Annotated in this window: 98 protein-coding genes and 4 tRNA genes (2 of these 102 cut by a window edge); 45 read left to right on the forward strand and 57 right to left on the reverse strand. The window is 69.5% G+C overall.

The features are described 5' to 3' along the window. From HEP73_RS12925 to HEP73_RS12935, 3 genes are all read left to right on the forward strand, one after another. Nucleotides 1-757, forward strand: the end of a protein-coding gene (locus HEP73_RS12925) for a hypothetical protein (protein ID WP_185820293.1). Its footprint begins 821 nt before the window's first position; only the last 757 of its 1,578 coding nucleotides appear in the window; the start codon falls outside the window, past its left edge; the stop codon is at nt 755-757. Between the two features lie 86 nt (nt 758-843). Continuing rightward, nucleotides 844-2,388: a hypothetical protein gene (locus HEP73_RS12930; protein WP_185820294.1), complete on the forward strand. Its 1,545-nt coding sequence runs from the start codon at nt 844-846 to the stop codon at nt 2,386-2,388. A 301-nt stretch (nt 2,389-2,689) separates the two neighbouring features. Next, a complete protein-coding gene (locus HEP73_RS12935; protein ID WP_185820295.1) occupies nt 2,690-4,240 on the forward strand; it encodes a S10 family peptidase in 1,551 nt (516 codons plus the stop codon). Between the two features lie 104 nt (nt 4,241-4,344). On the opposite strand, the gene HEP73_RS12940 is transcribed toward HEP73_RS12935, so the two are convergent. Next, complete coding sequence (locus HEP73_RS12940; RefSeq protein ID WP_185820296.1) at nt 4,345-5,466, reverse strand: inorganic phosphate transporter; 1,122 nt, start codon at nt 5,464-5,466, stop codon at nt 4,345-4,347. A gap of 85 nt (nt 5,467-5,551) precedes the next feature. Beyond that, nucleotides 5,552-6,181, reverse strand: a complete 630-nt coding sequence (locus tag HEP73_RS12945) for a DUF47 domain-containing protein (protein ID WP_185813085.1) — start codon at nt 6,179-6,181, stop codon at nt 5,552-5,554. Between the two features lie 247 nt (nt 6,182-6,428). Between HEP73_RS12945 and HEP73_RS12950 the strand changes: the two genes are divergently transcribed. Then, nucleotides 6,429-7,772, forward strand: a complete 1,344-nt coding sequence (locus HEP73_RS12950; protein ID WP_185820297.1) for a hemolysin family protein — start codon at nt 6,429-6,431, stop codon at nt 7,770-7,772. Beyond that, on the forward strand, nt 7,756-8,406 hold the full coding sequence (locus HEP73_RS12955) for an exopolysaccharide biosynthesis protein (protein ID WP_185820298.1): 651 nt from the start codon (nt 7,756-7,758) through the stop codon (nt 8,404-8,406). Before HEP73_RS12950 ends, HEP73_RS12955 begins: the two co-directional genes overlap by 17 nt. A 76-nt stretch (nt 8,407-8,482) precedes the next feature. Here the strand turns inward: HEP73_RS12955 and HEP73_RS12960 are convergent, their stop codons facing one another. Further along, a complete protein-coding gene (locus tag HEP73_RS12960; RefSeq protein ID WP_185820299.1) occupies nt 8,483-8,647 on the reverse strand; it encodes a hypothetical protein in 165 nt (54 codons plus the stop codon). Between the two features lie 234 nt (nt 8,648-8,881). After that, nucleotides 8,882-9,877 (reverse strand): LLM class flavin-dependent oxidoreductase, encoded by a 996-nt coding sequence (locus HEP73_RS12965; RefSeq protein ID WP_185813089.1) that lies wholly within the window; start codon nt 9,875-9,877, stop codon nt 8,882-8,884. Between the two features lie 324 nt (nt 9,878-10,201). Between HEP73_RS12965 and HEP73_RS12970 the strand changes: the two genes are divergently transcribed. After that, nucleotides 10,202-11,008 (forward strand): SDR family oxidoreductase, encoded by an 807-nt coding sequence (locus tag HEP73_RS12970; RefSeq protein ID WP_185820300.1) that lies wholly within the window; start codon nt 10,202-10,204, stop codon nt 11,006-11,008. A gap of 323 nt (nt 11,009-11,331) precedes the next feature. Here HEP73_RS12970 and HEP73_RS12975 read toward each other — a convergent pair whose 3' ends face one another. Both HEP73_RS12975 and HEP73_RS12980 read right to left on the reverse strand, forming a co-directional pair. After that, nucleotides 11,332-12,087, reverse strand: coding sequence for a sulfurtransferase (locus HEP73_RS12975; RefSeq protein ID WP_185820301.1), 756 nt, complete (start codon nt 12,085-12,087; stop codon nt 11,332-11,334). 193 nt (nt 12,088-12,280) lie between these two features. Further along, complete coding sequence (locus HEP73_RS12980; RefSeq protein ID WP_058360033.1) at nt 12,281-12,646, reverse strand: DUF6164 family protein; 366 nt, start codon at nt 12,644-12,646, stop codon at nt 12,281-12,283. A 66-nt stretch (nt 12,647-12,712) separates the two neighbouring features. On the opposite strand from HEP73_RS12980, the gene HEP73_RS12985 reads away from it, so the two are divergent. Both HEP73_RS12985 and HEP73_RS12990 read left to right on the forward strand, forming a co-directional pair. After that, complete coding sequence (locus tag HEP73_RS12985; RefSeq protein WP_185820302.1) at nt 12,713-13,156, forward strand: FKBP-type peptidyl-prolyl cis-trans isomerase; 444 nt, start codon at nt 12,713-12,715, stop codon at nt 13,154-13,156. 13 nt (nt 13,157-13,169) lie between these two features. After that, complete coding sequence (locus HEP73_RS12990) at nt 13,170-14,426, forward strand: TIGR03862 family flavoprotein (RefSeq protein ID WP_185820303.1); 1,257 nt, start codon at nt 13,170-13,172, stop codon at nt 14,424-14,426. A gap of 247 nt (nt 14,427-14,673) precedes the next feature. Here the strand turns inward: HEP73_RS12990 and HEP73_RS12995 are convergent, their stop codons facing one another. The 3 genes from HEP73_RS12995 to HEP73_RS13005 form a co-directional block, all read right to left on the reverse strand. Further along, a complete protein-coding gene (locus HEP73_RS12995) occupies nt 14,674-15,111 on the reverse strand; it encodes a GNAT family N-acetyltransferase (RefSeq protein ID WP_255423487.1) in 438 nt (145 codons plus the stop codon). Nucleotides 15,112-15,178: 67 nt separating this feature from the next. After that, on the reverse strand, nt 15,179-16,804 hold the full coding sequence (locus HEP73_RS13000; protein WP_185820304.1) for an FMN-binding glutamate synthase family protein: 1,626 nt from the start codon (nt 16,802-16,804) through the stop codon (nt 15,179-15,181). Nucleotides 16,805-16,929: 125 nt separating this feature from the next. Next, nucleotides 16,930-18,222: a nucleotide sugar dehydrogenase gene (locus HEP73_RS13005; protein ID WP_185820305.1), complete on the reverse strand. Its 1,293-nt coding sequence runs from the start codon at nt 18,220-18,222 to the stop codon at nt 16,930-16,932. Nucleotides 18,223-18,535: 313 nt separating this feature from the next. Between HEP73_RS13005 and HEP73_RS13010 the strand changes: the two genes are divergently transcribed. Beyond that, a complete protein-coding gene (locus HEP73_RS13010; protein ID WP_185820306.1) occupies nt 18,536-18,859 on the forward strand; it encodes a transposase in 324 nt (107 codons plus the stop codon). A gap of 14 nt (nt 18,860-18,873) precedes the next feature. Next, nucleotides 18,874-19,050 (forward strand): hypothetical protein, encoded by a 177-nt coding sequence (locus HEP73_RS13015; protein WP_185820307.1) that lies wholly within the window; start codon nt 18,874-18,876, stop codon nt 19,048-19,050. Between the two features lie 50 nt (nt 19,051-19,100). Here the strand turns inward: HEP73_RS13015 and HEP73_RS13020 are convergent, their stop codons facing one another. Further along, nucleotides 19,101-20,081, reverse strand: a complete 981-nt coding sequence (locus HEP73_RS13020; RefSeq protein WP_185820308.1) for a LacI family DNA-binding transcriptional regulator — start codon at nt 20,079-20,081, stop codon at nt 19,101-19,103. 158 nt (nt 20,082-20,239) lie between these two features. On the opposite strand from HEP73_RS13020, the gene ptsP reads away from it, so the two are divergent. The 4 genes from ptsP to HEP73_RS13040 all read left to right on the forward strand — a co-directional run bounded on the left by ptsP (nt 20,240) and on the right by HEP73_RS13040 (nt 26,892). Continuing rightward, entirely contained in the window at nt 20,240-22,759 is a 2,520-nt protein-coding gene (gene ptsP / locus HEP73_RS13025) for a phosphoenolpyruvate--protein phosphotransferase (RefSeq protein WP_185820309.1), read from the forward strand. Further along, complete coding sequence (locus HEP73_RS13030; protein WP_185820310.1) at nt 22,756-23,709, forward strand: 1-phosphofructokinase family hexose kinase; 954 nt, start codon at nt 22,756-22,758, stop codon at nt 23,707-23,709. The genes ptsP and HEP73_RS13030 overlap by 4 nt, the downstream gene beginning before the upstream one ends. Before the next feature lie 97 nt (nt 23,710-23,806). Beyond that, a complete protein-coding gene (locus HEP73_RS13035) occupies nt 23,807-25,534 on the forward strand; it encodes a PTS fructose transporter subunit IIC (RefSeq protein ID WP_185820311.1) in 1,728 nt (575 codons plus the stop codon). A 92-nt stretch (nt 25,535-25,626) separates the two neighbouring features. Further along, nucleotides 25,627-26,892, forward strand: coding sequence for a carbohydrate porin (locus HEP73_RS13040; RefSeq protein WP_185820312.1), 1,266 nt, complete (start codon nt 25,627-25,629; stop codon nt 26,890-26,892). A 610-nt stretch (nt 26,893-27,502) separates the two neighbouring features. On the opposite strand, the gene HEP73_RS13045 is transcribed toward HEP73_RS13040, so the two are convergent. Further along, nucleotides 27,503-28,171: a cupin domain-containing protein gene (locus tag HEP73_RS13045; RefSeq protein ID WP_185820313.1), complete on the reverse strand. Its 669-nt coding sequence runs from the start codon at nt 28,169-28,171 to the stop codon at nt 27,503-27,505. Nucleotides 28,172-28,442: 271 nt separating this feature from the next. Between HEP73_RS13045 and HEP73_RS13050 the strand changes: the two genes are divergently transcribed. From HEP73_RS13050 to HEP73_RS13095, 10 genes are all read left to right on the forward strand, one after another. Then, nucleotides 28,443-29,150 (forward strand): response regulator, encoded by a 708-nt coding sequence (locus tag HEP73_RS13050; RefSeq protein WP_185820314.1) that lies wholly within the window; start codon nt 28,443-28,445, stop codon nt 29,148-29,150. After that, complete coding sequence (locus tag HEP73_RS13055; protein WP_255423488.1) at nt 29,147-30,577, forward strand: sensor histidine kinase; 1,431 nt, start codon at nt 29,147-29,149, stop codon at nt 30,575-30,577. The genes HEP73_RS13050 and HEP73_RS13055 overlap by 4 nt, the downstream gene beginning before the upstream one ends. Continuing rightward, the gene (locus HEP73_RS13060; RefSeq protein WP_185820315.1) at nt 30,574-32,010 is read left to right on the forward strand and encodes a TolC family protein; all 1,437 of its coding nucleotides are present in this window, start codon (nt 30,574-30,576) and stop codon (nt 32,008-32,010) included. Before HEP73_RS13055 ends, HEP73_RS13060 begins: the two co-directional genes overlap by 4 nt. Then, nucleotides 32,010-33,143, forward strand: a complete 1,134-nt coding sequence (locus HEP73_RS13065; RefSeq protein ID WP_185820316.1) for an ABC transporter permease — start codon at nt 32,010-32,012, stop codon at nt 33,141-33,143. The genes HEP73_RS13060 and HEP73_RS13065 overlap by 1 nt, the downstream gene beginning before the upstream one ends. Then, complete coding sequence (locus HEP73_RS13070; RefSeq protein WP_185820317.1) at nt 33,140-33,907, forward strand: ABC transporter ATP-binding protein; 768 nt, start codon at nt 33,140-33,142, stop codon at nt 33,905-33,907. Before HEP73_RS13065 ends, HEP73_RS13070 begins: the two co-directional genes overlap by 4 nt. After that, nucleotides 33,904-34,809 (forward strand): HlyD family efflux transporter periplasmic adaptor subunit, encoded by a 906-nt coding sequence (locus HEP73_RS13075; RefSeq protein WP_185820318.1) that lies wholly within the window; start codon nt 33,904-33,906, stop codon nt 34,807-34,809. The genes HEP73_RS13070 and HEP73_RS13075 overlap by 4 nt, the downstream gene beginning before the upstream one ends. A gap of 67 nt (nt 34,810-34,876) precedes the next feature. Beyond that, nucleotides 34,877-35,701, forward strand: a complete 825-nt coding sequence (locus HEP73_RS13080) for an alpha/beta hydrolase (protein ID WP_185813108.1) — start codon at nt 34,877-34,879, stop codon at nt 35,699-35,701. Continuing rightward, nucleotides 35,701-36,063 carry an EamA family transporter gene (locus HEP73_RS13085; RefSeq protein ID WP_185813109.1) on the forward strand — a complete coding sequence of 121 codons (363 nt, stop codon included), beginning with the start codon at nt 35,701-35,703 and terminating at the stop codon, nt 36,061-36,063. Before HEP73_RS13080 ends, HEP73_RS13085 begins: the two co-directional genes overlap by 1 nt. Then, nucleotides 36,060-36,458, forward strand: a complete 399-nt coding sequence (locus HEP73_RS13090) for a DMT family transporter (protein ID WP_185820319.1) — start codon at nt 36,060-36,062, stop codon at nt 36,456-36,458. The genes HEP73_RS13085 and HEP73_RS13090 overlap by 4 nt, the downstream gene beginning before the upstream one ends. Further along, nucleotides 36,448-37,653 (forward strand): DegT/DnrJ/EryC1/StrS family aminotransferase, encoded by a 1,206-nt coding sequence (locus HEP73_RS13095; protein WP_185820320.1) that lies wholly within the window; start codon nt 36,448-36,450, stop codon nt 37,651-37,653. Before HEP73_RS13090 ends, HEP73_RS13095 begins: the two co-directional genes overlap by 11 nt. 94 nt (nt 37,654-37,747) lie before the next feature. Here HEP73_RS13095 and HEP73_RS13100 read toward each other — a convergent pair whose 3' ends face one another. The 3 genes from HEP73_RS13100 to HEP73_RS13110 form a co-directional block, all read right to left on the reverse strand. Further along, nucleotides 37,748-39,541 carry a methyl-accepting chemotaxis protein gene (locus HEP73_RS13100; protein WP_185820321.1) on the reverse strand — a complete coding sequence of 598 codons (1,794 nt, stop codon included), beginning with the start codon at nt 39,539-39,541 and terminating at the stop codon, nt 37,748-37,750. Between the two features lie 128 nt (nt 39,542-39,669). Continuing rightward, a complete protein-coding gene (locus HEP73_RS13105; RefSeq protein ID WP_185820322.1) occupies nt 39,670-40,551 on the reverse strand; it encodes an arginase family protein in 882 nt (293 codons plus the stop codon). Between the two features lies 1 nt (nt 40,552). After that, nucleotides 40,553-41,623, reverse strand: coding sequence for a GNAT family N-acetyltransferase (locus HEP73_RS13110; RefSeq protein ID WP_185820323.1), 1,071 nt, complete (start codon nt 41,621-41,623; stop codon nt 40,553-40,555). Nucleotides 41,624-41,736: 113 nt separating this feature from the next. Between HEP73_RS13110 and HEP73_RS13115 the strand changes: the two genes are divergently transcribed. Then, a complete protein-coding gene (locus tag HEP73_RS13115; protein WP_185820324.1) occupies nt 41,737-42,018 on the forward strand; it encodes an acyl carrier protein in 282 nt (93 codons plus the stop codon). 6 nt (nt 42,019-42,024) lie between these two features. Then, the gene (locus HEP73_RS13120; protein WP_185820325.1) at nt 42,025-43,260 is read left to right on the forward strand and encodes a beta-ketoacyl-[acyl-carrier-protein] synthase family protein; all 1,236 of its coding nucleotides are present in this window, start codon (nt 42,025-42,027) and stop codon (nt 43,258-43,260) included. Nucleotides 43,261-43,321: 61 nt separating this feature from the next. Here the strand turns inward: HEP73_RS13120 and HEP73_RS13125 are convergent, their stop codons facing one another. Beyond that, nucleotides 43,322-44,677 (reverse strand): aspartate aminotransferase family protein, encoded by a 1,356-nt coding sequence (locus tag HEP73_RS13125; protein ID WP_221899416.1) that lies wholly within the window; start codon nt 44,675-44,677, stop codon nt 43,322-43,324. Nucleotides 44,678-44,844: 167 nt separating this feature from the next. Further along, complete coding sequence (locus HEP73_RS13130; protein ID WP_185820327.1) at nt 44,845-45,537, reverse strand: MtnX-like HAD-IB family phosphatase; 693 nt, start codon at nt 45,535-45,537, stop codon at nt 44,845-44,847. Nucleotides 45,538-45,691: 154 nt separating this feature from the next. On the opposite strand from HEP73_RS13130, the gene HEP73_RS13135 reads away from it, so the two are divergent. Further along, a tRNA-Leu gene (locus HEP73_RS13135) sits at nt 45,692-45,778 on the forward strand. A gap of 176 nt (nt 45,779-45,954) precedes the next feature. Here HEP73_RS13135 and hemN read toward each other — a convergent pair. After that, complete coding sequence (hemN, locus tag HEP73_RS13140; RefSeq protein ID WP_185823412.1) at nt 45,955-47,361, reverse strand: oxygen-independent coproporphyrinogen III oxidase; 1,407 nt, start codon at nt 47,359-47,361, stop codon at nt 45,955-45,957. Nucleotides 47,362-48,095: 734 nt separating this feature from the next. Here hemN and HEP73_RS13145 point away from each other — a divergent pair. After that, complete coding sequence (locus HEP73_RS13145) at nt 48,096-48,410, forward strand: hypothetical protein (protein WP_185820328.1); 315 nt, start codon at nt 48,096-48,098, stop codon at nt 48,408-48,410. Between the two features lie 11 nt (nt 48,411-48,421). Next, entirely contained in the window at nt 48,422-49,558 is a 1,137-nt protein-coding gene (locus HEP73_RS13150; protein ID WP_185820329.1) for a 4Fe-4S dicluster domain-containing protein, read from the forward strand. Between the two features lie 160 nt (nt 49,559-49,718). On the opposite strand, the gene HEP73_RS13155 is transcribed toward HEP73_RS13150, so the two are convergent. After that, nucleotides 49,719-49,792: transfer RNA gene (locus HEP73_RS13155), tRNA-Cys, on the reverse strand. 80 nt (nt 49,793-49,872) lie between these two features. After that, nucleotides 49,873-49,948: transfer RNA gene (locus HEP73_RS13160), tRNA-Gly, on the reverse strand. Nucleotides 49,949-50,262: 314 nt separating this feature from the next. On the opposite strand from HEP73_RS13160, the gene HEP73_RS13165 reads away from it, so the two are divergent. Beyond that, the gene (locus tag HEP73_RS13165) at nt 50,263-51,504 is read left to right on the forward strand and encodes a hypothetical protein (RefSeq protein ID WP_185820330.1); all 1,242 of its coding nucleotides are present in this window, start codon (nt 50,263-50,265) and stop codon (nt 51,502-51,504) included. Nucleotides 51,505-51,643: 139 nt separating this feature from the next. On the opposite strand, the gene HEP73_RS13170 is transcribed toward HEP73_RS13165, so the two are convergent. From HEP73_RS13170 to HEP73_RS22495, 3 genes are all read right to left on the reverse strand, one after another. Next, the gene (locus HEP73_RS13170) at nt 51,644-53,101 is read right to left on the reverse strand and encodes a hypothetical protein (RefSeq protein ID WP_185820331.1); all 1,458 of its coding nucleotides are present in this window, start codon (nt 53,099-53,101) and stop codon (nt 51,644-51,646) included. A 238-nt stretch (nt 53,102-53,339) separates the two neighbouring features. Beyond that, nucleotides 53,340-53,474 carry a DUF2239 family protein gene (locus tag HEP73_RS22850; RefSeq protein WP_458309619.1) on the reverse strand — a complete coding sequence of 45 codons (135 nt, stop codon included), beginning with the start codon at nt 53,472-53,474 and terminating at the stop codon, nt 53,340-53,342. Further along, nucleotides 53,471-53,719: a DUF2239 family protein gene (locus tag HEP73_RS22495; RefSeq protein ID WP_221899347.1), complete on the reverse strand. Its 249-nt coding sequence runs from the start codon at nt 53,717-53,719 to the stop codon at nt 53,471-53,473. The genes HEP73_RS22850 and HEP73_RS22495 overlap by 4 nt, the downstream gene beginning before the upstream one ends. Before the next feature lie 416 nt (nt 53,720-54,135). Between HEP73_RS22495 and HEP73_RS13180 the strand changes: the two genes are divergently transcribed. Together HEP73_RS13180 and HEP73_RS13185 are read left to right on the forward strand one after the other, a co-directional pair. Continuing rightward, a complete protein-coding gene (locus HEP73_RS13180; RefSeq protein WP_185820332.1) occupies nt 54,136-54,465 on the forward strand; it encodes a MoaF-related domain-containing protein in 330 nt (109 codons plus the stop codon). Between the two features lie 115 nt (nt 54,466-54,580). Further along, on the forward strand, nt 54,581-55,423 hold the full coding sequence (locus tag HEP73_RS13185; RefSeq protein ID WP_185820333.1) for an MBL fold metallo-hydrolase: 843 nt from the start codon (nt 54,581-54,583) through the stop codon (nt 55,421-55,423). Between the two features lie 311 nt (nt 55,424-55,734). Here HEP73_RS13185 and HEP73_RS13190 read toward each other — a convergent pair. The 6 genes from HEP73_RS13190 to kdsB form a co-directional block, all read right to left on the reverse strand. Further along, a tRNA-Gly gene (locus HEP73_RS13190) sits at nt 55,735-55,810 on the reverse strand. A gap of 36 nt (nt 55,811-55,846) precedes the next feature. Then, nucleotides 55,847-56,482, reverse strand: a complete 636-nt coding sequence (pgsA, locus tag HEP73_RS13195) for a CDP-diacylglycerol--glycerol-3-phosphate 3-phosphatidyltransferase (RefSeq protein WP_003472804.1) — start codon at nt 56,480-56,482, stop codon at nt 55,847-55,849. A gap of 9 nt (nt 56,483-56,491) precedes the next feature. Next, the gene (gene uvrC, locus HEP73_RS13200; protein ID WP_185820334.1) at nt 56,492-58,348 is read right to left on the reverse strand and encodes an excinuclease ABC subunit UvrC; all 1,857 of its coding nucleotides are present in this window, start codon (nt 58,346-58,348) and stop codon (nt 56,492-56,494) included. Then, the gene (locus HEP73_RS13205; RefSeq protein ID WP_185820335.1) at nt 58,345-59,766 is read right to left on the reverse strand and encodes a hypothetical protein; all 1,422 of its coding nucleotides are present in this window, start codon (nt 59,764-59,766) and stop codon (nt 58,345-58,347) included. Before HEP73_RS13205 ends, uvrC begins: the two co-directional genes overlap by 4 nt. Then, the gene (locus HEP73_RS13210; protein WP_185820336.1) at nt 59,763-60,251 is read right to left on the reverse strand and encodes a low molecular weight protein-tyrosine-phosphatase; all 489 of its coding nucleotides are present in this window, start codon (nt 60,249-60,251) and stop codon (nt 59,763-59,765) included. The genes HEP73_RS13205 and HEP73_RS13210 overlap by 4 nt, the downstream gene beginning before the upstream one ends. Further along, on the reverse strand, nt 60,248-61,015 hold the full coding sequence (kdsB, locus tag HEP73_RS13215; RefSeq protein WP_185820337.1) for a 3-deoxy-manno-octulosonate cytidylyltransferase: 768 nt from the start codon (nt 61,013-61,015) through the stop codon (nt 60,248-60,250). Before kdsB ends, HEP73_RS13210 begins: the two co-directional genes overlap by 4 nt. A gap of 225 nt (nt 61,016-61,240) precedes the next feature. On the opposite strand from kdsB, the gene HEP73_RS13220 reads away from it, so the two are divergent. Beyond that, nucleotides 61,241-63,436 carry a TonB-dependent siderophore receptor gene (locus HEP73_RS13220; RefSeq protein WP_255423490.1) on the forward strand — a complete coding sequence of 732 codons (2,196 nt, stop codon included), beginning with the start codon at nt 61,241-61,243 and terminating at the stop codon, nt 63,434-63,436. 509 nt (nt 63,437-63,945) lie between these two features. Here HEP73_RS13220 and lpxK read toward each other — a convergent pair. The 5 genes from lpxK to HEP73_RS13245 are packed head-to-tail and all read right to left on the reverse strand — an operon-like array spanning nt 63,946 to nt 70,308. Continuing rightward, entirely contained in the window at nt 63,946-64,980 is a 1,035-nt protein-coding gene (gene lpxK / locus HEP73_RS13225; RefSeq protein WP_185820338.1) for a tetraacyldisaccharide 4'-kinase, read from the reverse strand. Then, on the reverse strand, nt 64,980-66,716 hold the full coding sequence (gene msbA / locus HEP73_RS13230) for a lipid A export permease/ATP-binding protein MsbA (protein ID WP_185823414.1): 1,737 nt from the start codon (nt 66,714-66,716) through the stop codon (nt 64,980-64,982). Before msbA ends, lpxK begins: the two co-directional genes overlap by 1 nt. A gap of 8 nt (nt 66,717-66,724) precedes the next feature. Beyond that, nucleotides 66,725-67,162, reverse strand: a complete 438-nt coding sequence (locus tag HEP73_RS13235; RefSeq protein WP_185813130.1) for an ExbD/TolR family protein — start codon at nt 67,160-67,162, stop codon at nt 66,725-66,727. Between the two features lie 4 nt (nt 67,163-67,166). After that, entirely contained in the window at nt 67,167-67,844 is a 678-nt protein-coding gene (locus tag HEP73_RS13240; RefSeq protein WP_185813131.1) for a MotA/TolQ/ExbB proton channel family protein, read from the reverse strand. After that, nucleotides 67,738-70,308: a DNA internalization-related competence protein ComEC/Rec2 gene (locus tag HEP73_RS13245; RefSeq protein ID WP_255423491.1), complete on the reverse strand. Its 2,571-nt coding sequence runs from the start codon at nt 70,306-70,308 to the stop codon at nt 67,738-67,740. The genes HEP73_RS13240 and HEP73_RS13245 overlap by 107 nt, the downstream gene beginning before the upstream one ends. 257 nt (nt 70,309-70,565) lie before the next feature. Between HEP73_RS13245 and HEP73_RS13250 the strand changes: the two genes are divergently transcribed. Then, nucleotides 70,566-71,630, forward strand: a complete 1,065-nt coding sequence (locus tag HEP73_RS13250; RefSeq protein ID WP_185820339.1) for an SDR family oxidoreductase — start codon at nt 70,566-70,568, stop codon at nt 71,628-71,630. Between the two features lie 578 nt (nt 71,631-72,208). On the opposite strand, the gene lolD is transcribed toward HEP73_RS13250, so the two are convergent. The 9 genes from lolD to HEP73_RS13295 form a co-directional block, all read right to left on the reverse strand. Then, entirely contained in the window at nt 72,209-72,934 is a 726-nt protein-coding gene (gene lolD, locus HEP73_RS13255; protein ID WP_458309620.1) for a lipoprotein-releasing ABC transporter ATP-binding protein LolD, read from the reverse strand. 16 nt (nt 72,935-72,950) lie between these two features. Continuing rightward, entirely contained in the window at nt 72,951-74,195 is a 1,245-nt protein-coding gene (locus tag HEP73_RS13260) for a lipoprotein-releasing ABC transporter permease subunit (protein ID WP_185813134.1), read from the reverse strand. 23 nt (nt 74,196-74,218) lie between these two features. Then, on the reverse strand, nt 74,219-74,674 hold the full coding sequence (locus HEP73_RS13265) for a hypothetical protein (RefSeq protein WP_185820341.1): 456 nt from the start codon (nt 74,672-74,674) through the stop codon (nt 74,219-74,221). Further along, nucleotides 74,625-74,873, reverse strand: coding sequence for an FAD assembly factor SdhE (locus HEP73_RS13270; RefSeq protein ID WP_039006563.1), 249 nt, complete (start codon nt 74,871-74,873; stop codon nt 74,625-74,627). The genes HEP73_RS13265 and HEP73_RS13270 overlap by 50 nt, the downstream gene beginning before the upstream one ends. A gap of 131 nt (nt 74,874-75,004) precedes the next feature. Next, entirely contained in the window at nt 75,005-75,787 is a 783-nt protein-coding gene (locus HEP73_RS13275; protein WP_145700444.1) for a succinate dehydrogenase iron-sulfur subunit, read from the reverse strand. Between the two features lie 103 nt (nt 75,788-75,890). Continuing rightward, nucleotides 75,891-77,681: a succinate dehydrogenase flavoprotein subunit gene (sdhA, locus tag HEP73_RS13280; protein WP_185820342.1), complete on the reverse strand. Its 1,791-nt coding sequence runs from the start codon at nt 77,679-77,681 to the stop codon at nt 75,891-75,893. Between the two features lie 34 nt (nt 77,682-77,715). Further along, a complete protein-coding gene (sdhD, locus tag HEP73_RS13285) occupies nt 77,716-78,102 on the reverse strand; it encodes a succinate dehydrogenase, hydrophobic membrane anchor protein (protein WP_184411015.1) in 387 nt (128 codons plus the stop codon). Beyond that, the gene (gene sdhC, locus HEP73_RS13290; protein WP_185820343.1) at nt 78,099-78,491 is read right to left on the reverse strand and encodes a succinate dehydrogenase, cytochrome b556 subunit; all 393 of its coding nucleotides are present in this window, start codon (nt 78,489-78,491) and stop codon (nt 78,099-78,101) included. Before sdhC ends, sdhD begins: the two co-directional genes overlap by 4 nt. A 60-nt stretch (nt 78,492-78,551) precedes the next feature. After that, entirely contained in the window at nt 78,552-78,722 is a 171-nt protein-coding gene (locus tag HEP73_RS13295) for a DUF1674 domain-containing protein (RefSeq protein ID WP_179564016.1), read from the reverse strand. A gap of 38 nt (nt 78,723-78,760) precedes the next feature. Here HEP73_RS13295 and ygfZ point away from each other — a divergent pair, with 38 nt between their 5' ends. Then, a complete protein-coding gene (gene ygfZ, locus HEP73_RS13300; protein WP_185820344.1) occupies nt 78,761-79,627 on the forward strand; it encodes a CAF17-like 4Fe-4S cluster assembly/insertion protein YgfZ in 867 nt (288 codons plus the stop codon). A gap of 97 nt (nt 79,628-79,724) precedes the next feature. On the opposite strand, the gene HEP73_RS13305 is transcribed toward ygfZ, so the two are convergent. Beyond that, a complete protein-coding gene (locus HEP73_RS13305) occupies nt 79,725-80,816 on the reverse strand; it encodes an ABC transporter ATP-binding protein (RefSeq protein WP_185820345.1) in 1,092 nt (363 codons plus the stop codon). A 412-nt stretch (nt 80,817-81,228) separates the two neighbouring features. Between HEP73_RS13305 and zwf the strand changes: the two genes are divergently transcribed. The 5 genes from zwf (at nt 81,229) to HEP73_RS13330 (ending at nt 87,216) form a co-directional block, all read left to right on the forward strand. After that, a complete protein-coding gene (gene zwf, locus HEP73_RS13310) occupies nt 81,229-82,692 on the forward strand; it encodes a glucose-6-phosphate dehydrogenase (protein ID WP_255423492.1) in 1,464 nt (487 codons plus the stop codon). Continuing rightward, entirely contained in the window at nt 82,689-83,696 is a 1,008-nt protein-coding gene (glk, locus tag HEP73_RS13315; RefSeq protein WP_185820346.1) for a glucokinase, read from the forward strand. The genes zwf and glk overlap by 4 nt, the downstream gene beginning before the upstream one ends. Beyond that, nucleotides 83,693-84,412 (forward strand): 6-phosphogluconolactonase, encoded by a 720-nt coding sequence (gene pgl / locus HEP73_RS13320; RefSeq protein ID WP_185820347.1) that lies wholly within the window; start codon nt 83,693-83,695, stop codon nt 84,410-84,412. Before glk ends, pgl begins: the two co-directional genes overlap by 4 nt. A 133-nt stretch (nt 84,413-84,545) precedes the next feature. Beyond that, nucleotides 84,546-86,462: a phosphogluconate dehydratase gene (gene edd / locus HEP73_RS13325; protein WP_185820348.1), complete on the forward strand. Its 1,917-nt coding sequence runs from the start codon at nt 84,546-84,548 to the stop codon at nt 86,460-86,462. A gap of 97 nt (nt 86,463-86,559) precedes the next feature. Then, nucleotides 86,560-87,216 (forward strand): bifunctional 4-hydroxy-2-oxoglutarate aldolase/2-dehydro-3-deoxy-phosphogluconate aldolase, encoded by a 657-nt coding sequence (locus tag HEP73_RS13330; protein ID WP_185820349.1) that lies wholly within the window; start codon nt 86,560-86,562, stop codon nt 87,214-87,216. 123 nt (nt 87,217-87,339) lie between these two features. Here HEP73_RS13330 and HEP73_RS13335 read toward each other — a convergent pair whose 3' ends face one another. From HEP73_RS13335 to HEP73_RS13380, 10 genes are all read right to left on the reverse strand, one after another. Continuing rightward, nucleotides 87,340-90,462 carry a discoidin domain-containing protein gene (locus HEP73_RS13335; protein ID WP_458309688.1) on the reverse strand — a complete coding sequence of 1,041 codons (3,123 nt, stop codon included), beginning with the start codon at nt 90,460-90,462 and terminating at the stop codon, nt 87,340-87,342. A 308-nt stretch (nt 90,463-90,770) separates the two neighbouring features. Beyond that, on the reverse strand, nt 90,771-91,607 hold the full coding sequence (locus HEP73_RS13340; RefSeq protein ID WP_004426956.1) for a carbohydrate ABC transporter permease: 837 nt from the start codon (nt 91,605-91,607) through the stop codon (nt 90,771-90,773). Continuing rightward, nucleotides 91,604-92,485: a carbohydrate ABC transporter permease gene (locus HEP73_RS13345; RefSeq protein ID WP_185813146.1), complete on the reverse strand. Its 882-nt coding sequence runs from the start codon at nt 92,483-92,485 to the stop codon at nt 91,604-91,606. The genes HEP73_RS13340 and HEP73_RS13345 overlap by 4 nt, the downstream gene beginning before the upstream one ends. After that, nucleotides 92,482-93,792: a sugar ABC transporter substrate-binding protein gene (locus HEP73_RS13350; RefSeq protein WP_185813147.1), complete on the reverse strand. Its 1,311-nt coding sequence runs from the start codon at nt 93,790-93,792 to the stop codon at nt 92,482-92,484. The genes HEP73_RS13345 and HEP73_RS13350 overlap by 4 nt, the downstream gene beginning before the upstream one ends. Next, nucleotides 93,789-95,411, reverse strand: a complete 1,623-nt coding sequence (locus HEP73_RS13355; RefSeq protein WP_185820350.1) for a glucoamylase family protein — start codon at nt 95,409-95,411, stop codon at nt 93,789-93,791. The genes HEP73_RS13350 and HEP73_RS13355 overlap by 4 nt, the downstream gene beginning before the upstream one ends. 106 nt (nt 95,412-95,517) lie before the next feature. Continuing rightward, nucleotides 95,518-98,493 (reverse strand): TonB-dependent receptor, encoded by a 2,976-nt coding sequence (locus tag HEP73_RS13360; RefSeq protein ID WP_185820351.1) that lies wholly within the window; start codon nt 98,491-98,493, stop codon nt 95,518-95,520. A gap of 348 nt (nt 98,494-98,841) precedes the next feature. Further along, nucleotides 98,842-101,823 (reverse strand): TonB-dependent receptor, encoded by a 2,982-nt coding sequence (locus tag HEP73_RS13365; protein WP_185820352.1) that lies wholly within the window; start codon nt 101,821-101,823, stop codon nt 98,842-98,844. A gap of 117 nt (nt 101,824-101,940) precedes the next feature. Beyond that, a complete protein-coding gene (locus tag HEP73_RS13370) occupies nt 101,941-102,960 on the reverse strand; it encodes a LacI family DNA-binding transcriptional regulator (protein WP_185823417.1) in 1,020 nt (339 codons plus the stop codon). A 247-nt stretch (nt 102,961-103,207) separates the two neighbouring features. Continuing rightward, nucleotides 103,208-103,507, reverse strand: a complete 300-nt coding sequence (locus tag HEP73_RS13375) for a BolA family protein (RefSeq protein ID WP_458309621.1) — start codon at nt 103,505-103,507, stop codon at nt 103,208-103,210. Beyond that, the gene (locus HEP73_RS13380) at nt 103,504-103,803 is read right to left on the reverse strand and encodes a YciI family protein (RefSeq protein ID WP_185820353.1); all 300 of its coding nucleotides are present in this window, start codon (nt 103,801-103,803) and stop codon (nt 103,504-103,506) included. Before HEP73_RS13380 ends, HEP73_RS13375 begins: the two co-directional genes overlap by 4 nt. 373 nt (nt 103,804-104,176) lie before the next feature. Between HEP73_RS13380 and HEP73_RS13385 the strand changes: the two genes are divergently transcribed. Genes HEP73_RS13385 through HEP73_RS13395 form a run of 3 tightly spaced genes read left to right on the forward strand, consistent with a single transcriptional unit; the run spans nt 104,177 to nt 107,715 of the window. Further along, nucleotides 104,177-105,115, forward strand: coding sequence for a segregation and condensation protein A (locus HEP73_RS13385; RefSeq protein WP_179563987.1), 939 nt, complete (start codon nt 104,177-104,179; stop codon nt 105,113-105,115). A 22-nt stretch (nt 105,116-105,137) separates the two neighbouring features. Further along, a complete protein-coding gene (gene scpB, locus HEP73_RS13390) occupies nt 105,138-106,151 on the forward strand; it encodes an SMC-Scp complex subunit ScpB (protein ID WP_185820354.1) in 1,014 nt (337 codons plus the stop codon). Beyond that, nucleotides 106,144-107,715, forward strand: a complete 1,572-nt coding sequence (locus HEP73_RS13395) for a pseudouridine synthase (protein ID WP_185820355.1) — start codon at nt 106,144-106,146, stop codon at nt 107,713-107,715. The genes scpB and HEP73_RS13395 overlap by 8 nt, the downstream gene beginning before the upstream one ends. A gap of 446 nt (nt 107,716-108,161) precedes the next feature. Here HEP73_RS13395 and HEP73_RS13400 read toward each other — a convergent pair whose 3' ends face one another. After that, a complete protein-coding gene (locus HEP73_RS13400; protein ID WP_185823419.1) occupies nt 108,162-108,788 on the reverse strand; it encodes a hypothetical protein in 627 nt (208 codons plus the stop codon). Nucleotides 108,789-109,043: 255 nt separating this feature from the next. On the opposite strand from HEP73_RS13400, the gene HEP73_RS13405 reads away from it, so the two are divergent. Then, nucleotides 109,044-109,736: a hypothetical protein gene (locus HEP73_RS13405; protein ID WP_185820356.1), complete on the forward strand. Its 693-nt coding sequence runs from the start codon at nt 109,044-109,046 to the stop codon at nt 109,734-109,736. Between the two features lie 81 nt (nt 109,737-109,817). On the opposite strand, the gene HEP73_RS13410 is transcribed toward HEP73_RS13405, so the two are convergent. From HEP73_RS13410 to HEP73_RS13420, 3 genes are all read right to left on the reverse strand, one after another. Continuing rightward, a complete protein-coding gene (locus HEP73_RS13410; RefSeq protein WP_185813157.1) occupies nt 109,818-110,255 on the reverse strand; it encodes a hypothetical protein in 438 nt (145 codons plus the stop codon). Nucleotides 110,256-110,343: 88 nt separating this feature from the next. Continuing rightward, nucleotides 110,344-111,174, reverse strand: coding sequence for an amidohydrolase (locus tag HEP73_RS13415; protein ID WP_185820357.1), 831 nt, complete (start codon nt 111,172-111,174; stop codon nt 110,344-110,346). Nucleotides 111,175-111,323: 149 nt separating this feature from the next. Then, nucleotides 111,324-112,472, reverse strand: coding sequence for a pyridoxal phosphate-dependent aminotransferase (locus tag HEP73_RS13420; RefSeq protein ID WP_185820358.1), 1,149 nt, complete (start codon nt 112,470-112,472; stop codon nt 111,324-111,326). Between the two features lie 219 nt (nt 112,473-112,691). Here HEP73_RS13420 and ccmA point away from each other — a divergent pair, with 219 nt between their 5' ends. Continuing rightward, nucleotides 112,692-112,909 carry the 5' portion of a heme ABC exporter ATP-binding protein CcmA gene (gene ccmA / locus HEP73_RS13425; protein ID WP_047324868.1) on the forward strand. The gene runs 430 nt beyond the window's last position, so the window shows 218 of its 648 coding nt (coding positions 1-218); it begins with the start codon at nt 112,692-112,694; its stop codon lies beyond the right edge, outside the window.

Here is a 112,909-nt window from a genome sequence, read left to right on the forward strand (position 1 = left end):
CAAGCAGCAGTACCGCGACGATCTGGAGAAGGCGCGGCTGACCAGCCTGGTGTCCGGCAGCGACTTCTTCTACAGCTCGGTGGTGCCGGGCAACTTCATGGACAACGCCGGCTGGACCGACTTCGGCTTCAGCTCTTCCGACTACAACAGCTCCAGCAACTCCAGCTACGCCATGCGCCGCTCCACCACCAGCGCCGGCGGCGGCTTCCTGGGCATCTTCGCCGGCGGCGGCAAGGTCAGCAACGCCAGCGGCGAAAGCCAGTCGCACGTGCAGTTCGATTCGGAACACTTCAGCATGAAGTTCAGCATCGCGCAGATGCCGATCGTGCGGCCGTGGTTCAAGACCGCGTTCCTGATGAGCAAGAGCTGGCGCATGGACCAGAACAACCCCGAGGCCAAGGGCCAGTTCGCCTCCGATGGCGCAACCCCGGCCAAGGGCCTGCTGCCAGCCTATCCGACCTCGCTGATCCTGGTCCGCAACCTGAGCCTGTGCTTCGCCAAGGCCTCCGGCTTCAGCGACATGGCCGAGTCCTGGCAGCGCTCTTCGGCCAGCGGCGGCGGCGTGTTCTCGTTCGGCCCGTTCCACCTGGGCGGTTCGCACGGGCGCAGTTCGGCCAGCGGCGAGCGCTCCAGCGAGGCGCACTACGATCGCGAAAGCCAGACGATGACGGTGGACGGCACGCAGATCATCGGCTTCAAGTGCCATGTGTTCCCGAAGTCGCCGGACCCGCTGCCCAGCATCACCGACTGGATCTGAGCCGCGCCGCAGCACCACGGCAGGCGGCCGCGCGCCGCCTGCCGTGCAGCGCGCCCGATGCTTCCCCTTTCAAGGAATCGCCTGCAATGGACGCAGCCGCCCAATTGGCCTTGATGGCCAAAGCCGAACACGTGTTCGGCAGCGACGACACCGAACTCAGCTTCCCGGTCACGCCGCTGGCATTCGCACCCGCCGCCCTGGATCTGCTCGGCGACGGCACGATGGATCACCTGATCGAATTTTCGCTGCTGGCCAACCGCATTCCCGACGGTCCCGCCTGGAGCGGCGATGGCCAGACGCTGCTGTGGGAGGTCTACGCGCAGGTGCTGCGTGAGGCCCAATTCGCCCAGTCCACCCGCACCGCACAGGAGGAGGCCGACTACCAGGCCGCGTGCGCGGTGCTGTACCGGCAGGACGAGGAAGGCCGGCGCCTGCCGACCGATGCCGCGCTCGCCTACCGCAGCTATCGCGACCGCTACCTGCTGCTGCAACAGGACTATCTGGCACAACAGGCCACCGCCGGTGCCGGCAGCGCCGAGCAGGTGCAGATCTGGCACGACCTGCAGCAGCCGGCGCTGCAGCGTGGGCTCGACGACGCACTGGCCGACTGGACCGCGCTGGGCTACCGCGACGCGGTCGAGCAGGCGCAGGCGCAGGTCAGCGGACTCGGCGCGAAATCGCCGTGGCAGACGCTGAGCGAATGGAAGGGACGCTGCAATCCGGACATGGACACGCTGACCCGCGCCAGCGACCAACTGCAGGTATATCCGACCAGCTACGCGCCCAGCAATGCGCTGGACGAGGGTTCCTGGCGGCGTTTCGAACTCAGCGGCGCGGAGATCGACACCGCGCTGGCCGAGGCGCCGGCCGAGTTGCGCGCACGGCTGGGAGCCGGCGGCGATTCCGGCATCGCCTCGCTGAGCTTCGAATTCAGCTCGGCCGCGCTGATCCGGCCCTGGTTCAGCGCCGACGCCTTCGCGGCGCGATTCTGGCGCTTCGCGGATGCTTCGCTGCAGCTCAGCGACGGGCAGTCGCCCGCGCACGGGCCCTGCCCCGCGTATCCGGTGGCGGTGGTGTTCGCCCGCGACATCCAGGTGCAGCGCAAGCCGACGGCAGCGGTACCGAGTGTCGCCGGCCAAACGTTGGGCTTCGATCCGGGCTTGCTGCGGCAGCTGCGGTTGACCCCGACGCTGATCGCTCGGCGAGAATTGCGGCTGCCGCCGCGCGTGCCGGCAGGGCCGATCGGCATGCGCCGACGGCCTGTGCTGACCATACCGGACCGCAGCACGGCGATCGCCCCTGCGCCGATCGCGAGCGCAGCGCTACGCATGCCGCTGCGCAATATCGCCGCACCGATACCGGCACCCGCGCTGCGTCCGCGCATCGTGATCGGCCGACCGGCAGCGACGCCAGTGGCAAGCGCGCCGATGGCCGCGCAGGCGATGCTGCGGCGTCTGCGCATGGATGCCTATGCGCGCGATCTGAGTGTGGCCGAAGTCGCCCCTGCGCCTGCACCGCCGGCGGCAGCGGCACGCGACGCGGCAACGCACGACGACAGCGTCTACATCCTGGCCTTCATCTGCCGCCCGCTGTCGCGCTGTCCGGATCCGGACCCGACACTGGCCTGGTAAAGCGCCTGTCGGCAGCGGCGATCGATGCGCATTGCGGCAAGCCTTGGCCGCAGTGTCTTGGCGCCGCCGTCGTCGCGAGCGGCCTTGCCAGCCGAAGCGGCAACACGCGGACAGGGCGACATGCATGGCGATCGCCCCGGGCCAGGGCAGCTGAATCAGGCCGTGCGCCGCCGCCAGCGTTGGCGTCGCCGATGACGGTTCAGGCACGTGCTCGGGCCATTCGGCAATGCGTGCTGCGCGCCGACGCTGCGCGCCGACCATGCCTTTGTGCACATCCGCGCGCGCCGCGCCGCGGCCTAGCATGCCGGCTTCCCTTCTGCCGAGCGCCCTCCCCGTGCCGAACCTGTCCAAGCCGCTGCTGGCGGCGTTGTTGCTGGCCGTCCTGCCGATCTCCGCCGCACTCGCCGCCGATGCCGACGCTGTCGACAAGCCAGACAAAACCGACAAGGCCGACAGCGCCGAGCCGGCCAGGCCGGCTGCGTTGCCGGCCGATGCGAAGGTGCGCCAGGTCACGCACGTGGACGGCAAGTCGCTCAGCTACACCGCCACGGTCGGCACGCTGCCGGTGAAGGACGCGCAGGGCAAGACCGTCGCCGACGTGGTGTTCACCGCCTACACCGTGGACGGCAAGGACCGCCCGGTGACCTTCGCCTTGAACGGCGGCCCCGGCGCGGCCTCGGTGTACCTCAACCTGGGCGCGATCGGGCCGAAGGTGGTTACCTTCGGCAGCGAGGGCGACAGCGCCTCGGCGCCGGCGACGCTGCACGACAACCCCGGCACCTGGCTGGACTTCACCGACCTGGTGTTCATCGATCCGGTCGGTACCGGCTTCAGCCGTTCGCGGGTCGCCGACGAGCAGGCCAAGAAGCTGTTCTACAACCCGCAGGCCGACATCGAATACCTGTCGCGCACGATCTACGACTGGCTGCTGAAGAACCAGCGCCTGCAGTCGCGCAAGTACCTGGTCGGCGAGAGCTACGGCGGCTTCCGCGGGCCGCGCATCACCCATTACCTGCAGACCCAGCTGGGCGTGGCGATGAACGGCGTGGTGCTGGTCTCGCCGTACCTCAACCCGACCCTGGACGACAACGGCGACGTGTCGCCGCTGGCGTGGATGCTGACCCTGCCCTCGATCGCCGCCGCGCACCTGGAGCGCGAGCAGCGGCTGACCCCGGAGGCGATGCGCCAGGTGATCGACTACACCCGCGGCGACTACGTCACTGCGCTGCTGCGCGGGCGCTCGGACGCGGCCGGCAGCGAACGGATGATCCAGCAGGTGGCGACGATGACCGGGCTGGACCCGGTCTACGTGCGCCGCGCCGGCGGCCGCCTGGAAACCCAGGCATACCTGCGCGAGGTGTTCCGCGACAAGGGCCAGCTCGGCAGCCGCTACGACTCCAACGTGACCGCGTTCGACCCGTTCCCGAACGCGCCCGAGCAGCGCGCCAACGATCCGCTGCTGGACAGCATCATCGCCCCGACCACTACCGCGATGGTCGATTTCGTGACCCGCGTGGTCGGCTGGAAGGTGGACGCGCGCTACCAGGCGCTGAACTACGACGTGAACAAGCTGTGGGACTGGAACGACGAACTGCGCAAGGGCTCGGTGACCGAGCTGCGCCAGGCGGTGGCGATCGACCCCAAGCTGCGGGTGCTGATCGTGCACGGCTGGAACGACCTGTCGTGCCCGTTCATGGGTTCGGTGCTGACCGTGGACCAGATGCCGGTGATGGGCAACGACCCGACCCGGGTGCAGGTCAAGAACTATCCGGGCGGGCACATGTTCTACAACCGCGCCGACAGCCAGCGCGCGCTGCGTGGGGATGTTCTGGCGATGTATCGGGCTAACTAGCCGGGATTCGGGATTGGGGAGTCGGGATTGGCAAGAGCGGGGTTTCAGCGCGCACTGAACGCGCTTTTACGAATCCCCAATCCCGAATTCCCAATCCCCGCTCGTCACGTCCAACCAAACAGCGCAAACACCCGGAAAATCAAATACGCCACGCCGGCGGCGGCCGGGATGGTCAGGATCCAGGCCCAGACGATGCGCTCGATCACGCCGAAGCGCAGCGAGCGCGGGTTCTTGGCGAAGCCCACGCCCATGATCGCGGTGGAGATGCTGTGGGTGGTGGACACCGGCATGCCGAAGTGCGCGGCCAGGGTCAGGATCGTCGCCGAGCTGGTTTCCGCGGCGAAGCCGTGGATCGGGTGCAGCTTGACCATCTTGTGGCCCAGCGTCTTGATGATCTTCCAGCCGCCCGAGGCGGTGCCGGCGGCCATCACCACCGCGCAGGTCAGCACGATCCAGGTGGCGATGCCCTGGCCCTGACTGGCGGCCGGATGCAGGAACGCCAGCCACGACGGCAGCTCGTCCAGCGCGCCGGTGCTCTGCGCGCCGACCAGGGTCATGGCGATGATGCCCATGGTCTTCTGCGCGTCGTTGTGGCCGTGCGCGTAGCCCATGTACGCGGCCGAGGCGATCTGCGCCTTGCCGAAGAAGGCGTTGACCCAGCGCGGCCGCGCCAGCCGGCCGATGCGGCCGCCGACCTTGGACAGCCCGGCGATCATCGCCCACAGCAGCAGCATCACCGCGATGCCGAGCAGGAAGCCGGCGATCGGCGAGGTGATCATCGGCACGAACACCTTCCACAGCAGGCCCTTGTTCTTGGCCCAGTCGCCGACGTTTTGCGACCAGATCAGCGCGCCCCAGTTGTTGTGCGCCGCGGCCAGGCCGGCGCCGCACAGGCCGCCGATCAAGGCGTGCGAGGACGAGGACGGCAGGCCCTTCCACCAGGTGATCAGGTTCCAGACGATGCCGCCGAGCAGCGCGCACAGGATCACCTGCGGGGTGACCGTCACCACGTCGGTGTTGAGCAGGCCCGAGGCGATGGTCATCGCCACCGCGGTGCCGGTCAGCGCGCCGATCAGGTTCATGCCGGCGGCCAGGATCACCGCCCAGCCGGGGCTGAGCACCTTGGTCGCAACCACCGTGGCGATGGAATTGGCGGTGTCGTGGAAGCCGTTGATGAACTCGAACACCAGCGCGGCCAGGATCACGATCAGGACCAGCGTCAGCATCGTGCGCTCCTCGCCTCACCCATGGCGGCCGCGGCGGCGGGCATGGCGGCGCAGCCGCGCATGCAGCGGATCCGGACCGTGCCCATTACGAATTCTTCAGCACGATCTGGTAGACCACCACGCCGGCCTCGCGGCAGCGGTCGATGGCCTTCTCCAGGATCTCGAAGAACTCCTTGAGCAGGAACATCTGCAGGTTGTCCAGGCGCCCGGAGTAGATGTCGCGGTACAGCTCCAGCATCAGCCGGTCGGCCTCGTTCTCCAGCGAGCGCAGCTTGTCGTTGAGCGCGCTCATCCGGTCCAGGTGCATGTTGCGCAGGTCGTGGACCATCTCCACCACCACCGCCGCGGCCTGTTCCAGCATCGCCGCGCGCGGGGCGAAGTCGATGTGCTCCAGGTGCTGCACCGCCAGCGAATAGCGGTCGGCGAACTTCTCCACCTGCTTGGGGATCTTGTACAGCGCCGAGCCCAGCGCCTCGATGTCCTCGCGCTCGATCGGGGTCATGAAGCTGTCGACCAGCGCCTGGCCGATCTTGTCGGCGGCGGCGCGCTCGCGCAGCCGCGCCAGCTTGAAGGCGTCCAGCGCCGGCTGCCGGTCCGACGATGCGCGCATCATCGAATGCAGCGCCTTGGTGCTGTCGTAGGCGGCCTGCGCCGCTTCGTCGAGCAGGGTGTAGAACTGCTTGCCGGAACCGAAGATGGTCTGCAACGAGAACATGAAACGCAATCCCGCCGTCGCGGGAGGGACGGCACCGGGGCGGAATTATGACCGTTTGCTGACAAAACGGGGGAATCGGGCGACCGGCGGCAGCGCGTCGGCGTCGCGTGGACGCGGCCGCCACCCGGGTTTGCTACCATGCAGCCGCGCCGTCGCTAGGCGCACCCTGGACGACCACCCCAGCCCCCCCCCCCGCGCCGCCTCGGCGCCCATGTCCCCGCTTCCCTTGCCGCCAGGGAGCGCGCGCATGCTTGAATTATTGGTCGTGGCAGCCCTGGTGCTGCTGAACGGCTTCTTCGCGATGTCCGAGATGTCGCTGATGACCTCGCGCAAGAGCCGCCTGAAGCAGATGGCGCAATCCAGCACGCGCGCGGCCAAGGCGCTGGCGCTGGCCGAGAATCCGGAAAACTTCCTGTCCACCGTGCAGATCGGCATCACCGCGATCGGCATCCTGACCGGCGTGTTCGGCGGCGAGGCCATCGGCGAGGCGATCGCGGCCAAGTTGCAGTCGCTGTTCCCGGCGCTGTCGGCCACCTTCAGCCTGATCGGGCAGCCGCAGCCGTACTCGGCGGTGATCGGCAAGACCCTGGCGATCGTGCTGATCACCTTCCTGACGCTGATCTTCGGCGAACTGGTGCCCAAGCGCCTGGCGCTGACCCGCTCGGAAGTCATCGCCGGCTTCGTCGCGGTGCCGATGGGCTGGCTGGCGCTGGTCGCCGCGCCGGCGGTGTGGGTGCTGTCGCGCTCGACCCGGCTGGTGCTGCGGGTGCTCGGCCTGGGCAACGAGCAATCGGCGTCGGTGACTGAAGAGGAGATCCGCATGCTGGTGGCCGAGAGCCACGAGGCCGGCGTGATCGACAGCCACGAGCGCGACATGATGAACCGGGTCATGCGCCTGGGCGACCGCACCGCCGACAGCCTGATGACGCCGCGCAACCGCATCGCCTGGCTCGACGCCAACGCCGAGGTCGAGCGCAATTTCCAGACCATGCGCGAGCACGAGTTCTCGCGCTATCCGGTGTACCGCGGCAGCGACCAGGACATCGCCGGCGTGCTGGAAGTGAAATCGCTGGTCACGCGCATGGACGGCGACGCCACCCAACTGTTCCAGAGCCTGCGCGAGACCCTGTTCGTCTCCGAATCCACCCACGCGATGAAGCTGCTGGAGATCTTCCGCGAGGAACAACAGTCGATGGCGCTGGTGGTGGACGAATACGGCGAGATCCAGGGCCTGGTCACGATCAGCGACCTGATGGGCGCGGTGGTCGGGCGCCTGCAGTCGGTGGACAACGCCGACGAGGACGCGCTGGTGGTGACCCGCGCCGACGGCTCGCTGCTGATCGACGGCTCGCTGGCGATCGAGGACCTGCGCGAGCTGCTCGGTGGCGCCGAACTGCCCAACGCCGAGGAAGGCGACTACAACACCCTGGCCGGCCTGTGCATCTACTACTTCGGCCGCATTCCGCACGCCGGCGAGTTCTTCGACTGGGCCGGCTGGCGCATCGAGATCGTCGACCTGGACGGCGCGCGCGTGGACAAGCTGCTGCTGAGCAAGCTGCAGGACGAGAACAGCGATGACATCACCGGGTGACGCGCCCGACGCGGAGCCCGGCCACGGCTACAGCGCCGAAGGCATCCGCACCCTGCTCGACACCTTCCTGCTCGGCGATCCGGACGAGCAGCTGCGGCTGCGCACGATCCTGGCCGACCTGCAGCACAGCGCGTTCGGCGTGTTCCTGTTCGTGGCGATCCTGCCGGCGTTCCTGCCGGTGCCGGGCCTGGCTGGCGGCCTCAGCGGGCCGCTGGTGACGCTGATCGGCGCGCAGATGCTGATCGGCCTGCGCAAGCCCTGGCTGCCGCGCTTCATCGGCGAACGCGGCCCGCGCCGGCGCACCATGCAGCGCTTCGTCGGGCGCATCGCGCCGTGGCTGCGGCGGCTGGACAAGTTGCTCAAGCCGCGCCTGCCGGCGCTGGTCGAGACGCTGCCGGCACGCGCGTTCAGCGGGCTGTTGCTGGTGGTGCTGGGGATCCTGCTGTCGCTGCCGATCCCGTTCACCAACTATGCGTTCGGCGCGATGCTGCTGCTGTTTTCGCTGGCCCTGCTGGAACGCGACGGCGGCCTGATGCTGGTGTCGTGGCTGGGCGGCATCGCGGTGGCGCTCGGCCTGGGCCTGGCCTCGGACCAGGTGGTGGACCTGAGCCGCGAGTGGATGCACAAGCTGTAGCCCGCGCTCCCCACCGAAAAAGTTCGCGCCGAAACGGTGCCGCGCGCCTCGCGCACGCTTCTGGCGCGATGCAGCGCTACTCCGCGACCGACGCCTCGGCGAACACCTGCCTGCGCAACGGCTGCGCCGCCCCGGCGGCGTCCGGCGCGCGTTGCAGACGTTGCAGTTGCAGCGCGAGCTGATGCAAGACGGCCTCCAGGCCGCAGCCGCGCGCGGCCGGCGGCAGGTACTCGGATTCCATGTGACGCCCCCTGTTTCGATCCGTTGATGCGTGGCGCCGACCGGCGCGATGCCGGGTACTGCCACCACGTGCGCGCCAGCCCCTGGCACGCCATCCGAATCTGATCCAAGGCCCCGGCAAGACGAAGTGAAAACCGCCGCTGTCGCCGGCACTTGTCTACGCGGCGCGCCAAGGCAGCCCAGGCAGCGGCTTGGCGAACGCGGCCGTGCAGTGCGTGGCCACGCCTGCCGATGCCTACGCGGCGGCCGCCTGGGTCCAGGCCTCGGCGGCGATCGCGAACGAGCGCAGCCGCGCCGCGTGGTCGTGGATGTTGGCGGTCAGCAGCAGTTCGTCGGGGCGATGGCGGGCGACGAACTCCGCCATGCCGCGCGCGACCTCGGCCGCATCGCCGAGCACGGTGCAGGCCAGCGCGCGCTCCACGCCGGCCTTCTCGTGCGGCTGCCAGAACGCCTCGATGTCGTCGATCGGCGGCGGGATCAGCCCCGGGCGGCCGCGGCGCAAATTGACGAAGCTCTGCTGCTGGGTGGTGAACAGGCGCCGCGCCGCGTCCGTGGACTCGGCGCCGACCACGTTCAACGCCAGCACCGCGTACGGATCGCGCAGCCGCGCCGAGGGGCGGAATTCGCGCCGGTAGACCGCCAGCGCCTCGTCCATCGCATCCGGGGCGAAGTGCGAGGCGAACGCGAACGGCAGCCCCAGTGTCGCCGCCAGGCGCGCGCTGAACAGGCTGGAGCCGAGCAGCCACACCGGCACCTCGATGCCGGCGCCGGGCACCGCGCGCACCAGCTGGCCGGGTTCGGCCGGCTCGAAATAGCGCAGCAGCTCGGCCACGTCGTGCGGGAACTGGTCGGCGCTGTCGAAGTAGCGGCGCAAGGCGCGCGCCGTGGCCTGGTCGGTGCCGGGCGCGCGGCCCAGGCCCAGGTCGATACGCCCCGGATACAGCGAGGCCAGCGTGCCGAACTGCTCGGCCACCTGCAGCGGCGCGTGGTTGGGCAGCATGATGCCGCCGGCGCCGACCCGGATCCGGCGCGTGCCGCCGGCCACATGTCCGATCAGCACCGCGGTTGCAGCGCTGGCGATGCCGGGCATGTTGTGGTGCTCGGCCAGCCAGTAGCGGTGATAGCCCCAACGCTCGGCGTGCTGCGCCAGGTCCAGCATGTTGGCGAAGGCCTGGGTGGTGTCGCTGCCTTCGCAGACCGGGGCGAGATCGAGGATGGAGATCGGCATCATGGAGAGCGGGTTCCTGCAAAGCGATGCAGTGGAAATGGGGACGGCCGGGCCGATTGCAGCGGCCGGGGCCGGAACGCTGATTTGCGGTGGCGGCATGGCTGCGCCAGGGTTTGCGTGCGGTCGTACCCTCACCCCAACCCCTCTCCCGGTGGGAGAGGGGCTTAGCATCTCCCTTCTCCCTTCGGGAGAAGGTGCCCCGAAGGGGCGGATGAGGGTACGTGCGCCCTGCTGTCTGTCGACACCCACACACAGCCGCGACGACGGCAACGCCGACTGCACGGTCGCCTGGCTACGCTTTGCTCCCGCCCCGCACGGTCGTCCGCCATGTCCCTGATCCCGCCGGTACCCACCACCCCCGCCCTGCCGCTGCGCGACCGCGTGGTCCTGGTCACCGGCGGCGCGCAGGGGATCGGCCGCGGCGTGGTGCAGGCGGTGCTGGGCGCCGGCGGCCGGGTCGCGTTCGGCGATCTGGACGCCGAGGCCGGGCGCGCCTGCGTCGCCGAACTCGATGCCGGCGACCGGGTGTTGTTCCGGCGCCTGGACGTGGCGGCCGAAGCCGGCGTGCGGCGTTTCGTCGATGCCGCGCTGGCGCAGTTCGGCCGCATCGATGGCCTGGTCAACAATGCCGGCGTCGCCGATCCGCACAGCGGCCCGCTGGAGCGCCTGGCGCTGCGCGAATGGAACCGGCGCCTGGGCGCGAGCCTGGGCGGTGCCTTCCTGTGCAGCAAGCACGCGCTCCCGGCACTGCGCGACAGCCCCGGCGGCGGCGCGATCGTCAATATCGCCTCGACCCGCGCCCACCAATCAGAACCCGACAGCGAAGCCTACGCGGCGGCGAAAGGCGGCCTGCTGGCCTTCACCCATGCGCTGGCGATCAGCGCCGGGCCGGCGGTGCGGGTCAACTGCATCAGTCCGGGCTGGATCGCCACCGATGCCTGGCGCAAGCCCAGCGCGCGGCGCAAAACGGCGCTGTCGCGGCAGGACCATGCGCAGCATCCCGCCGGCCGGGTCGGCACGCCGCAGGATATCGGCGCGTTGGCGGTGTATCTGCTGTCGAGCGATGCAGGGTTCGTGACCGGCCAGGACTTCGTGGTCGATGGCGGGATGACGCGCAAGATGCAGTACGCCTGACGGCGTTGGGATTGGGGAGTCGGGATTGGGGATTCGCCAAAGCGGCTTCTGCCTTGCCAGAGGGGCCGAGTGCGCCATCGCGCCACTGGCTTCCTGCTCCTGGAGAACACTACGGCTCGGAGCGCTGACCGGGCGCTTGCCAGGCCAGACCCGTTTTACGGGATTCGTCGCTGGGGATTGGGGATTCGCTAGAGAGGATTCCTTTGAGGCGCTGATGTGACGCGGCGACAACCCAGCTTGCAGAGCGCAAATTTTCGGTCAGTCGCGTGGCAGACCGCCTTTGCCAATCCCCAATCCCGACTCCCCAATCCCTGCCGCGGCAATCAATCGCTCACCGGCGCCGCGACATCCACCAGCGGCTGCAGTTGCGGGTCCAGGGCCACGCGTTCGTCGAACACGAAGCAGCGGCCGGCGTAGCCCTCGCCGCCCACTTCCTCGAAGTAGCCGAGGATGCCGCCGTCCAGTTGCAGCACGTTGTCCATGCCGTCGGCGCGCATCCACAGCGCCGCCTTCTCGCAGCGGATGCCGCCGGTGCAGAAGCTGACCACGGTGGCGTCGGCCAGGTCGGCGCGATGCGGTGCCAGCGCCTCGGGCAAGTCGGTGAACTTGACGATCGGCAGGGTCAGGGCGCCAGCGAAGGTGCCGTAGTCCACTTCCTGGGCGTTGCGCGTGTCCAGCAGCACCACGCGGCGGCCGGTGTCGTCGTGGCCCTGGCGCAGCCAGCGCTGCAGCGTGACCGGCGCCACTGCCGGGGCGCGTTCGGCGGCCAGCGGCGAGGCGGCATCGCGGCGGAAACTGATGATCTCCGGCTTGACCTTGGTCTTCAGCCGCGCGAACGGTTGCTGCGCGCTGATGCTGGTCTTGACCCGCAGCGCGGCGAAGCGCGGGTCGGCACGCAGCTGCGCGTAGAAGTCGTCGATCGCCTCCGGCGCGCCGGCCAGGAACAGGTTGATGCCCTCGCCCGCGACCAGGATGGTGCCGCGCAAGGCGCCGGCCTGCGCCCGGTCCTGCAACTGCGCGGCAAGCGCGTCGGGATCGGCGATGGCAACGAAATGGTAGGCGGCGGTATTGGCGATCATCCGCGCATTTTAGCGTGCGGCGTGCGGCCGCAGCTGACAGGGCGATGCGGCTGCCTCGCGGCGCTCGTGCGCCTACGCGCAAGAAGCCGCGGGAACGGCGCAAGTCGATCGAGTCGCGGAGCGACGCATTGGAGTACACCCAGGCAGCACGCTACGCCGTCAGTCGCGTTTATCCCGATCGCGCCGACCGGCGCTAGCCGCGCAACAGGAAGAACGGCAGCAGCACCAGCGAGGCGATCAGCAGCATGCCCAGCAGCGTCGCCAGCACGAACAGCGGGCGCCGCCGCAGCAGCGTGGCGAAGGTCTCGGCGCTGCCGTCGCGCAGCGCCGCGGCACGCTCGGCACGGGCGCGTTCGCCACGCTGCGCCTGGTAGTCGGCCAGCAGCGCCTTGGCCCGCGCCTGCTCGGCGTCCTCGCGCAGCCACACGCCGCCGGCGGAAATGCCGAAGGTGCCGGGGCGGGTCTCGTAGTAGTCGATGCGCGCGGCATCGAGCAGTGCACGCACTTCGGCGAGTTCGTCGTCGGGCACGTGGCGCAGGTTGAGCAGCAGTTTGGCCATGCGCCGATGATAGCCGCTGCGACGATGCGCTACCCTTGCACGCCCTGTTCGCCCATGGATGACCGCATGCGCCGTGCCCTGCTGCTGTTGAGCCTGTCGTTGCCTGCCTGGCTGTTGAGCGGCTGCACGCCGCCGGGTCCGCCGCCGGGCGGCAACATCGCCGCGTTCCAGATGATCGACGAGCAGGTCGGCAGCGGCGCCGAAGCGCGGCCCGGCAACCAGGTGACCGTGCACTACACCGGCTGGCTGTACGACCAGACCGCCAAGGACCAGTGCGGCGAGAAGTTCGACGCCTCCGCCGACCACGGCCAGCCCTTCAGCTTCACCCTCGGCGGCGGTCAGGTGATCCGTGGCTGGGACGAAGGCGTGGCCGGCATGCGCGTAGGCGGCAAGCGCAAGCTGATGATCCCGTCGGAATACGGCTACGGCGCCAGTGGCGCCGGCGGGGTGATTCCACCGAACGCCTCGCTGGTGTTCGATGTCGAACTGCTCGACGTCAAGCCGCGTTGAGCCGTTGCCACCGATGCCCGCCAACAAGCTCGCCGCCGCCGTGCGCGGCCGCATCGCCATCGTCGGCGGCGGCCCCGCCGGACTGATCGCCGCCGAGACCGCGCGCGCGGCCGGCGCCGAGGTCGATGTGTACGAGGGCAAGGGCTCGGTCGGGCGCAAGTTCCTGATCGCCGGCAAGGGCGGACTCAACCTGACCCACTCCGATCCGTTCGCGCTGTTCGTGTCGCGCTATCGGGAGCGTGCCGCGCAGGTCGGCGCATGGCTGGCCGACTTCGACGCCGATGCGCTGCGCGCCTGGGCGCAGGCGCAGGGCGTGGAGACCTACGTCGGCAGTTCCGGCCGCGTGTTCCCGCTGGACCGCAAGGCTGCGCCGCTGCTGCGCGGCTGGGTGCGGCGGCTGAAGGAGGCCGGGGTGCGCTTCCACGTGCAGCATCGCTGGCAGGGCTGGGACCACGACGGCGCGCTGCGCTTCGCCAGCATCGACGGCGAACGCCTGGTGCATGCCGATGCCTGCGTGCTGGCGCTGGGCGGCGGCAGCTGGCCGCAACTGGGTTCCGATGGCGCCTGGCAGGACACGCTGCGCGCGCGCGGCGTGGAACTCGCGCCGCTGCAGCCGGCCAACTGCGGCTTCGATATCGACTGGAGCGCGCATTTCCGCGAACGCCATGCCGGCGCGCCGCTGAAGCCGGTGATCGCGCACTGGCACGATGCGCAGGGCCGCGAACACGCGCTGCAGGGCGAATGCGTGGTCGGCGAACACGGCATCGAGGGCAGCCTGGTCTATGCGCTGTCGGCGGACCTGCGCGAGGCCATCGCCGCGCACGGGCCGACCGCGCTGTGGCTGGACCTGGCGCCTGGCCGCGATCTGGCACGGCTACAGGCCGAACTGGGCAAGCCACGCGGCGGGCGCAGCTTCGGCGAGCACCTGCGGCGCCAGGCCGGCATCGACGGGGTCAAGGCGGCGCTGTTGTTCGAGATCCTGGGCAAGCAGGCAGGCGAAGATCCGGCGCGTGCGGCGGCCACGCTGAAACGGCTGCCGCTGACCCTGCTGCGCCCGCGTCCGCTGGCCGAGGCGATCAGCAGCGCCGGCGGGGTGCGCCTGGAAGCGTTGGACCCGGCACTGATGCTGCGCGCCCTGCCCGGCACCTTCTGCGCCGGCGAGATGCTCGACTGGGAAGCGCCGACCGGCGGCTACCTGCTCAGCGCCTGCTTCGCCAGCGGTTTGCGTGCAGGGCGTGGAGCGGTGGCGTGGCTGGGGCGGCGCGGATGAGTGGCGCGGGATTCGGGATTCGGGATTCGGGATTCGGGATTCGGGATTCGGGATTCGGGATTCGAAAAAGCTTGCGCTCTTTCGATGCGTTTGCGGAAGACGCCATTGCAGCGCTGGAACGGCTACCGCGTTCAGCGGGATCGCACGCGATAGCTGTCCTCGCGCGCAGGCATGCTTCGAGCGAATGCGCGCGGTGCCGCAGCGGAGCGGCGATAGCATCGTGCTGCCCGCATCGGCTAGCAGCACCTCATGCGTTCGATGCCGCTGCGGCAAGCTTTTCCATATAGACGCAATCGAGCGCCATCCCGCTGGGATGCGCATAGCTGCCCTGTCGCAGTACCAAGTAACCCTGCGCGCTGTAGAACGCGACCGCATTGAGCGCCGCCGCCAGATGGATGCGCGTTGCCGATGGCAGCTTCGCCTCCAGCGCACGCAACAGGCGTGCGCCCAGGCCGGTGCCTTGCGCCTCGGGCGCGACGAACAGGCCGTCGATCTCGCTGCCGGCCAGATCGACCATGCCGAAGCCGAGCAGTCGGCCGCCAGCGTCCTCGGCGAGCACGGCGCCGCCGCTGGCGATCAACTGCGGGTACGTCGCCGGCGCCGGCGATGCGGCCCAGGCCTCGATCAGCGCCGGCGGATAGTGCGAGCGGCACACCTCGCGCACGCAGCGGGTGCGCAGCGCCACATCGCATCGATGTCCGCCGGCGTCGCTGGCCGCAGCTCGATCCGCGGCGGCGTGCGAGTGCAGGCACTCATCGCGACTTGCTGTCGCGCAGGCTCCGAATCCGCGCCGGCGGCTGGAACGAATCGCTGCGCGCATCGGCCCAGTACTCCTGAAACACCGCGTGGTCGGGCACGCCGTCGCGCAGCAGTTCGCCCGGCTCGAGGTAGCGGTACAGCGAGGCCAGCGAGCGGATCTCGACCTGCGAGATGCGCCGCAGGATGTGCTCCGGCCCCAGTTGCGACGGATCGGCCAGGCCGGCGGCGCTGAGCAGTTCGCGCAGCGCCTTCAACGTATTGGCGTGGTAGTGCTCCACCCGCACCGCCTTGTCGGTGGGATCCAGGTGCTTCCAGCGGCGCTGGTCCTGGGTGGCGATGCCGGTCGGGCAGCGGTCGCTGTGGCAGCTCAGCGACTGGATGCAGCCCAGCGCGAACATGAAGCCGCGCCCGGCGTTGCACCAGTCCGCGCCCAGCGCCAGAGTGCGCGCGATGTCGAACGCGCTGGTGATCTTGCCGGCCGCGCCGAGTTTGACCCGGTCGCGGACGTCCAGCCCGACCAGGGTGTTGTGCACCAGCAGCAGCGCCTCGTGCATCGGCACGCCGACATGGTCGATGAACTCGGCCGGCGCCGCGCCGGTGCCGCCCTCGGCGCCGTCGACGACGATGAAATCCGGGTACAGCCCGCTTTCCTGCATCGCCTTGGCGATCGCGAACCACTCCCACGGATGCCCGATCGCCAGCTTGAACCCACTCGGCTTGCCGCCGGACAGCTCGCGCAGCCGGGCCACGAACTGCAGCAATTGCAGCGGCGTGGAGAACGCCGAATGCCGCGACGGCGACACACAGTCCTGGCCCATCGCCACGCCGCGGGTGGCGGCGATCTCGGCGCTGACCTTGGCCGCCGGCAGCACCCCGCCGTGGCCGGGCTTGGCGCCCTGCGACAGCTTGACCTCGATCATCTTCACCTGCGCCAGGGTGGCGTTGGCGACGAAGCGCTCCTCGCTGAAGCGCCCTTCCGCATCGCGGCAGCCGAAGTAGCCCGAGCCGATCTCCCACACCAGGTCGCCGCCGCATTCGCGGTGGTACGGCGAGATCGAACCTTCGCCGGTGTCGTGGTAGAAGCCGCCGCGGCGCGCGCCTTCGTTGAGCGCGCGGATGGCGTTGGCCGACAGCGCGCCGAAGCTCATCGCCGAGATGTTGAACACGCTGGCCGAGTACGGCTGCGCGCAGCCGGCGCCGATGGTCACGCGAAAATCGTGGTGGGCGATCTCGCTGGTCGCCAGCGAGTGGTTGATCCACTCGTAGTCGGTGGCGTAGGCGCTGCGCAGGGTGCCGAACGGCACCACGTCCATGACGTTCTTGGCGCGCTGGTAGACCAGGGCGCGCTGCTGGCGCGAGAACGGCGCCTCCTCGATATCGCTCTGCAGGAAATACTGGCGCATCTCCGGGCCGACCGATTCCAGCCCATAGCGGAAATGCGCCAGGATCGGATAGTTGCGGCGCAACGTGCTGCGCGTCTGCAGCAGGTCCCAGGTGCCGAGCAGCGCCAGGACCGCGAAGGCGGCCACGCCCCAGCCCCACAGCGGCCAGATCGCGCACAGGGCGATGGACAGCGCCAGCAGCACGCAGCTGGCGACATAGGCTAGGTAGCGGTGCATCGCGTTCCTCGCGAGATTCGGAAGGCGCGAGTGTAGGCGGTGCAGGCCGGCAATGGCGCTGGCGCCGCCTACCGCCCGCTTGGGCGGCGTACAGCTTGACGGTGTACAGCGTGCGGCGTTTTCGGTTACAGGCGGTCGTCCACCGCGGCGCGCGGCCACACCGACTTGACGTCGTAGACCACCAGGTTCGGCGTGCCCAGCGCGCGGATCTGCGCGGCGTCGAAGCCGCGGTATTCGTCGTGCGCCACCGCCAGTACCACCGCGTCGTAGCGGCCGGCGACCGGCGCCGGCAGCAGTTCCACGCCGCCATGTTCGCGCGCCAGCTGCGGCTCGGCCCAGGGGTCGCAGGCATCGACCCGCGCGCCGCTGGCGGCCAGCGCCTGCACCAGTTCCAGCGCGCGGCTGTTGCGCAGGTCCGGGCAGTTCTCCTTGAAGGTGACGCCGAGCACCAGGATCGTGGCCGCGGCCATGTTCACGCCCTTGTCCGCCAGCAGCGCCTGCACCCGCGCGGCGACGTGCGCGCCGACCCGGTTGTTGACCTGGCGCGCGGTGTGGATCAGGTCCGGGTGGTAGCCCATGCTCTCGGACTTGTGCAGCAGGTAGTACGGATCCACGCCGATGCAGTGGCCGCCGACCAGGCCGGGGCGGAACGGCAGGAAGTTCCATTTGGTACCGGCCGCTTCCAGCACGTCCTGGGTATCGATGCCGAGGCGGTCGAAGATCAGCGCCAGCTCGTTGACCAGGGCGATATTCACGTCGCGCTGGATGTTCTCCACCACCTTCGCCGCCTCGGCCACGCGGATCGACGGCGCGCGCCAGGTGCCGGCACCGATGATGCTCGCGTACAGCGCATCGACCGCGTCGGCGGCCGCGGCGCTGGAGCCGGAGGTGATCTTGCGGATGTCGGCCAGGCGCCGCTGGCGATCGCCCGGGTTGACCCGCTCGGGGCTGTAGCCGCAGTGGAAGTCTTCGTTGAAACGCAGGCCCGAGCCCTGTTCCAGCAGCGGCACGCAGACCTCTTCGGTGGTGCCCGGATACACCGTGGATTCGTAGATCACCAGGTCGCCGCGCTTGAGCACGCCGGCGAGCAGTTCGCTGGCCTGGCGCAGCGGTTGCAGGTCGGGCTGTTCGTAGGCATCGATCGGGGTCGGCACGGTGACGACATAGACGTTGCGGTCGCGCAGCGCGGCGGCATCGTCGCTGTAGCGCAGGTGCACGCCGGCGCGCAGTTCGTCCGGTTCCATTTCCAGGGTCTGGTCGTGGCCATCGCGCAGTTGCGCCACGCGTTGCGCATCGATGTCGTAGCCGAGCGTGTCGTAGCGCGCGCCGAACGCCACCGCCAGCGGCAAGCCGACATAGCCCAGGCCGATGACGCCGATGCGCAGTTGCGCGGGATCGAACACGATAGCGACGGGCATGCCGTTCCTTTCAGGGCGCCGCGGCGGCAGTGCGAGCCGGCGCCGCGGGTGGTCGCGGAAGTGCGGATGTCCGCGGCGCGGACCCACGGCCATGGTAAGCGCCGCGGCGGCGCGCTCCAAGCGGGGCCGGACGTCTTGCAAGCCGCGTTCCCGCCGCACACGCGGCATTCCGCATGTCGCGACTCTTGCCACCGCCACGACACCAGTGTGACCTGGTCTTTACGCTGCGCGTCTTAGTATATGGAAACGGTTCCGCGCAAACACCGGAACGGCCCTTGTCCCATATGCCCCCAACCCAACAGGAGAACTCGCCGTGAGCCATGCTCCGAGCTTGCTCGTGGATGTCGAAGCCGAACTGGCGCATTGGAAGATGCTGCACGGGGAAGGCAAGCTGGGCCCGCAGTCCTTCAGCGAGCATGCGCGTCTGATCAAGATGGCCTGCGACGTATTCCTGCAGTTGCCGCGCGAGTCCAATGCGGTGCGCATCCAGCGCCTGCGCCAACGCTACGACGCCGAGCATCCGTGGCCGCGCATCGCCTGGAGCGACGCCGAGGCCTTGGTGCTGGGCTGCTGGGCCAGGCTGGACGGTTCGGAGCGGCACGATATTTATCCCGATCCGACCCCTGCCCCCGCCTGACCCTGGAGACACGCATGGCCAGTACCTCCAACCGCGAGAACGCGCACAGTTCCCAGCAGCGCAGCCAGACGCCCGACAAGCTGCACAACGACGATGCGCAGTGGAAGGACCGCGACCAGCCCGACAGCGATCCCGAGCGCAATCACGCCGACCCGGAACGCGACTACCCGCGGCCGGACGGCAGCGAATAGCGCAGTAAACAAACCGCGCCGCCCTCGGTGGCGCCACCCACTCCACCCACTCAGCGCAGGCTCGACCCGCGCACGATGCAACGCCCGCTCAGCACCACCTTGCGCATCGGCAGGGTCGGTGCGTTCAGCCGTTCCAGCAGCAATGACATCGCGGTGCGGCCCATGTCCTCCACCGGCTGTTCGATCACGGTGATGCCCGGCTCGACCAGGTCGGTCCAGCTCTCGTTGTCGAAGCCGGCCAGCGCCAGATCCTGCGGAATGCGCAGGCCGGCGCCGCGCGCGGCCTTCAGCGCGCCCATCAGCAGCAGGCTGTTGCTGGCCACCAGCGCCTCGGGGCGCTCGGGCTGCGCCAGCCATGCCTGCACCTCGGCGGTCGCCGCCTCCGCGCTCGGCGCCACCTCGCGGTAGCTCGGCGCCAGGCCGTGCGCCTGCATCGCCGCCAGATAGCCGTCGCGGCGCTCGGCGGCGGTGCTGCTGGTCTTGCCGAACAGTCCGCCGATGCGGCGGAAGCCACGCTCGGCCAGGTGCTCGATCAGGCTCGCCATCGCCGCGGCGTTGTCCAGCACCACGCTGTCGTGCACCCCGGCCTTGCCGGCGCGGTCGAGCAGCACCACCGGGTAGTCGAAGTTCAACTTCGGTAGCTGGTTCTGGGTGGTGCGGGTCGGCGCGAAGATCAGGCCGCTGACCCGCTCCTCCTGCATCAGTTGCAAGTACAGCGCCTCGCGCTGCGGATCCTCGTCGGTGTTGCACAGGATCACCCGCATGCCGGCGCGATAGGCCACCTCCTCGACCGCGCCGATCGCCGCGGTGAAGAACGGGTTGCGGATGTCGGCCACGATCAGCCCGACGATCCCCGAATGCTGCGAGCGCAGCCGCCGCGCCATCAGGTTCGGCCGGTAGCCGGTCTCGCGCACCGCCGCCTCGACCCGCGCCCGCACGTCCTCGCTGACCGGCCCATGGCCCAGCGCCCGCGACACGGTCGAGGTCGAGACCCCGGCCACCCGCGCCACGTCATGAATGCTGACCGTCACTGGCAACGTTCCCGCAAAATTCCCACTGCAACCCCCTTCCAAGTGGCAAAATTCGATAGTAGCACCGGGATTTCCCGAATAAATTGTGCAGTGCACATTGACGCGGGAGTGGGAACGTTCCCACACTGCGCCCACTCGCCGCCCCAGCCCTTCGAAGGATGCCCCGCGTGACCCAGACGAATCCCCCCGTATTGGTCGCCAGCGAACTGGTCCGCGTCAACGTCCAGGTCCGCGACAAGGCCGACGCCATCGCCCAGGCCGCGCAGCTGCTGGTCGCCGCCGGCTGCGTGCCGCCGGCCTATGCGGCCAGCATGCTGCGCCGCGAGGCGCTGGCCAACACCTTCCTCGGCCACGGAGTGGCGATCCCGCACTGCACCGGCGAGGACCGCCACCTGGTCCAGCGCGACGGCATCGCGGTGCTGCAGATCCGCGACGGCGTGGAGTGGAATCCCGGCCAGACCACCCACCTGGTGGTCGCCATCGCCGCGCAGTCCGATACCCACATCACCCTGCTGCGGCGCCTGACCCGGCTGATCCAGGACCAGCCGCGGCTGGACGCGCTGTTCGCCAGCGACGACCCGCAGGCGATCGTCGACGCGCTGAGCCAGGATGCGGTCGCGGCGGCAAGCGGGAAGCCGGTCGCCGACCTCGGCGAGAGCTTCGAGTGGACCGTCGCCTACCCCACCGGCCTGCATGCGCGTCCGGCCACGCGCTGGGTGGAAACCGCGCGCGGTTTCGCCGCCAGGATCCAGGTGCGTGCCGGCGAACAAACCGGCGATGCCAAGAACCTGGTGTCGCTGCTGCAGTTGGGCCTGCATGCCGGCGACACGGTGACCATCTCGGCCGAAGGCCAGGACGCGGTTGCCGCGCTGGCGCGGCTGCGCAGCGTCATCGACGGCCTCACCGCACAGGAGAAAGCCGACGCGCAGGCCGCCGCGCAGCGCCGCGCCGCCCCGGTGACCGGCTGGACCCCGCCGCAGGCGCAGCCGGCCATCGTCGGCATCGGCGCCAGCCCCGGCCTGGCGATCGGCGTGGTGCACAAGCTGGCCGGCAACGACGGCCCGGTGCCGGACGCGCCGGTGCCGCTCAGCGACGGCGGCGCGCTGCTGCACGACGCCTTGCTGCGCACCCGCCAGCAACTGCAGGCGATCGAGGACGACACCCGGCGCCGGCTCGGCGCCGGCGACGCGGCGATCTTCCGCGCCCAGGCCGAACTGCTCAACGACACCGACCTGATCACCCTGGCCTGCCAGCTGATGGTCGAAGGCCACGGCGTGGCTTGGTCCTGGCAGCAGGCGGTCGAGCGCATGGCCAACAAGCTGTCGGCGCTGGGCAATGCGGTGCTGGCCGGACGCGCCAGCGACCTGCGCGACGTCGGCCGCCGGGTGCTGACCCAGATCGACCCGAGTCTGGCCAGCGGCAGCCTGGAACACCTGCCCGACCGCCCCTGCATCCTGCTCGCCAGCGACCTGTCGCCGTCGGACACCGCGCACCTGGACACCAGCCGCGTGCTCGGCCTGGCCACCGCGCTGGGCGGGCCGACCTCGCATACCGCGATCCTGTCGCGCACCCTGGGCCTGCCGGCGCTGGTCGCCGGCGGTGCCGACCTGCTCGACCTGGACGACGGCGCTACCGTCATCGTCGACGGCAACAGCGGCCGCCTGTACCTGGCGCCGTCGGAGGCCGACCTGGCCTCCGCCCGCGCCTACATCGAAGAACAGCGCCAGCTGCGCGAACGCGAGGCCGAGCAGCGCAACCAGCCGGCGCAGACCCAGGACGGCCACCGCGTGGAGATCGGCGCCAACGTCAACCTGCCCGAGCAGGTGCCGATGGCATTGGCGCAAGGCGCCGAAAGCGTCGGCCTGATGCGCACCGAGTTCCTGTTCCTGGAGCGCGGCAGCACGCCGAGCGAGGACGAGCAGTACGACACCTATATGGCGATGGCCAAGGCGCTGGACGGACGTTCGCTGATCGTGCGCGCGCTGGACATCGGCGGCGACAAGCAGGTCGCGCACCTGAACCTGCCGCGCGAGGACAACCCGTTCCTCGGCGTGCGCGGCGCGCGCCTGCTGCTGCGCCGCGCCGACCTGCTGCAACCGCAGCTGCGCGCGCTGTACCGCGCGGCCAGGGACGGCGCCAAGCTGGCGATCATGTTCCCGATGATCACCTCGGCGGCGGAGATCGTCGCGCTGCGCGCCGAGTGCGAACGCCTGCGCGCCGAGCTGGACGCGCCGGAAGTGCCGCTGGGGATCATGATCGAAGTGCCGGCGGCGGCGATCCAGGCCGACGCGCTGGCGCGACATGCCGACTTCTTCTCGATCGGCACCAACGACCTGACCCAGTACACGCTGGCGATCGACCGGCAGAATCCTGACCTGGCCGCCGAGGCCGACAGCCTGCACCCGGCGGTGCTGCGCCTGATCCGCACCACTGTCGAAGGCGCCGCGCGCCACGGGCGCTGGGTCGGCGTGTGCGGCGGCCTGGCCGGCGATGCGTTCGGCGCGGCACTGCTGACCGGACTGGGCGTGCACGAGCTGTCGATGACCCCCAACGACGTGCCGGCGGTGAAGGCGCGCCTACGCGGCAGCCGCCTGGATGCGCTGCAGGCATTGGCGCTGCAGGCGCTGGACTGCGAAAGCGCGGCCGACGTGCGCGCGCTGGACGGAGCCGGCGCATGAGCGTGCAGGCCGTCAGCGTCAGCCTGAACCCTGCGATCGACCTGACCGTGGCGATCGACCGGCTGCAACCCGGCCAGGTGCATCGCGCCAGCAGCGCGCATGCGATCGCCGGCGGCAAGGGCATCAACGTCGCCGCTTGCCTGGCCGATGCCGGCATCGCCACGGCCGCGCTCGGCGTGCTCGGCGCCGGCAATGCGCACCTGTTCGAAACCCTGTTCGCCGCGCGCGGCATCGACGACCGCTGCCTGCGCGTGCCCGGCGACACCCGCACCAACCTCAAGCTGGTCGCCGCCGACAGCGGCGCCACCACCGACATCAACCTGCCCGGGCTGCCGCTGGGCGCGGCCGAGCTGCAGGCGGTCGGCGCGCGTCTGGCGGAATTGCTGCGTCCGGGCCTGCCGGTGGTGCTGACCGGCAGCCTGCCGGCCGGCCTGGCCGAGGACAGCTGGCGCACGCTGCAGGCGCAGGCCGCCGTCGCCGGCGCACGGGTGCTGCTGGACACCAGCGGCGCACCGCTGCGCACCGCGCTGGCCGCGCCGCGCGCGCAGTTGCCGTTCGCGATCAAGCCCAATCGCCACGAACTGGAAGACTGGGCCGGCACGCCGCTGCACGACACCGCCGAGGTGCTGGCCGCCGCGCGCGCGCTGCTGGCCAGCGGCATCGCCCTGGTGGTGGTGTCGCTGGGCACCGACGGCGCGCTGTTCGTGCGCGGCGAGCAGGCGTTGCTGGCGCACCCTCCACAGCTGGCCGGCGGCAGCAGCGTCGGCGCCGGCGATGCGATGGTCGCCGGCCTGGTCGCCGCGATGCTGGCCGACGCCGACCTGGCGACCTGCGCGCGCCAGGCCACCGCCTTCGCCGTGGCCACGCTGGGCAGCGGCGCCGCGCGCCGGTTGCCACGCGACCAGGTCGCCGGCATCGCCGCCGCGGTGCGCATCGAGGCGCTGCAATGAACGCCTCGTCGACCCCCATGTCTTCGAACCGAATGTCATCGAACCGCACGCCGCCGCCATCGCGCGCGGCGTCCCCCTGCGTCCATCGGGAGCAAGCATGAATCCTATCTTCGTGGTGATCGTCGCCGGCGAGCGCAGCACCGAAGCCGTCCTCGCCGCCGAAGCCTTGCGCCATGCGGCCAGCGCGCGTGGCGCGGTGTTGCACGCCGAGGTGCGCACGCCGCAGGGCGTGATCGCGCCGCTGGACCTGGCCGCGGCCGGCAGCGGCTATCCGCTGCTGCTGGTCGGCGATGGCGATGCCGACGAAGCACGCTTCGCAGGCGCCGCGCCGCTGCGCGCCAGCCTGGATGCGGTGCTCAACGACGCCAGCGGCGTGCTCGCGCCGCTGCTGGCCGCGGCCGATGCCGCGCCGGCAACGGCCGCCAGCGTAGCCGCGCAGACCGGCGGCACCAAGCGCATCGTCGCCGTGACCTCCTGCCCCACCGGCATCGCCCACACCTTCATGGCCGCCGAAGGCCTGCAGCAGGCGGCCAAGACCCTGGGCCACCAGATACGGGTCGAAACGCAAGGCTCGGTCGGCGCGCAGGACACGCTCAGCGATGCCGAAATCGCCGACGCCGACCTGGTGCTGATCGCCGCCGACCGCGAAGTGGACCTGTCGCGCTTCGGCGGCAAGCGCCTGTTCAAGAGCGGCACCAAGCCGGCGATCAACGACGGCCCCGGCCTGATCCGCAAGGCGCTGGCCGAGGCTGGCGTGCACGCGGCCAGCGGCAACGGCGCAGCAACGGCGAGCAGCGAACGCGGCAAGTCGGCCGGCCCGTACAAGCACCTGATGACCGGCGTGTCGTTCATGCTGCCGTTCGTCACCGCCGGCGGCCTGCTGATCGCGCTGGCGTTCGCGCTGGGCGGCATCTACGCCTTCGACGACGCGCACAAGGGCACCCTGGCCTGGTCGCTGTTCCAGATCGGCGCCAAGGCTGGTTTCACCCTGATGGTGCCGGCGCTGGCCGGCTACATCGCCTACTCCATCGCCGACCGCCCCGGCATCGCTCCCGGCATGATCGGCGGCATGGTCGCGGCCAACCTCGGCGCCGGCTTCATCGGCGGCATCTTCGCCGGCTTCATCGCCGGCTACGGCGTGGCCGCGCTGAACCGCGCGATCAAGCTGCCGCGCACGCTGGAAGGGCTGAAGCCGGTGCTGATCCTGCCGGTGCTGGGCACCCTGCTGGTCGGCCTGACCATGCTGTACGTGGTCGGCCAGCCGGTCGCCGAGGCGCTGGCCTGGCTCACCGACTGGCTGCGCGGCATGCAGGGCAGCAGCGCGGTGCTGCTGGGCCTGCTGCTGGGCGCGATGATGGCCTTCGACATGGGCGGGCCGGTCAACAAGGCCGCCTATGCATTCTCGACTGGCCTGATCGCCAGCCAGGTGTACACGCCGATGGCCGCGGCGATGGTCGCCGGCATGACCCCGCCGCTGGGCATCGCGCTGGCCACCTGGGTGTTCCGCAACCGCTTCACCCGCGAGGAGCGCGGCACCAGCGCCGCCACTGGCGTGCTCGGCCTGGCCTTCGTCACCGAAGGCGCGATCCCGTATGCGGCGCGCGACCCGCTGCGCACCATCCCTGCACTGATGCTGGGCTCGGCGCTGGCCGGCGCGATCTCGATGGCCGCCGGCGCCGAACTGAAGGTGCCGCACGGCGGCGTGTTCGTGCTGCCGATCCCCAACGCGGTGACCCATCTGGGCATGTACCTGATCGCGCTGCTCGCCGGCACCGTGCTGACCGCGCTGGCGCTGCGCGTGCTGAAGAAGCCGGTCGCCGAATAAGTCCTGCGCCGGCGCGCCGCCGGGGGCGATGTCCCCTCCCCCGTCGCCCACGGCGACGCGCCGGCCTCCACCACACCCCAGGAGTCTCCGCCATGTCCCTCCCCCTTACCCGACGCCTGTCGCTCACCGCCCTGGCGCTCGCCCTGGCCCCGCTGGCCCACGCCCAGGACGCCAGCGACGCGTTCAAGCTCAAGCTCGCCTACACCGGCGAGGCCGCGGTCTCGCTGGACGGCGGCAAGGAACAGGGCAGCGCCTACGCCGGCCAGCTGATGCTCGGCACCGACGTCGACCTGCAGCGGCTGATGGGCTGGAACGGCGCCACGCTGAAGGTCTATGCGATCAACCGCCACGGCACCAACCTGGCCAACAGCGACATCGGCAACAGCACCTCGGTGCAGGAAATCTACGGCGGCCAGGGCACGCGCCTGGCCAACTTCACCATCGCGCAGAAGCTGTTCGACGACCGCCTGGAACTGGAGGCCGGACGCAGCGTGGCCAACATCCACTTCCTCGGCTCGGACCTGTGCGGCTACTTCCAGGGCAACTCGGCCTGCGGCAACCCGACCTTCGTGTTCCGCACCAGCAACTTCACCTACTGGCCGGTGTCCAGCTGGGCCGCGCACGCCAAGGCCTGGGTGACGCCGAACGTGTACGTGCACGTCGGCGCCTACGAGGTCAATCCGACCCAGGCCGAAGACGGCGAGCATGGCCTGAACTGGAGCAGCCGCGACCGCACCGGGGTGATCGTGCCTTACGCGGTCGGCTACAAGACCGAAGCGGCCAGCGTGCGCTTCCCGGCGATGTACGAATTGGGCGGCTGGCAGGACAACTCCGACTACAGCGACCCGCTGACCGACCGCAACGGCAACCCGGCGCGGCTCAGCGGACTGGACTACGCCACCCGCAACGGCCGCTCCGGCGCGTTCTTCCGCTTCGAGCAACAGGTCACCCGCCCCGACGCCGACAGCGCGCGCGGCCTGGTGCTGTTCGGCTCGGTGCTCAAGGGCACCTCCGGGCAACTGATCGAAGACCATTTCCTGGAGCTGGGCCTGGTCCAGCGCGGCACCTTCGCCAGCCGCGAGCAGGACAACATCGCCTTCGTCGTCACCCAGCAGCGCTACAGCGACGATGCGCTGGAAGACCTGCGCCTGGCGCGCGTCGCGGCCGGCGGCAGCGGCACCCCGCACAGTTCGCAGTACATGATGGAACTGAGCTACGGCATCCAGGTCACCCCGCAGCTGCGCATCGCGCCGAACCTGCACTACATCGTGCATCCGGACCAGTTCAACGACCCGTCGCGCACCCGCGACCTGCCGAATGCGTTGGTCGCCGGCATGCGCGTGGATTGGGCGCTGTAGGGCCGGGATTCGGGATTGGGGATTCGGGATTCGTCGCGCCTCGACGGACGCTGATGGCGGCGTTTGCAGGACGCGGCGTTTCCACAGTACTCGGGTAGCGGATCGTCACGATGCCAGGTGGCGGCGGCAGGATCGAAGCAACCGCGATAGCGAAGATCCTGCCTGGCTAATGAAGCAGCGATCCAGCGGATCTCGCGAGGCGAAGGATGGCGCTGGGACGGATGCATCGCCAGTTCCCACCAGCTGCCATGCGATGCCGATCACTGCATCGGGCCACGTCCAGACCGTGACACCAGCCTGGTGTGCCGCGAAGCGCGGCAAAGCAACATGCACCCAAACGCACGACGCCCCGGCATGCCGGGGCGTCGTGCGTTTCGTCCGTGTCACTCCGCTCGCATGCAGATACGCCAGTCCGTCGGCGCATGCGGGAACGAAATCGGTGGCCGGCGAATCGAGATCCGTTCGATTCCGTGCAAGTGCGCATCCCTGGCGCGGGAGCGATGACGTTGCCGACGGACACAGGATGCCTTGCGGCACGTGCCGATGCGATCGGCCGATACCGCGGCGTACTGTCAGAATTTCCCGACACGCGCCGATAGCGGATGGGCGCTCAGTGCGCTCGATCCGCCGCAAGCTGCCGCGCGCAGCCTCCTTGCGGCTGCCAGGCCTGGGTCAAGGTCGTCGGCGGCCGCTCGGCGTCGTGGAGAATCAGCGCAAAGCCTTGCCGAGGCACCGTGCCGATCGCCATCAGCAGCATCGGCGGCCCCGCCTCGATGGTCAGGCTGTTACCCGGGCCACGGCCGATCCGAACGCCATCGGGCGTTTCCAGGCAGGTGTCGCCGCTTACCGCGAAGAAGGCCTCCGGGCCGGAATGGACGTGCAACGGTGCCATCGTCCCCGGAGCGAAGACCGAGCGGAGGTATTCGGCCGCATAGGTCGACGCAGGCGCCACCGCGAGCGGACCGACCGCGGACACGTGCTCGCCGCCCTCGGCGCGCCATTCGGCCGGTGCCAGCGTGAACAGCCACACCGATCCGAACGCCTCCACCACGACGCTGGAAGCGCTGGCGGCGGCGTCGGCCGATGGCTTGGACGCAAAGCGATCGAGGTGCCAGTACACCGGTCCGGCAGGCAACGACGGCAGCGTCTTCCTGGCCAGCAGACAGGCCGGACCCGCCTCCTCGGCCGCGCCGCATGGGCGCGCGGTCGCCTGGGCGAACGCCGCCGAAGGCAAGGCCACCGGCGCAACCGCAAACAGCCAGAACACCAGTCCGCGCATCGCCCGCCCCTTGGCCGCAAACAGACGCGAGCGTGCGCGCTTCCGATCCCGGTTTCAATGCGCGGAACGGCGCCTTGCGCAACGCTGGACCCCGCCGCGAACGGGTCACCGGCAGGCGCCGCGGCGCTTCTCGTCCTCCCCTCGCGGCGCCGGCCGCATCGCGCTGCCGCGCAACGGTCACCGCCGCTACATAAACGGATCCCATCGTAGCGGCCTCGCCACCGCCGATTACGACGGTTTTCCAACATCCGCGTTGCAAGCATCTCGCGCCATGCGCATCCTGGTTGCCGAAGACGATACGTCCATTGCCGTTGCGTTGCGCGACTCGCTCGCCGAGTGCGGGCACGTGGTGGACCACGTCAACGACGGCGCCGCCGCCGAGCGCGCGCTCAGCGCCGAGTCCTACCACCTGCTGGTGCTGGACCTGGGCCTGCCGCGGCGCGACGGCCTGCAGGTGCTGCAGCGCGTGCGCGAGCGCCGCGACGAGGTGGCGGTGCTGGTGGTGACCGCGCGCGACGGCGTGGAAGACCGCATCCGCGCCCTCGACCAGGGCGCCGACGACTACCTGATCAAGCCGTTCGAACTCTCCGAGTTCCTGGCCCGTACCCGCGCCCTGCTGCGCCGGCGCAGCAGCGGCGGCATCCCCGAGCTTGCCCTGGGCCAGTTGCGGATCAACCTGGCCGGGCGCCGGGTGTGGCTGCAGGACGAACCGCTGGAACTGACCGCGCGCGAGTTCGCGCTGCTGGAAACGCTGCTGATGCGCAGCGGGCGCGTGGTCAGCCGTGGCCAGCTCACCGACGCGCTGTGCGACTGGCAGCACGAGATCACCGACAACGGCCTGGACATCTCCATGCACCGCCTGCGTCGCAAGCTGCACGGTTCCGGCGTCGGCATCCGCACCATCCGCGGCCTGGGCTACCTGCTGGAAGAATCCCGCACCGCAGAAGCCGACGCCGCCCACGACCCGCAGGCGTCGTGAGCGCGGCCGTGGCAGCCGGAACGGCGGGCACGCTGCCCGCCCATCCCAGCCTGCGCCGGCGCCTGCTGGCGTTCCTGCTGATCCCGACCCTGCTGCTGATGCTGCTGGTCTCGGCGCTGTTCTATCTGCTGATGCTCAAGTACTCCAACCACGTCCACGACATGGACCTGAAGGAGGACACGCTGGGCCTGGCCAAGGCGGTCAACGATGCCGGCGCCAGCCTGCCGCTGCCGCTGCAGGCGCGGCGCCTGCTCGAATACAGCAGCGACGGCCGGGTGTTCTTCGAAGTGCGCAGCCGCGACCACGGCGTGATCAGCAACAGCGTGCAGCCGATCCCGGCGCACGCCGCGCCGGCCACGCTCGGCCGGGTGGCGCTGCGCGACGAACGCATGGCCGACGGCACCCCGGTGCGCGTGGCCAGCCTGATCGTGCCATCGGCCTGGGAGGCCAACGACCGCCTGACGATCTCGGTGGCCGAGACCCTGGACGACCGCCACCGCCGCGCGCGCGAGATCCTGATGCTGATGCTGCCGATCGAACTGCTGCTGACCTGCTCGCTGCTGGCGCTGGTCTGGCATGGCGTGCGCGTCGGCCTGCGCCTGCTGCAACCGGCGGTGCGCCGGCTCGACGACAGCCAGCGCGACCTGAGTCCGGTCTCCGGCCCCGACATCCCGATCGAGGTGCTGCCGCTGACCCAGGCCATCGACGGCCTGCTCGGCCGGCTCAAGCAGCTGATGGCCTTGCAGGAGCGCTTCGTCGCCGATGCCGCGCACCAGCTGCGCACGCCGCTGGCCGGGCTGAGCATGCACGTGCAGCGCGCCCAGGCCAGTACCCGTCCGCAGGACACCGCGCAAGCGCTGCAGCACATCCGCCAGCTGACCGACCGCGCGATCCGCAGCTCCACCCAGTTGCTGGCGCTGACCCGCGCACAGGCGCCGCGCGAGAGCATCCGCCCGCTGCTGCCGCTGGACCTGGCCGCGTGGCTGCCGCAGGCGCTGGCCGAGCGCATTCCCGACGCGCTGCAGGCCGGGGTCGACCTGGGTTACGACGACGACGACACCGATGGCGAACCGGCCTGGGTCGCCGCCGATGCCTGGTCGTTGCGCGAACTGCTCGACAACCTGCTCGACAACGCCTTCAAGCATGCCGCCGGCAGCATGGTCACGGTGAGCCTGCGCCGGCAGTCGCGGCAGCTGCAGCTGGCGGTCGACGATGCCGGCCCGGGCGTGGACGAGGCCTTGCTGCCGCGCCTGGGCGAACGCTTCTTCCGTGCCCCGGATGCGCCCGAAGGTGGCACCGGCCTGGGCCTGGCGATCGTCGCCAGCATCGCCGCACGCCACCACGCCACGCTGCGCTACCAGCGCTCGGCGCTGGGCGGATTGCGCGTGGAACTGGACCTGCCGGCCAGCGCGGCACCGCACGCATGAGCCGGCGCCACGCATCCCGGCTGGCCGGCCTTGCAGCGCTGGGCGCCGCTGCGTTGGCCGGCTGCGTCAGCACCCCGCTGCCCGACCTGGCGCAACCGCTGCCGCCGCAATGGACAGCGCTGCCGGCCGTGGCCACACCTCGGCCGGCCGGCAGCGTCTGGTGGCAGGACTTCCACGATCCGCAACTCGACGCGCTGGTCGCGCAGGCGCTGCGCGACGATCTCGACGTGGCCCAGGCCCTGGCCAGGCTGCGCGCGGCGCGGCGCATGGACGGCGTCGCCACAGCTAATTTGAAGCCGCAACTGCACGCGCGCACCGAGGAACCGATCGACCCCGACGCCAGCGCCTCGTTCCTGGTCGCCGGCTTCGACGCGGAATGGGAGCTGCCGCTGTTCGGGCGCGGCGAAGCCGCCCGCCGCATGAGCCGCGGCGACCTGCAGACCGCACAGGCCAGCCTGGAACAGGTCCGCACCGCCACCATCGCCGACGTGGCGCGCAACTGGATCGAACTGCGCCACGCGCAACAGGCCGAACGGTTGCTGCAACGCATCGCCGACGCCCGCCAGCGGCAGGCGACGCTGAGCGCCGCGCTGGTCGGCCTGCGCCTGGCGCCGCCGGCGGCCGCCGCGCAGGCACAGGCAGCGCAACTGCAGGCGCAAGCCGCACTGGGCGAACCGCGCACCGCCAGCGCCGCCGCCGCGCAACGGCTGGCGGTGCTGCTGGCGCGCAGCGCTCCGGACCCGGCGTGGAGTGCCGCCGTTGCATCACCGGCCGCGGCGGAGACAGTGCCAACGGGTCTGCAGATCGGCGCGCTCGACGCGGTGCCCGCCGACCTGCTGCGACGCCGTCCGGACATCGCCGCGCGCGAAGCCGAGGTGCTGCACGCGGCCGGTGAGCTTGGCATCGCCCGCGCCGACCGCTATCCCAGCATCGGCCTGGGCGGCGCCATCCACTGGTCCACCAACCTGCTCTCGCACCGCCGCACCGCCACCCCTCACGAGATCGCCTCGCTGGGGCCGCTGATCGACATCCCGCTATTCGACTGGGGCCTGCGTCAGGCCCAGGCGCAGGCGCGCGGCGACCTGCTGCAGGCGGCGGCGCTGGCCTACCGCCAATGCGTGCTGGAGGCGGTGGCCGAAGTGCAGAACGCGCTGACCGCACTGGAACAGCAGCGCCAGCGAGCGCTGGTGCAGCAGCAGGCGCTGCAGGCATTGCAGCAGGCCGCAGACGCGGCGCAGGCGCGGCGCAAGCTGGGCCTGGGCAGCGATCTGGACATCGCCACGCAACAGGCCGCGCGCGACCAGGCCGCGCTTGAACTGTTGGATGCGCAGCGCCAGCGCGACCTCGACTACATCGCGCTGCAGACCGCGCTGGGCAGCGCGGACACGCAGGCCGCCGCCACCGAGGCCGGTGCGGCAGGCGCGGCGCCCTGATGGTCGCGCTGGCCCGCCAGACCCTGCGCCACGAATGGCGCCGCTTCCTGCCGGTGGTGGTCTCGGTCGGCTTCGCCAGCCTGTTGCTGCTGCTGCAGACCGCACTGGTGCTGGGCATCTTCGGCAGCGCCAGCGTCTACGTGTCCGGCTCCGACGCCGATCTGTGGCTGGGCTATCCGGGCACGCAGAGCGTGGACCAGGGCCGCCCGATCGATCCCGATGCCGCCACCGCGCTGTACCTGGACCCGCGGGTGCTGCAGGTCGAACCGTTCGTGTGGTTCGACGGCGACTGGCGCGGCCCCGACGACACCGGCGCGGTGTCGATCTACGTCTCCGGCATCGACACCCGCAGCGACGGGCTGATGTTCGCGCGGCTGTTGAGTCCCGCCCTGCGCGCGGCGTTGCGCGAACCGGACACGGTGGTGGTGGACCGTGCCGAACTGGACAAGCTCGGCGTCGGTATCGGCCGCAGCGCGCGCATCAACGGCCACCGGGTGCGGGTGATCGGCGTTGGCCGCGGCCTGCGCGCGCTGGGCGGGGTCAACGTGCTGGCCTCGCTGGAAACCGCGCGCGCCTTGAACACCGATGCCGTGCACCCGGACTGGCCGACCTACATGGTCGCGCGGCTGCGGCCCGGCAGCGATGCCGCGGCGGTGGCGCGCGGCCTCGCCGGCAGCGCCGCGCCGGCACGCATCGAGGCCTGGAGTGCAGCGGAGTTCGCCCGCCGCAGCATCCTGTTCTGGATGTTCGACACCGGCGCCGGCTCCGGCGTGCTGTTCCTCGGCGGCATCGTGCTGCTGGTCGGCGTGGCGATCACCAGTCAGACCCTACTGGCCACGGTGCTCGGCGCCGCACGCGAGTACGCCACGCTCAACGCGCTGGGCGTGAGCATGCGCGCGCTGCGCTGGGTGGTGCTGGAACAGGCGGCCTGGGTCGGCGCGCTGGGCCTGCTCGGCGCCAGCGCGCTCGGCGCCGCGCTGGTGGCGCTGGCGCGCGCGCACGACGTGCCGGTGGCCTTCGACGGCAACGGCTGGGCCGCGTGCGTGGTCGCGGTGATGCTGCTGACCCTGCTCTCGGCCCTGGCCGCGCTGCGCGGCTTGCGCCGCGCCGACCCGGCGCTGTTGCTGCGATGAACCGGGCCGCCGCTCCCGCCGCGCTGTTGCCCGACGCCGCCACGCTGCACGGCAGCGGCCTGTGCAAGAGCTTCGTCTCCGGCAAGCTGCGCACCGACGTGCTGCGCGAGGTGACGCTGCAGGTGTGGCCCGGCGAACTGACCCTGATCTCCGGACCGTCGGGCTGCGGCAAGAGCACCCTGCTGTCGATCCTCAGCGGCCTGCAGCGCGCCGACAGCGGCCGGGTGCAGGCCTTGGGCGAAGACTTGGGCGCGCTCGACGCGAGCGCGCTGGAACGTTTCCGCCTGCGCCATACCGGCTTCATCTTCCAGGGCTTCAACCTGTTCCCGGCGCTGAGCGCGCTGGACCAGGTGCGGCTGCCGCTGCAGTACATGGGCCTGGCCGCGGCCGAGGTGCGCGCGCGCGCCGAAGCGGCGCTGGCCGAGGTCGGCATCGCGCACCGCCAGCAGCTGCGCCCGGCAGAGCTGTCCGGCGGCGAGAAACAACGCGTGGCGATCGCGCGCGCGCTGGCCAAGCACCCGGCGCTGCTGTTTGCCGACGAGCCGACCAGCGCGCTGGACGCTGGCAACGGCCAGATCGTGATCGACCTGCTGCACCGCATCGCCCGCAGCCACAACACCATGGTGCTGTGCGTCAGCCACGATCCGCGGCTGATCCGCCACGCCGACCGCGTGCTGTCGATGGAGGACGGCCGCATCCTCGACGACCGCCGCCTGGCGCCTGCACCCTCGTCCCCCACTTCGCCCCGGATGTCCGCACCATGAAAGCGCTCCTCGCCGCTCCCCTGCTGGGCCTGCTGCTGGCCGCCTGCGCGCCAGCGCCGCAGGCGGCGCCCACGGCCAACGCGGCGCCGGCCTACCTGGCGGTGGCGCGCGGGCGCATCGACGTGGAAGGCGGGCTGCTGCGGCTGAGCCTGCCGGTCGCCGCGACGCTGCAGCAGGTGGCGGTGCACGAAGGCGACGCGGTACGCCGCGGCGCGCTATTGATCGCAGCCGACGACAGCGCCGCGGCGCTGGACCTGGACATCGCGCAGACCCGCGCGCAGGCCGCGAGCGCGCACGTGCGCCAGCTGCAGCAGCGGCTGGCGCACGCGCAGCAGCGCCAGCAACGGCTGGCCGAGGCGGCGCGGATCGGCGCCGGCGACGGCCAGAGCGCCGACGATGCCGGCGACGCCAGCCAGACCCTGGCCGACGCGCTGCAGGCCGCGCGCAGCGACGCCGCGCTGGCCACCGAGCAGGTACACCAGGCGCAACTGCAGCGCGACCAGTACCGCCTGTACGCGCCCGCCGACGGCCGCGTGCTGCAACTGGCCGCCGCGGTCGGCGCGCGCAGCGACGGCGGCGCCACGCCGCTGCTGACCCTGCTGCCGGACGCGCCGCGCCTGGTCCGCGCCGAATTGAACGAAAGCTACGCCGCCGCGGTGCGCCCCGGCATGCAGGCCGAGGTGATCAGCGACGACGGCCGCCAGACCGCGCTGGGCAGCGCGGTGGTGCGCTGGCTGGCGCCGGCGTTCGGCCCGGCGCAACTGCACGACGACGCCGATGGCGCCAGCGCCGGCAACGACCGCAGCGTGGCCTGCGTGCTGGCGTTCCGGCAGCCGTCGACGCTGCGCCTGGGCCAGCGCGTGCTGGTGCGCTTCCGCAACCCTTCCTTGGCGCAACGCTGACGAAAGGCTGCTGAAACGCCCATCCGCCACGCTGCGCGCGTTCCTTCGCAGCCAACCCCGTGCCGCCATGATCCAATCCGCCGAATTCCACTTCCAGGGCGGCCGCCACGGCGTGCTGCTGATTCACGGCCTGACCGGCACGCCGAGCGAGATGCGCCTGCTCGGCAAATCGCTGAACCGCGAGGGCTTCAGCGTGCACGGCGTGCAGCTGGCCGGGCATTGCGGCAACGAGGACGACCTGCTCGCCACCGGCTGGCGCGACTGGACCGCCAGCGTCGAACAGGCCGCGGCGCAGATGCGCCCGCAGGTGGACAAACTGTTCGTGGCCGGGCTGTCGATGGGCGCGCTGCTGGCGCTGCAACTGGCCGAAGAACGGCCGGAATGGGTCGATGGCGTCGGCGTGCTTGGCGCCACCTTCCGCTATGACGGCTGGAACATCCCGCGCCGTGCGCGGCTGGCGTTCCTGCTGCCGTGGTTCAAGCGCCTGGGCATCGGCCGCCGCCGCATGTTCCTGGAAGAACCGCCGTACGGCCTGCGCGACGAGCGCATCCGCGCGCAGATCAGCGGCGCGATGCTCGGCGGCGACAGCAGCGCCGCCGGCCTGCCCGGCAATCCCTGGCACGCGCTGGCCGAGATGCACCTGCTGTCGCGACGGGTGCGCCGCAACCTGGCCAAGGTGACCGCGCCGTGCCTGGTCGCGCATGCGGCCGAGGACGACATCGCGCATCTGCGCAACGCGCAGTTGGTGGTGGCCGGCGTGTCCGGACCGGTGGAATTGCTGCTGCTGCACGACAGCTATCACATGATCACCCTGGATCGCGAACGCCGCGTGCTCGGCGCGCGCCTGGCGCAGTTCTTCGCCGCGCAGGCTGCGCCGCGCCAGGCCGCCTGATGGCGCTGCAGGCGCCCGTGGTCGGCGTGTGGCTGGCGACGGTGGCGCTGGATACGGTCGGCCAGTTGGCCTTCAAGCATGTCGCCAGCGACCCGCTGGCGAGCGGCGCGGCGCGCTGGCGGCGCATGGCGCGGCAGCCATGGTTGTGGCTGGGCATCGCCTGCTACGCGTTCGAATTCCTGGCCTGGACTGCGTTCCTGTCGCTGGTGCCGCTGGGCCGCGGCGTGCTGCTGGGCTCGATCAACATCGTGGCGATCATGCTCGCCGGGCGCTGGCTGTTCGGCGAGCGGCTGGGACGCATGCAGGTGGCCGGGATCTGCCTGGTCAGCGCCGGCGTGGCCGTGGTCGGACTCGGCACATGAGCCGCCCGCCGCTGCAACGCTACGCCGTGGGCTTCGCCCTGCTGCTGGGCTTCGATACCCTGGCCCAGTTCGGTTTCAAGCTCGGCGGCGCGCACGCGTTCCCGCCACAAGCCGAGTGGGCCTGGGTGCTGCGCCTGCTCGCAAGCCCCTGGCTGTACGCCGCGCTGCTGGGCTATGTCGGCGCATTCTTCACCTGGATGAAACTGCTCGAGCACGCGCCGATCGGCCCTGCCTTCGCCGCCTCGCACCTGGAGATCGTCAGCGTGCTGCTGCTGTCGGCATGGTGGTTCGGCGAACCGATCGGCGTGCTGCAGGCGCTCGGTGCGGCGCTGATCGTGGCCGGCATCGTCTGCCTCGCGCTCGGCGAGCGCGCCGCGCCGGCCGATGCGCACTGAGGTTCCGCCCACCGCCGGCCTGCCGCTGCGCTGGCGCGACCTGTGGCCGGCGCGCACGCCGCAGCGGCTGGCCGCGCAGCTCGGCTTGCCCGATGCGCTGCTGACCTGTTCTGGCACCGCCGCGCTGGTCATCGCGCTGCGCACCCTGGCCGCCGGCAGCCGCCGCCGGCAGGTACTGGTGGCCGCCTACACCTGCCCGCTGGTGGCGCTGGCGGTGGCCCATTGCGGCCTGCAACTGGTGCTGTGCGATCTGCTGCCCGACTCGATCGAACCCGACCCTGCGCAGCTGGCGCAGCGCTGCGGCAGCGACACCCTGGCGATCGTCGCCACCCATCTGGGCGGACGCCTGACCGATCTGGAGCCGCTGCGCCATGCCGCCGCGGCCTGCGGCGCGATGCTGATCGAAGACGCCGCGCAGGCCCTGGGCGGCGTGCATGCCGACGGCCGTCCGGCCGGCCTGGGCGGCGACATCGGCTTTTGCAGCCTGGCGGTGGGCAAGGGCCCGACCCTGTACGAAGGCGGCCTGCTGATGTCGCCGCACGCGCCGTTGCGGCACGGCCTAGCCGCGATGGCGGCGCGCCTGGGCCAGCCCGACTGGCGCCGCGAACTGCAGCGCAGCCTGCAGTTGCTCGGCTACGCCGCGCTGTACCGGCCGCACACCTTGCGCTGGGCCTACGGCGCGCCGCTGCGCCGCGCCTTGCGCCGTGGCGACCGCGTGGCCGCGGCCGGCGACCAGTTCGATGCGGCGATCCCGCAACACGCGGTCGGCGCCTGGCGCGAAGCGGTCGGCGTGCGCGCCAGCGCACGCTGGCCGGCGTTCCTGGCGCAGGCGCGCGCACAGGGCCGGCGCCGCAGCGCACGCCTGGCCGCGATCGCCGGGCTGCGGGTCGTGGCCGACAGCGCCGGTGCGCAGGGCAGCTGGCCGGCCCTGCTGGTGCTGCTGCCGGACGCGGCCGCGCGCGAACGCGCACTGGCGCAGCTGTGGCCGCGCGGCCTCGGCGTCGGCCTGCTATTCGTGCACGCCCTGCCCGATTACGCCTACCTGCACGGCATCGTCGATCCCGCACCGATGCCGCACGCGCGCGACTTCGCCGCGCGCTGCCTGAGCATCAGCAACAGCCCGTGGCTGGATGAGGATGGATTCGAGGCGATCGTCGCGCTGTTGCAGCAGTTGTGCGCGGAAAGCACGGGCTGATCCGGCGGCAGCGGTGCCGGCCGTGCTTTCCTTGCATCGATCACGCCGCTGCGGCGCAGGACGCCGCAGCGATTTCTCCTCGACTGGTCAGATGTCAGACGACCAAGGCGAGCGCGGCCTTGCCAGCGGTGCCCCGAGCATTGTTCGCCACGCTGTCGACCAGGGCCGTCGCCTGATCTTCCAACGCGCGTGCAGCAGACGCCATCGTGTCCACGAGCGCGGCGTTCTGCTGGGTGGCCGTGTCCATCTGCACGATGCTCTGGTTGATCTGCTCGATACCCGCGCTTTGCTCGCGACTGGCCGCCGCGATATCGCCGACGATGGCATTGACCTGGTTCACCGAAGCCATCAACTCGTCCATCGCCTTGCCGGCAACGCCCACCTGCTGCGCCCCCTGCCCGACCTTCGCGCCCGAGTCGGCGATCAGACCGCGGATCTCCTTGGCGGCGCTGGTGCAGCGCTGCGCGAGACTGCGCACCTCGGTAGCGACGACCGCGAAGCCGCGCCCCTGCTCGCCGGCGCGCGCCGCTTCCACCGCCGCATTCAGCGCCAGGATGTTGGTTTGGAAGGCGATGCCGTCGATGACAGAGATGATTTCCCCGATCTTTTGCGAGGAAGCCTGGATTTCCGCCATCGTGCCGACTACGCCATTGACCAACTGCCCGCCGCGAAGCGCGGTCTCGGCAGCGCCGCTGGCCAGTTCGTTGGCGCGACGCGCGCTGTCGGCATTTGTGCGCACGATGCTGGTGATTTCTTCCATGGAACTGGCGGTCTCCTCGAGCGCCGCCGCCTGTTGCTCGCTGCGCCGCGCTAAGTCGTCGTTGCTGCGCACGATGTCGCCGGCGGCATTGCTGAGCGTATTCGCCACCTCGCCGAGCTGGCGTCCGGCTTCGATGTCCATCAACGCACCGACCGCGCGCAACGGGGTGCCATCCGCCGCGCGCTTGGTCAGGCCGCGCGCCCTGAACCACCGGTACTGGCCGTTCTTGAGCTGCAGGCGGTACTCGATGTCGAATTTGGTGCGGCCGCTGCGGTCGTTCAGGTGCGCAGCGAACGCATTCAAGGCGCGCTGCTTGTCTTGCGGATGAAGCCGCGATGCCCAGCTGTCCAGCACATTGGGAAACTCCTGCTCCGACTCGAACCCGAGCTGATGACGGAACTGCTGCGACCACCAGAACTCGTTGCTGGGGTTGATCGGGTCGCCGGCGATCACGCTCATGTCCCACAAGCCATCGCTGAGCATTTGCGAGCCAAGCTCGAAGCGCGTCAGGGTGATGTCGAGGAACTGTTCGCGTTCGCGCCGCTCGGTGATGTCGGCGATCGAACCGGCAACACGAAGCGGCATCCCGCTGGCGTCGCGCTCGGTGGTGCCGAACGCCCGGAACCAGCGGTACTCGCCCGACTTAAGCCGCAGCCGATTCTCCACGTCGTACGGCGTCCGGCCGCTGCGATCGGCAAGATGCGCCGCGAACGCGTCCAGCGTTCGCTGCTTGTCTTCCGGATGCAAGCGTGAGACCCAACTGTCCAGCACGTTGGGGAACTCCTGCTCGGAAGAAAAGCCCAGCAGCCGGCGCATCTGCGGCGACCACCACACGGGGCTGTCGGGGTGGCTCGGGTCTCCGGCGATGACGCCGATGTCCCACAGTCCGTCCGTCGTGCCGTTGGCCACCAGTTCGAAGCGGCCTTGCAGATGCCGCAGCGCGGCAGACGCCTGCTCGGCTTGCAGCATGGCCTGGTCCCGTTCCATCTGCAGTTCGCAAAAGCGTTCAGCGAGTTGCTTGGTCAATTGCGCTGGCGCCGAGCCCGGCCACTGCGCCGCCCTGCCCTGCAGCGTCGCGTCCAATGCCTTGCCCAGTGCCGCTGCTTGCTGGCTACCCGTGAACCACATGCTTGCCTCTGCTTTCTTATGATGTCCGTTGCTAGCGGCACCAACAGAAATTTATTGAGCAAAAGATGCGTTCCGTCCGGGGTCGCTACCATTGTTCCCACGGCATTTCGTCCACTGCCCGCACCGCGTTACCGCGGCAACCCCGCCTCCGCCAGCGCCTCCAGCAGCCGCAGATTCACCTCATGCTGCTGCGCCTGCCAGGCGCCAAGCGATTGCGGCGACGGCAGCGGCTGCGCATCCAGCGCCGCCAGGCGCCGCTTCCACCACTGCGGATAGCGCGCTTCCGACACCTCGCCGGTGATGTCGCTGCCGAGCAGTTGCCCGTGCAGGTAGGCGATGGCGGTGAGCAGGTGCGGCACCCGCAGTTCGCCCTGGTCCCAGTTGGTGCGCGCGTCCTGCGGATCCAGCACGTCCTTGTCCAGCGACAGGTAGGTCGGCATCGGCGTGCTGCGCAGGTGTTGCAGGAAGGCGTCGATCATCTCCATGCTCGAACCGAAGCCGCGCACTGCCCGGCCCAGGCCGAGGCGCCGCGCCCAGCCCACGTCCACGCCGCTGCACCAGTAGCGCAGCTTGCCGCGGTACAACGGCCGCAGGTGGTTTTCCCAGGCATGCGCGGCGCCGACATCGGCCGAGGTGATGCCGACCACTTCCACCCGCGCCACCTGCGGCAGCGCCGCCACCCGCCATACCCACGAGCCGCAATGCACCGCGAACGGGAAGCGCATGTTGTCCGGGTGGTTGTCGAACACCACCACCCGCAGCGGCGCCTGTGCGCGCTGCGCCTGGCGCACGATCAGCGGCAGGCTCAGGTGATGGAAATCGCCGCTGCCGAGCAGCACGGTGCCGTGCCGCGCCGGCAGCATGCCGTCGAGCGCGGCGCCGAAACGCCGTAGCCTGCGCAACGAACAGGCGAAGCGCAGCCCGTCGCGCCATTGCTGCAGCGGCAGGCGCAACGCGCCCGGCAGCGTGCCGAGCGAGTCGTCCAGGTCCAGCAGTACCGGTGCGCTCATCTCATTCCGCCAGGTCGGCATCGGTGTCGGCGGTGCCGACGTCGTCGGCTTCGAACAGCGGCCGCAACCGCCGCAGCGCGATGCGCAGCAGCGGATTGCGCAGGTATACCGCATGCCAGGTGTAGGTGAAGCTGGCGCCGAGTTGCGCCTTCACTTGCGGATCTGTCCAGCCGGCGACATAGGCGCGCAGGCCATGGCGGCAGGCGTAGTCCAGGTTGTGCATCCAGCTCAGCGCGTACAGGTTGTGCTCGCGCGCCTGCGGATAGTGCAGGCCGATGTACTTGTCGACCAAACGTCCCTGGTGCACGTAGCACAGGTTCCAGCCGATCAGCCGGCCCTGATGACGATAGGCGAACACCAGCCCGTCGGAGTCCGCATCGGTCAGCAGCGCATCGAAGAACGCTTCGGTCAGCAGATCGAAGTGCACCTCGCTCTGCGCGTAGACCTGCAGGTACAGCGCATAGCACTGCGCGCGCAGCGCCGGATCGGCGAAGGCGGCGCCGGTCGGCAGCACCTCGATCTGCAGGTCGGCACGCGAGCGTAGCTTGCGGCGGATGTTGCGGCGGCGGCCGCGCGACAGCCGCGCCAGGTATTCGTCGGTGGAGGCGAAATCGATCGGCACCCAGGCCAGCGCCTGCCCGCGCAGCAGCACGTAGCCGCTGCGCGCGCAGGCCTCCAGGAACACGTGCGCCCAGGCGTTGTCGGTGGCATCGAGCAGCGGCGAGTGCTGCGGAATGTCCTTGACGATCAGCAGCGGGCGCTCGCGCCCCAGTTGCGCCCGCCACTGGCCGGGCAACTGCGCCGGGTCGGCCGCACGCGGCAGCCAGGCGTATTCGCTGACGGTACTGCCGACGAAGCTGGTGCGCGGCCGCAGCCAGCGCCGCCACAGCCGCTGCAGCGGCCAGCCGGCCACGCGCGCGCGCAGTGCCGGGTCGGCGGTGGTGAGCAGATCGAACACGGCGTCGAACGCAGGCACGCCGTGCTCCAGGGTCCGCGCCTGGAAATCCTGCGGAGGATGCGCGAGGAACTGCCGCTGCAGGGCCTGCGGTTCGAGTTGGCTTACGAAAGGCATCTGCAAGATTGACCGGCTAGCGTGGAGGATGGACGCCGCAGCCGTGGGCCGCGGCATGCCTTCCACCGGCGGCACGCGCCGCGCGGTGGCCATTCATTTCGCGGAGGACTGCCATGACCCCGTCTATCGAGACACAGATCCACAGCATCGTCGCCAAGCATGGCGAGATCGATCCCGCCGGCCTGACCGCGGACACCAAACTGCAGGACCTGGGCGTGGATTCGCTCGAGGCGATCGAAATCCTGTTCGACATCGAGGAGCACTTCGACATCACCTTCCCGCAGCGCGATCCGAACCTGGACGACGGCTCGCTGGGCAAGCTGGCCGAAGCGGTGCAGCAGGCGCTGGCCGCCAAGGCCGCGGCCGCGGCGCTGGCACCGGCACCGGCGCACTGAGCGGGCATGGACCGCTCGGCGCAGGGACACCGCGTCGTCGTCACCGGGATGGGCGCGGTCAGCGCGCTCGGCCTGGGTGCCGATGCCCTGTGGCGCGGCATGTGCGAGGGCCGTAGCGGCATCGCCGCGCTGGCCACGCCCGATCCGCAGGCCACGCTGAAGATGCGCCTGGCCGCCAGCGTGCCCGGGTTCGCGCCGCAGGCGGCGCAGCTGGGCGGCATCGCGCCGGGCCAACTGGATCGCATGACGCAGATGGCGCTGGTCGCGGCCTGCGAGGCCGTGGCCCAGTCCGGCCTGGCATTGGACGGCGCCGGCGCGGCACGCGGCGCGGTGGTGATCGGCACCGGCGTCGGCGCCGAAGTGAGCCGCGACGAACAATCGCGGCGGCTGTACCGCGAGCAAGCCGAGCGCCTGCATCCGCTGACCATCGTGCGCAGCATGAACAACGCCCCGGTCAGCCAGATCAGCATCGCCTTCGGCCTGCGCGGCCCGGCCTTCGCCGTGTCCAGCGCCTGCGCCTCGGCCAACCACGCGCTGGCGCAGGCGGCGCTGCTGATCCGCCACGGCCTGGCCGACGTGGCCATCGCCGGCGGCAGCGAAGCCTGCCTGAGCCTGCCGCTGATCCGCGCCTGGGAAGCGATGCGGGTGGTCAGCGACGACACCTGCCGGCCGTTCTGCGCGCAGCGCAGCGGCCTGGTGCTGGGCGAAGGCGCCGGCATCTTCGTGCTGGAAAGCGCCGCGCATGCGGCCGCGCGCGGCGCGGTCCCGCTGGCCGAACTGGCCGGCTTCGGCATGGGCGCCGATGCCCACGACATCGTCGCGCCCAGCACCGACGGCGCCGCCGCGGCGATGCGCCTGGCCCTGCAGGAAGCGGGACTGGAACCGCAGCAGATCGACTACATCAACGCCCACGGCACCGGCACCCTGGCCAACGACCGCTGCGAGACACAGGCGATCCGTGAGGTGTTCGGCAGTCACGCCGATGCGCTGGCGGTGAGTTCGACCAAGGCGGTGCACGGCCATGCGCTGGGCGCTGCCGGCGCGCTGGAGCTGGTCGCGGCGATCGGTGCGCTGCGCGAGCAGCGGGTGCCGCCGACCGCCAACTTCCTGGATCCTGATCCGGATTGCGATCTGGACTACGTCCCCAACCAGGCCCGCGCGCAACGGGTGCGCGCGGTGCTCAGCAATTCCTTCGCCTTCGGCGGCCTCAACGCGGTGCTCGCAGTGCGCGAGGCGCGCTGAGGCCGATGCCGCGGCGGCGGACGGGAGGCAACGCGGCGCCAACGCGCTGTCTCCCGCCATCTCATGCCACCCGCTTGGCGCGGGTCAGCAACTGGTCCAGCAGCGACAGGCCCAAATCGATCTCGTCGTGGCTGATGTGCAGCGACGGCGCCAGCGTGATCACGTTCTTGTAGTAGCCGCCCACGTCCAGCACCAGGCCGATGCGCTTGCCGTTGTGGCGCAGCTCGCCTTCCAGGCCCATGTCCACCATCGTGTCGAGCAGCTTGCGGTTCGGGGCGAAGCCGTCCGCCTGGCAGATCTCCGCGCGCAGCGCCAGGCCCAGGCCGTCGACGTCGCCGATTTCCGGATGGCGCTTCTGCAGGTCGCGCAGGCCGTCGAGGAAGTGCGCGCCCTTGGCCATGACCATCGACTCGTAGTCGGTCTCGGCCAGCATGCGCATGGTCTCCAGGCCCACCGCGGTGCCGAGCGGATTGGAGGCGAAGGTGGAATGGGTCGATCCCGGCGGGAACACGGTCGGGTTGATCAATTCCTCGCGCGCCCAGACCCCGGCCAGCGGATTGAGGCCGTTGGTCAGCGCCTTGCCGAACACCAGCACGTCCGGGGTCACCCCGAAATGCTCGATCGCCCACAGCTTGCCGGTGCGGAAGAAGCCCATCTGGATCTCGTCCACCACCAGCAGGATGCCGTACTTGTCCAGCACCCGCTTCAGGCCGGTGAAGAAGTTCGGCGGCGGGATCACGTAGCCGCCGGTGCCCTGGATCGGCTCGACGTAGAACGCGGCGTACTCGCACTGCCCGGCCTTGGGATCCCACACGCCGTTGTACTCGGTCTCGAACAGGCGCTCGAACTTGGCCACGCACTGCTCGCCGTACTCTTCCTTGGAAATGCCCTTGGGCCCGCGGAAGTGGTACGGGAATTCGATGAACTGGGCGCGGTCGAAATGGCCGAAGCGGCGCCGGTAACGATACGAGGAGGTGATCGCCGAGGCGCCCAGGGTGCGGCCGTGGTAGCCGCCCTCGAAGGCGAACATCAGGCTCTTGCCGCCCGTGGCGTTGCGCACCAGCTTCAGCGAATCCTCCACCGACTGCGCGCCGCCGACATTGAAGTGCACGCGGCCCTTGCGGCCCCACTTGCGCTCGGCATCCACCGCGATGGTCTTGGCCAGTTCGATCTTGGTCGGGTGCAGGTACTGGCTTGCCACCTGCGGCAGGCTGTCGATCTGCCGCTTCAAGGCACCGTTCAGGCGCGGATTGGCGTAGCCGAAGTTGACCGCCGAATACCACATCTGCAGGTCCAGGTACGGCACCTCCTCGGTGTCGTACAGATAGCTGCCGTCGCAGTGCGCGAAGATCCGCGGCGGTTCGCTGTAGTGCACGGTGTCGCCGAACGAGCAGTACTGGGCCTCGTCGGCCAGCATCTGCGCATCGCCGAGCGCGGCGTGATAGGCCGGGCCGGTGCGCAGCAGCGCGTCCGGATCGGGCGCGGCCGGCTGCAGGCCGTCGTGCGCGGCCAGATCGAGCGTGTCGAGATCGCCGTGCAGCGGCGCAAGCGCGGTGGGGAGCGGAACATTCCGATTCATGGGGATCAGGCTCGTTGGGGAACGGGGAGTGGGAGGCGCGCGCTGGCGACGGCAGGCGCGGCGAGTTCATGCAGCAGGGCGATGGCGTCGTCGAACCCGCCGATCGCGCGGTGGGCGATGCCGCTGGCGCGGCAATGGCGCAAAAGGCCGTCCTTGGCGAAGACCAGATCGGCCTTGCCGGCCACGCAGAAATCGGAGCGGCCGTCGCCGATCAGCAAGGTGGAACGTGCCGGTTCCTGCTGGGCCATCACCGCGCACTTGCAGGTGCCGCTGGCGCAGGCCGGCTGCGCGTGCGGCGAGGCCATGCGCCAGTGCCCGTCGTCGGTGCGCAGCAGGCGGTTGGCGATGATCGGCAGCTGGTGCAGGCCATGCCGCGCCAGGATCCGCGCGATCGGGTAGTCCAGGCCGTCGCTGACGATGCTCAGCGGCATGCCCAGGTCGCGCGCCAGATCGACGAAGCGCACGAACGCCGGATCGATGCGGACCTCATCGAGCACGCGGTGCAGCGCGTCCACGTCGCCGTCGAGCAGCGCCACCTGGCCGCTCATGCATTCGCGCGCACCGATGCGCCCGGCCACCCAATCCTCTTCCAGCGCGTGCCAGCCCGGCTGGCCGAGACGCTCGAGCAAGGTATCGGTCACGTCCTGCAGCGACACGGTACCGTCGAAATCGCAAAGAATTTTCCACTGGACGCGCAAGGCGGCTCTCCGGCTAATTCGGGCAGAGCCTAGGCGGGCTGTCTTTCGTGCTCCTTTCGGGCAGATCTCAAGTCGGCGCCGCCGCGCCTGATGCCGCGGCGGCGGCAAGCGCGGTTCCCAATTCGGACGCAATCAGGCACGCTAGCGGCACCAGGCCCGGATGGCGAAACTGGTAGACGCATCGGACTTAAAATCCGCCGGGGGCGACCCCATGCCGGTTCGATTCCGGCTCCGGGCACCATCGCGTTTCGGCGCGTGCAGCCGCAGATGCCGGCCTGCGCCGCGCTCGCACGCCGCAGGCGACGGCCATACAGGCGGCCGCGGCGCCACAAGCGCCAGACAAAAGCCCCGGCACCGCCGCCACGACGGAACCGGGGATGCCACTCGGCAAACGGTGAACCTGTCGGTGGGCGGCGCTCAGATCGCCCGCGAATAACGTGCCGGCTGCGCCGGCTGGCGCAAGTAGCGGTCGAAGCACATCGCGATCAGGCGCAGCAGCGGGCGCCCGCGCGCGGTGGCCTGGATCGCGCCGTCGCGGTAGTCGGCCAGGCCGTCGGCGCACAGTGGCGCCAGCGCCTGCAGCTCGTCGTGAAAATAGCTGGCGAAGTCGATGCCGTGGCGCTGCGCCAGCGCGGCGACGTCGGCGCGGCCCTGGCACATCAACTGCTGGATCAGCTCCGCGCGCAGCGCGTCGTCGGCGCTGAGCTGCAGGCCGCGCAGCACCGGGCTGTCGCCGGCGTCCACTGCTGCCTCCCAGGCCGGCAGCTCGCGCTGGTTCTGGCTGTAGCTGTCGCCGATGCGGCTGATCGCGCTGACCCCCAGGCCGAGCAGGTCGGTGTCGGCATGCGTGGTATAGCCCATGAAATTGCGGTGCAGTCCGCCCTGGCGCTGCGCGCGCGCCAGGTCCTCGTGCGGCAGCGCGAAATGGTCCATGCCGATGTACTGGTAGCCGGCCGCCGACAGCTTGCGCACCGCCAATCCGAGCAGCGCGAGCTTGTGCTCTGCGTCGGGCAACTCCGCATCGGCGATGCGCCGCTGCGCCTTGAACAACTGCGGCATATGCGCATAGCCGTAGACCGCCAGGCGGTCCGGGCGCGCCGCGATCACCGTATCCAGGGTGCGCTCGAAGCCGGCCAGGGTCTGCCGCGGCAGGCCGTAGATCAGGTCCACGTTGACCGAGCGCATGCCCTGCACGCGGCAGGCGCGCAGGATGTCCAATGTTTCGGCCACGCCCTGGCGGCGATTGATCGCCTGCTGCACCAGCGGATCGAAATCCTGGATGCCCAGGCTTGCACGGTTGAACCCCAGCGCCGCCAGCGCGACGATGTCCTGCGGCGTCACCGTGCGCGGATCCAGTTCGATGGAGATGTCGCGATCCGGCGCCTCGCTGAAACGGAACAGCCCGCGCAGGCCGCGCAGCAGTTCGCCGAGCAGTTCCGGCGCGAGGAAATTCGGCGTGCCGCCGCCCAGGTGCAACTGCACCACCTCGCGCTCACTCTCCAGGCAGGCGGCCATCATCGCCGCCTCGCGCAGCACGCGCTGCACGTAGGCCCTGCCCTTGCCGGCGTCGCGGGTGATGACCCGGTTGCAGCCGCAGTAAAAACACGGATTGCGGCAGAACGGCACATGCACGTACAGCGACAGCGGCCGCGCCGGATCGCTGGCCTGCACCGCCGCGAACAGCTGCGCCGGGCCGAAACCGGCCTGGAAATGCGGCGCGGTCGGATACGAGGTGTAGCGCGGGCCGGGACGGTCGTAGCGGCGCAGCAGTTCGGCGTCGAAGGTCGAGGTGGCGGCGGGATCGGAGGCGGTCAGGATGTCCATGGAGGTCAGCATGCGCGGCCAGATGGCAGGCCGCCTTGACCTGGATCAATCCGCGGCATCGATTCACTGCATCACTCTGCAGGCGGCCACGGCAGCGCCGGTTCGAACGGCCGCCAGCGCATTTGATGGCGGCGCCGGCTGTTCCCTTCTCCCACCGGGACCATGGACCCCTTTTCGGGGGAAGGTGGCGCGCAGCGCCGGATGAGGGTACGGGCGAAGCCTCGCGCACCCAAACTCAACGAGACGCTGCGCGCCGTACCCTCACCCCAACCCCTCTCCCGACGGGAGAGGGGCTATGCACGCACACTGCTTTTCCTTCTCCCACCGGGAGAAGGTGGCGCGCAGCGCCGGATGAGGGTACGGAGCGAAGCCTCGCGCACCCAAACTCAGCGAGACGCTGCGCGCCGTACCCTCACCCCAACCCCTCTCCCGAGAGGAGAGGGGCTATGCACGCGCACGGCTGTTCCTTCTCCCATCGGGACCATGGCCCCTTTTCAGTGGCATGCATGTCAGTGCTCCTGCTCGATGGCGCCAGTCTCCGCAGCCGCTGCGGCCAGGCCTTGATCAGGATCAATGTCGTCACGCGCTGCACTGCCTAGTCTGCGTGGGCGGCATGCGCCTGCGCCGACGCCGACGGGGAGCGGCGGCGCGACCGCGTGCGGGCAGCGCCAGCCCATGCGTGGCACCACCCAGGCGCATGCCGCACCTCCCTTCCGCGATGGAACCCGCCCGTCATGACGCACAGCGACGATCCCCTGCTCGACCCGCTCGATGCCGCCGAATCGCGCCCGCTGGTGCAGCGGCTGGGCGTGATCCTGTGGCCCAGCTTCCTGGTCGCCGGCGCGATGAGCGTGCTGTTCTTCGCCCTGGTCGATCCGCTGGCGCTGCGCGACATCACCTTCCCCGGCCGCCCGCTGAGCCGCGAACTCGGCTACACGCTGGGCTTCTTCATGTTCTGGCTGGCCACGCTGAGTTCGAGCGTGCTGACCGGGTTCCTGCTGCGGCCGGCGCCGCAGGCCGCTGCAGACGACGACGAGCCGTTGCCGTGAGCGGCACGCCGATGCCCCGCCGCATTCCATTGCGCACGCTCGGCACCCATGCCGCTGCCGATGCCGATGCCGCCGCTGCCGCGGCAGCGCCGCACGGCCGCTACGCACGCCTGCGTCGTTCCAGCGTGTGGCTACTGTTCGCCGCGTTCTACCTGCTGCCGTGGCTGCGCTGGGACGGCCGCCAGGCGCTGCGCTTCGACCTGCCCGCACGGCGCCTGGACCTGTTCGGCTGGACCTTGTGGCCGCACGATGTCGGCTGGCTGCTGCTGGCGCTGTTCGCCGCAGCGGCTGCATTGATGGTGACGACCACCCTGGCCGGACGGGTGTGGTGCGGTTTCGCTTGCCCGCAGTCGGTCTGGAGCCATGCCTTCGCCTGGCTGGAACGGCGCTTCGCCGCCTGGCCGGCAGCCGCGCGGCATGTGGTCTGGGCGGCGCTGGCGCTGTGGACCGGGATCAGTTTCGTCGGCTACTTCGCGCCGATCGTCGACCTGGTCGCGCGGCTGCGGCCATTCGCCTGGAGCGGCTGGGAAAGCTTCTGGGTACTGTTCTACGCGCTGGCCACGTGGGGCAATGCCGGCTTCCTGCGCAGCCAGGTGTGCCGCTACCTGTGCCCCTACGCGCGGCTGCAGCCGCTGCTGTGCGATCGCGACACGCCCTTGATCGGTTACGACGCGATGCGTGGCGAACCGCGCGGCGCGCGCGCCTGCGGCCAGGGCAGCGTCGCCCAGCGCGGGCGGCGCCTGCTCGACGCCGGCACCGCGCGCGACTATGCGCTGCGCGCCAGCATCGCCCGGCGCGCCGGCCAGGGCGGCCACCGCGGCGACGCGTTGGCCAGCTACGCCGGCACCCTGCCCAAGTTCACCGCCGCGCAACTCGGCGACTGCGTGGACTGCAGCGCCTGCGTGGACGCCTGCCCCGCGCGCATCGACCTGCGCAACGGCCCGCACTACGCGTGCACCGCCTGCGGCGCCTGCGTGGACGCCTGCGACCGCAGCATGGACCGCCACGGCTTCGCCCACGGCCTGCTGCGCTGGACTGGCGCCAACGCGATCGAGCGCCAGCCGCGCCGAAGGCTGCGACCGCGACTGCTGGCCGGCGCCGCATTGCTGCTGGGGGCGTTGCTGGCGGCGTTGCTCGCTGCGGGTTGACTGGCACGCGCGCGCCGACGAAGACATGCCTCTCGGACCCGCAGCAAAAGACCCGGCGCGCGCGGCGGCGCTCCACCGCGGCGAGGGCCAGCTAGATCGTCGGGCAGCCACAACGCAAACGCCCGGTAGATCGTGGATCTACCGGGCGTCGAAGTGCAGATGGAGGCCTGGGTCGGAATTGAACCGGCGTACGCGGATTTGCAGTCCGCTGCATAACCACTCTGCCACCAGGCCGGTGGACTGAATTCTAGCCGAAACCGCCAACAGCGGTGTCCGACAAAACAAAGCCCCGTTGACGGGGCTCTGTCTGAATCTGGAGCGGGAAACGAGACTCGAACTCGCGACCTCAACCTTGGCAAGGTTGCGCTCTACCAACTGAGCTATTCCCGCTTGGGAGCCAGCCATTCTACAGCCCTCCCGCGCATTGCGCCAGCCTTCGGGCAAAAAAATCCGACGGCGGCGTTCGCGCGGCCGGGAGCACGGTGCGACGGGCCATCCGCACCGGATCCGCCGCGCACTGCGGCGCCTGTCCGGGGCGAGACAGCTGCCGCATCGGCAGCGCCGCCGGCGCGAACGCGGACTGGAATCTCCACCACAGCGGTTCGCCCGTCGAGGTAGACAAGTGCCCGGACGTGCAAGCATCACCGCGCACCTGCGCCGGCCGCGGCCCTAGCATCGAAACCACATCCATACGAGGGATCGCCATGAACCGATGGACACGCTGCAGCGGCGCGATGGTTTGCCTGATCGCGGCCGGCGCCGCGCAGGCGCAAACCTGCCGGCTGCAGACGCAGACCCTGCCCTTGCTGCTGGTCTCGCAGAACATGCCGAAATACGCCTACCAGGTGCGGGTGCAGGTCGGCACGCCGCCGGCCTCGGCGAACCCCGCCGCCGCCAGCCAGATCCTGGAAGTGGACACCGGCTCCACCGGCGTGGTCGTGCCGCTCAGCGCGGCGATCCAGCAAGCCTGGGACGCCTCGACCAAGCTCGGCTACATCTTCTATTCCAGCAACAGCCAGTACCACCCCGGCAAGTACGTGCAGGTGCCGATGCGGCTGGGCGTGTCGGCCGACGGCAAGAGCGCCACCGCGCGCATCGACTCGATCGAGGTGCTTGCCGCGCAATGCAGCTGCGGCGTCGCCCCAATTCCGAAGGGAACGCTGCCGGGTTCGGTGCCGACGCTGAGCCAGGCGCCGGACAATTGCGCCGCCTACAACAACACCCTCGCCTTGAGCAGTGGCGGCAAGCAGACGCTGCAGAACTGCAAAACGATCTCTTCCGACTTCGGCATGATGGGCGTGGGCTACGACCGCGGCGTCGATAAGGCGCGCAATCCGTTCCTCAACCTCGTACAGATGCATGCCGGCAGCATCAGTCCGGGCTACATCATCAGCGCGTCCGGCATCACCCTGGGCGTCAGCGAACGGGCGCTGCAGGGCTTCTCGCTGATCCCGCTGCAACGCGAAGCGGCGAACGCCGCCGGCGGTGCCGACTGGCAGGCGCCGAACGCGTGCGCCAGCTTCCCGGCCAGCGGCAGCGACTACCAGGTCTGCGGCAAGCTGCTGCCAGATACCGGCATCACCTACATGATGCTGACCCCTACCAAACAACCGCCTGCGCCGGCGAAACTGCAGCAGAAGCTCAGTACGCCAGCAAAGCCCGCAAGCGGTCACGCCGCCGCCACCACTGCGACCACGTCGCTGGTGGTCCCGGAAGGAACGCCGATGACGCTCGCCATCGGTCCGGCCGGGCAACCGGTGTTCAGCTACGACTTCGAGGTCGGCGGCGCCACGCCGGCGACGCCGGACAGCGTGCAATGGCGCGGACCGCTCGACGCACCGCCCGCGCACATCAACAGTGGCCGCCACGTGATCGCCGCGGCGGACTATGCCTACGATGCCGCCTGCGGACGGGCCGGATTCCGTCCGGCTACGACGGCGCCTTGACCAGCGGTCGGGTACCGCGATTGCGACAGGCGCTACCGGTGACGCGCGTCGCGGCTGAAGCCGCTGCTACAGGGTCACGTGCATCGACGGACCGCATCCGCGGCGAACGCTCCGTAGCTCCGGTGCCGACGGCGCGCGTTCAACGGCGCCGGAGCAGGAACAGAGCGACGCGGATGGCGGACAGCGCCTTGTTCAATTTGCCGGGCAGTGTGACCTTGCCGAAGGACGCCCGCTCGGCGCTGCCGGCCAGGTGCTGCTGCAGGCGGCGGAAGCTGTCGACTTGCCGCGCGAGCGCGTCGATGTCGACCAGGTCGCCTTCGCATTCCGCAAGCAGATACTCGGGACCGGTGACCAGCGCGACCGCAGGAATTCCCCGCTCGAACAGCGGCTCGCCTTCGCCGAAATGCAGCAGCGCGCCGGGCTTGACCGGGGTCGCTGCATCGGCGATTGCGCCACGCCACAGCGTGCGGGTGAGCCGGGCGAGTTCGGGTGTCGTGGCGTACAACAGTTCGGGTTCGAGCGTGCCGTCGGACGCGTAGCGCCCGGTGGCGGCATCGATGCGCAAGTGCTTTGCGCCCAGATGTTCGATGACCAGGCCGGCGGCCGCGGTATAGCCACCAGGTGTTCCGGCCCACAGATCGCGGTGGGCCTCGAGCCAGGCGGTGGTGGCCTGGCCATGCGCAGTGACGGCCGGCATGCGCAGGTGGCCGGCGGTGTAGACGAAGACGATGCTGCGTTCGTGCGGCGCGGCGACCGCGTCGCGCGCCAGCGCGAGCAAGCCGATGTGGCCGTTCTCTTCGACCGCGTTGCCGCCATCGCTGTGGGTGACCACCAGCACCGACTCGCTGGCCCGCGGACCGGTTCCCGGCGACACGGCCCAGAGCGTCTCCATGCGCGCGTTCGCGGTCCTGTTCGCGCTCACGGTCAGTGTGGCCACAGCGCCGCGCTCGGCGGCGGCGAGCAACTGCGCGCGCTGACTTTCGGCAACCCAGACGGCCGGCAGGCCCTGATAGCCGCGGGTGAAAGGCAGATACTGACCCGCAGCGGCCGCATCGGGCAGACCGCGCCAGACCGCGATCACGCCGAGCACCCCCGCGCGCTTCGCCTTGGCCAGATTGGTGCCTGCGAGTTCGGAACTGATGATCGGGTTGGAGACCCGGTCGAACGGCAGCGGCCCGTCCCAGGCCTCGACCAACAGCGTCGTCGGCACCGCGATGTGCGGCACTTCGATCACCGCGATCTTGCCGGCGGCCGCTCGCCAGTGCTTGCGTCGCCCGCGCAGCAGGACCAGCGGCGCCGTCGTGCCGTCGCGCGGAGTTTCGCCGGAATAAGGCCACGCCGAGACGATCGCGATGCGGCGTTCCCCCACCTGCAGCGCCAGCGCGTCCCCGTCGACCTCCCAGCGTTCGAACGTGTGCGGATCGCGCTGCACGTCGAGGCCGAGCTCGGCCAACGCGGTCGCCACATGGTCGATCAGCGCATTGTGGGCCGGTGTACCGGACGCACGCGGCCCCAGCTCGGTCAGGTAGCGAATCTGATCCGCGTAGGCGTCATGGCTGGCACTCACTTCCTCGGTCTTCTCTCTCGTCTGCGCCACTGGAGTATATCCAGCGACGCATGACGCCCCGATCGTGCGCGCGACGATACAAGCGGAGTGCAGCGTGCCACGCATGCACCCAGGCCTGGCGGCGCACTGCCGCCGTGCCGAATCGCGCTAATCCATTCGGCCTGCAGCACGCGGTCTGCGTCCTTGCCCATGCCCAGTTCAAAGCGAGCGCGATTCAGTGCCGCGTGCACGTAACGCGGTGACCACCGCGTTCAAGCGCAGCCAGGTCCTAACGATCACCGCGGTCGCGCGCCTGCCGCGTCCGACCGCGGTCGCCGCCGTGCCGCCGCGCTTCGCGCACGCGCTTGCGCAAGGCCACTGAAGCGCCGCCTGGTTGCGCGGCGAGCCAATCCCCAGTGCTCACAGCAGCAGCGTCACTTCCCGCGCGACCACGCCAAGCTTGGCGCGTCCAGGGCCACTGGGCGCTTGAGTCGGCGCAGCCTCCGCGTAGCGCGCTGCGATGGCGTCCTCGCCACCGCGCAGGCCCAGACCAACAGACTGTCCGCTGGCAGCATCGAAGACGAGCGGCGGCCACTTCGGTTGCGCCTGCTGCGCCTGCTGCGCACGCAGCACGGCCACGGCGACCTCGCACAAGGCGCCGGCGGCCATGCGGCGACCGTCCGGTAAAGCGGTGCATGCCGGCACCGCAGCGCCGTGCCGCACACGGCACCCGGACGTCGGCCATGGCCGGGCTACTAGGCGTTTTGGGCGAACGCCCATCACCGTTTGTGGCAAAGCGCCATGGCCGGCTGCGCAGCGCGCTTCCACACTGACCGACACCCAGGCACTGGGTGACCCGCGGCAGCGTCGCGCTTCGGCGTCGATCCGACCGGCCAAGGGAGACAACGCGGACATCTTGTTCACTTCCGATCCGCAGATGCTCGCCAGCGAATGGCGCGCAGTGGAGAGCCATGCATGCAAGCGCGGCGACCCGGCGCGCCAAAACCGAAAACGAAACCACGATCTTGCCGCACCGCTCCGGGCAAGACCGCTCCCACCCAACATCCACTCTGCGGAGACTCTCCATGAACGCCACACACACCGATCCACTGCCTGCCGTCGGTCACACCTACCGTGTCGACTTCGGCGGCGGCAACGCCTTCGAAATCAGCTTCGGTGAGGACGCGAAGATGACCTTCACCAAGCTGCAGGAACCCAACAAGGGCACGGTGGAAACCATCCGCTACACGCACAGGAAACTGCGCGACGGCCTGTACTTGGTGTACTGGCAGGAACAGGACGGCACCAACGTGGTCCATGTCGAGGATTTCGTGCTGGGCCGCGTTCACACCAACATCAGCTTCGCGGACGGCACGTCCTACCACGGCGTTTCCGCCCTCGAACGGATCCACTAATGCGGACGACACGCAGATCCGCGCCACTGGCCGTGGCCTGCGCCCTGGCGCCACCGGTCCTGCTGAGCGGATGCCGGACACCCACTTCGCTACACCCCCACTCCCGGAAACGACAATGAACCAGCACATCCCCCAACCGCAGACCGCACCGCTAACCCTCCAGGTATTCAATCCCGGGGAAGACGCCGTCTCTGACTTCGCCGTCAGTTCGGTGCTGGTGGAGGGCAAGCGAGAGGCGCTGTTGATCGACGCGCAGTTCCTGACCGCGCGGGCAGCCAAGCTCGTCGAGCAGATCCGCGCCTCGGGCAAGCACCTGAGCACCATCTACATCAGCCACGGCGATCCGGATTTCTACTTCGGCCTGGACACGCTGCACAGCGCCTTCCCCGACGCCAGGATCGTCGCCACGCCGCAGGTCGTCGCCCACATCGAAGCGACCAGCCAGGAAAAGCTGCAGATATGGGGACCGCTCCTGGGCGAGAACGCCCCCAAGCGCATCGTCGTGCCGCAACCGCTCGCGGGCGATACGCTGACCCTGGAAGGCCAGCCGCTGAAGGTGATCGGCCTCGATGGCCCGACCCCGGACCGCAGCTTCGTCTGGATTCCCTCGATCAAGACCGTGGCCGGCGGCATCCCGGTGGTGGCCGGCGAGCACGTGTGGATGGCCGATACCCAGACCCCGCAATCGCATGCGCAGTGGCAGGCCACGCTCGAGCGGATCAAGGGCCTGGCGCCGACCAGGGTGATCCCCGGGCATTTCGCCGGCGCGCTGCCGGCGGGCCTGGAGGCGGTGGACTTCACCGCAGGGTACATCCGCGCCTTCGATGAAGAGACCGCCAAAGCGGCCAATGCCGCCGAACTGGTCGCCGCGCTGCAACGGCGCTATCCCGGACTCGGCGGCGCAAGCGCACTGGAACTGAGCGCCAAGGTCGCCAAGGGCGAAATGACATGGAAGTGAGGCCGCTGCCGCGCAGGCGGTGACCGCGCGATTGATCCTCGCCCACATCGCCAAGCGCGCGCCGTCGGGAACATTCTCGACGGCGCGTTTGCCGTGGGCGCGCCACTGCGCGGATCAACCGATGGCGTGGCGATGTCGCCGGATCGCGAGCATGGCCTTTCGATGATTTCGCCGCGACGACGGCGCGCGGTTCGATGCAGATATGCGGAAACCGCCGAGCTGCGGGCGAGAAATTCGGGCACAAAAAAAGGGCTTTCGCCCTTTTTTGTTTTTCGAAGATCGCCAGCCTCGACAACGCTGGGAATCGTATCTGGAGCGGGAAACGAGACTCGAACTCGCGACCTCAACCTTGGCAAGGTTGCGCTCTACCAACTGAGCTATTCCCGCTTGAGGCCGCGAATTTTACCGGGAACCGGCAGGCTGTCAACCATTGCCTTCGATTTTTTTCGCATTCTTGTCCGCGACCGCGGCGCGCTCGTCGGCGCGCAGGCTCGGCCAGGCCGCATGCAGGTACTGGATGCCGGACAGCAGGGTCAGGATCGAGGCGATCGCCAGGGTCCAGTCGCCGATGTGGAAGATGAACAAGCCCATCCACACGCTCTCCGGCGGCGAGCCGTCGGGCATCACCGAATACAGCAAGCACAGCAGCGCCACCATCTGCGCGGTGGTCTTGACCTTGCCGATCATCGCCACCCGCACCTTGGCGCGCTGGCCGATCTCGGCCATCCACTCGCGCAGCGCCGACACCGCGATCTCGCGGCCGACGATCACCGCCGCCCAGAACGCCATCCACGGCGTCGGGTGGCCCTGCACGATCAGGAACAGCGCCACCGCCACCATCAGTTTGTCGGCCACCGGATCCAGGAACGCGCCGAACGCGGAATACTGGTGGTAACGCCGCGCCACCCAGCCGTCCAGCCAGTCGGTGAACGCGGCCAGGCCGAAGATCGCCGCCGAGGCGAAGTTCGTCCACGTGTAGGGAAGGTAGAACACCAGCACCAGCACCGGAATCATCACGATGCGCAGCAGCGTCAGCCAGGTGGGGATGGTCAACTTCATTGCGCTGCTCTACTCGCCTGCCGGATCGGGCACCGGCAGCCCGTGCAGGTTAGCGTAGATTCGTGCAGCGAGCGCGTCGTTGATGCCTTCCACGCGCGCGATCTCCGCTTCGCCGGCGGCCTTGAGTCCGGCCAGTCCACCGAAATGCTTCAACAGGCTGGCGCGGCGGCGCGGACCGATGCCGGGGATGTCCTCCAGCTTGCTGGTCATGCGCGCTTTCTGGCGCCGCCCGCGGTGGCCGGTGATGGCAAAACGGTGCGCCTCGTCACGCACCTGCTGAATGAACTGCAATGCCGGCGACGCCGCGCCGGGGCGCAGTTCGCGCCCGTCCGGCATCACCAGCGTCTCGTGCCCGGCGCGGCGCTCGGCGCCCTTGGCCACGCCGATCACCAGGATGCCCTCCACGCCCAGGTCGGCGAGCGCGGCGTTGGCCTGCGCCAGCTGGCCGGCGCCGCCGTCGATCAGCAGCACGTCGGGCAGCACCACGTCGGCCTTGTCGCCCTCCGCGGCGCGGCGGAAACGGCGCTCGATCGCCTGGCGCATCGCCGCGTAGTCGTCGCCCGGCTCGATGCCGCTGATGTTGTAGCGCCGGTACTGGCTGCGCACCGGGCCGCTGGCGTCGAACACCACGCACGAGGCCACGGTGGCCTCGCCCATGGTGTGGCTGATGTCGAAACACTCCGCGCGCTTGACCGGCTCGGCCAGCCCCAGCATCTCGCGCAAGGCCTCGCTGCGCGCGTGCTGCGCGTTGCGGCTGGTCAGTTCGGTGGCCAGCGTGGCCTGTGCGTTGCGGCTGGCCAGTTCCAGGTAGCCGGCGCGCTCGCCGCGCACGTTCCAGCGCAATTGCACTTTGCGCTCGGCGGCCGAACTCAGCGCCGCTTCGATCAGCTCGGCATCGGCGATCTCGCGATCCAGCAATACCTCGCGCGGCGGCGCGTGCTCGGCGTAGTACTGCGACACGAACGCGGCCAGCACCTCGGCGGCGCTGTCCTCGCCGTTGGTCTTGGGGAAGAACGCGCGGGTGCCGAGATTGCGCCCGTCGCGGAACGCCAGCAGCAGCACGCAGGCGTTGGCGCCCTGCATCGCGCAGGCGAGCACGTCCAGGTCGGCGGCGCGGCCGTCCACGTACTGCCGGCTCTGCATGCTGCGCAGCGAGCCGAGCAGGTCGCGCAGGCGCGCGGCGCGTTCGAATTCCAGTTGCTCGCTGGCGGCCTGCATCGCCTGCACCAGCTCCTCGCCGAGTTGGTCGCTGCGCCCATCCAGGAACATCGTCGCGCGGCGCACCGATTCGGCGTAGTCGTCGGCCGGCACCAACGCCACGCACGGCGCGCTGCAGCGGCCGATCTGGTACTGCAGGCACGGCCGCGAGCGGTTGCGGAACACGCTGTCCTCGCAGCTGCGCAGCTTGAACAGCTTGTGCATCAGGTTCAGCGTCTCGCGCACCGCGGTGACGCCGGGATACGGGCCGAAGTAGCGCCCGGGCAGCGCGCGCGGGCCGCGGTGCAGCGCGATCCGCGGCCATTCCTCGCGGGTCAGCAGCACGTAGGGATAGCTCTTGTCGTCGCGCAACGACACGTTGTAGCGCGGCGCCAGCGACTTGATCAGCTGGTTTTCCAGAAGCAGCGCCTCGCCTTCGCTGCGGGTCACGGTCACGTCCATGCGCGCGACCTGGGCCAGCATCGCCATGGTCCGCGCGTTCTTCGGCGAGGCGCTGAAATAGCTGGACACGCGCTTGCGCAGCGCGCCGGCCTTGCCGACGTAGAGCAAGGTGTCGTCGGCCGCGTACATGCGGTAGACGCCGGGCGCGGTACTGAGGTTGGCGGCGAAGGCCTTGCCGTCGAACGGGGGCAATGCGGATGCGGTCATTCGTTGATCGGCACGTCGCTCAGTTCGCCGCTGGCGATGTCGTAGCGCAACACCGCGTGGGCATCGGTCTCGGCGATCCACACCGTGCCGGCACTCACCGCCAACCCGGCCGGGCCATGCAGGCGCCGCGGCAGGGCCGTGGTCGACAGTTCGCCGCCGCCCAGGCGCAGGCTGCGCAGGCTGCCGTTGCCGCTGTCGGCGATCCACAGCAGCGGCGATTCCGGACTCAGCGCGATCGCCTGCGGGAACTGCAGCCGCGCGCGGCTGCGCGGGCCGTCCTCGTTGCCGAAATCCCACGGGCCCTGACCGCCGAGCAAGGTCTGCACCAGGTCGCCGCGCAGTTGCAGCGAACGCACCGCCGAGCCCAGCGCGTCGCACACGTACAGCGCCTGCTGCACAGCGGCCAGGCTGCACGGCTGCGCGAACGCGGCCAGGTGGCCGCTGCCGTCGCGCAGTTCCAGCGCGCCCGCACCGGCACGCCAGCGCAGGGTGCGGTTGCCGAGTTCGTAGCTCCAGATGCGGTTGTCGCCGGCCATGGCGATATGCACCTGGTTGTCGGCCACCACCACGTCCTGCGGGTGGTTCAGCGGCGCCTGCTGCGCGTGCTGCACCGGCCCTTCGACCGGTTCGCCGGCGCGGCCGTTGCCGCACAGGGTATCGACGTGGCCGCTGAGCAGGTTGATCCGGCGCAGCGCGTGGTTGCCGGTATCGGCGACGTACAGCACGCCGCGTTCCAGCGCCAGGCCGCGCGGACGGTGGAACGCCGCTTCGCCGATGCCGCCGTCGATGAAATCGGCGGTGCCCAACCCGAACTGGCGCAGCACGCGGCCGCCGGTGGTGCATTCGAGGATGCGGTGGTGGCCGCTGTCGGCGATATACAGGCGATCGTCGGCGACCGCCAGGCCGACCGGGAAGCGCAGCGACAGACGCGGCTCCGGCTGGGTCTCGCGCGCATCGCGCAGTTCCTCGTCCAGCGGCAGCGACTGCCCGGAGCACAGCGCGTTGAGCGCCTTTTCCAGATCGGCGCCGCCGATCCCGACCAGGCGCTCGCGCTCGTAGCCGCCGGCGTCGAGCAGCACCAGGGTCGGCCACGCCTGCACGTCGAAACGCTGCCAGGCGGCCCAGTCGGCGTCGAGCAGGATCGGCGCCGACACGCCCTGGCTGCGCAGCAGCTTCAGCGCCCGCTGCGGTTCGCGTTCGCTGTCGAAGCGCGGCACCTGCACCACGATCAGCTGCAGGCGCCCCGGATTGCGCGCCTGCCACTGGCTGAGTTCGGCCAGGCGCTGCGCGCACCACACCGAGGCGGCGTTGACGAAGGCCAGCACCAGCGCGCGGCCTTGCTGCTCGCGCAGCGTGGTTGGCGCGGCATTGAGCCAGGTGCCGGGCTGCGGCAGTTCCAGGGCGGCGATCGAGTTCATCGGCCGATTATGCCGGAGCCGCCGTCGGCGGACAGTCGCGCCACGCTGCCGGCGGCGGCTTCGTCTACCAGGCGCCAGACCTCCTCGAAGTGGTCGCTGCCGCCGGTGTACGGGTCGGGAATCTCGCGACGCCCGTCCAGCCCCGCCCACGGCAGCCACAGCGCCACCCGCTGCAGCGCGTCGGCGGGGGCGCGCTGGCGCACGTCGCGCAGGTTGGCCGCATCGGCGCACAGGATCCAGTCGAACCCGGCGAAATCGGCGTAGCGCAGCTGCCGCGCGCGCAGCCCGGCGATGTCCACCCCGTGGCCGCGGGCGCAGGCGATCGCGCGCCGGTCCGGCGGCTCGCCGCTGTGCCAGTCGCCGGTCCCGGCCGAATCCACCTGCACCTGGCCGGCCAGCGGCGAGCGCTCGAGATGGTGGCGCAGCGCGCCTTCGGCCATCGGCGAGCGGCAGATATTGCCCAGGCAGACCAGCAGCAGCTTCATGCCAGGGCCTGCAGGTGCGCCTCGGCGCGGGCCAGGTCATCGGGCGTGTCCACCCCCGGCGGGAACGGCTCAGGCGACAGCGCCACCGCGATGCGGAAGCCGGCCTCCAGCACCCGCAGCTGCTCCAGCGCCTCCACTTGCTCCAGCCCACCCGGCGGCATCGCCGCGAAACGGCGCAGGAACCCGGCGCGATAGGCGTAGATGCCGATATGGCGCAGCCATGGACCCGGCGGCAGCAGTTCGCGCGAGGCGGCGAACGCGTCGCGGTGCCACGGGATCGGCGCGCGGCTGAAATACAACGCATCGCCCTGCGCGCTGCGCACCAGCTTGACCACGTTCGGGTCGAACAGGCTGTCGGCCGATTCGACCGGTGTGCCCAGCGTGGCCATCTCCGCGCCGCTGTCGGCCAGCGCCTGGGCCACGGCAACGATGCCGGCGGCGGGCGCGAACGGTTCGTCGCCCTGCAGATTGACCACCAGGGTGGCGTCGTCCCAGCCGGCGATGTCGGCGCATTCGGCCAGGCGATCGGTGCCGGAGGCATGCTCCGCCGAGGTCAGGGCCACGTGCACCCCGTCCAGATCGGCCACCGCCGCGGCGATGCGCGGATCGTCCGCGGCCACCCACACCTGCTGCGCGCCGGCACCGAGCGCACGCCGCGCCACGTGCCGCACCAGCGGCTCGCCGCCGAGCATGCGCAGCGGCTTGCCGGGCAGGCGCGAGGCGGCGTAGCGCGCCGGAATGGCGACCGCGAATGACGGCGGCATGGCATGTGCGGCGCTCATGCCGCGCCCGCTGCGCTGGCGATGGCTGAACGCTGGAATTCACGAAATTCGAACATGAATTGATCTTTCCCCGCTATTTATTGAGAATAGTTCGTATTCGCCACGGACCAGCGGCCGGTCATTGCCGGTCGTCTTGCTGCAGCACGCTGTTTGGCTCGGCGCTGCGCCCATGGCCTCTCGCCTCCCTCCATTCTATAGACCCCACCGATGAACCTTCCCGCCCAGTCCACGTGGTCCGCCGCCCGGCCGACCCGCGTCCCCGTTCGCCGTCAGGCGCTGTGCCTGGCGCTGGCCGCCCTGCTCGCACCGCTGGCGGCCAGCGCCGCCGCCGCGGAAGCGGCATCGGCCGCCGATGCGGCAGCCGATGCCGCCAGCGCGCCGAAGCTGCTGGACAAGCTCGACGTGGTCGCGCAGCGTGCCGACGGCTACACCGCGCCGGCCAGCGCGACCGGCACCGGCCTGCTGCTGAGTCCGCTGGAAACGCCGCAGTCGGTGAGCACGATCAGCCGCGAGCAGATGGACGATTTCGGCCTGGATAGCGCCAATGCGGTGCTCGCGCTGGCCACCGGCATCAACGTCGAGAAGATCGAGACCGACCGCACGTACTACACCGCGCGCGGTTTCGACATCCTCAACTTCCAGGTCGACGGACTGGGCCTGCCGTTCACCAACGGCGGCGCCGAAGGCGACCTGGACACGGCGATGTACGAGCGCGTGGAGGTGCTGCGCGGCGCCAACGGCCTGCTGTCCTCGACCGGTAACCCGTCGGCGACGATCGACTTCGTGCGCAAGCGCCCCACCGACGAACTGCAGGCCAGCGCCGGCGTGACCGTGGGCAGCTGGGACACGCGCCGCGTCGACGCCGACCTGTCCGGCAAGCTCAACCGCAGCGGCAGCGTGCGCGGGCGCTTCGTCGCTGTCGGCCAGGACGGCGACAGCTACCTGGACCGCTATGCGCTGAAGAAGCAGAGCTTCTACGGCATCGTCGAAGCCGACCTCGGCGACAGCTCCCGCCTCAGCGTGGGCGCCAGCTACCAGAAGAACGATTCCACCGGCGGCATGTGGGGCGCGCTGCCGCTGTTCTACAGCGACGGCAGCGCCACCGACTACGCCCGCTCCACCAGCACTTCGGCCGACTGGTCGTACTGGACCTCTCAAGACAAGCGCGCGTTCGTGGAACTGCAGCAGGCGCTGGGCGCGGACTGGCAGCTCAAGGCCGCGTTGAACTACCGCAAGGTCGACAACGACAGTCAGCTGTTCTACGTCTACGGCACCCCGGAGCGCGGCACCGGCCTGGGCCTGTACGCCTATCCGTCGCAGTACGGCAGCGAAGAGACGCAGAAGTACGCCGACGTCTACGCGAGCGGCCCGTTCGCGCTCGGCGGTCGTACGCACGAGCTGGTGGTCGGCGTGAAATGGGGCCGCGTGCAGGCCGATCAGCTGTCGTGGTACGGCAACGATATCGGCACCGCGCTGCCGGCGCTGGAAGGCTGGAACGGCGACTATCCCAAGCCGAGCTTCGACGCCTATTCCGACAGCGCCGACTTCGACATCACCCGCCGCAGCGCCTACGCCACCGCGCGCTGGAACCTGAGCGACGCGCTGAAGCTGATCACCGGCGTCAACCACACCCGGATCGAGAGCCGCGGCCAGAACTACGGCGTGCAGCACGCCTACGACGACAGCAAGACCACACCGTTCGTCGGCGCGGTCTACAACTTCGACCCGAACTACGCGCTGTACGCCAGCTATGCGGAGATCTTCAATCCGCAGACCGAGCTGGACCGCAACCTGCAGGTGCTGGACCCGATCACCGGCAGCAACGCCGAACTGGGCATCAAGGGCCAGTGGCTGCAGCAGCGGGTCAACGCCTCGTTCGCGCTGTTCCGCGCCAAGCAGGACAACACCGCCGAAACCGACCTCTACATCGGCAACGTGCAGACCTACAAGGCGGTGGACGCGACCTCCACCGGTTACGAGTTCGACCTCGCCGGCCGGCTCGGCGACCACTGGCAGCTCAACGCCGGCTACACCCAGCTGAGCCTCAAGGACGACGCGGGCCGCAACGTGCGCACCTACGTGCCGCGCCGCACCTTCAAGCTCGCCACCACCTACACCGTTCCGCAGTGGGAAGCGCTGAAGCTGGGCGCGACGCTGACCTGGCAGGGCGATATCTACCGCGATCAACAAGCGCTGGACAGCAGCGGCAACGAGATCTTCACCCGCCAGGGCAGCTATGCGCTGCTCGGGCTGATGGCGCACTACGACTTCACCCCGCAATTCAGCGCCACGCTCAACGTCTACAACGTCACCGACCGCAAGTACATCAACAGCCTGTACTGGGCACAGGGCTACTACGGGGCGCCGCGCAACACCTCGCTGTCGCTGAACTACAGGTTCTGAGCGGGCCTGTTGCAAGTGGGCAAGGCAGGCGGACAGCGCGATGCGCCGATGTCCGCCTTGCCGAATGGCGATGGCGAGCGCGGTAGACAATTCCTCGGCACGTGGCCACGCGTTGGCGCTTCAGCGCCTGCGGCGTGTTCGAGGTCGCGGCAATCAGGTCGGCCGCGGCATGGAAACGAACAGCAGCCCTGCCTACAGACGGGACATGCGGTAGCCGCTGAGCATGCGCCGCCACGCCAGCGATCTGCGCGTGGCAGCGATCGCGGCGATCACGCGGTTCTACCGGCGGGCACACCCGCAGATACTCAGCTGCTGCGCGTGATCGAGGCGGCACTTGCCGCGCATCGCGACAGCGAGCTGTGGCCCCTATCGAGGCGTGATCGCGATCGGGCCAGGCGCAATCCGGACAGCCGAAGCCGCCGGGCTGGTTGGCGTTCACAGGGTTTGGCCCCCTGCACCGCCTCTCCAGTCTTCACTGGCTGCGCATGCACGCGGCGCAGCGTCCGCCGCTATTCGCTGGCGTCGCCGCTGCGCCCGCGCAGCTTGTCCAGCCGGTCGAGCAGGCCGATCCAGAATGCGGCCGGCAACTCCGCCAGCAGCGGCACGCTGAAACACCAGTCGTCGACCAACTGCGCGCACTTGACCGCGTCCTTCTCGGTCATCAGCACCGGCAGTTCGCTGCCGAACGACAGGTCGGCGGCGCGGTAGCGGTGATGGTCGGGAAACGCGTGCGGCACCACGCCGATGCCGTGCGCGCGCAGCATGTCGAAGAAGCGCTGCGGATGGGCGATGCCGGCGACGGCGTGCACGCGCTGCCCGGCGAAGCTGCGCAAGGCGCGCGCGCGGCCGCCCTGCAGCGGTTGCGCGCTGTCGATGCGCAGGCGCATCGCCCATTCGCCGAAACCGGCCTGGACCTCGCCGACGTCGCTGGCCTGGCCCAGGTTGATGACCCGGAAATCGCATTCGCGGCCGCGCGCCACCGGCTCGCGCAGCGGCCCGGCCGGCAGCAGGCGGCCGTTGCCGTAGCGGCGCTGGCCGTCGACCACTTCGATCTCGATGTCGCGCTGCAGGCGGTAGTGCTGCAGGCCGTCGTCGCAGACCACGATGTCGCAGCCGGCCTGCAGCAACGCGCGCGCGGCGGCGACACGGTCGCGGTCCACCCGCACCGGCGCGCCGGTCTTGTGCGCGATCAACACCGGCTCGTCGCCGCCCAGTTCCGGCGTGGTCCCCGCTTCGATCCAGCGCGCGATCTGGTCCTGGCTGCGGCCATAGCCGCGGGTGGCCACGCCCGGCTTCCAGCCGGCGTCCTGCAGCTTGCGCACCAGGGCGATGGTCAGCGGGGTCTTGCCGGTGCCGCCGGCGGTGAGGTTGCCGACCACGACCACCGGCACCGCGATGCTGTAGCGCTTGCGCCAGCCGCGCCGGTACAGCGCGCGGCGCAGGCCGATCGCCGCCGCGTACAGCGGGGTCAGCACCTGCGCGTACAGCGGCGGCGTGCCCTGGCCATACCAGTAGCCAGGCGTGTGTGGCCCGCGACCGCTCATCAGGGCTGCCTTTCGCGGAACTGCATGCTGTGCAGGTGGGCGTACAGGCCGCCCTGGGCGAGCAGCGCGTGGTGGGTGCCGCGCTCGACGATGCGGCCGTGGTCCATCACCAGCACCTGGTCGGCATGTTCGATGGTGGACAGGCGGTGCGCGATGACCAGCGTGGTGCGCTCGGGCATCAGCCGGTGCAGCGCGTCCTGCACCAGACGCTCGGATTCGTTGTCCAGCGCGGCGGTGGCTTCGTCCAGGATCAGGATCGGCGCGTCGCGCAGGATCGCGCGGGCGATCGCCAGGCGCTGGCGCTGGCCGCCGGACAGCAGCGCGCCGTTCTCGCCGACCGGGGTGCGCAGCTGCAGCGGCAGCCGCTCGATGAACTCCCAGGCGTTGGCCGCTTCGGCCGCGGCGCGGATCTGCGCGTCGCTGGCCTGCGTGCCGTATGCGATGTTGGCGGCGATGGTGTCGTCGAACAGCATCACCCGCTGCCCGACCAGGGCGATCTGCCGGCGCAGGTCGTGCAGGCGGTAGTCGTGCAGCGCCACCCCGTCCAGGGTGATGCTGCCGCCGCTGGGTTCGTAGAAGCGCGGCACCAGCCGCACCAGGCTGGTCTTGCCGCTGCCGGAACGGCCGACGATGGCAGTGACCGTGCCCGGCTTGGCGGTGAAACTGATGTCGTCCAGCGCCAGTCCGCTGTCCTGGCGGTAGCGCAGCATCACGCCGTCGAACGCCAGTTCGCCGCGCACGCGCTGCACCGACACGGTGCCGTTGTCGCGCTCCTCCGGCGTGTCCAGGATCGAGAACAGGCGTTCGGCGGCAGCCACGCCGCGCGAGATCGAGGTCTGCACGCTGGTCAGCCGGCGCAGCGACGGGATGATCGCCATCATCGAGGTCATCAACGCGATGAACTGGCCCGGGTTCAGGCGCCCGGCCAGCGCTTCGCGGGTGGAGACCCAGACGATCGCCGCCAGCGCCACCGCGGCCAGGAACTGGACCATGCTCGAGGCCAGCGCGCGGGTGGTCTCGACCTTCATGTTCAGGCCCAGCATGCGGTTGGCCAGCACCGCGTAACGCGAGATCTCCAGCGACTGGGTGCCGTGCACCTTCACTTCCTGCTGCGCGCTCAGCGATTGCTCGGCGCTCTGCGCCATCGAGCCCATGCCGTCCTGGATGCCGCGGCTGATCTTGCGGTAGCGCTTGCCGACGTAGGAGACGATGACCCCGATCAACGGCGCCACCACCAGCAGCGCCAGGGTGACCTTGACGCTCATCTGCAGCATCACCACCAGCATGTAGAAGATGGTCAGGGTGTCGGCGACGATGGTCTTCAACGCATCGGCGGCGGCCTGGGTGACCTGCTCGGTATCGAAGTTCAGCCGGCTGACCATCACCGGCGTGGCCTCGACGTCGAAGTGCGAGGACGGCAGGTGCAGATACTTGGCCAGCACCTGCTCGCGCAGGTCGCGCACCACGCTGCGCCCGGTGCGCGCCATGCAGTAGTCGCCGACGAAGGTGGCGAAGCTGCGCATCACGAACAGGCCCAGGATCGCCAGCGGCAGCAGCACCGCCATGCGCGCCTCCGGATTGACGAAGCCGCGATTGACCAACGGGTCCATCAGCCGGGTGAAGAAGTAGCCGGCGGTGGCTTCCACCACCATCGCCACCAGCGCGGCCGCCAGCATCACCCAATAGGCGCGGGTATATCCGAGCAGCCGACGGTAGATCGGCCAGACCGGTGCCATTTTGCCGCTCACCGCTTGACTTCCGGCGCGTTGACTTCCGGCGCGGTGGCGATGGCGATGCGGCGGAAGCCGAGCTGGCCCAGCGCGTCCTGCGCTGTGACCACGGCCTGGTAGGGCGTGCGCGCATCGGCGCGCAGCAGCACCGGCTGCTCGCGGTCGTCGCCGGCGACCTGGGCGATGCTGCGCTTGACCGACTCCACGTCGGTGCGCAGCACTTCCTGATCGTTGATGAAATAGTGCCCGTCGGCGTTGACCAGCACGCTCAGCGCACGCGGCGGCGCCGGGTTGTGCTGGTCGCTGGCGTTGGGCAGCTGCAGTTGCAGCGTGGAACGGGCGTCGAAGGTGGTGGTCACTACGAAGAAGATGATCAGGACAAGGATGACGTCGATCAGGGGCACCAGGTCGATATGCGGCTCGTCCTGGCCGCGGTCGTCGCGGATCCGCACCGGCTCAGCCCTTGGCCGGCGCAGCGGCGCCGCCGCGCGCAGCCGGGCGCGGCGCGGCCGGGGTCGGCGCACCGGCACGGCCGTGGCCGTCGAGGACATCGCTCAGGGCGGTGGCTTCGCGCTCCATCTCGATGATGTAGCCGGCGATGCGGCTCTTGAAATAGCGGTGGAAGACCAGCGCCGGCACCGCGATGATCATGCCGGTGGCGGTGCACACCAGCGCCTTGCCGATGCCGCCGGCGAGCTGATTCACGTCGCCGACGCCGTGGTCGAGGATGCCCAGGAACATCTGGATCATGCCGACCACGGTGCCGAGCAGGCCGAGCAGCGGCCCGGCTGAGGCCACCGTGCCCAACGCGTTCAGGAACCGCTCCATGCGATGCACGACGTGGCGGCCGGTGTCCTCGATGCGTTCGCGGACGACCTCGCGCGGCCGGCTGCGCACGTCCAGCCCGGCGGCGAGCAGCTCGCCCAGCGGCGAATTGCGCCGCAGCGACTCGATGTGGGTCGGGTCGAGCTTGCCGCGCGTGGCCCAGTTGCGCACTTCCTGGCCCAGCCCCGGCGGCAGCACTTCGCTACGGCGCAGGCTCCAGAACCGCTCCAGCACGATCGCCAGCGCGACCACGCCCAACAGCAGCAACGGCACCATCGGCCAGCCACCGGCCTTGACCAGTTCCCACACGTTGCAACCCTCCGGCACGTTCGGCCGTTCGTTCACTGGCCGATAGGATAGCAGCCGCCCGCACCCGCTCCGCGGCATCCCACAGCCGCGCCCGCCACGGCCGCCGTTCGCGCAGTTGCAGGCCGGCGCGTCCCAGCCACACGCGCAGCGCGCCGCCTTGCGGGGTGGTGGCGACCTCGGCGCCGGACGCCTGCCAGCGCGCCACCACCGCCGCGCGCGGATGGCCGAAGCGGTTGCCCTCGCCGGCCGAGATCAGCACCAGCCGCGCGCCGGTGGCGGCGACGAAGGCCGCCTGCGAGGAATGCGCACTGCCGTGATGCGGCGCCAGCACCACCTCGGCGCGCAGGTCCTGCGGCGCCTGGCGCAACAGCCGGCTCTCGATGACATCGCCGATGTCGCCGGTCAGCAGCATCGCGCCATGCGCGCTTTCCACGCGCAGCACACAGCTCGACTCGTTGTCGAGATAGGGAAAGCCAGGCGCCGGATGCAGGAAGCGGAAACGCACCCCGTCCCACTTCCAGGCGGTGCCCGCCAGGCACGGCCGGTCCACCCGCACCGGCGCGCCGGCCGGCGCCTCGGCCAGGCCGACCGGCAGCGCCGCGCGCACCGCCTCGAAGCCGCCGGCATGGTCGTTGTCGCCATGGCTGATCACGGTCCGGTCCAGGCGCGCCACGCCGAGCGCGTGCAGCGTCGGCACCACCGCGCGCTCGCCGGCATCGTAGCCGTCCTTGATCGCCGGGCCGGCGTCGTACAGCAACTGATGCCGCGCGGTGCGCACCAGCACCGACAGGCCCTGGCCGACGTCGATCATCACCAGTTCCACTTCGCCCGCCGCCGGCCGCTCCAGCGGCGGCCAGAACAGCGGCAGCCACAGCAGCGCGGCCAGCGGCTTGCCCGGCACCGCGCGCGGCAACAGCAGCCAGAACGCGCCGAGCAGCGCCAGCGGCAGCGCCCAGTCGCGCGCTTCCGGCAGCCACCACAGCGCGAAGCGGCTTTCGCCCAGTGTGGTGAACAGCGGCCAGGTCAGGTCGAAGCATGCCGCCGCTGCGCGCCACGCCCACACCCCGGCGCCGGCGTGCATCGCTTCCAAGGCGGTGCCGAGCAGCGCCAACGGCACCACCACCAGGCTCCACCACGGGATCGCCAGCAGGTTGGCGAGCGGCCCGGCCGCCGAGGCCTGGCCGAACAGCATCGTGCTCAGCGGCAGCAGGCCCAGCGTGGCCACGCCCTGCGCCGACAGGAATTCGCGCAGCTTGTCGCGCCAACCGCTGCCCGCGACCGGCATGCACCAGGCCAGCCAGGCCACGCCGAGGAAACTCAGCCAGAAACCGGCGGACAGCACCGCCAGCGGATCGAACGCGAGCATGACGATCGCCGCCAGCGCCAGCGCATCGACCACCCGTACCGGGCGCCGCCACAGCCGCGCGACCACGACCACCGCGATCATCAACGCGGTGCGCACGGTGGGCAGCGCCATCCCCGACAGCACGGTGTAGCCGCCAGCGCCGAGCACCGCCAGCAGTGCGGCGGCCTGGCGGCGCGGCCAATGCCGTCCCAGCGGCGGCCATAGCCGCCACAGGCCGCCGCCGAGCAGCGCGAACGCGCCGGCGACCAGGCCGACATGGAAGCCGGAAATGGCGATCAGATGGGTCAGGCCGGCGGCGCGCAGGATGCGCCAGTCGCGATCGTCCAGGCTGCGCGTGTCGCCGAGCGCCAGCGCCTGCACATAGCGCGCCGACGCAGTCGGCACCGCTGCCGCGATCCGCGCCGCCAGGCGTTCGCGCCAGGCATCGATGCCCTGCCCCGGCGCCAGTTCGACGGCCTCTTGCGGGGCGGTCACGTAGCCGCTAGCGCTGATCCGCTGCGCCAGCGCATACGCCTCGGCGTCGAAGCCGCCCGGATTGCTGAGCCCGCGCGGCGCGCGCAGGCGCACGCTCAGACGCCAGCGCGCGCCGGCATGCAGCGCCGTGCGCGGCCCGGCCACCTGCGCACCGAAATCGTCGTACCAGGCCAGTTGCAACAAACGTCCGCGCAACGGCGCCGGCTGCGTGGGGTCGGCGTCCACCCGGAACATGAACCGCGTGCGCCGCACCTCGGCCTGCGGCAACTCCACCACCTGCCCCTGCAGCGTCGCCACGCGCTTCTCCCAGTCGGCGGGCAGTTGCCGCGCCAGCACCATGCCGGCGATCAGTCCCAGCCAGCCGCTGCCCACGGCGAAGGCGCCCAGCCAGCGCCAGCGCGGCATGCCGGCGCAGACCGCGATGCCACCGAACAGCAGCGCCAGCGACAACGGCCACGGCGCCAAGCGCGGCAGCCACAAGGCGGCCAGCACGCCGGCGGCGAGACTGGCGGCGACGGCGATGCCGAACGGGGCGACCGCGCTACGCGGCGGCGGCGCAGACCTGGACTCGGATGCCGGCGCCAGGAGCGCATGATCATTCGCAGATCCGGTGCACTGCTGCATGCGATCGCCACTCCTTGGCGCGGACAGGGTACGAATGGAGGTGTAACAGCGACCAGCGCGAACGATTGCGCGACATGATCCGACTGCCTGGACAGCCTCGCCTACCACTATTGCCTCCCGCTATCGGCCAAGCCCTGCGGGCGATGTAGGAATTCGCCTCTGGACGCACGGCCGGTGCCGCGCTCCATGCGCTTTTCGCCGCATGTTCATCGGCCTGCGGCTAGCGTGCGCGGTTTACGTCGTAAGGAAATCCGCACATGCGCAAGGGCACCGCACTGGTGGTCGGGGTTACCGGCATCTCCGGCTACAACCTGGCGAACGTTCTCGTTGCCGAAGGCTGGACCGTCTATGGGCTGGCGCGCCGCCCGGTCGCGCAGGAAGGCGTGATTCCGGTCGCGGCCGATCTGCTCGACCGCGACGCGACCATCGCCGCGCTGCGTGGGCTGCCGATCACCCACGTGTTCTTCTGCACTTGGACGCGGCGCGACACCGAGAAGGAAAACGTCACCGCCAACGGCGCGATGCTGCGCCACCTGTGCGAAGGCCTGGACAGCGCAACGCTGCAGCATATGGCGCTGGTCACCGGCACCAAGCACTACCTGGGGTCGTTCGAGCACTACGGCAGCGGCAAGGCGGAGACGCCGTTCCGCGAAAGCGAGCCGCGCCAGCCCGGCGAGAATTTCTATTACACGCTGGAAGACCTGCTGTTCGACGCCGCCGCACGCCACGGTTTCGGCTGGAGCGTGCACCGCTCGCACACCATGATCGGCCAGGCCAACGGCAGCAATGCGATGAACATGGGCGTGACCCTGGCGGTGTACGCCACGCTGTGCAAGCACAGCGGGCAGCCGTTCGTGTTCCCCGGCTCGCGCGCGCAATGGGACAGCCTCACCGACCTCACCGACGCCGGCCTGCTCGGCCGCCAGCTGGCCTGGGCCGCGACCAGCCCGGCCGCGCGCGACCAGGCGTTCAACACGGTCAACGGCGACGTGTTCCGCTGGCGCTGGATGTGGGGCGAGATCGCCGCGTTCTTCAGCCTGGAGGCGGCACCGTATCCGGATGCGCCGATGCCGCTGCAACCGCGCCTGCAGCACAGCGCACCGGCGCAGTGGCGCGCGATCGCCGAACGCCATGGGCTGGTACAGGCGGACGTGGACCAGTTGGCGTCGTGGTGGCACACCGATGCCGACCTCGGCCGCGAGATCGAGTGCGTCAACGACATGACCAAGAGCCGCGACCTCGGCTTCCTCGGCTACTACGACAGCCGCGCGTCGTTCCTGGAGCTGTTCGCGCGGCTGCGCGCGCAGCGGGTGATTCCCTGAGGATCGCGGCATCGGCGAGCGTTGCCGCTGGGAGATCGGCTTAGAGGATTGTCGAATCGACAGGCCTTTGAGCGGCCTTGATGCGGTTGGTCGCCCTCGTTGTGTGAGAGCGACTCGGGTGGCTTCGGCCCATCAGACCACCGGTTCCGCAAACTGACAAACTCCTACTTCGTTCGTCGCGGCTGAAGCCGCTCCTACAGGGGGCGGCTGGGTGCACTGTAGGAGCGAACTTCAGTCGCGACGAGCGAAGCGGTGGAGATGCCGCGACCGGACCGCGTCGGGACTGAAGTCCCTCCCACAGCGCACCCAGCGAGCAGGCCACAAGTCCATTGTGGGAGCGACTCCGCGTGGCCTCGGCCCATCGGGCCACCGGGTGTTCCATGACCGGATTAAATTCCGGCTTCGTTCGTCGCGGCTGAAGCCGCTCCTACAGGGGGCGTGGCCGGCGGCTGGGTGCACTGTAGGAGCGGCTTCAGCCGCGACCGATCGCCGGAACCGCCATTGTTCCGAAATGCATTCGTCGCAGCCGCCGGGCCGCGACCATGCCGGCGCGTTCCACGCCGGCATGGTCGCGGCCGCTACACGTCGGCAGGCGCCAGTTCGCGCAGCTTGCCCTGGTGCAGTTCCAGCACGCGATCGAGCTTGCGCGCCAGGCTGCGGTCGTGGGTGACCAGGGCCAGGCTGGTGCCGTGCGCGCGATTGAGATCGAGCATCAGCGCGAACACGTTGGCCGCAGTTTTGTCGTCGAGATTGCCGGTCGGCTCGTCGCCGAGCACGCAAGCCGGGCGGTTGACCAGCGCGCGCGCCACCGCCGCGCGCTGGCGCTCGCCGCCGGACAGCTCGCCTGGCTTGTGCTCCAGGCGATGGCCCAGGCCCACCGATTCCAGCAAGGCGCGCGCGCGCGCGTCGGCGTCCTTGACCGCGGCGCCGCCCAGCAGCACCGGCATCATCACGTTCTCCAGCGCGGTGAATTCCGGCAGCAGGTGATGGAACTGGTAGACGAAGCCCAGCGAGCGGTTGCGCAGCTGACCGCGCGCCGCGTCCGACAGCGCCGACATGCGCTGCCCGGCCACGTACACCTCGCCGGCGGTGGGCACATCGAGTCCGCCGAGCAGGTGCAGCAGCGTGCTCTTGCCGGCGCCGGACGCGCCGACGATGGCCACGGTCTCGCCCGGCGCCACGCTCAGGTCCAGCCCGTCGAACACCGGCGTGCGCATCTTGCCCTCGGCATAGGTCTTGCCCAGGCCCTCGGCACGGATCGCCGCGTCTGCTTGCTGTGGCTTGTGCACTTCCCGATTCCCCATTCCCGACTCCCGGCCGTCATTCATAACGCAGCGCCTCCGCCGGTTGCGTGCGCGCCGCGCGCCAGGCCGGATACAGCGTGGCCAGGAAGCTCATCAGCAGCGCGACGATGGTGATCACCACCACGTCGTGCGGCTGCATGTCGGTGGGCAGGCCGGTGATGTAGTACACGTCCTCCGGCAGCAGCTTGATGTTGAACAGCGCCTCGATGCCGGCCAGGATCCGCTCCAGGTTCAAGGTCAGCAGGATGCCGCCGATCACCCCGGCGATGGTGCCGAACACGCCGATCAGCGTGCCCTGCACCATGAATACCTGCATCACCCCGCCCGGGCTCAGCCCCAGCGTGCGCAGGATGGCGATGTCGGCCTGCTTGTCGGTGACCAGCATCACCTGCGAGGACACCAGGTTGAACGCGCCCATCGCGATGATCAGCGACAGCAGGATGCCCATCACCGTCTTTTCCATCTTCAGCGACTGGTACAGGTTGGCGTTCTCGCGGGTCCAGTCGCTGACCATGTACGGGCCATGCAGGTTCAGCGCCAGGTCGCGCGCCACGTCCCAGGCCAGGTCCATGTTGTGCAGCTTCAGGCGCACGCCGGTGACGCCGTCGCCCATGCGCAGCACGCGCTGCATGTCCGGCATGCTGGTCACCGCCAGGCCGCGATCGATCTCGTTGTAGCCGGCCTCGAAGATGCCGCTGACGGTGAAACGCTTGTAGCGCGGCACCATGCCCATCGGGCTGGCCTGCGGTTCGCCGAGCATCACCACCACCTTGTCGCCCACGCCCACGCCCAGCCACAGCGCCAGCTCCTGGCCGAGCAGGATGTTGTAGGAACCGGGGGTCAGGCTGTCGATCGAACCCTGCTTCATCTTCTGCGCCAGCACCGAGACCTTGGCCTCTTCGCTGGGCAGGATGCCGCGCACGATCGCCGGCTGGTTGCGCTGCCCGGTGAGCAGCGCCTCTTCCTCGACGTACGGCGCGGCGCCGGCCACGCGCGGATCGCGGGTGGCCACGTCCACCGCGTGCTGCCAGTTCTCCATCGGCGCGCCCTGCGCGCTGACCGTGGCATGCGCGGCCATCTGCAGCAGGCGGTCGCGGATCTCCTTCTGGAAGCCGCTCATCACCGCCAGCGTGGTGATCAGCACGGTCACGCCCAGGGCGATGCCGAGGATCGAGGCCATCGAGATGAAGGAGATGAAGTTGTTGCGGCGCTTGGCGCGCAGGTAGCGCAGGCCGATGGCCACGGGTAAGGGTTTGAACATGCGCAGCCACCATCCAGGGAGCGCTATGGTGCCATCTGCGGCGGCGCAGACGAAGCGGCACGGGCCTGAGCGGCCAGACGCAGTTCACGTCGTGCCGCCGGCGGCAGCGTGTCCGGCCACCAGGCCAGGCGCCCTGCCCGGCCATCCGCGCCGCACCAGCGCACGAACGCCAGCGGCCCGCGCCAGTCCACCTGCAGCGCCGCGACCGGCTGGCCATCGACGCTTGCCGCCACGCTGCCCTGCGCCGGGATCAGCAGCGCATGCCGCGCCCGCCGCGCCTCGCGACGCAGCAGCCATGCCGCGTACAGCGCGGCCAGCGCCGCCGCCGGCCAGGCCCAGAAGCGCGGCATGTCCGAACCCAGGATCGACAGCGGCGCCAGCACGCTCAGCAGCGCCAGCGCCGCCAGCAGCCAGCGCGAGGGGCGCCACTCAAGCCGGCATGGCGCGGATGGTGGCGATGAGATCGGCGGCGCGTGCATCGGGACAAGCCTCGTAGCCCATGAACCAGCGCCACAACTTATCGTCCTCGCATTCGAGCAGGTATAGGAAAACCCCGCGCTCGGCCTCGGAGGCCTGCGCCCAGCGCCGGTCCAGGTAGCGCCCGAACAGCTGGTCCAGCTCGCGCATGCCGCGCCGGCAGCGCCAGCGCAGCTTCTTCAGTTCGGTGGCTTCGTCCATCGCATCGCACCCTTGTCTTGGTGGGCGGACGCCTGCTGCGGCGACCGCCGAAAACGCGCGCGGCACCGAACCCGAGAGCCGGTGCCGCGCAAGTCGGACGGGCCTGCCGTCCGTAGTGGAACGCTAGCCGATCAGGCGCGGCGCGCCATCATCAGCTTCTTGATCTCGGCGATGGCCAGCGCCGGGTTCAGCCCCTTCGGGCAGGTCCGCGCGCAGTTCATGATGGTGTGGCAGCGATACAGCTTGAACGGATCTTCCAGATCGTCCAGGCGCGCACCGGTGTCCTCGTCGCGCGAGTCGATGATCCAGCGGTAGGCCTGCAGCAGGATCGCCGGGCCCAGATAGCGCTCGCCGTTCCACCAGTAACTCGGGCAACTGGTCGAGCAGCACGCGCACAGGATGCACTCGTACAGGCCGTCGAGCTTCTTGCGGTCTTCCGGCGACTGCAGCCGCTCGCGGTCCGGCGGCGGCGGGGTCTGGGTGCGGATCCACGGCTTGATCGACGCGTACTGCGCGTAGAAGTGGGTCAGGTCCGGCACCAGATCCTTGATCACGCTCATGTGCGGCAGCGGATAGATCGGCACTTCGGCCTTGCCGCAGTCGGCGATCGCCTTGGTGCAGGCCAGGGTGTTGGTGCCGTCGATGTTCATCGCGCACGAACCGCAGATGCCTTCGCGGCAGGAACGGCGGAAGGTCAGGGTCGGATCGATCTCGTTCTTGATCTTGATCAGCGCGTCCAGGACCATCGGGCCGCACGCGTCCAGATCCACCTCATAGGTGTCGGTACGCGGATTGCTGTCGTCGTCCGGATTCCAACGGTAGACCTTGAAGGTGCGTGCATTCTTCGCGCCGGTGGCGGGAAAGTGCTTGCCCTTGCCGATCTTGGAATTCTTGGGGAGGGTGAACTCTGCCATGGCTTTAAAATCCGGGAATGGGGATTAGGGATTGGGGAGGTGTTGAGAGCAGGAAGCGACGTGTTTCGAATCCCGAATCACCAATCCCCAATCCCGGCTTTGGTCAGTACACGCGCGGTTTCGGCGGCACCACGTCGACGTCCTTGCTGAGCGTGTACATGTGCACAGGGCGGTAGTCGAAACTGCACTGGCCCTTGTCGTCGACACTGACCAGGGTGTGCTTCTGCCAGTTGACGTCGTCGCGGTCCGGGAAATCCTCGTGCGCATGCGCGCCGCGGCTTTCCTTGCGCTGCTCGGCCGAGTTGATCGTCGCCACCGCGTTGAGCAGCAGGTTGTTCAACTCGTAGGTCTCGATCAGGTCCGAATTCCACACCAGCGAGCGGTCGGAGACCTTCACGTCCTCGAAGGTGGCGTAGATCTCGGCCATCTTGTCCACGCCTTCCTTGAGCGTCTTGCTGGTGCGGAACACCGCCGCGTCGGACTGCATGGTGCGCTGCATCTTGTCGCGGATCACCGAGGTCGGCGTGCCGCCGTTGGAATTGCGCAGCTTGTCGAGCAGGCCCAACGCCTTGTCGCAGGAATCGCTGGGCAGGGTCTTGTGCGGCGCGCCGCTCTTGATGGTCTCGGCGCAACGGATCGCCACCGCGCGGCCGAACACCACCAGATCCAGCAGCGAGTTGGAACCCAGGCGGTTGGCGCCGTGCACCGACACGCAGGCCGCTTCGCCGATCGCGTACAGGCCGGGCACCACCGAATCGGGGTTGTCGCCGTCCTTGCGCACCACTTCGCCGTGGTAGTTGGTCGGAATGCCCCCCATGTTGTAGTGCACGGTCGGGATCACCGGGATCGGCTGCTTGGCCACATCGACGCCAGCGAAGATGTGCGCGCTCTCGGCGATGCCGGGCAGCTTCTCGTTGATCACTTCCGGGCCGAGGTGGGTCAGGTCGAGCAGGATGTGGTCCTTGTGCTCGCCGACGCCGCGGCCTTCGCGGATCTCGACGGTCATCGAACGCGACACCACGTCGCGCGAGGCCAGATCCTTGTAGTGCGGCGCGTAGCGCTCCATGAAGCGCTCGCCGTTGCTGTTGCGCAGGATGCCGCCTTCGCCGCGCACGCCCTCGGTGATCAGGCAGCCGGCGCCGTAGATGCCGGTGGGGTGGAACTGCACGAACTCCATGTCCTGCATCGGCAGGCCGGCGCGCATCACCAGGCCGCCGCCGTCGCCGGTGCAGGTATGCGCGGAGGTGGCGCTGAAGTAGGCGCGGCCGTAGCCGCCGGTGGCCAGCACCACGCCGTGGGCGCGGAACAGGTGCAGCGAGCCTTCGGCCATGTCCAGCGCGAGCACGCCGCGGCACACGCCCTCTTCGTCGAAGATCAGGTCCAGCGCGAAGTACTCGATCATGAAGCGCGCGTTGTGCGCCAGCGACTGCTGGTACAGCGTGTGCAGCATGGCGTGGCCGGTACGGTCGGCGGCGGCGCAGGTACGCTGCGCGGACGGGCCTTCGCCGTACTTGGTGGTCATGCCGCCGAACGGACGCTGGTAGATCTTGCCGTCCTCGGTGCGCGAGAACGGCACGCCGTAGTGCTCCAGCTCGATGATCGCCGGGATCGCCTCGCGGCACATGTATTCGATCGCGTCCTGGTCGCCCAGCCAATCCGAACCCTTGATGGTGTCGTAGAAGTGGTAGCGCCAGTCGTCTTCGCCCATGTTGCCGAGCGCGGCGGAGATGCCGCCCTGCGCGGCCACGGTGTGCGAACGGGTCGGGAAGACCTTGGTCAGGCACACCGTCTGCAGGCCCTTGGCGGCCAGGCCGAAGGTGGCGCGCAGGCCGGCGCCGCCGGCGCCGACCACGACCATGTCGTACTTGTGTTCGGTGATCTTGTAAGCGGACATCGAAATGGGGGTTCCTAGAGGGGGCGCCGGCGGATCAGGCAATGCCCAGCGCGATGCGCGCCACGGCGAAGATGCTGACGATGGCGCCGAGCACGGCGACGAAACGCACGATGGTCTGCGCCGCGAGGGCCAGCAGCGAGGTGTGCACGTAGTCTTCCAGCACCACCTGCATGCCCAGCTGCGCATGCCAGAACGCGGCGATGAGGAAGCCGACCAGCAGGATCGCGTTCCACGGCTTGGCCACCGCCTCGGTGGCGGCGACGTAGTCCGAACCCATCAGGCCCAGCACGAAGATCAGGAACCAGATCGACAGCGGCACCAGCGCGGTGGCGGTCAGCCGCTGCACCACGAAATGCTCGGTGCCGGTCTTGGCCGCGCCCAGGCCGCGGACGTTCTTCAACGGGGTACGGTAGCGGTTCATGCGGCGGCTCCCAGCAGCACGTAGGCCCACACGGCGGCAGTCAGCACCAGGCTCAGGATCACCGACAGCCAGCCCATGCTGACGAAGGCGCGCACCGCGTAGCCCTGACCGAAGTCCTGCAGGATGTGGCGCAGGCCGCCGAACAGGTGGAAGGCGAAGCTCCAGGTCCAGCCGAACAGGAACACCTGTCCGTACCAGGCGCCGGCGATATCGCGGAAGAGGTTCCAGGAGGACGGGCCGAGCATCAGCGCCAACAGGCCGGCGGCGATGACCAGGGCTCCGATCGACAGCACGATGCCAGTGGCTCGATTCAGGATCGAGGTCACCATCTGGATCTGCCAGCGATAGACCTGCAGGTGGGGGGAAAGAGGACGTTCGCGGGTCGCCATTCGCTGGGCTCGTTGTCTCGGCTGGGCGGCGTGCTTAAGGCCGCGTTGGCTCAAAGCTGCTCAAAAATCGATGCAGCGTCCGTTTTTCTCCCAGTCGCCGTAGCGCGTCGGCTCGAGGCCGCCGCGACCGCCGATTTCCCGCGGCGCAGGCGTCGCTTCCGGAGTGTTCTCCTCGGCGGGTCGCTGCGTTTCGGGATCGGGCTCGGGTGTGGGGGTTGGTTGGCCTATCATGCGGGTCTCACAACAGCGTAATTTTAGTCCTCCCCCTCGTGCCTGACAACCTGAATCTCACTTCCGCCGGTTTTTCCGCGCTCCCAGACCTGCAATACGTGGCCTTGAGCGGCGCGGATGCAGTGGCTTTCGCCCAGGCGCAGTTCGCCAACGACGTGCAGGCGCTGCACAACGGCCACTGGCAATGGAACGCCTGGCTCAGCGCCAAGGGCCGGGTGCTCGCGCTGTTCGCGCTGCTGCGCCGCGCCGACGACGACTTGCTGGTGCTGCTGCCGGACGGCGGCGCGACGGAACTCGCCACGGCACTGAACCGCTTCGTGTTCCGGCGCAAGGTGCGCATCACGGTACGCGAGGATCTGTATGGCTTCGGGCGCTTGAGCATGCCCGAGCAGGCCCGGGGCGCGACGTCTGCGCCTGGTGACCACGGCGTGATCGAGCTGGACATGGGCGGCGACGCGCTGCCGCGCACGCTGCTGCTGGCGCCAACGGCTGACGCGGGCCCGGCCGATCCCGCATTCGCCGCGGCGTGGCGCCAGGCAGATCTGGCACTGGGCCTGGCCCGGCTCGATCCCGGCCAGCGCGAGCAATGGACCCCGCAGCAGCTGGCACTGGACCGGCTGCACGCGTTCAGCGTGAAGAAGGGCTGCTATCCGGGCCAGGAGATCGTCGCCCGCACCCATTTCCTGGGCAAGGCCAAACGCGCGCTGCAATTGCTTGAAGTGGACGGCGTGGCCGAGGTCGGCGCGCAGGTGCTGCGCGATGCACAGCCGCTGGGCAGCGTGGTCAGCGTCGCCGGCACGCTGGCGCTGGCGGTGCTGCCGCTGGAGGAGGCGCCGCCGACCGGTTTGTCGATCGACGCACATCCGGCGCACTGGCAGCCGCTGCGCGACGGTCTGGCACGCTGAGCGAGCCTCGCGGCTCGCCTTCCCTGCCCTCCTCGGCAGCGCACTGCGTCGGCGCGGCGGCTCTCTCGAACGCGCCGCGGCCGATTGACGCGATGACTCAGGCCGGCGACAAACGCTCGCCGCTCTCCGGATCGAAGAAGTGCAGCGCCTCGCCGCGCACCGCCACGCGCAGGCGCTCGCCCAGGCCCGGCAGCGTGCGTGGCGACACCCGCATCACCAGCGGCTGGCTGCCGTAGCTGAGGTTGACGAAGATCTCGTTGCCGACCGGCTCGATCACCTCGATCGTGGTCTCGAACCCGCCCTGCCCGTCCTCGCTGGGCTGCAGGTGTTCCGGGCGCACGCCGATCGCGATCGGCCGGCCCAGCCATTGCGGCGCGACATGCGCGCCTTGCAGCGGCACGCGGCTACCGTCGGCCAGTTGCAGCTGCTGCAAGCCGCCCTCTTCGACCAACTGGCCCTGCAGCACGTTCATCGCCGGGCTGCCGAGGAAGCCGGCCACGAACAGGTTGGCCGGGCGGTCGTACAGCGCCATCGGCGTATCGATCTGCTGGATCAGCCCATCCTTGAGCACCACGATGCGCTGGCCCAGGGTCATCGCCTCGACCTGGTCGTGGGTCACGTAGATCATCGTGGTGCCGAGCTTGCGGTGCAGCTGCGCGATCTCGGTGCGCACCGAATGGCGCAGCTTGGCGTCCAGGTTCGACAGCGGCTCGTCGAGCAGGAACACCGCCGGCTCGCGCACCAGCGCGCGGCCCAGCGCCACGCGCTGGCGCTGGCCGCCGGACATGGCCCGCGGCAGCTTGTCCAGCATCGGGGTCAGGCCCAGGGTGTCGGCGGCAGCGGCGACGCGGCGCGCGATGACGTCCTTGCTCTCGCCGCGCAGCTTCAGCCCGAACGCCAGGTTCTCGGCCACGGTCATGTGCGGGTACAGCGCGTAGCTCTGGAACACCATCGCGATGTCGCGGTCCTTCGGCGCCACGTCGTTGACCACGCGCTCGCCGATGCGCAGCTCGCCGCCGCTGATCTCCTCCAGGCCCGCGATCATCCGCAGCAGCGTGGATTTGCCGCAGCCCGAGGGCCCGACCAGCACCATCAGTTCGCCGTCGGCCACTTCGAAGCTGGCCCCGTGCACGGCGACCTGGCCGTTGTCGTAGACCTTGCGGATGTTGTCCAGTTGTACTTTCGCCATGGTGCGGTATCCGGTTTCCGGCTGGAGAGACGGGCTGCCGCCGGTCCCTCCCGAAGGCAGTGCATACGAATGCGCTTCGCATCGTGCCAGCGACACAGGCAACAATGGGATCGCAATGCGGTATTCTGCCATGTAACCGTTTTCACGGGGCAACATCGACGCCTGGGAGGGCTTGCGATGCGAACCGCCAGCCGCCGCCTTCCCGGCGTGCGCCGAGCGCCGGCTCTGATGCTTGAGGCATTAGACAGGTATGCTCAGAGGTCTGGCAGTCGTATTCATCTCCCGGATCGTGCGGTCCCGCCTGGCGGTCGTCATCGCTATGCCCCCGCGCGAGCTGCAGGACGGATACAGGCCGCTTCCGCCGCTTGCTTACCAACGCCACGTCACTACTAGCCCCCAGGTGATCGACGAAATGTCACCCGAAACCGAAAACCGGTCGATGCACGATACGTTCCTGCTGTTTGGCGCCACCGGCGATCTGGCCCAGCGCTACCTGTTCCCGTCGCTGCTGCGCATGCTCGACGACGGCTTCCTGCCGGAAGACTTCCGCATCCGCGCGCTGGCGCTGTCGCCGCACGACACCGCCAAGTTCCACGAGATCCTCAAGCCGCGGCTGCAGGCGGCGATGCCGCAGGTCAGCGAGGCGGTGATCCAGTCGCTGCTGGACCGCACCGACTACCGCTCGGTGGACCTGCGCAACGCCGAGTCGGTGGCCGATGCGGTGCGCGAGCTGGCCTCGCGCAAGTGCGTCAGCTACCTGGCGATCCCGCCGGGGCTGTACATCAGCACCTGCCAGGGCCTGGCTCTGGGCGGCGCGCTGGCCGCGCCGAACCGGCTGATGCTGGAGAAGCCGATCGGCCACGACTCGGCCAGCGCGCGCGAGATCCTGCAGGCGATCGGCGCGCTGATCGACGAGGACCGCGTGTTCCGCCTGGACCACTACCTGGGCAAGGCGGCGGTGCAGAACCTGATCGCGCTGCGCTTCGGCAACACGCTGCTGGAGGCGGTGTGGAACCGCAACTACATCGAGTCGGTGGAGATCCTGGTCGCCGAGAGCGAGGGCGTGGACGGCCGCGACGCCTACTACGCGCGTTCCGGCGCGTTGCGCGACATGGTCCAGAGCCACATCCTGCAGCTGCTGTGCCTGGTGGCGATGGAGCCGCCGGCCTCGCTGGAGGCGGACCGCATCCGCGACGAGAAGGTCAAGGTGCTGCGCGCGCTGCGTCCGCTGCAGGCCGCGCACGCCGCGCGCGACAGCGTGCGCGGGCGCTACACCGCCGGCACCATCAACGGCCAGCAGGCGCAGGCCTACCAGCCGCCGGAAGGCAGCGACGTGGAGACCTTCGTCGGCGTCACCGCCTACATCGACAACTGGCGCTGGGCCGGGGTGCCGTTCCGGCTGTGCACCGGCAAGCGCCTGGCCGAGCGCACCACGCGCATCGTGGTCACGCTCAAGCCGGTCACCCACTGGCTGTTCGAGCGCCCCGACGCGCAGCACGTGGCGCCGAACCGGCTGACCTTCCAGCTGCAGCCGCAGGAGAACATCGAACTGGGCCTGATGAGCAGCCTGGCCGGCCCGGAATGGGGCGCGCTGGAACTGCAGCCGCTGGAACTGGAACTGTCGGTGCCGACCGGCCTGCACCGCCGCATCGCCTACGAGCGGCTGATGCTGGACGCGCTCAACGGCAACCACGCGCTGTTCGTGCGCGACGACGAAGTGCGCGCGGCCTGGGCCTGGATCGACAGCGTCAGCGATGCCTGGGCGCAGGCGCAACTGCCGCTGCTGCCCTACCCGGCCGGCAGCTGGGGTCCGCAGGAAGCCGAACGCTACGTGTCCGCCGACGACGCCAGCGCCGTGCAGCGGGACACGCCGTGAGCGCGCCGCTGCGGCCGGTGCTGGTCGCCGACATCGGCGGCACCAATGCGCGCTTCGCGCTGGCCGACCTCGGCGCCTCCACGCCGCTGCTCGACGACAGCACCCAGACCTATGCGGTGGTGGAATTCCCGTCGCTGGGCGACGCGGCGCGCCACTACCTGCAGCAGACCGGGGTGGACGCACGCAGCGGCGTGTTCGCCGTGGCCGGCCGCGTCGACGGCGACGAGGCGCGGATCACCAACCATCCGTGGGTGATCTCGCGTTCGCGCACCCGCGCCATGCTCGGCTTCGACGAACTGCACCTGATCAACGACTTCGCCGCGCAGGCGATGGCGATCAGCCTGCTGCAGCCGCAGGACGTGGTCCAGGTCGGCGGCGCGGCGTGGCAGCCGGCGCCGATCGCGCAGCCGCGCAACTACGCGGTGATCGGCCCGGGCACCGGCCTGGGCGTGGGCGGCCTGCTGATCCGCGGCGGCCGCTGCTACCCGCTGGAGACCGAGGGCGGCCACGTCAGCTTCCCGCCGGGCACGCCCGAGGAAATCCGCATTCTCGAGCTGCTGTCGCAGCAGTTCGGGCGCGTGTCCAACGAACGCCTGATCTGCGGTCCCGGCCTGGTCAACATCCATCGCGCGCTCAGCGAGATCGCCGGCGACGACCCCGGCCCGCTGCAGCCGGCGGACATCACCGCGCGCGCCGCGCAGGGCGACTACCGCGCGATGCGCACCATCGACGTGTTCTGCGCGGTGTTCGGCGCCATCGCCGGCGACCTGGTGCTGATGCAGGGCGCCTGGGACGGCGTGTTCCTGACCGGCGGGCTGGTGCCGAAGATGCTCGACGCGCTGCAGCACTCCGGCTTCCGCCAGCGCTTCGAGCACAAGGGCCGCTTTTCGTCGATCATGGCGCGAGTGCCGTCGCTGGCGGTGATCCACCCCCGTCCCGGTCTGCTCGGTGCCGCCGCCTATGCGGTCGATGCCGAACGCGAATCCCCAGGAGTCGTTGCATGAGCCCCACGTTGTCCGATCGCATCACCCTGATCCGTTACGACGATCCCGATGAATGGATCGACGCGGCGGCGGCCGAGATCGGCGACGCGCTGCGCGCGGACATCGAGCTGCGCGGCAACGCGCGGCTGCTGCTGTCCGGCGGCACCACGCCGGCGCCGGTGTACCAGGCGCTGGCCGAGCTGCCGCTGGACTGGAGCAAGCTGGAAGTGGGCCTGGTCGACGAGCGCTGGCTGTCGCCGCAGGACAGCGACAGCAACGCCTATCTGGTGCGGCAGAGCTTCCTGGAGCGTGCCGAAGGCGCGCGCTTCGAGCCGCTGGTGCGGGTCGGCAAGCCGCTGCAGGATTGCGTGCACGCCGCCAACCTGCATGCGCAGCACGCGCCGGCCGCGTGCATGGCGGTGCTGGGCATGGGCGGCGACGGCCACACCGCGTCGTTGTTCCCCGGCGCCACCGACCTGAACAAGGCGCTGGCCAATCCGCTGCCCTACGCCGCGCTCGACGCCACCGGCTGCCCCGGCGCCAACACCTGGCCGCTGCGCATCACCCTGACCCCGGCCGGGCTGGCGCCGATCGGCCAGCGCATGCTGCTGCTGCGCGGCAAGCAGAAGCTCGACGTGCTCGAGCGCGCGCTGGCCGGCAGCGATCCGCACGAATTCCCGATCCGCGTCGCCTTCGACACGCCCGGTGCGCGCTTGCGCGTGCTTTGGTGCGAGTGAGGCCGGGATTGGGGATGCGAGAGTGGGGATTCGTAACAGCAAAGCGCTGCCGCATTCCCGCTCTTTCGAGTCCCGAGTCCCCGGTCCCGAATCCCGACCACAACACCCCCACACTTCATAGCCACGTCAGCCAATGAGCCTGCATCCGAAAATCCACGCGATCACCGAACGCATCCGCGCGCGCAGCGTGCCGTCGCGGCGCGCCTACCTGGCCGGCATCGACGCCGCATTGCGCGACGGCCCGTTCCGCAGCCGCCTGAGCTGCGGCAACCTGGCGCACGGCTTCGCCGCCTGCGGCCCGACCGACAAGAGCCGGCTGGAAGGCGGGATCACCCCGAACCTGGGCATCGTCACCGCCTACAACGATATGCTGTCGGCGCACCAGCCGTTCGAGCACTACCCCGAGATGATCCGCAGCACCGCGCGCGCGCTCGGCGCCACCGCGCAGGTCGCCGGCGGCGTGCCGGCGATGTGCGATGGCGTGACCCAGGGCCGCCCGGGCATGGAACTGTCGCTGTTCTCGCGCGACGTGATCGCCCAGGCCACCGCGATCGGCCTCAGCCACGACATGTTCGACACCACCCTGTACCTGGGCGTGTGCGACAAGATCGTGCCCGGCCTGCTGATCGGCGCGCTGGCGTTCGGCCACCTGCCGGCGGTGTTCGTGCCGGCCGGGCCGATGACCCCGGGCATTCCCAACAAGCAGAAGGCCGAGGTGCGCGAGCGCTACGCCGCCGGCCAGGCCACCCGCGAGGAACTGCTGGCCGCCGAATCGGCCTCCTACCACGCACCCGGCACCTGCACCTTCTACGGCACCGCCAATTCCAACCAGGTGCTGCTGGAAGCGATGGGCGTGCAGTTGCCCGGCGCCTCGTTCGTCAATCCGGGCACGCCGCTGCGCGACGCGCTGACCCAGCAGGCCACCGAACGCGCGCTGCGCATCACTGCGCTGGGCAGCGATTTCCGCCCGCTCGGCCGGCTGATCGACGAACGCGCGATCGTCAACGCCGCGGTCGCGCTGATGTCCACTGGCGGCTCCACCAACCACACCATCCACTGGCTGGCGGTGGCGCGTGCGGCCGGCATCGTGCTGACCTGGGACGACCTGGACGAGCTGTCGCAGATCGTGCCGCTGCTGACCCGCGTGTATCCCAACGGCGAAGCCGACGTGAACCATTTCGCCGCCGCCGGCGGCGTGGGGTTCGTGTTCCGCGAACTGATGGACGCCGGACTGATGCACGACGACCTGGCCACCATCGTGCCAGGCGGCATGCGCGCCTACGGCGACGAGCCGTGCGTGCAGAACGGCGCGCTGGCCTACGTGCCGAGCCCGGCCAAGAGCGCCGACGAATCGGTGGTGCGCCCGGCCTCCAACCCGTTCGAAGCGCAGGGCGGATTGCGCCTGCTGCGCGGCAATATCGGCCGCTCGCTGATCAAGCTGTCGGCGGTGAAGCCGGAGTTCCGCACCATCGAGGCGCCGGCCGTGGTCATCGACGCGCCGCAGGCCTTGAACAAGCTGCACGCCGCCGGCGTCTTGCCGCACGACTTCGTGGTGGTGCTGCGCTACCAGGGCCCGCGCGCGAACGGCATGCCGGAACTGCATTCGCTGGCGCCGCTGCTGGGCCTGCTGCAGAACCAGGGCCGGCGCGTGGCGCTGGTCACCGACGGGCGCCTGTCCGGCGCCTCGGGCAAGTTCCCGGCCGCCATCCACGTGACCCCGGAAGCGGCGCGCGGCGGCCCGATCGCGCGCGTGCGCGAAGGCGACATCGTGCGCCTGGACGGCGAAGCCGGCACCCTGGAAGTGCTGGTGGATGCCGCCGAATGGGCGGCACGTGCGCTGGCGCCGAACACCGCGCCGGCCGCGCACGACATCGGCCGCAACCTGTTCGCGATCAATCGCCGCGTGGTCGGTCCCGCCGACCAGGGCGCGATGTCGATCTCCTGCGGCCCGCCCGCGGCCGACGGCGACGACTGGAACTACGACGCCGAGTACGACCTGGGCCGCAGCAGCGAGGCCGCCGACGCGCCGCACGAAGCGAAGGACGCCTAAACCTGCGGCCGACCGGCGCCATACGGCGCCACGCCACCCCAGCGTCGGTCGCCTGCGGCCGATGCACTCCCGCCCTCATCGCGACTACGAGATTGCCATGACGATTGCCGAACACCAGAACACCGCCGAACAGCTCCTGCGCGCCGCCGGCATCCTGCCGGTGGTGACCGTGCACAGCCTGGACGAGGCGCGCCGCGTCTCCGCCGCATTGCTCGAAGGCGGCCTGCCCGCGATCGAGCTGACCCTGCGCACGCCGGTGGCGATGGACGCGTTGGCGATGCTCAAGCGCGAGCTGCCGGACATCAAGATCGGCGCCGGCACCGTGCTCACCGAAACCCAGCTGCAGCAGGCGATCGACGCCGGCGCCGATTTCATCGTCACCCCGGGCACGCCGCCGGCGCTGGCCGACGCGCTGGCGCGGGCGCCGCTGCCGGTGGTGCCGGGCGCGGCTACCCCGACCGAACTGCTGGCGCTGATGGCGCGCGGCTTCCGCGTCTGCAAGCTGTTCCCGGCCACCGCGGTCGGCGGCCTGGCGATGCTCAAGGGCCTGGCCGGCCCGCTGGCGGACCTGAAGCTGTGCCCCACCGGCGGCATCGGCGAAAGCACCGCCGCCGAGTACCTGGCGCAGCCGAACGTGGTCTGCATCGGCGGCTCGTGGATGGTGCCCAAGGACTGGCTGGCCAACGGCGAGTGGGACAATGTGCGCGAGAGCGCGGCGAAGGCGGCGGCCATTGTGCGCGGGATTAGAGATTAGGGATTCGGGATTCGCTAAAGCCCGGTTCCCCGCGATCGGGAAACAAAAAAAAGCGCCGGCATGCCGGCGCTTTTTTTGCTTTTGCTGTTGCGAATCCCTAATCCCCAATCCCGAATCCCGGCCTCAACGCACCTCAATCTGCACATCCGCCGGCAACGAACGGATCCGCAGCTCGCCGTTTTCCCACTGCGCCGCTTCGCCGTTGACCAGGGTGCGCCCGGGTTCGCCCGGATACGGCCACGGCAGCACCAGGCCGCCGCTGGGCACGCGCAGGCCGCCGCCGATGCCCAGGGTCAGGCGATTCTTCTGCCGGCGCAGCTGGTAGCTCAGTTCGCCCTGCGGAGTGCGCAGGTCCTGGATGGCGATGCCCTTGCCGTCGAACCACGCCGCCGGCACGCCGGCCGCCAGCACCAGGCTGTCGTCGATGTCGCGCGCATAGGCGAACATGTCCAGCGTCGAGCGCACGAAGTCCGACGCCACCCAGGCGTGCGGCAGGTCGCCGACGAAGAACGGCTTGCGCGGCGTGCGCGAGACCACTTCGGCCCACTGGTTCCACGGCTGCGGCGCGCGGTCCTTGAAGAAGAACTGGGTCGCGTCCCAGGCGCGCTCGCGCCAGCCCAGGCGCACGAACGCGGCGACGTTGCGCCATTCGTACGGGGTGTAGTCCTTCCACTCGCGCTTGCCGTCGCGGCGGCTGGCGAACTCGCCCCAATAGCGCTCGAAGGTGTTGCCCAGCAGCTGCGGCGGCAGCCGGCCCTGCTCCCCGCCCGGCGCCAGCGCGATGGTCGTGGAGGTGGGATCGAAATCGCCCAGCTCGGCCGACCCGGGCAGGAAATCGATGTGATGCTGCTGCGTGGCGGTCTGCAGCGAGGCGTACAGGTCCTGGCGGAACTCGTCGCGCGCGGCGGCGAAGCGCGCCGCATCGTCGACGCGCCCCAGCACGGCGGCGATCTCCACCGCGTCCTTGTAGCCGCGCAGCGCCCAGAAGTTGTCCCAGTACGAATGCATCGGCTTGGCCGAATAGCCTTCGTGGCTGATCGACACCGGCATCATCCCGTAGAACGCCGGATTGCGCGCCCGGTTCTCCTCGGTGCGCTCGCTCTGCCGCAGCTGTTCCATGTACTCGTACGCGGCCAGCACATGCGGCCACATCTTTTCCAGGAATGCGCGGTCGCCGCTGTAGCGGTAGTAGTCGGCGACGCCGAAGATCAGCTCGCCGTGACTGTCGTTCTCCGGCACCGGATCGCTGCCGCGGTCGTCCACGCAGCACGGCACCATGCCGTTGGCGAACTGATACGGCGCGTACCACTCCAGGTATTCGCGCGCCACGTCGGCGCGGCCCAGGCGCAGCAGGCCTTCGGAAATCATCGCGCCGTCGCGGATCCAGCTGCGCGAATACGAGCGCGTGCCCGGCTGCAGGCGCGGCCCGATCCGCGAGATCAGCATGTGCGCCAGCGCGGTGCGCAAGGTGTCGGCCAGCGGCTTGCCCTCGGCCGGGACGTTGACCTGCACCCGGTCCAGCTTCTCGCGCCACTGCGCGGCCACCTGCTGTTGCGCACGCGCCGCGTCGAACCCGGACGGCAGCGCCTGCGCGCCGGTCTGCGGGATCAGCAAGGCCACGTCGCGCACTTCGCCCGGGGCCAGGCGCCCGCGGTACAACAGCGCGCCCGAGGCCAGGCCGTCCGCATCCTGCGCCTGCTGCGGCAACGCGGCGGTGTCGGCGGCCAGGCGCTCGATGTCGATGCCGGCGTCGAACGCGGTGGCATAGGCCGCGTCGGGCTTCTGCACCGCGAACACGCGCGGCTGGCCGTTGACCTGCACCTGCGCGCCGTCGAACGCCAGCGAACGGATCGGGCTGACCCCGCCGACGGTGTTGAGGAACTGGCTGGGCGGGTTCACCTGGAACGGCCGCACCGCCAGCGCCAGTGTGTAGTCGTGCGGCTTCTTGCTGGGGTTGCTGAGCCGGTAGCGCGCCACCAGTTGCGCCTGCTCCGGCGTGCCCTGCACGAAGGCGGTGATGCGCAGGCCGGCGTTGTCGTGGCTCCAGTCCACGCTGGGGATCGGCAGGTAGTCGTCCTGCAGGCTCTGTGCGGTCTTCACGTCGGCCCAGCTCAGGCGCTTGCCGTCCAGCAGCAGGAACGGCTCGATGCTGAAGCCGCCCTTGCCCACTTCGATCGCGCCGTCCTCGCCGACCAGGCCCTGCTCGCGGCCGCCGTCCAGGCCGACGATGGTCCAGTACGGCTGCTCGCCGCTGAAGCCGCGCGGGAACCAGCCGCGGGTGGAATCGGCCGCCACCGACTTGACGAAGTCGTTCGGGGTCGCGGCGAAGGCCAGCGGCTGCAGCGCGATGTCGGCGATGCCGTAGCGGAAGCTGGGGCCGTCCTCCAGGTCGATGCGCACATAGCGCGCTTCGGTCTCGGGCATCGGCAACCAGTCGGTGCCGCCGTTGCCGGCGGTGACGTTGCGCAGCTCGCGCCAGCTGCGGCCGTCGGCCGAGCCCTGCAGCTTGTAGCGCGAGGCATACACGCCCGGCGCCCACTGCACCTTGGCGCCGCCGAACTCGCGCACCTTGCCCAGGTCGAGCATGATCGTCTGGGTCTTGGCGTTGCCGCTGTACCACACCGTGTCCGGCTTGCCGTCGGCGATGCGCTGCTCCAGCGCCGGCGCGGTGTCGGCACTGACCTTCACCGTCAGCGGCGAGGTGTCCTGCGGCGGGAGCGGGGTCAGGGTCAGTTGGTCGAAGCACACCGTGCCCTTGCCGCCGACCTGGTTGTAGATGGTGAACTCGACCTGCGCGCTGCGCTTGAGTTCCTTGTCCGGACTCGGCCCCCAGGCCTTGTCGATCTGCCGCTTCTTGAAGCTGACCGTGCTCCACTGCTTGGGGAAGTCGTAGCGCGGCCGGTTGACCCACCACACGTTGTCGCCGCTGGCGTCGACCAGCTTGAACTGCAAGTCGTTGCTCGGCGAATCGCCGCGCAGCTGGAATGCGAGCTGGTAGTTGTCCGGATAGTCGATCGGGATCGCGCGGCGGATCCCGGCGTAGCCGGAGACGCCGTTGAAGTCGTAGTCCAGGCAGATCGCCTTGGCGCGGCCGCCGCTGGCGGCCTGCACCAGCCGGGTCGAGGCGGTGACCTGGTTGGAGACCACGATCTGCCAGTTGTCGAGATTGTTGAAGCCGTCCAGCGCGACCGGCGCGGTCGGTGCCGCGGCGAAGGCCTGCGCCGCCGCCAGGCCCAGGATGGCCATCGTCCACCGTCTGCTCGTCATCGCCGCTGCCGTCATGAACCTCGTTCCCGTTGTGTCGTTGGCTTTTTTCCCAGGAGGGGCTTCAGCCCCGACGCGTTACCGGTAGGGCGTCGGGGCTGAAGCCCCTCCTACAGCTACATCCTCAGCATGGCCGGCAGTTCAGCGCCGAGCGACGCAAGCGCGTTCCCACACTCGTGCATTTCCCATGCCGTCCATGGCGCAGCATACCGGCTCCGGATACGCCTGCCCGGCCATCCGTGGCCGGGCGTTCGGGAACGCGCGAGCCAGTGGCTCGCAAGCGCGTCCGCTCACCCCTTCACGCTACCCAGCAGCAAGCCCTGGATGTAGTAGCGCTGCAGCGCCAGGAACAGCGCCAGCACCGGGATCACCGTCACCACCGCGCCGGCCATCATCATTTCCACGTCCATGATGTGCTCGCGCGACAGCGCCGCCAGCGCCACCGGCAAGGTGTAGTGCTCCTGGTCGGTCAGCACGATCAGCGGCCACATGAAGTCGTTCCACGCGGCCATGAAGGTGAAGATGGTCAGCGTCACCAGCACCGGCTTGAGCATCGGCAGCACGATCTGGAAGAAGATGCGCAGCTCGCCCGCGCCGTCGATGCGCGCGGCCTCCAGCAGTTCGTCCGGGATCGAGCGCGCGTACTGGCGCACCAGGAAGATGCCGAACACCGTCGCCAGCGCCGGCACCACCACCCCGCCGAAGTTGTTGACCAGGTGCAACTGCTTCATCAGCAGGAACAGCGGCAGCATCGCCACCTGCGCCGGGATCACCAGCGCCGCCAGCAGCACCTGGAAGATCCGCTCCTTGCCGACGAAGCGCAGCTTGGCGAAGGCGTAGCCGGCCATGGTGTTGATCAGCAGCGAGCCGAAGGTGATCGCGCACGACACCAGCAGGCTGTTGGCGAAGTTGCGCGCCATGCCGGTCCGCGAGAACAGCTCGCCGTAGTTGGCCAGGGTCGGGCCGGTGGGCAGCATCGGTGGCGGGAAGCGGCTCGCCTGCCCCGCCGGCATGAACGACACCGACACCATCCACAGCAGCGGCGCCAGGCTGACCAGCGCCAGCACCAGCAGCCCGCCGTTGACCAGCAGCGTGTTCCAGCGCGACGCGCCGATTTCGCGGCTCATACCAGGTCCTTCTTGCGGCCGAAGCGCAGCATCACGGAGGTCACTCCCAGGATGATCAGGAACAGCAGGAACGCCACCGCCGACGCGCGGCCGAGGTTCCACCACTTGAAGCCTTCCTCGAACATGAAGTACAGCACGCTGACCGTGCTTTGCAGCGGGTCGCCGCGGGTCATCACGTAGGGTTCGGCGAACAGCTGGAAATAGCCGGACACGGTGATCACCCCGACCACCAGCAGCACCGGCCCCAGCATCGGCAGGGTGATGTGCAGGAATTGCCGCCACTTCGAGGCGCCATCGATGCGCGCGGCCTCGTACAGGTCCTGCGGGATGCCCTGCAGGCCGGCCAGGAAGATCACCATGTTGTAGCCGAAGTTCTTCCACACCGCGAACAGCATGATCGTCGGCATCGCCCAGTGCGGGTCGCCGAGCCAGTCGATCGGGCCGATGCCCAGATGGCTCAGGCCGTAGTTGACCAGGCCATAGCTGGTGTGGAACAGGTAGCGCCAGATCACCGCCACCGCCACCAGCGTGGTCACCACCGGCGCGAACAGCGCGGTGCGGAACAGCGGCTTGAACCGCGCCACCGGCGCATTGAGCAGCAGCGCCGCGCCCAGCGAGGCGCCGATCGACAGCGGCACGCCGACGATGACGAAGTAGGTGGTGTTCCACAGCGACTTCCAGAACATCTGCGTCTGCAGCAACTCGATGTAGTTGCCGAAGCCGACGAAGCGCAGGTGGTTGCTGTCGGCCAGCGAGTACAGATCGAAGTCGGTGACGCTCAGCGCCAGCGCCGACAGCACCGGCAGGCCGAAGAACACGCCGATCACGATCAGCGCCGGCCCGGCGAACAGCCAGCCGGCCAGGGAACCGCGCTTCATGGCGCCGCTCCCGCAGCCGGCGCGGCCGCTGCCTGCGGATGCTGCTGCTGGTAGATCCAGCGCCGCTTCTCCAGGATTTCGTCCACACGCTTGTCCAGGTCCTGCACCGCCTTCTCCTGGCTTTCGCCGCCGCGCACCACGCGCTCGGTGACCAGCCGCATTTCCTGCACGATGCGCTCCCACTCCAGCACCTTCGGCGCCGGCTTGACCCGCTCCAGCTGGTCGCGGAACGCGTGCGCCAACGGATCGTTGGCCAGCGACGGATACTCCCAGGTGCTGCGCCGCGGCGGCATGTCGCCGATCAGCGCATGGAAACGCGCCTGGATCTGCGGTCGCGACAGGAACTCGATCAGCTTCCACGCCGCGTCCTTCTGCTGCGACTTGCGGAAGATCACCAGACTGGTGCCGCCGGCGATGCCGGCGCCCGGGCCGCTCGGGCCCGGCAGCGGCATCGTGCCCCACTGCCCTTTCAGCGCCGCCGGCTCCAGCTTGCGGAACTCGCGGATATTCCACGGCCCGGAGATGTAGAACGCGTAGAAGCCGTTGAAGAACTCGTCCCACACGTTGGAGATCTGGGTCTCGGACATCTTCGGCGCCCAGCCCTGTTCGAACATGTTGGCGTAGAAGCCCAGTGCCTTGCGGAAACCGGGGCTGCGGAAATTGCCGTAGTTGTTGTGGTCGCGCAGCAGCGGATCGTCCAGCTGCAGGCCCAGCGACAGCTGCTGCTCGAATTCGTTGATCGGCATCAGGATCGCGTAGCGCTTCGGCCCCACGTGCTTCTTCACCGCGGCCATGGCCTGCTCCCACTCGGCCCAGGTCTGCGGCAGCTTGTCCACGCCCGCGTCCCTCAGCATGTCCTTGCGATAGAACAGCAGGCGCGTGTCCACGTACCACGGCACCCCGTACAGCTGCCCGTCGATGACGCTGGTGTCCCAGATGCCGGCGAAGTAGTCCTTCGGATCGACCACCTTGGATTTATCCACGTAGGGCTGCAGCGGCTGCAGCGTATCCAGCGCGGCGAACTCTGGGATCCAGGTGTTGCCGAGCTGGCACACGTCCGGCAACCCGTCGGCGGCGAACGCGGTCAGCAGCTTCTCGTGCGCGGCGGTCCACGGGATGTTCTGGATGTCCACGTGGATGCCGGGATTCTCCTTCTCGAACTCGGGGATCAGTTCGGCCACCACCTCGGCCTCGCGGCCCATCGCCCAGAACCGCACCACCTCGCCCTGCGGCGCGCGCGCGCAACCACAGACGGCCAGCACCAGCAGGCCCAGCGACAACCACCGGCGAATCGGCAATGCGCTCATTGCGAATTCTGCGGTTGGCGTTGCGCGGGATTGGGCTGCGCTTCGGCGGACGCGGCACGCGACTCGGCGATGCCCAGCGCGCGGGCCGTGGCGGCCTGCTCGTCCTTCTTCGGCAACGGCTGGGCTTCGCCTTCCGGGGTCAGCCAGCCGCCGCTGAAGCCAGCGCGCTCCAGGCCGGTACGCAGGTACTTGTTCTTCTTCATCACGTTCCAGACGAATTCGTTGCGGTAGTTGGCGATCATGGTGACGATCGCGCCCTGGTCGATGCCGATGTAGTCGCCGGCGACCCAGCCGCGGTTGGGCAACATGCGCCCGGTCTTGAGCGGGATATCGTAGTTGAAGCTGGGATTGAACGAATCCAGGAAACCGTAGCTGGAATAGATGTAGTCACCGAAGCGCTTGTGCATTTCCTGGGTGGCCGGGATCACCACTTCCGGCGCGAACACGATCGAGGACACCGCCGCGGTCGGCGCGATGGTGCCGTCGTCGAAGGCTTCGAACAGTCCGGCGCCGCGGGTGCGGTAGTGGAAGAACTGGCGCTGTTCGCCGCGGTAGTCCTGGGTGGTGTTCTGCGGGCCGTCGCTGGCGGTCAGGCCCCACACGTTCTCGCCGTACTCCTTCCACTTCATCGGGTTGTCGATGGCGTACTCGCGCTGGGCGAGCGTGGCGCGGCGGCTGTTGAGGAAGTAGTCGATGCCGTGCTCGCGCATGTACTGGTCCTGGATGTCGCGGAAGTCGATCCAGACGTGGTTGTACTGGTGCGCGAACAGCGGCCCGAACGCCAGATATTCCTGGCCGTAGTACACGCCCCAGTCCTTGTTGTAGGTGCGGGTCCACTCCAGCCAGGCATCCGGTTCCACCGGATGGGTCGGCGAGCCCAGCGCCAGCAGGTAGACCATCATGCCTTCGTTGTAGCCCATCCAGTCGTGCTGGATGAAACCGCGCTCGGGGTACCAGCCCATCGTGATCAGCGGCGTGCGCTGCTGCATCCACTTCCAGTCCACGCGGCGATACAGCGTGTCGGCGATCTGGCGGATCTCCTTCTCGTCGGCGCTGTCGCCTTCGTAGTAGGACTGCGCGAACAGCACGCCCATCATCAGCAGCGCGGTGTCCACGCTCGACAGCTCCACCCACTGGTCGTAGCGCAGGCCTTTCTGCATGTCCAGGAAGTGGTAATAGAAACCCTTGTAGCCGGCGCGGCCAGTGCGCTGCGGGCCGACCGGCACGTCGCGCAGGAAGCGCAGCGTGGTCAGGGTGCGTTGCACCGCCTGCTCGCGGCTGATCCAGCCGTTCTCGTAGCCGATCGGATACACGGTGAGCGCAAACCCGATCGAGGCGATGCTGGCGAACGGGCGCGACGGATAGCGGTCGACCGCCAGGCCGTTCTGCTCGTTGGTGGTGTCCCAGAAGAACTGGAAGGTGCGCCGTTCGATGTCGTCGAACAGCGGCGGCAATTCGGGCTTGACCAGCTTGGGGGGCAGTTCCGCTTCGATCAGGATCACTTTTACCGGCTTCTTTTCCGCTACGGAGGGCTCCTCGGTTTTCTTGCAGGATGCCAGCAGCGCGACCGCCGCCAGCAGCAGGACCAATGGTGAGCGTGCGACGCTGCCCAGTTTCATGCCTTCGACACCCCTGTGAAATCGTTTACATGCATGTGCGAAATTATCCTACTTCCCGCCTCGCCGCGACCACCCTAAACGTTCCGGGGTGGCCGCGGCAAAGCCTTTACCAATCCAGGCCCAGCGACAGCTTGGCGGTCCGGGTCGCGTACTGGTCGTAGCCGGTATAGGTGCCGCTGTCCCAATCGACGCTGTAGGAGTCGTAGTTCTTCCAGTTGAAGACGTTCAGCACATCCAGGCGCATCTTCAACTTGACGTTGGAACCGGTGTCCCACACCTTCTGCGCCGCCAGGTCCAGCTGCTTGATGCCCAGCGTGGTGTCGGGATGGAACTGGCGGATGCGGCACTGCCCGTCCGACGGGCAATAGGTTGTGTAGTAGTACTCCGGCGTGGACAGGGTCAGCTTGCCGGAGAACGTGGTGTCCCAGGGACCGTCGGCGACGCCGCTGACCACCAGGCGGTGCCGCGCGACGCCGCCGGAGGTGAACCAGCCGTAGCCGGCGAGCGTCGGGTAGTCCAGCGCATAGTGCTCGCCGAACTGGCGGTTCTCCTTGGCGTTGCTGTAGGTGTAGGCGAAGTTCACGCTCCACGGCGATTCGGAGGTGTACGGCTTCTCCAGGCTCAGCAGCAGCGAGTTGTTGCGCGTCTCCAGGCCGTTCATGCCCAGGATCAGCGAACCGTAGCCCGGTACGCCATTGCTCCACGGCGAACCGGAAATGGTGCCTTGCTCGAAGAAGCTGCCGTCGGGCAGGCGATTGCCGAGCAGGAACACCAACCCATCCTTGGACACGATGCGCTGCAGGGTCACCGAACTGTTCCAGTCGTAGCCCAGCATCTGGAACGTGTCGCGGATGCCGAGGCTGAACTGGTCCGAATACGGCACCTTCAGATTGTTGGCCAGCAGATCGACCTCGCGGCCGGCCGCCGAGTTGTTCGCCACCAGCCCGTCGAGCGTGGACTGCTGCAGCAGCGAATCGTCCCACTCCAGGCAATTGTTGACGCCGACCGTGCACGGATGCGCGGCGGTGTTGACCGAATAGCCGTAGCTGCCGTAGGTGGCCTTGGTCTGCTCCAGCGCCAGGTAGTCGAACAGGTTGCGGTCGTAGGAGCGCCCGGCGCCGCCGAACACCACGTGCTTCTGGTCGCCGGTCAGGTCGTAGGAGAAGCCCAGGCGTGGCTGCCAGGCATCCTTGAACGCATGCCGGTTGCTGCCGTCGCTGATGTAGTTGGCAATGTCGATCCCGCCCAGCGCCAGCGTCTGCGCGTAGCTCTGTCCGGTCGGCGCGTTCGGATCCTGGCCGTAGATGGCCGCCACCACGTCCGGATCGGTCACGTAGTTCAGGTAGCTCGGCGTCTTTTCGTAGTCCCAGCGCAGGCCCAGGTTCAGGGTCAGCCGGTCGTTGACCTCCCAGTCGTCCTGGAAATAGAGGCCGAACTGCTTGTTCTTGGAGGTCAGCGCGCCCTGGCTGGTACCGGTGAGGCCTGAGGCGAAGCTGATGTAGTACGGCACCGTGGTGCTGTCGTTGATGTCGTAGTAGTACTGCGGGTTGTACGGCTGCTGCTCGAGCGTGGTCAGCTCGACCTGCTTGTACTTCACGCCCATCTTGAGGGTGTGGCCCTCCCAGCCGGAGAAGGTCAGGTCGTCCTGGAACGAGTGGCCGGTCTGGCCCTTGTGCTGGTAGCCGCCCGAGCCGGCGCCGGTGGCCAGGATCACGTTGCCGGTGTTGCCGGCGCCGTCGGTCAGCACATAGCCGTCGCCGAAGTTCTTCGGCTCCAGCGACCAGAACGCCTTCTCGTAGGTCAGGTGCGCATCGTTGAGCCAATCGCCCATGGTCAGCTGCCAGCGCAGGTCCACCCGGGTTTCGTCCACCTGGTTGTCGGTGGCATAGGACTCGGTGTTCTGCGCGCCGATGTTGCCCAGGCCGGTTTCCTCGCGGCGCTTGGCGGTCAATTCGAGCAGGTTGTTGTCGTCGATGGCCCAGTCGATCTTGCCGAAGTACAGGTCCTCGTGGAACGGCACGGTGCTGTTGCGCACCGCCGACTGCACCGACGCGGGCAGTTCGGCCACGGTATAGCCCTGGCCCGGATACACGTCCTGCGGGGCGGAGTAGTCCTTGCCCTCGTAGGTCACGAAGAAATGCGCCACGTCCTTGACGATCGGGCCGCCGAACGAGAAGCCGTACTGCTCGTCCTTGGAGCGGTCCTTGCTGCCCTGCTCCTTCTCCGACTCGCGCGCCGCGCGCCAATCGGAATTGCTGTAGTCCCAGAAGAAGCTGCCGTGGAAATCGTTGCCGCCGGACTTGGTCACCGCCGACACCGCCGCGCTGCTGAGCTGGTCGTACTCGGCCTTGTAGTTGGAGGTGATGACCTTGTATTCGCCGATCGCCAGCTGCGGGAACGGATTGCCGCGGCTGGAGTCCTGCCCGGTGATGCCGCCGGCCAACACGTAGTTCTTCTGGCCGACGCCGTCGATGAACACGTTGATGTTGTTCGCGCTCTGCGCGCCGGACTGCAGCTTGGTCGAGCCGTCGCTGGGGCTGGTCTCGAACACCATGCCGGGCACGGTGTCGGCGAAGGCCAGGAAGTTGCGCGAGCTCTGCGGCAAGGCCTCGATCTGGCGCGTGGTGACGTAGGTGGCCACCTCGGAGGTCTTGGTTTCCACCGCCAGCGGCGCGGTGACCTGCACCGTGTCCAGGGTGGTGGCGCCGCCGCCAGCGGCAGTGCCGGCGCCACCGGCGGCGAGATTCAGCGTCGCCGCCTGGCCGACCTGCACGGTGATGGTCTGGCTGCTGGTGCGCTCGCCCGCCTGCACGTCGACCCGGTAGGTCCCCGGCGGCAAGCCGGCGACCGAATAACTGCCGGACGCGGTGGTCTGGACGCTGCGGCTGAAGCCGGTCGCCAGGTTGGTCGCGGTCACTTTCGCGCTGCCGGCAGCGGCCGAATCGGCCGTCACCTGGCCGCGGATGGTGGCGGCGGTGCTCTGCGCGAGCACCGGCGCGGCGGCAAGCAGCAAACAGCCGGCCAGTGCGCAGGCAAGTACGCTGCGTTGCGGCCGGCACGTCGATTGAATGGAATGTTTCATGAAACCCTCCCGGGGTTCTTCATGTTCTGGTTGCAGAAAGAGCGAAGTGGCCGAATACGAGAAACAAACAAATCCAACAAGTGACGCATCAGCAACAGCGACACGGGCAGCGACGACGTTGCGCGGCCCACGTTTTTCCAACGTTTCCACCGGCACTGCTAACGACGCGCGGCAAGGCCGCAATCGGGTCGCCGAGCGCCGCGATTCGCGCTGCGGCAGCACCGCATCTACGACTACGCGCTGTTTCGACCTCGTGCGCGTCCCGGCAATCGCGTGCATCCACACCAAGAACATGTCCCTGCAACCGCCGCGGCCCCCGAACGGCGTCGGGAGCCGCGGCGGCTGGAATCACCAGTTCAGGCCGAACGACAGCTTGAACGTACGCATCGGCGACGCCAACACGCCATTCGCGGTGCCGTACGACGTGTTGAGGTCGTCGTAGGTCCCGGTATCGGTGTTGTAGTCGGCGTAGTTGGTCCAGTTGAACAGGTTGATGACGTCGGCGCGCACGTTGAACTTGATGCCCGCGCCGGTATCCCATTCCTTGTTCGCCGCCAGGCTGAATTCCTTGTAGCCCAGCGTGGAATCCGGCTTGTACTGGATGATATAGCACTGGTCGTTGCCGGCCAGGCAGTTGGTGCCGTAGCGCGGCGTCTGGCTGGCCAGCGACAGCTTGCCGGACAGGGTGATGGCGTACGGCAACTCGTAGATGCCGGTCACCACCAGGCGGTTCTTCGGGATGCCGCCGGCCTCGCGCCAGCCATAGCCGGCCATCGACGCCTGGTCCAGCGCGTAGTGCTCGCCGTACTGGCGGTTTTCCTTGGCGTCGGAGAAGGTGTAGGCCACGGTCAGGCCCCAGCCCGACTCCTTGTCGTACGGCTTGTCCAGCTTCAGCGCCAGCTGATTGTTGCGCGTTTCCAGGCCGTTGGTGCCAAGCACGATCGCGCTGTAGCCGTTGGGCGAATCGGTCGGCACGCCGGAGGTGGTGCCGGGCAGGAAGAACGAACCGTCGGCACGGCGGTTGCCGCGCAGGAACACGAAGCCGTCCTTGCTCACGATCCGGCTCAGGGTCACGTCGGTGTACCAGTCGTTGCCCCACAGATGCACCATGTTGCGCATGCCGATGCTGAACTGGTCGGAGTACGGAACCTTGATGTTGTTGTCGATCAGGTAGATCTCGCGGCCGCCGCCACCGGTGTTGCCCGACGCCAACCCGTCCAGGCCGGCCTGGGTGGCGTAGCTCTCGTTCCAGGGCACGCACGGGTCGCCCAGGCACGGGGTCGCAACGCCATTGTTGTTGACGCTGTTGAAGTAGTAGCTGTACGACTTGAAGCTGTTGTTGAGCTGCTCCAGCGCCAGGTAGTCGAAGATGTTGCGGTCGTAGGCACGGCCGGCACCGCCGTAGATCACGTGCGCCTGGTCGCCGAACAGGTCGTAGGAGAAGCCCAGCCGCGGCTGCCAGGCATCCTTGAACGCCTTGCGGTTGTGGCCGTTGCTGATGTAGTTGGAGATGTCGTAGTTGGCGTTGTCCAGGTTGCTCCAGCTCTGCAGCGCGCTGGCGACGTCGCCCGGGGTGACGAAGTCGAGGAACGAGGGGGTCTTCTCGTAGTCGTAGCGCACGCCGAGGTTGAGCGTCAGGTGCTCGTTGACTTCCCAGTCGTCCTGCAGATAGATGCCGTACTGCTTGTTCTTGGACACCACCGAACCGCCGCTGGTATCGCCCCAGCGCACCCGGTACGGCGTGTCGGTATCGGTCAGGATGTTGTAGTAGTACTGCGGATTGGCCGGATTGATCTGGGTCGAATCCAGCTCGATGTCCTTGTACTTGAAGCCCATCTTGACCGTATGGCTGCCGTGCCAGTCCATGCTGTTCAAGGTCAGGTCGTCCTGCAGGGTCCAGCCTTCCTGCCCCTTGTTCTGGTAGCTGCTGCCGGCGCCGGCGGTGAGGATGGTGGTCTCGTTGCCGGCCTGCGGCACGTACGACAGCACGTAGCCGCTGCCGTTGGTCAGCGGATCCTGGGTCCAGTACGCGCTCTCGTAGCTCAGGTTCAGGTCGTTGAGGAACGCGGCGCCGGTGTACTGCCAGCGCAGGTTGGCGCGCTTCTCTTCCTGACCGTTGGTGCTGCCGTGCTGGTAGGTGGTGGTCTCGCCGATGTCCGACAGCTCGTCTTCCTTGCGGTACTTGCCGCTCAGTTCGAACAGGCTGTTGTCGCCGAGGGTCCAGTCGATCTTGCCGAAATACAGGTCTTCCTTGAACGGGGTGCTGTAGGTGGTGACCAGCGGCTGCAGTTCGCCCGGCAGCTGATCGACGCGATCGGCATAGATGCCGCCCGGGATCACCGTATTGGGCGTGGTGTATTCCTTGGCCTCGTAGGCGACGAAGAAGTGCGCGCGATCCTTCAGGATCGGGCCGCTGAACGTCGCCCCGTACTGGGTCTCGGAGAAATCGTCGCGCTTGCCGGCCTCGCGTTCCAGCGGGCTCTCGGCGCGCCAGTCGTCGTTGGTGGTATCCCAGAAGAAGCTGCCGTGGAAATCGTTGCCGCCGGACTTGGTCGAGGCGACGATCGCCGCGCTGCTGACCTGGTCGAACTCGGCCTTGTAGTTGGAGGTGATGACCTTGTACTCGCCGATCGCCGACTGCGGGAACGGATTGCCGCGGCTGGAGTCCTGGCCGCTGACGCCGCCGGTCAGCACATAGTTCTTCTGGCTGATGCCGTCGATGTAGACGTTGGTGCCGTTGGCCGAGGTCGCGCCGGAGCGCACCGTGGTGTTGCCCTTGGCGTCGCGCTGGAACTGCACGCTCGGCACGCTATCGGCCAGTTCCAGGAAGTTGCGCGTGGCCTGCGGCAGCTTCTCGATCTGCACGTTGGAGATGTAGGTGGCGTTCTCGGAGGTGCGGGTCTCCACCAGCACCGGCGGCGCAGTGACCTGCACCGCGTCGAGCGTGGTGGCGCCTTCGCCGCTGGCGGTGGCGGCCGGCGCGGCGCCGCCGAGGTTCAGCGTCGCGGTCTGGCCGACCTGCACGGTGACGTTCTGCGAGGTGGTCTGGCCATTGGCGGTCAGGTCGATGCGGTACGAGCCCGGCGGCAGGCCGCCGACCGCATAGCTGCCGTTGTTGACCTGCACGGTACGCGACAGACCGGTCGCCAGGTTGGTCGCGGTGACCTGCGCTTGCGCCGACGGCGCCGATTCCAGCGCGACCTGCCCACGGATCGTGGCGGCGGTGCTCTGCGCGAACGACGGCGCAGCGCTCAGCAACAGGCAACTTGCCAGGGCACAGGTGAGAAGCTTGCGCGCAGGCCTAGCCGTGGTCTGAGTACGATGATGCATGAAACCTCCAGGGTGGTTCTTGGTTGGTGTTGCGATTGCTTGAAGCAAGCGAAAAAGTGCAGCAAGTGAAGCGTTACGAACGACATGGCGACACCGGCGACGACGACGTGGCGTCACCTATTCCTTCCCGACCTTGCGACTGGAATCGCGCACGACGAGCAGCGGCGTCAGCGTCTGCCGCAGCCCCTCGTCGTTGCCCGGTTGATCGATCAACTGCAGCAGACGGCGCATCGCCTGCTCGCCGAGGCCGGCGATACTCACCTGCATGGTGGTGAGAGACGGGTGAACGAAACGCGCCAGCGGGATGTCGTCGAAGCCGGCCAGCGCGATGTCGTCGGGCACGCGCACGCCGGCCTGGGCGAAGGCGTACAGGCAGCCGAGCGCGGTCATGTCGTTGGCGGCGAACACCGCGTCGGGCAGCGTGCCCGACTGCAGCATCGCCTGCCCGGCACGATGGCCCGAGGCTTCGTCGAACTGTCCGGGAAACTCCTGGCCCTGCGCCTCGCCCGGATGCGCGGCGATCGCGTCGCGGAACCCGCGCAGGCGTTCGCGCGCATCGAAGTTCAGTTCCGGGCCGCCGACGAAGGCGATGCGGCGATGGCCCATCGCCAGCAGGTGCTCGGTCATCGCCATCGCGCCGGCATGGTCGTCGATGCTCAGCACCGGATACTCGGCGCCCGGCAGATAGGTGTTGATCAGCACCGTCGGCAACGCCTGCGGCAGGTTGTCGGTGAGAAAGCCGGGACGCTCGGCGTACGGCGACAGCACCAGCAGGCCGTCCACGCGCCCGCGCATCGCGCGCAGCGCGCGGCCCTGCTCTTCCGGATCGCCGTGGTAGCTGGACACCAGCAGATGCTGGCGGCGCGCGCGCGCCGCGCCGTCGATGCCGCGGATCAACTCGGAGAAGAACTCGCCGTACAGGTCCGGCAGCACCACGCCCAGGGTCTGGGTGCGGCGGCTGCTGAGGCTGCGCGCGGCCGCATGCGGGCTGTAGCGCAGCCGCTCGGCCACTTCCAGCACCAGCGTGCGCACCGGCTCGGCGACGTTCTCGTGCCCGTTGAGCGCACGCGACACCGTGGCCACCGATACCCGGGCCTCGCGTGCGACATCTTTGATGGTGACCGCGCTCTTCGCCATCATGCCGCCCTCCGCGGCCGAGACATTGAGAAACTGGCGCGGACTGTAATCGTTTTCAGGACGAGGCAGAAGCCTTTTGTTATTTTTTCAATAAAAACTTTTAAATTCAAACACTTGATCCGCCGCCAAATCGCCAGAACCATGACGCGGCGCAGCATAATTACGGCTTGTATCCCGCTTTTGCTCGGCGGCCGCGGCATTCGCGCGGCGCCCCGGGCGGTCCGCCACGAGCGGCCTGCGCGACCGATCAGGCGGTGTCGCGCGGCGCCTCGGCACGGATCGACAGCGCGTGGATGTCGGTCTGCATCATCGTGCCGAGCGCGGCATAGACCGCGCGGTGCCGGGCCAGCGGCGCCATGCCGGCGAAGGCCGGACTGACGATGCGGACATTGAAATGACCGCGCCCGTCGCGCGCGCCGGCATGGCCGGCATGGCGGTGGCTGTCGTCCTCCACCTCCAGCGCCTGCGGCGCGAACGCAGCCTGCAGTGCGGCGCGGATGCGCTCGACCCGGCCCGCGGCCGTCTCGCTCAGGGCAGGCCCGCTCACGGCAACGTCTTCCGGAACGGCCGCACTTCGACCCGCGCGTAGACGCCCGTCGCCACGTACGGATCGGCGTCGGCCCAGGCCCGGGCCTGCGCCAGCGAGTCGAACGCGGCCACCACCAGGCTGCCGCTGAAACCGGCCGGACCCGGGTCCTCGGCGTCGATCGCCGGGCATGGACCGGCCAGCAGCAGGCGTCCGGCCTCCTGTAAAGCCTCCAGCCTGGCCAGGTGCGCCGGCCGCGCCGCCGCCCGCCGCGGCAGCGCATCGGCGCCGTCGTATCCCTCGATCACGTACCACATACCGCCACCCGCCTTTCGTTTCGCATATGAACCCCGCACAATTCTAGCGCCACGGCGCTGGACACCGACCCGGCTGGCGCATTACCCTTGGTTCCATTGCACGCGGCCGGATGCAGCGGCCCGTCGGTGATCGGCTCCCCCAGCCCCTTCCGACGACCGATTCGCTGCCTGACACCGCCCGCGCAGACGTCACTCCTCAAGCTGTTCCGTCGCCGCGACTCGTGCGGCGTACGCCTTGTGTCCTGTTGAAGTGTGGATCGCGTTGCGGGGATGACGCGACGTGAACTGCAGTACTGCTGGCAAGGCCCCGCGCCGGATCGCCCCTGCCCGGCCCTTCGCTACCGCAACACCTGATGTACCTGACGTCCAACTGATGACCTCCGAACTCGCGCTCGACGCGAACCCGCCAATCCAGCAGACCGCGCCACAGCAGCAGGAAATGCCGCTGGCGGTGGTGCATGGGCAGCCGGTCCTGCAGATCCCGCAGGACCTGTACATCCCGCCGGATGCGCTGGAAGTCATCCTGGATGCGTTCGAAGGCCCGCTGGACCTGCTGCTGTACCTGATCCGCCGGCAGAACCTGGACATCCTGGACATCCCCGTCGCCGAGATCACCCGGCAGTACGTGGACTACATCAACGTGATGCAGGAGCTGCGCTTCGAACTGGCGGCCGAATACCTGGTGATGGCCGCGATCCTGGCCGAGATCAAGTCGCGGATGCTGCTGCCGCGGCCGCCGGCGCAGGAAGGCGAGGAAGCCGATCCGCGCGCCGAGCTGGTCCGCCGCCTGCAGGAGTACGAACGCTTCAAGCAGGCCGCCGAGGACATCGACGCGCTGCCGCGGCAGGACCGCGACACCACGCCGGTGCAGGCTCATGTGCCGGACCGCGCCGCGGTGAAGCTGCCGCCGCCGGTGGAGTTGAAGGAGATGCTGCTGGCGCTGTACGACGTGCTCAAGCGCGCCGAGCTGTTCAGCGGCCACGCGATCAAGCGCGAGGCGCTGAGCGTGCGGCAGCGGATGGGCGATGTGCTGAGCCGCCTGGACGACGGCCGCTTCTACCGTTTCGAATCGCTGTTCAGCGCCGAGGAAGGCAAGCTGGGCGTGCTGGTCACCTTCCTGGCCTTGCTGGAACTGGCCAAGGAACAGCTGCTGGACATCGTCCAGGAGCCGATGGATCAGGTCGTTCGCAACGGCGAACGGCTGCCGCTGGCGCCGATCTACGTCAAGTCGCTGGCGCTGGGCAACACCAACGAACCGCTGCAGTTCAACAGCGAGTTCGACGATACCGACGCCGCCAACGACCCTACCTGAGTTTTCGAAGACCCCCTTACGCATGGATCAAGCGCTGATCAACCGCATCGTCGAGGCTGCCCTGCTCGCCGCCAACCAACCGCTGCCGCTGGCCCAGCTGCACGGCCTGTTCCCCGAGGACGAGCCGGCACCGCCGGGCAGCATCGAGCGGGCGCTGGAGCAATTGCGCGAGGCCTGCGCCGGGCGCGGCGTGGAACTGGTGGAAGTGGCCTCGGGCTTCCGCTACCAGGTCAACAGCGAGGTGCACCCATGGGTGGCGCGGCTGTGGACCGAGCGCAAGACCCGCTACACCCGCGCCACGCTGGAGACCCTGGCGCTTATCGCCTACCGCCAGCCGATCACCCGCGGCGAGATCGAGCAGGTGCGCGGCGTGGCGGTCAGCAGCAACATCATCCAGGCGCTGGAAGAGCGCGAGTGGATCCGCGTAGTCGGCCACCGCGACGTGCCCGGCAAGCCGGCGCTGTTCGGCACCACCAAGGGCTTCCTCGACTACTTCGGGCTCAAGCGCCTGGACGAACTGCCGCCGCTGTCGGAACTGAAGGACATCGGCGAACTGGAACCGCAACTGCAGCTGGACCGCGACACCCTGCCGGTCGGCGACATGGCCCAGGCCGGAGCGGCCGACGCCGACGCCGACGCGGCCAAGCCGGCAGCGGATGTCGACGCAGCCGACGCACCGCCCGCCGAGGCGAGCGTCGACAACGACACCACATCCGATCCGGATACTGCACCCGATCCGGACGCACAGGCCGAAGCCGACAGCGCAGCCGATCCGCACGCTGCGGACGACAGCGCCGCCGCACACAGCGATACAGACACCGAACGCGAGACCGATGCAGACGCCGCCACGGCGACTGCCTCGTCTGCAGACACCGCCCCGACGGGCGAACCCGAAGCCGCGCCGGGCGAGCGCGCGGCGGATGCGAACGAAGCCGAAGACAACGCCGTCGCGACGACGACCGTGGCTGTTGACGATGCCGATTCCGAACCACAGGCCGACGCACCCCGCGCCGGCCGGAGCCAAGTAAATGAGTGACACCTCCCGCAAGCCGTCGTTGAACAAGCTCTCGCTCAAGCGCGATGCCGCCGAGCAGCCGAAACTGGAAGAACGCCTGCACAAGGTCCTGGCGCAGGCCGGCCTGGGGTCGCGCCGCGCGCTGGAGCAGCGCATCGCCGACGGCCTGGTCAAGGTCAACGGCGAGGTCGCGCAGACCGGCATGTCGGTCAAGAGCGGCGACAGGATCGAGCTGGACGGCCGCAGCTTCGTCGCCAGCGCACTGACCGAGCCGGCGCGCGTGCTGATCTACAACAAGCCCGAAGGCGAAGTGACCACGCGCGAAGATCCCGAAGGCCGCCCGACCATCTTCGAGGCGCTGCCGGCACTGAAGGGCGCGCGCTGGATCGCGATCGGCCGCCTGGACATCAACACCACCGGCCTGCTGCTGCTGACCACCGATGGCGAAATGGCCAACGCGATGATGCATCCGTCCTACGAGATCGAGCGCGAGTACGTGGTGCGCGTGCGCGCCCCGGAAGGCGAGGACAAGGTGCCCGACAGCATGGTCGAGCGCCTCTCGCGCGGCGTGCTGCTGGAAGACGGCGGCGCCAAGTTCGACGAGATCGAACGCATCGGCGGCACCGATTCGCACGACTGGTTCCGCGTGGTGGTCAAGGAAGGCCGCAACCGCGAAGTGCGCCGCCTGTGGGAATCGCAGGGTTGCCAGGTCAGCCGCCTCAAGCGCACCCGCTACGGCAAGGTGGGCCTGCCGCGCGAGCTGCTGCGCGGGCAGTCGCTGGAGCTGGCGCAGGACAAGGTCGAGGCGCTGCGCGCCGAACTGAAGCTGGAAGAAGGCACCCCGTCGGCGCTGACCCTGCAGCCGGTGATCGGCCAGCGCAAGGCGGCCAAGGCCACCGTGCAGGTCGGCCGCGGCGGCAATGCCTACGTCAACGGCCACAACGTCGCCGACGAAGGCCGCGAGCTGCGCCGCTTCGACAACTTCCGCGAGGACCGCGGCCGCGGCCGCGGCGGCAAGAAGCCGCACGGCGGGCTGACCGTCAGCGGCGAGATGGCCGCCCAGCAGGCGCAGAAGCCGTTCAAGCAGCGCACCCCGAAGGGGCCCAAGCCGCTGCCGGACGGCAACCCCGCCGCGTTCCGCACCTGGTACGTGCCCGACGGCGTCAGCACCGGTCCGACCGGCCACCGCAATGCCGGTCCCGCCGCTGCCCGTGGTCCGGGCCAGGGCCAAGGCCAGGGTCGTCCCTACGGCAAGCCGCGCCCCGCCGGCGCCGGTGCCGGCCAGGGCGCAGGCCCGGGCCGCGGCGGCCAGGGACAAGGCCAGCGCAAGGCACACCCGTACGGGCATCCGGGCAATGCGCCGAGCTTCCCGTCCGACCATGCCAACCCCGGCTTCAGCCCGTACGGCGCGGCACCGCGCTCGGCGCGTCCGGCCGGTCCGCGCGCCGACGGGCAGAAGCGCGGCCCGGGCGGTCCGGGTGGCCCCGGCGGTCGTCCGGGCGGCAATCGCCCCGGCGGCGGGCGTCCGGGTGGCGGCGGTCGCCCCGGCGGCGGCGGCAACCGCGGTCCGCGCGGCGGCGGCTGAGCACCATGCGGCCGGCACCCGTTGCCGGCCGCAGCAGCCAAGACCAAGGGCGCCTGCGCATGCGGCGCCCTTTTTGCTGGGCGCAGAGGTGGCAGGCGCTGCAGATCTCAGTAGCCAAGGCGGCCAGCGGCAGATGGAGCAAGCGCTGCCGGCACGCAGACGCGCGCCGCGGTACCACCAGCCAGGGCGTGTCGTCGATTCCCGAATGAGTCGCCGGGTCTGCCGGATCGCCGGCCGGCACTGCCTTGCAGCGTCCGACTGGCGATCGAGTCATCGAGCCGCGCGGTGTCGGCTGGCGGCCGGACAGGCGCGACCATCAGCGCCGCTGTTGCACATGCGCGCTGCCGTATCAGCGCTCCGGCACGGACAACACGTGGTTTCCTTGCTGGATTCGCCCCATGCACATGCAAGCGTGGCGCGATCCGCTCGTTGCTGGATGTCGCGCGCTAAGGCGAGCCGGGCCGGCATTCCTGGCTGTAGGCCACGACGTAGGATTTTTCCATGCACCGCGCCAGCCCTTCGACCACGTCCGCGTTCGGCGGCCAGCGCATCTTGATCACTTGCCCGTCCTGCATCGGCAGTTCGATGACGCCGTCCTTCAACGGCGGCAGGTCCGGTGCCGGCGGCAGCGCCTCCAGCGCCTGCTTTGCCGCCGCCAGCCCCTGCTTGTCGTGGGCGAGGAAGGCCATCGTCGCATCGACGTAGGGATTCCATCCGGTAGGGTCCTGCGGCGCGGGCTTCTTGGACGCCTGCATCAGCGCCATCGCGGCGGGATAGTCGCCGGCGAACGCGCGCAGCTGTCCTTCATGCCAATAGAGAAGGCCGGGGTCGTCGGGATGCGCCTTCCTGTAGTCGCGGATCAGATCGGCCGCGGCGGTTTCGCAGCCGGGACGCGCCGCCACGGCGCGCCAACCGCCGCCGGCACCGCGCACGTCCTGATCGAACTGTTGCCGATCCAGGGCCAGCAGCCCGGGCCGGTCGATCTCGCAGGCTTGCATGCCCTGCCCGGCCGCAGACGCCTCGCGCGCCGACAGCAGCGCCATGAACACAATCACCAGCCCGATCCTGCTCATCGATCGCCTCTCCTGCCTGCAGCATGCGCATACGCCGGATGTCGGTGGCGATCTTGCCATGGCAAGCGACTGCCTGCGCAACAAGCGTTCGACCGGTCTGCATCTGCGCAGGTGGACATGGCGCGCAGGTCCGCTACGGCATCCGCGCATGGCCGCACTCCCGAGGCGCCGATGCGCGAAGCCGGCGAAGCCGATATCCTGCGCATCCTGCGCTGCCCACTTCCGCGGTGGCGCACCTACCGATCGGGAGATTCCATGTCACGGAAGATACTGCTGCCCCTGTTGATCGCCGCCGTGCTGAGCCTGGGCGCGTGCAAGAAGGTGCAGGAAGAAGTCGCCGCCGCGCAGAACCCCTACCCCAAGAGTTCGCCGCTGCACGAGCCGTTCGACCGCATGCTGCGCAAGCTGGTCAACGACCCGCGCTACGTGGCGTTGCTCAAGCAGGGCGACAAGGCGCAGGCGCAGCGCGCCGGCTTCGAGCTGGCGCAGAAGGGCATCACCCGGCTGGACCATGCCACGCTGGAACAGCGCCTGGAAATCCTTGCCGCGGTCAGCGAAAAAGTGGACGTGCCCAAGTGCGCGCTGCTGGCCCGCGGCGGCAACCCGAACGATGCGCAGGCGATGAGCGCGGCGATGCTGCAGGGGCTGGAGACGCTGCCGCCGGCGCAGATCGATCAATGGTTCGAGATTTCGCTCAAGGCGACCGACGCGCAGTTGAGCAACACGCCGCCGCAGACCGTGGCGCCGGACGCTGTGCAGGCGGCGATGACCACCCTGATCACCGCCCTGCCCTCCGACCAGCAGCAGCGCCTGCTGAAGGTGCTGCCGCAGATGGCGCATGCCAGCGACGAAGACGCGTGCTGGGCCGCGCGTACGCTGTACAAGCAGACCCTGGCCACCAAGGAACCGGTGCGCGGCCAGTTGGCCTGGGTGTTCGCTCAGCAGTGAGCGGACCTGCCGGCGCCGCGGCCTCCTTCGGGAAGCCGCAGCGCCCTGGCGCCGCTGCGATCGCAGACGGCGCCGCGCGGCTCAGCGCCGCTCGATGGTGAAACCGCCGACCGCCACGCCCAGGTCCCAGCCCTTGCCGGTGCCGGCCAGGGCCAGCGAGATATCGCCCTTGGTCATGACCTGCGCGTCGGAGGACTTGTCCGCGCCGGCATGCGCTTCGGCGGTGGCGTAGGTGCCGAACAGGTCGTTGAGGGTGTAGGCGCCGGTGAACCGGCCGCGGCCGTCGACGATCTTCGACTTGCCCACGCTCAGGCCGCCGCCCTTGGCGCTGATCTTGACCGGGATCTTGGAGCCGTTGTCGCAGGTAATGGTGCCGGTGCCGCTGGCGGTCTTGTAGAACACCGACCAGCCCGAAAGATTGAAGCGCAGCTGGCAATCGATGTTGCCGGCGGCATGCGCCTGCGGCATGAAGGCGATGCCGGCGAGCAGCGCGGCGGTGGTCAACAGTTTGTTGTGCATGGCGACGCTCCGTGGATGGGAAACGCGCCGAGCCTAGCAGCGCGCCATGCAAGACGGCGTCAGCGATCGCGGCACGGCACGGCGCCGTTCAGCGATCGGCGTTGGCCGCGCCGAGGGTAAAGGCGTCGGCGTCGAGCATGGCCGGGAAGCGCGCGCGGTGCGCGGCCAGCGCCGCCGCCGAGATCGTGGTGGTGGCCACCTGCTCGCGCTCGCGGATCTCCAGCTGCGGCTGGCCGAGGAAGTCGATCACCGCGCTGTCGCCGGCATAGTGCAGGCCGTTGCCGTCCTCGCCCACCCGGTTGACCGCGGCCACGAAGCACAGGTTCTCGATCGCGCGCGCGCGCAGCAGGGTGCGCCACGGGTAGGCGCGCGCCGACGGCCAGTTGGCGACGAAGAGTTGCAGGTCGAAATCCAGCTGGCCGGGACGTTCGACGTCGTAGCGGTTGCGGCAGAACACCGGGAAGCGCAGGTCGTAGCAGACCTGCGGATTGATCCGCCAGCCCTTCCACTCCACGCACAGCCGCTCGCGCCCGGCGGCATAGCTCTGGTGCTCGTTGGCGTAACGGAACAGGTGGCGCTTGTCGTAGTGCTGCAGCGCGCCGTCGGGCGTGGCCCACAGCAGGCGGTTGAACACCTTCGCGACACCGTCCTCGCCGGGCACGCGCAACTGCACGCTGCCGGTCACCGCCGCGCCCAGCCGCGCCGCCTGCTCGCGGATCCAGGCCACGGTCGGCCCGTCCATGCCCTCGGCCTGGTCCAGCGCCTCGTTGGAGAAACCGCTGGTGAAGGTCTCCGGCAGGATCACCAGGTCGGTGGCCCCGGCCAGCGGCGCCAGCAGCTCGGCGTAGTGCGCGCGATTGCCGGCCGGATCGTGCCAGCGGGTGTCGCCTTGGATCAGGGAGATGCGGAGGTCGTTCATTGAGGGGCCGGGATTTGGGATTGGGGATTCGGGATTGGCAAAAGCGGGATTTGAACTCGTGATTGGGATCGGGAAGCAGACTTTCCGCTAAAGGGTACCTAGCTTCTACGAATCCCCAATCCCGAATCCCCAATCCCGGCGGTTGCGCGCTACAGCGCGCGCAACCGCTCGATCGCCGCATCCAGCGTCGCTTCGTTCTTGGCGAAGCACAGCCGGACCAAGCGCTGGCCGGGCGGTGGGGTCTGGTAGAACGGCGACAGCGGGATCGCGGCCACGCCCTTCTCGATGGTCAGCCACTTCACGAACTCGGTGTCGGGCAGGTCGCTGATGGCCGAGTAGTCGACCAGTTGGAAGTAGCCGCCCGGCACCGGCAATGGCTTCAGCCTAGTGGTGAGCAGCTGTTCGCGGAAGCGGTCGCGCTTGGCCTGGTAGAACGCGCCGAGCTGTTCGTCGTGTTCGGGCTCGTCGCGGATCATCGCGGCGAAGGCGTACTGGGCCGGGCCGAAGCTGGTGAAGGTGTTGTACTGGTGGACCTTGCGGAATTCGGCGCTCAGGGCCGGCGGCGCGATCGCGTAGCCGATCTTCCAGCCGGTGCAGTGGTAGGTCTTGCCGAAGCTGGAGACGACGAAGGCGCGTTCGCGCAGTTCCGGCCAGCGCAGTACCGATTCGTGGCGGCGGCCGTCGAACACGATGTGCTCGTAGACCTCGTCGGAGATCAGGAAGATGTCGCTGCCGCGCAGCAGGTCGGCGACCGCCTGCAGGTCGTCGGCGCCGAGCATCGCGCCGGACGGGTTGTGCGGGCTGTTGAGGATCAGCAGCCGCGTACGCGGAGTGATCGCCGCGCGTACCCGTTCCCAGTCCACCGCGAAAGTCTGCGGGTCCAGCGGCACGTGCACCGCGCGCGCGCCGGCCAGGTCGATCGCCGGCTCGTAGCTGTCGTAGGCCGGATCCAGCACGATCACTTCCTCGCCCGGCCGCACCACCGCATGGATGGCGTTGAACAGCGCCTCGGTGGCGCCGCTGGTCACGGTCACTTCGGTGTCCGGATCGACCTGCGCGCCGTAGCAGCGCAACGCCTTGCCGGCGATCGCCTGGCGCAGCACCGGCACCCCGGTCATCGGCGGATACTGGTTGTGGCCCTCGCGCATCGCCTGGGCCAGCGTGTCGATCAGCCGCGCCGGCGCGGCGAAGTCGGGAAAGCCCTGGCCCAGGTTGACCGCGCCGTGCTCGGCGGCCAGTTGCGACATCACGGTGAAGATGGTGGTGCCCACCTTGGGCAGCTTGGTCTGCGGGTGCATGCGTCCGGGTACGGGAGCGGGAAAGCGTCGAGTGTACGCAAAGCCGCTTGCCGGCGATGCGTCGCCGCCGCGCAAAACAGCGTTCCTCGCGCAGCCCCGCGGCAGCGGCACCGCAGTCGCCGCAACCGCGCCCGCGCCGGGTGGCCGCATGCCGATACAATGCGCGCCTCCCGCACCCACCGCCTGCCGCCGCGCCCGTCCCGGTGCGGCACTCCGCCGATGACCGATCCGCTGCATTCCCCGCCGCCGCTGCTGGCCGCGCACGGGCTCACCTTCGCCCGCGACGACGCCGCCGTGTTCGGCCCACTGGACTTCCATCTGGATGCGGGCGAGGCGCTGCTGGTGCAGGGCGACAACGGCGCCGGCAAGACCACCCTGCTGCGGGTGCTGGTCGGGCTGCTGCGCGCCGAGGCCGGGCGCATCGAGATCGACGGCCG

This window comes from Xanthomonas sp. GW, from assembly GCF_014236815.1.
GTDB lineage: Bacteria > Pseudomonadota > Gammaproteobacteria > Xanthomonadales > Xanthomonadaceae > Xanthomonas_A.

Excerpts from the sequence above, each read along its gene's own strand:
- HEP73_RS13305 (WP_185820345.1), bottom strand. The coding sequence starts at position 80,816 with ATGGCGAAAGTACAACTGGACAACATCCGCAAGGTCTACGACAACGGC.
- sdhC (WP_185820343.1), bottom strand. The coding sequence starts at position 78,491 with ATGGCGACCCGCGAACGTCCTCTTTCCCCCCACCTGCAGGTCTATCGC.
- HEP73_RS13410 (WP_185813157.1), bottom strand. The coding sequence starts at position 110,255 with ATGCACAACAAACTGTTGACCACCGCCGCGCTGCTCGCCGGCATCGCC.
- HEP73_RS13370 (WP_185823417.1), bottom strand. The coding sequence starts at position 102,960 with ATGGCGAAGAGCGCGGTCACCATCAAAGATGTCGCACGCGAGGCCCGG.
- HEP73_RS13270 (WP_039006563.1), bottom strand. The coding sequence starts at position 74,873 with ATGGACGAAGCCACCGAACTGAAGAAGCTGCGCTGGCGCTGCCGGCGC.
- HEP73_RS13005 (WP_185820305.1), bottom strand. The coding sequence starts at position 18,222 with ATGCCCGTCGCTATCGTGTTCGATCCCGCGCAACTGCGCATCGGCGTC.
- HEP73_RS13150 (WP_185820329.1), top strand. The coding sequence starts at position 48,422 with ATGCCCCGCCGCATTCCATTGCGCACGCTCGGCACCCATGCCGCTGCC.
- HEP73_RS12990 (WP_185820303.1), top strand. The coding sequence starts at position 13,170 with ATGCCCGCCAACAAGCTCGCCGCCGCCGTGCGCGGCCGCATCGCCATC.
- HEP73_RS13080 (WP_185813108.1), top strand. The coding sequence starts at position 34,877 with ATGATCCAATCCGCCGAATTCCACTTCCAGGGCGGCCGCCACGGCGTG.
- HEP73_RS13065 (WP_185820316.1), top strand. The coding sequence starts at position 32,010 with ATGGTCGCGCTGGCCCGCCAGACCCTGCGCCACGAATGGCGCCGCTTC.
- HEP73_RS13060 (WP_185820315.1), top strand. The coding sequence starts at position 30,574 with ATGAGCCGGCGCCACGCATCCCGGCTGGCCGGCCTTGCAGCGCTGGGC.
- HEP73_RS13365 (WP_185820352.1), bottom strand. The coding sequence starts at position 101,823 with ATGCATCATCGTACTCAGACCACGGCTAGGCCTGCGCGCAAGCTTCTC.
- HEP73_RS13340 (WP_004426956.1), bottom strand. The coding sequence starts at position 91,607 with ATGAGCCGCGAAATCGGCGCGTCGCGCTGGAACACGCTGCTGGTCAAC.
- pgsA (WP_003472804.1), bottom strand. The coding sequence starts at position 56,482 with ATGAAGTTGACCATCCCCACCTGGCTGACGCTGCTGCGCATCGTGATG.
- HEP73_RS13090 (WP_185820319.1), top strand. The coding sequence starts at position 36,060 with ATGAGCCGCCCGCCGCTGCAACGCTACGCCGTGGGCTTCGCCCTGCTG.
- HEP73_RS13265 (WP_185820341.1), bottom strand. The coding sequence starts at position 74,674 with ATGCACGCGCCGCCGATCTCATCGCCACCATCCGCGCCATGCCGGCTT.
- HEP73_RS13335 (WP_458309688.1), bottom strand. The coding sequence starts at position 90,462 with ATGGCCATCCTGGGCCTGGCGGCGGCGCAGGCCTTCGCCGCGGCACCG.
- HEP73_RS13185 (WP_185820333.1), top strand. The coding sequence starts at position 54,581 with ATGAACCAGCACATCCCCCAACCGCAGACCGCACCGCTAACCCTCCAG.
- HEP73_RS13125 (WP_221899416.1), bottom strand. The coding sequence starts at position 44,677 with ATGCTGGCCGACGAGGCCCAGTACTGCTCGTTCGGCGACACCGTGCAC.
- HEP73_RS13180 (WP_185820332.1), top strand. The coding sequence starts at position 54,136 with ATGAACGCCACACACACCGATCCACTGCCTGCCGTCGGTCACACCTAC.
- HEP73_RS13100 (WP_185820321.1), bottom strand. The coding sequence starts at position 39,541 with ATGTGGTTCACGGGTAGCCAGCAAGCAGCGGCACTGGGCAAGGCATTG.
- HEP73_RS13040 (WP_185820312.1), top strand. The coding sequence starts at position 25,627 with ATGTCCCTCCCCCTTACCCGACGCCTGTCGCTCACCGCCCTGGCGCTC.
- sdhA (WP_185820342.1), bottom strand. The coding sequence starts at position 77,681 with ATGTCCGCTTACAAGATCACCGAACACAAGTACGACATGGTCGTGGTC.
- HEP73_RS13220 (WP_255423490.1), top strand. The coding sequence starts at position 61,241 with ATGAACCTTCCCGCCCAGTCCACGTGGTCCGCCGCCCGGCCGACCCGC.
- HEP73_RS13260 (WP_185813134.1), bottom strand. The coding sequence starts at position 74,195 with ATGTTCAAACCCTTACCCGTGGCCATCGGCCTGCGCTACCTGCGCGCC.
- HEP73_RS13075 (WP_185820318.1), top strand. The coding sequence starts at position 33,904 with ATGAAAGCGCTCCTCGCCGCTCCCCTGCTGGGCCTGCTGCTGGCCGCC.
- HEP73_RS22495 (WP_221899347.1), bottom strand. The coding sequence starts at position 53,719 with ATGGCCGCCGGCGCCTTGTGCGAGGTCGCCGTGGCCGTGCTGCGTGCG.
- HEP73_RS13330 (WP_185820349.1), top strand. The coding sequence starts at position 86,560 with ATGACGATTGCCGAACACCAGAACACCGCCGAACAGCTCCTGCGCGCC.
- HEP73_RS12945 (WP_185813085.1), bottom strand. The coding sequence starts at position 6,181 with ATGTTCTCGTTGCAGACCATCTTCGGTTCCGGCAAGCAGTTCTACACC.
- HEP73_RS13015 (WP_185820307.1), top strand. The coding sequence starts at position 18,874 with ATGGCCAGTACCTCCAACCGCGAGAACGCGCACAGTTCCCAGCAGCGC.
- HEP73_RS12950 (WP_185820297.1), top strand. The coding sequence starts at position 6,429 with ATGCTTGAATTATTGGTCGTGGCAGCCCTGGTGCTGCTGAACGGCTTC.
- HEP73_RS12940 (WP_185820296.1), bottom strand. The coding sequence starts at position 5,466 with ATGCTGACGCTGGTCCTGATCGTGATCCTGGCCGCGCTGGTGTTCGAG.
- HEP73_RS13360 (WP_185820351.1), bottom strand. The coding sequence starts at position 98,493 with ATGAAACATTCCATTCAATCGACGTGCCGGCCGCAACGCAGCGTACTT.
- HEP73_RS13210 (WP_185820336.1), bottom strand. The coding sequence starts at position 60,251 with ATGAAGCTGCTGCTGGTCTGCCTGGGCAATATCTGCCGCTCGCCGATG.
- HEP73_RS12935 (WP_185820295.1), top strand. The coding sequence starts at position 2,690 with ATGCCGGCTTCCCTTCTGCCGAGCGCCCTCCCCGTGCCGAACCTGTCC.
- lpxK (WP_185820338.1), bottom strand. The coding sequence starts at position 64,980 with ATGAGCGGTCGCGGGCCACACACGCCTGGCTACTGGTATGGCCAGGGC.
- HEP73_RS13000 (WP_185820304.1), bottom strand. The coding sequence starts at position 16,804 with ATGCACCGCTACCTAGCCTATGTCGCCAGCTGCGTGCTGCTGGCGCTG.
- HEP73_RS12970 (WP_185820300.1), top strand. The coding sequence starts at position 10,202 with ATGTCCCTGATCCCGCCGGTACCCACCACCCCCGCCCTGCCGCTGCGC.
- scpB (WP_185820354.1), top strand. The coding sequence starts at position 105,138 with ATGGATCAAGCGCTGATCAACCGCATCGTCGAGGCTGCCCTGCTCGCC.
- HEP73_RS12980 (WP_058360033.1), bottom strand. The coding sequence starts at position 12,646 with ATGGCCAAACTGCTGCTCAACCTGCGCCACGTGCCCGACGACGAACTC.
- HEP73_RS13035 (WP_185820311.1), top strand. The coding sequence starts at position 23,807 with ATGAATCCTATCTTCGTGGTGATCGTCGCCGGCGAGCGCAGCACCGAA.
- ptsP (WP_185820309.1), top strand. The coding sequence starts at position 20,240 with ATGCCCCGCGTGACCCAGACGAATCCCCCCGTATTGGTCGCCAGCGAA.
- HEP73_RS13105 (WP_185820322.1), bottom strand. The coding sequence starts at position 40,551 with ATGAGCGCACCGGTACTGCTGGACCTGGACGACTCGCTCGGCACGCTG.
- HEP73_RS13400 (WP_185823419.1), bottom strand. The coding sequence starts at position 108,788 with ATGAGCAGGATCGGGCTGGTGATTGTGTTCATGGCGCTGCTGTCGGCG.
- HEP73_RS13420 (WP_185820358.1), bottom strand. The coding sequence starts at position 112,472 with ATGCACCCGCAGACCAAGCTGCCCAAGGTGGGCACCACCATCTTCACC.
- HEP73_RS13395 (WP_185820355.1), top strand. The coding sequence starts at position 106,144 with ATGAGTGACACCTCCCGCAAGCCGTCGTTGAACAAGCTCTCGCTCAAG.
- HEP73_RS13120 (WP_185820325.1), top strand. The coding sequence starts at position 42,025 with ATGGACCGCTCGGCGCAGGGACACCGCGTCGTCGTCACCGGGATGGGC.
- msbA (WP_185823414.1), bottom strand. The coding sequence starts at position 66,716 with ATGGCACCGGTCTGGCCGATCTACCGTCGGCTGCTCGGATATACCCGC.
- HEP73_RS13415 (WP_185820357.1), bottom strand. The coding sequence starts at position 111,174 with ATGAACGACCTCCGCATCTCCCTGATCCAAGGCGACACCCGCTGGCAC.
- HEP73_RS12930 (WP_185820294.1), top strand. The coding sequence starts at position 844 with ATGGACGCAGCCGCCCAATTGGCCTTGATGGCCAAAGCCGAACACGTG.
- pgl (WP_185820347.1), top strand. The coding sequence starts at position 83,693 with ATGAGCCCCACGTTGTCCGATCGCATCACCCTGATCCGTTACGACGAT.
- HEP73_RS13165 (WP_185820330.1), top strand. The coding sequence starts at position 50,263 with ATGAACCGATGGACACGCTGCAGCGGCGCGATGGTTTGCCTGATCGCG.
- HEP73_RS13245 (WP_255423491.1), bottom strand. The coding sequence starts at position 70,308 with ATGCAGCAGTGCACCGGATCTGCGAATGATCATGCGCTCCTGGCGCCG.
- HEP73_RS13050 (WP_185820314.1), top strand. The coding sequence starts at position 28,443 with ATGCGCATCCTGGTTGCCGAAGACGATACGTCCATTGCCGTTGCGTTG.
- HEP73_RS13385 (WP_179563987.1), top strand. The coding sequence starts at position 104,177 with ATGACCTCCGAACTCGCGCTCGACGCGAACCCGCCAATCCAGCAGACC.
- HEP73_RS12960 (WP_185820299.1), bottom strand. The coding sequence starts at position 8,647 with ATGGAATCCGAGTACCTGCCGCCGGCCGCGCGCGGCTGCGGCCTGGAG.
- HEP73_RS13095 (WP_185820320.1), top strand. The coding sequence starts at position 36,448 with ATGCGCACTGAGGTTCCGCCCACCGCCGGCCTGCCGCTGCGCTGGCGC.
- HEP73_RS13085 (WP_185813109.1), top strand. The coding sequence starts at position 35,701 with ATGGCGCTGCAGGCGCCCGTGGTCGGCGTGTGGCTGGCGACGGTGGCG.
- HEP73_RS13250 (WP_185820339.1), top strand. The coding sequence starts at position 70,566 with ATGCGCAAGGGCACCGCACTGGTGGTCGGGGTTACCGGCATCTCCGGC.
- HEP73_RS13405 (WP_185820356.1), top strand. The coding sequence starts at position 109,044 with ATGTCACGGAAGATACTGCTGCCCCTGTTGATCGCCGCCGTGCTGAGC.
- HEP73_RS13205 (WP_185820335.1), bottom strand. The coding sequence starts at position 59,766 with ATGAACTCGATCGCCGCCCTGGAACTGCCGCAGCCCGGCACCTGGCTC.
- HEP73_RS12965 (WP_185813089.1), bottom strand. The coding sequence starts at position 9,877 with ATGATGCCGATCTCCATCCTCGATCTCGCCCCGGTCTGCGAAGGCAGC.
- edd (WP_185820348.1), top strand. The coding sequence starts at position 84,546 with ATGAGCCTGCATCCGAAAATCCACGCGATCACCGAACGCATCCGCGCG.
- HEP73_RS13355 (WP_185820350.1), bottom strand. The coding sequence starts at position 95,411 with ATGAAACTGGGCAGCGTCGCACGCTCACCATTGGTCCTGCTGCTGGCG.
- HEP73_RS13070 (WP_185820317.1), top strand. The coding sequence starts at position 33,140 with ATGAACCGGGCCGCCGCTCCCGCCGCGCTGTTGCCCGACGCCGCCACG.
- zwf (WP_255423492.1), top strand. The coding sequence starts at position 81,229 with ATGTCACCCGAAACCGAAAACCGGTCGATGCACGATACGTTCCTGCTG.
- HEP73_RS13275 (WP_145700444.1), bottom strand. The coding sequence starts at position 75,787 with ATGGCAGAGTTCACCCTCCCCAAGAATTCCAAGATCGGCAAGGGCAAG.
- HEP73_RS13145 (WP_185820328.1), top strand. The coding sequence starts at position 48,096 with ATGACGCACAGCGACGATCCCCTGCTCGACCCGCTCGATGCCGCCGAA.
- HEP73_RS12975 (WP_185820301.1), bottom strand. The coding sequence starts at position 12,087 with ATGATCGCCAATACCGCCGCCTACCATTTCGTTGCCATCGCCGATCCC.
- HEP73_RS13345 (WP_185813146.1), bottom strand. The coding sequence starts at position 92,485 with ATGAAGCGCGGTTCCCTGGCCGGCTGGCTGTTCGCCGGGCCGGCGCTG.
- sdhD (WP_184411015.1), bottom strand. The coding sequence starts at position 78,102 with ATGAACCGCTACCGTACCCCGTTGAAGAACGTCCGCGGCCTGGGCGCG.
- HEP73_RS13350 (WP_185813147.1), bottom strand. The coding sequence starts at position 93,792 with ATGAGCGCATTGCCGATTCGCCGGTGGTTGTCGCTGGGCCTGCTGGTG.
- kdsB (WP_185820337.1), bottom strand. The coding sequence starts at position 61,015 with ATGCCGCCGTCATTCGCGGTCGCCATTCCGGCGCGCTACGCCGCCTCG.
- hemN (WP_185823412.1), bottom strand. The coding sequence starts at position 47,361 with ATGGACATCCTGACCGCCTCCGATCCCGCCGCCACCTCGACCTTCGAC.
- lolD (WP_458309620.1), bottom strand. The coding sequence starts at position 72,934 with ATGGGGAATCGGGAAGTGCACAAGCCACAGCAAGCAGACGCGGCGATC.
- HEP73_RS13110 (WP_185820323.1), bottom strand. The coding sequence starts at position 41,623 with ATGCCTTTCGTAAGCCAACTCGAACCGCAGGCCCTGCAGCGGCAGTTC.
- HEP73_RS13380 (WP_185820353.1), bottom strand. The coding sequence starts at position 103,803 with ATGTGGTACGTGATCGAGGGATACGACGGCGCCGATGCGCTGCCGCGG.
- HEP73_RS13295 (WP_179564016.1), bottom strand. The coding sequence starts at position 78,722 with ATGATAGGCCAACCAACCCCCACACCCGAGCCCGATCCCGAAACGCAG.
- uvrC (WP_185820334.1), bottom strand. The coding sequence starts at position 58,348 with ATGACCGCATCCGCATTGCCCCCGTTCGACGGCAAGGCCTTCGCCGCC.
- HEP73_RS12985 (WP_185820302.1), top strand. The coding sequence starts at position 12,713 with ATGCGCCGTGCCCTGCTGCTGTTGAGCCTGTCGTTGCCTGCCTGGCTG.
- HEP73_RS13115 (WP_185820324.1), top strand. The coding sequence starts at position 41,737 with ATGACCCCGTCTATCGAGACACAGATCCACAGCATCGTCGCCAAGCAT.
- HEP73_RS13045 (WP_185820313.1), bottom strand. The coding sequence starts at position 28,171 with ATGCGCGGACTGGTGTTCTGGCTGTTTGCGGTTGCGCCGGTGGCCTTG.
- HEP73_RS13030 (WP_185820310.1), top strand. The coding sequence starts at position 22,756 with ATGAGCGTGCAGGCCGTCAGCGTCAGCCTGAACCCTGCGATCGACCTG.
- HEP73_RS12955 (WP_185820298.1), top strand. The coding sequence starts at position 7,756 with ATGACATCACCGGGTGACGCGCCCGACGCGGAGCCCGGCCACGGCTAC.